Raw genomic sequence first — 115343 nt, 5'->3', positions numbered from 1 at the left:
AGGTGTGCACGTGCGAAAGCACCTGCTCGTAGCTGTGCGGGCCGGTGATTTCCAGCACCTTTGGATGCACTTCGCGGATCTGATCCACTTTGGCACCGAGGCAGCCGGTGACGATCACTTTGCCGTTTTCGTTCAGCGCTTCACCAATTGCTTCCAGAGATTCCTGTACGGCGCTATCAATAAATCCACAGGTGTTAACGATGACGATCTCCGCATCATCGTAGCGTGGCACCACGTCATAGCCTTCGGTACGCAGTTCCGTCAGGATGCGTTCAGAGTCGACGAGGTTTTTCGGACAGCCGAGGGAGACGAACCCCACGCGCGGTGGATTTTTGACTTGGCTCATAAGGTTAAAAATTCATCATAATTAGTGTGGATAGGGGGGCGATTGTACAGAGGTTGCAGAGGAAAATGTATAGGCTGTGTAAGAATCTCCTTATCGACAACCAATGTGCTGTAGATATGCTTAACTCAGTGAGCGACGCGCGCTCTCATTAAGCGCCGCGCCTGCGTTGCTCGTCTGCGAACGTGATCCGAGTTGTGTAAGCTGACGTGTTTTGCTTAAATGTTGGGTCGGTAAAGGTAAGTACTTATCTTCACTGAAAATTTCAAATCGCACTGATAGTGAATCCTCACTGCCAGGGCAGAAGTGGATAATGTGAGAGCAGACATATGCAAGAGATCGTCAAAGGTTTTCTGAATTTTCAACAGAATGTGTTCCCTGAAAGGAAGGATCTTTTCAAAAGTTTGGCATCCAACCAAAATCCCAAAGCCCTGTTTATCTCCTGCTCAGACAGCCGTCTGGTGCCAGAGCTGGTGACGCAGTCGGAGCCGGGTCAGCTGTTCGTGATCCGAAACGCCGGTAACATCGTACCGCCGTTTGGTCCAGAGCCTGGCGGCGTATCCGCCACCATTGAGTACGCGGTTGTGGCTTTGGGCGTGACCGAAATTATTATTTGTGGTCACTCCAACTGCGGTGCCATGAACGCGATTGCTTCCAATGCCGATCTGGAAACCATGCCCGCGGTTGACCACTGGTTGCACTACGCCAACGCGGCGAAAGCGGTGGTGGAAGAGCGCAACTACGATTCGGTTGAGAAACGTCTCAACGAAATGGTGAAAGAGAACGTGATTGCACAGCTGAACAATATCAAAACACACCCTTCTGTGGCGGTGGCGCTGCGTAAAGGCAAAGTGCGCCTGCACGGGTGGGTTTATGATATTGAGAGTGGTGGCATCATTGCGCTGACCAAAGGTGGTGAATCCTTTATTTCACTGTCGGAAAACCCGGAAACCTGCTTCGAGTAATTCCGCCTAACCACCTGCAATGCAGGTGGTTTTTCCTCGCATTTCGCTAATATTTCCTCCCGCGCTGAAAACCAACTTCTACACTTGAGAAGCAATTACCTCTGATAAGGGCTCTCTCATGCGATTTCCCCTTTGTGTTCCCGTGTTAACGCTGGCGCTGCTGGCTGCGGGCTGTACCTCTCATGTGGCCGACAAAAAACAATATTCCGGCTTCCTCGGCGATTATAGTCAGCTGCAATCGACCCAATCGCCAAGCGGTAAACCGACGCTGCGCTGGATCTCGCCCGATTATCACGATGCCGATTATCGTGGCGTGGTTTACACGCCGGTGGTCTATTATCCGGCGGCGCATCCGACCGCGCGTATCAGCCAGCAAACGCTGGATGAGGTGCGCAGTTATACCGATAGCCAGCTGAAAAAGGCGATTTCTGAACGCAAACCGTTGGTAACCACCAAAGGCCCGCGTACGTTGCTGGTGAAAGCGGCGATTACGGCGGTATCGGCAGAAAATGAAGGCGTGCAGTTCTACGAAGTGGTGCCGATTGCTGCCGTTGTTGCCAGCACCATGGCGGCCACCGGACATCGCACGCAAGAGAGTTCGCTGTTCCTCGAAATCGAAGCGATGGATGCACAAACTGGCAAGCCGATGATTAAAGTGGTACGCAAAGCCTTCGGCAAAACCCTACCGAATAACAACACGCCAATTACCCTCACCGATCTCCGTCCAGGCATTGACGAGATGGTGCGCGACACGTTGGCGTTCTCCGTGCCGTGAACCTGTGCCCGGCCGTGTGCCGGGCTTAATGTTTTGTAAATCCTGCACATCCTTTGTCACGCGCTGACTACCCTTAACGGCAGACCGTGATAAAGGAGAATGCCATGCGTTTACTGCCCGCCGCGCTGCTGTTTGGCGCTTTAAGCACGTCCTTACCGTTATTCGCTGCCGATGTGCAGGTTCAGGTGCTGCAGGATAAGCTCGATCATCCTTGGTCCGTGGCTTTTCTGCCCGACAATCAAACGCTGTTAATTACTGAACGATCCGGCCAGCTGCGCAGCTGGCAGCCGGGCAAAGGCCTGTCGCAACCGATCGGCGGCGTGCCGAAGGTGTGGGCGAATCGTCAGGGCGGCCTGCTGGATGTGGTGCTGGCGCCGGACTTTGCCCAAAGCCGCCGCGTGTGGCTCAGCTACACCACCGCCGATGCCAGCGGCCGCGCCGGCGGCGTGGTGGGTTATGGCCGATTAGGCGATGACAATCGCCAGCTGAGCGACTTTAAAGTGGTGCTGGAGCAAACGCCGAAGTTGTCGAGTGGCGCCAATATCGGCACGCGACTGGCGTTTGATCGTCAGGGTTTTCTCTATATCGCCTTCGGTGACAATTTCGCCAGCAGCAGCGCGCAGCAGCTGGATAAGCTCTCCGGCAAAATTGTGCGTCTGACCAAAGACGGTGAAATCCCGCCGGACAACCCGTTTGTTAATCGCCAGGGCGCGCGTGCTGAAATCTGGTCTTACGGCATGCGCAATTCGCAAGGGCTGGCGCTCAATCCGTGGACGCAGCAAATGTGGGAAAGCGAACACGGCCCGCGCGGCGGCGATGAGGTAAACATTCCGCAGAAGGGCAAAAATTACGGCTGGCCGCTGGCAACGTACGGCATTGATTACAGCGGAGAGAAAGTGCCGGAAGCGAAAGGCAGTGAAGTCGAAGGTACCGAGCAACCGCTGCACTACTGGAAAGTCTCGCCCGCCATCAGCGGCATGGCGTTCTACAATAGCGCGCGCTTCCCGCAATGGAAAAACTCACTGTTTATCGGCGCGTTGAAGGAGAAGAGTTTGATTCGCCTGCAGGTGAATGGCGCGAAAGTGGTGGAGGAACAGCGCTTACTGGAGGATCGTGGCGAGCGTATTCGTGATGTACGACAAGGCCCGGATGGCTATCTCTACGTGCTAACCGATGAATCCAACGGCAAGCTGCTGAAAGTGGGGCTGCTAGACGCCGCCAGCGCCCCACGCGGTTAACTTAGCGTGCCCAGTTACACACTTCCCATCCGCGCTGCTGTGCTTCCTGCAGCAGCAGCGAATTGGGATTCACCACCCATGCATGGTCGGCATGCGCCAGCAGCGGTAAATCATTCATTGAATCGCTGTAAGCCCAGGTGCGTTCAAAGCGTTGGTCCTGCTGTAACGCTTTCCAGTCGCTGAGGCGCGTCACTTTGCCTTCGCGATAGGTCATGGTGCCGTAAGTTTGCCCGCTGTAGCGTTCATCCACCACTTCAACGCCAATCGCCAGTGCGCCGTGAACACCAAGGCGCTCGGCGATGGGAACAGCAAGATGATCGCCGCTGGCGGTAATGATCATCACCGTGTCGCCGCGCTGCTGATGCCACTCAATACGCTCGCGGGCGGCGGGAAAAACGCGCGGCATGATGTCGCGATGGATAAAGCGGCGTACCCAGCCTTCAACGGTCATGGTGGCCATACCGGCGAGTGGCGCCAGCGTGGTGTTCATGTACTCTTCAATCGATAACGTACCGGTGTGATATTTCTCCATCAGGATTTTCTCCTGCTGGATGATCTCTTCGGGGGCGAATCCCTGTGAAACCAACCAGCGCAGCCACAGGCTGGTGCTGTCTTCACAAATCAGGGTTTCGTCCAAATCGAAAATGGCTAAGTCCATCGCGGCTCTCCTCAGGCTGACTGAATTCAGGTTAGCGGAAATTTGTGACTGGCTTAACCGTTCTGCGAAAAATCGGAATTACACGCAAAATTTTTCAATAGTCAGATGGGCAAAAGTGGCGGCGCTGCGCGGTTGGTGCCAGGGTTACTCTAATAAACTCTATAAAACTTTACGATTGGACGGTTTTTTTCGCTGGCCTGAACCGTTAGCGTGGGATGAGACATGTCTTATCTGCAAAAAACCAAGATTTAACAAGGACAATCTGGTCATCCTCATGAGAAAAAACACCTTCGCTACTGCATGGCGGCCTCTGGCTGCATCGTCACTATTATTACTTTTCATTCCTATTTCAACGCTGGCAGAACAAGCTCCAGCCGCTCCGCAGATAGACGCCAAAGCCTGGATCTTAATGGATTACAACAGCGGCAAAGTGCTGGCGGAATCCAATGCCGATCAGCGCCTTGACCCCGCCAGTTTGACCAAAATGATGACCAGCTATGTGGTCGGCCAGGCGCTGAAATCGGGCAAGATTACCAACGATGACATGGTCACTATCGGGCAGGATGCATGGGCAACCGGCAATCCCAAACTGCGCGGTTCATCGCTGATGTTCCTCAAACCCGGCGATCGCATTCCGGTCTCTGAACTGAATAAAGGCGTGGTGATTCAATCTGGCAACGACGCTTGTATCGCATTGGCTGATTATGTTGCGGGCAGTCAGGATTCGTTTATCGGGTTGATGAACAACTATGTCAAAGCCTTTGGCCTGCAAAACACCCACTTTATGACGGTACACGGCCTGGACGCTGAAGGGCAATACAGCACCGCGCGCGACATGGCGATTATCGGCCAGCGCCTGATCAGCGATGTGCCGGAAGAGTATGCGATCAACAGCGAAAAAGAGTTCACCTTCAATAAGATTAAGCAGATGAACCGTAACCGTCTGCTGTGGAGCACTAATCTGAAGGTGGATGGTATTAAAACCGGTCACACGTCTGGCGCGGGCAACAATCTGGTGGCCTCGGCAACCGAAGGTGATATGCGCCTGATTTCCGTGGTGCTCGGCGCGGCAACGGATGCTACGCGTTTCCGTGAAAGCGAGAAGCTGCTGACGTGGGGCTTCCGCTTCTATGAAACCGTGACGCCGATTAAGGCCGATAAACCGTTTGCGCAGCAGCGCGTTTGGTTTGGCGATCGCAGCCAGGTCAATCTTGGCGTCGCAAAAGACGCCGCGATCACCGTGCCAAAAGGGCAGATGAAAAACCTCAAGGCCAGCTTTACCCTGAATTCACCGCAGCTGGAAGCGCCGCTGGAGAAGAATCAGGTGGTGGGCACTATCGATTTCCAGCTGGATGGCAAAACCATTGAGCAACGTCCGCTGGTGACGATGGAGGCGGTGCCGGAAGGTGGCTTTGTTGGCCGCATTTGGGATTTCATCATGATGAAATTCCACGGCTGGTTCGGGAAGTGGTTTAGTTGAGACAAAAACGGTGCGCTTGATGCGCACCGTTTTTTACAGGCTCGCCATTAATGGCGACCCCATCGCTTACTCACGAATCCACCCTTTCTTAATCGGCATGGCGAACAGCGCGCGATACACCTGATGCGTGAACGCCAGCATGCGTTCGCCATACAGCTGCCACGCCATGTGCGACGCCAGACAACCCAGCAAGCCGACCAGGAATCCGCCCAGCATATCCAGCGGCCAGTGCACGCCAAGATAGACGCGTGACCAGGCGATGGCGCTGCCTATCACCAGCAACACCACACCTGACCAAAGGCGATGCCAGAAGATGAATGCCAGCGCAAAGGTGAAAATGGTGGTGCCGTGATCGCTCGGATAGGAATCATCGGGTCGGTGTGACAGTAACTGATGGCCAAAACCAATAGCGAACGGACGCGGATGCGGCAGCAACTGCCCGACGCACCACGAAATGCTCAGCGCATACAACAGCGCCATGCCGGTTTTTAGCACCAGCTCGCGTTGAGACTGCACCTGATCGCGCGGTCCCCACAGCCACAGCGCCACAATCAGCAGCGGCACGATGGCTATCACATCTTTGGCGATAAAGGTCGCCAGAGTGATCAGCCACTGCGGTGAATCCTCTGTGGCGTTGATCCATAAAAAGAGCGTGTGGTTCAATGCTTCCATCACGATTCCTTGTCCTCGTCTTGTTTACCCAAAAAACTGCAGCGCAAAATTGTCTGCAAAATAAGCGTGATAGCTTAAAAGCCGCGCGCCTATGCGTACATAGTCACGCTCTTAATCTTATCGCGGGTTGTTGGAGTGTTTAAGTTTGATGAAAGTTGCATAAAGATTTGCGGGTGCGCAGCGGGCGAAAAAATGACGCCCACCTCAAAAGGTTAAAAGTGTGAAGGCTAGGGTGAGTTAATCTCGGCATCAAATATCAGCGTAGCGCTTCCGCGCCAAGTGCTGCCGGGATAATTACCCATGCGCAAACTTTCGACCTCATTGACACTAAACTTTACTGTCGATAAATAGCCGTTAATGTATGATCTTGGTTCAAAAACATAACCGGGAGTATGTATTGAACGAACATATATCGGCCAATTAGTAATATCTTCACCACTATCACGTTCCATAACAAAGGGTATTGTTATTGTTGTATCAACTTGCACGAGGGTATCGTCACCGTCCCTTTGCATAGCACAACTGTTGAGCACTTTATGCTGGCATTCGAGATAGACGCTGAATGGCGCTGAAGCTGTGCTTCTAAAAGAACCCGTACCCTCAAGCCTAAATTGTGTTGCGCCGCCTGAAGTCCAATCCTGCCAGCCACCAGGTGGAATCATAGGTACTTTTTCGGAACCGACCATTTCAAATTTTAATTCATGTTCGATCTGAGCTTCAATTTTAATTTCCAGTATATTATCGGAGTAATCCCCCGCTCCTAAATCAATCTGCTGTCCGTTTCCTACGGAGTAACTAACGGATCCCTTAAATGTTCCATTAGGCATATTCATCGGGGAACTGCTTTTCATCTCATAACCGACAGAAATATCACTAATCTTGAAATCTGTATAATTCATATTAACTACGTTTCTATAGCAAGAGGCAGGCAAGGAGCTATGGTTCCATGCAAATCGAAAGTAACTGTTTGCAATTCCTGCTCCTATCGTGCCACCGCACCCACCTTGAGGGTTACCGCCAGCTGAATTAAAATCAGCAGTAACAAAACCGCCTCCGGAGCGTGAGAAGCGTTGACCGATCAGCATTAAGCGAAATTGGACGGTAATTGACTGGCCAGTTTCATCATCAGTTAATGATATAGTTTTCCAGTTCGCATCTAATTTCTGAAAAACACGTTCATTATTATTGTTACTTCCAGCGATAAGGGAACGATTATTGACATTCAGATTGGTGGCAATTGAAAAAACACCTTCACCACAAAATTTTTGATAATCCAGGCAAAAGCCCGCAACCGGTGTGGTATTTTCGAACTTATCGACTTGAGGATTGGCTGCTGAGGGGCGAAATTCAGCAGTTACATTTAATGTTTCTGCGCGAACTGATGTTGAAAAAAATAAAAAAGAACTCAAAAACAAAATAGCCCCATAAAAAACAGACCTTAATAAGGTGTGCGGGAAGTTTTTACTGGATTTGATTTTCACCGGTAGTTCCAAAGTAAGTGATAAATGAAGGGGTGATAAGTTTAAACAACCTCCATCATCATGATGAATGACGTTTTCTACAGGCAATCTTATCTTAATAAGACCTTGAGGGAAAACGAGAGCACTCTCAAAATGTAAGATATATATCAGAATTTAATGCACATTATATTCGAGATGTTCATCCATGGTTTGAAGGTTGAGAAGGTTTTGTCTTATCGTCTTGCTTTGAGAGTGCTCTCATAGAGTGAACTAAAAAGGTTTTGGCATATTACCCCCCATCAAATAAGTGCTGCCTAACAAGGACAACAGTTTACCGGTGGCGCTCATTCTAATGAGGTTACTATGTTTAAAATTATTCTTGTCTTAGCACTGGCGGGAGCAAGTTTGCACGCTGCTGCTATCCCTAAAATTACGGTGGGTTCGATGTATGATTTTATTGAAAGCGATAAGAGTACATTGCTAAAAAGAATTCGTAATAGTGGTGATGACACCGGTTATGTCCGAGTTGATGTGAGTGAAGTGACTTACCTGCCGAACGGCGGAAAGTCAGAGAAAAAAATCGATGCTACAGCGGCGGCAAGTGGAAAAGTTGATGGATTAATCTTTACGCCATCGCGCATGATAATCCCGGCAAATAGCATGCAAACCGGAAGGTTAGTGGTTGTAGGAAAAAGAGATAAAGAGCGTTATTACCGCGTTCGATATATTCCTGTCATGCCGAAGGACCAATATGAGTTCGGTCAGTCAAAAAAACAGTATGATGAATATAAGAAATCACTCAATGCAGGCGTAAGCATATTAACCGGTTACGGTGCAATGGTGATAGTACGACCTGAAAATGTCGTATTTAATACCGATATCGCGCAGCGTGATAATAAAATCATTATCACCAATAAAGGTAACAGCAGTATCAAACTTGAAGGCATTAAATTATGTCAGGGGGGTAAATGTGGTGATGCATCTTCAGTTATTCTCATGCCAGGTAAGCAACATAATTTGAAGCAAGAAAGTCAAAAAAACTGGCAATTTACTTTGCTGGAAGGTAGTAAAAAAACACCGAAGAAATTCGGATAATTCCCTCTTTAAAATGAGTTAACACCATGAAAGTTTATTATAAATCTTTAATTGCTAGTCTGGTCGCTGTAAGTTCACTGGCCGTTGCTGTAGACAAACAACAAGAGCTAACTTTTGAATTAGAAGCCACTATCCCATCAGAACGTTCATACGTTAAATTTTCTGACCCTGGTTTTGGTTCAACTAAGCAGGAAATGGTTTGGGATGAAGATGCTTATATTCTGAATAATGTCTCAACTAATCTACAGGCGCGCAATACTGAAGGGAAAATTAGCGCGCACCTTCTAAGTGCTGCAGTATTAGAACATGAAGATACTCCAGCGAATAATATTCCATTAACTATCCGGGTTGGTTCTACGGATCTTGGTGTTGGGCCAACAATGGCTGCCGAGATACTTACAGCAGCCAATGCTGCTGATGAAAAAACATTGCCATTAGTGGTGAGTCCTACTGGCACTCCAACTTATGAGGGCGGCAACTACACTGGCGAAGTTACCATGGTATTCGATCACGAAATTCCTTAATTGCTTTCTGATAAAAAGGACGCATTCTGCGTCCTTTTTTTAGCGGATAAACTCATGTTGTTACTTAATAAAAAAACTCTGGCTATCGCCGTGGCGCTATTTATGCTGCCACTGACGGTATCTGCGGTGCCCATGGAAGATCTGGTAACTCAGGCAGATAATCTGCCGGAAGATTTCAGTGCACACTTCTTTGATGCACCGCTGTTGACGAAAGTTGAGCTGGATGGTGAATATTTAGGTGACGCCATGATTTTATTATCTCGTGCCAAAACCGTTCAGTTAGTAAAATTCACCGAATTTTCTGAAAGTAAATTACCCGCTGCCGCACGTAGTCGCTGGAGTAATATATTTAAAAATGCATTTCCTCTCGGTAAATGTGAACAAGAGAGTGCAGAAGGGTTAATTAGCCTGCATTACAGCTTGGCCAATACCACGTTATATATCAGCTCCTCAGCGGCAAAAGAGGAAAAAGGCAAAGTGAAGCATATTGCCTTGCCTGAACAAGGCAGCAGTGGATTGATATTACGCAACCAACTTAACCTGATTGGCGGTGAACAGCAGCCTTGGTCGGGGTATCAAGGGTTGCAGTTGGAAGGCAGCATTGGCAAATGGACCGCGCAAGCCAGCAGCCAGCTCAGTCGCAGTGACATTGAAAACAGTAAAACCGATGCACGTGTAAGTTCACTCTTTTTACAGCGTGAACTGCCCGGCACAGCGGTACGTGCTGGGTTATTTATGCCGGATTCTCAAGGGATCCTGCGACAACCGGTGATGCCTGGCCGCAGCAGTGTGAATACCGTCGCAGGTGTGATGGTAGGGAGTTCCGACACCTTATTGGAAAGTCAGGCGCAGGCCAGTCTTTATCCCGTTTATGTCACCGCTAACCGCGATTCGATTGCCGAAATTTATCGTGATGGTGTGCTGATTAACAGCCAACCCGTGCAGACGGGGATGCAGCAACTGGATACCACTGTTTTGCCCGGCGGCATTTACGGCGTTGAAGTGCGGCTGGTCGAAGATGGCCGTGAAATCAGCCGTACGGAAGAGACCATCTATAAACCCACCAGCTGGCGCAATCCCGATCGTCGCTGGCAGTACAATCTTTATGGCGGTGTAGAGAAGCAACTCGGTAATAACCGCTATAACCAGGCGGATGGCGATGCGGCCTTCGGTATCAGCACCAATTATCTGTTGCATCCAAAGGTGATTGTGGGCGGCGCAGCGCAACGTAATGCGGGCAGCAATCAGTTGGGTGTTTCAACTGATATCCAATCCAGCCAGAGCACGCGTTTGTACGGTAGCGCGGGTGTCAGTGACCAATGGGGTTCACGTTTTGATAGCCAGTTCAGCTGGCAGGTCCAACCGCAGACCAGTTTGCTGCTGAACCACAGTCAGAGCTGGTATCAGGATGAGAGCAGTCGCTGCTCGGTGAGTACGTGTAAGACCAACAAACAGCACAACAGCGGAGCGACGGTTAATCATCGTCTGGGGAACGGTGATTCACTGTCACTGCGTGGAACACACAACAGCCGTGATAATGGCGTGGGCGTTGATGCCAACTGGCGCACGCGTCTTTCCGTGAAAGATACGCCGGTCTCGCTCACGTTGAACGTATTTGATCGTCCTTATAATCAGAATGGCGCATCACGCAACCGCGGAGCCCATCTCAATCTGTCGTTCTCACTCGGCGAGAATAAACGCAACGTGACGGCTTCCTTAGGCAGCCGTAATGACAATCGCGGCGGACGTGAAATGTTTGCTTCAGCAGGAGTGGTGCAATCTTTCGAAAATGGCCCAATCGAGCGCCTTTCCGCTGGGGTAACCGGCGATCAATATGGTCTCGGCGGCAATCTTTATAGCGACTTCAAGCACCGTTATGCCAGCGGTTCGGTGTATGCCCAGCAATCCAGCGCATCACAATCGTTGAGTGGCGGCATCAATATGAACAACACGCTGGCGATTGGCGGTGGAAAAGTGTCTGTCAGCCACAGCCCAGAGAGCTGGGCAAGTCACACCGGCATGATTATTGATGTCGAAAGTGACGATCCTAACGTCAGATTAAAAGCCTGGGATAGCAATGGCACCAGCAGCACGCTACGCGCGGGACGCAATTTTGTGCCGGTGAATGCGTGGAAGTCTGGGCAACTGCAAATTGATTTTGTCGGTAATGATGGTCCGGCGCTAAAAATCTGGCCTGCAGAGCTGCCTTATCACTTAAATAAAGGCGGCGTGGCGTCTGGCAAAGTACGCGTGATGAAAACCGTTACGGTGATTGGGCGTGTTATCGACCACAAAGGCGAGCCGATGTCTGGCGCAAAACTGGTCAATCATGCGGGACATGGCATTGCGGAGAGTGACGGATTCTTCGTCACCGATATGCATGAACATACGCCTGAATTGACGATTCATTCGCGTGAAGGCAAGCAATGCAAAGTCATGCTGGATACGGCGAACGCGAAACGTGAAAACAGCACGTTAATGGTGGGCGATCTTGCTTGCCGCCCAAATGACCAGAGTTAACAGGAAAAGAGAAATGACTTTCAGCCGCACACAACCACTGCGTATTTATCTGCTGGACGATCATGCCATTTTTTTGCGTGGACTTAATGCGGTGTTAACGCAGGAACCCACACTAAAAGTAATGGGCATTTTTAGTCACAGTCGGGATTTGTGGGCGTCGTTTGCCACGACAGAAGCAGATATGTTGATTATGGACCATGCTCTTGCGCCACAAGATACTAACGGCCTAAACCTCATCAGAGAAGTGCATCTGCGTAATCAAAGTATGCGCATACTGGTGGCGTCAAACTTTTACAACAGTGCGACGGTGGCGCAGGCTTTGCGTTACGGTGCCAGTGGATTTATCAGTAAAACGGCTTCAGAGGGTGAGTTGCTGAATGCGGTGCAGGTTGCCGGCAGCGGTAACATCTATCTTGAGCCGCTTATGGCAATGCAGCTGGCACAAATTCATGAACGCGTAGTGAAGGCGGATAGGGCACCAGGCCAAAAATTACAATCGTTGCCTTTATCGTCTCAGCTTTCAGTTTTGTCACCAAAAGTACAGGACGTGATGCACTGCTTGCTGGAAGGAATGACTGTGACAGAAATCGCGGATAAATTTTCCCGCAGCATTAAGACCATCAGCGGTCAGAAACAAGCGGGGATGCGCAAGCTGGGTCTGAAAACAGATAATGAACTCTCGCACCTACGAGATTCGTTGCAGCGACAGCGCCGATAAGTAATTAACCCGACAAATCGCAGCCATAAAAAAACCCGCAAGTCAGTGACCGGCGGGCTCCACAATTTGGGGATTTCAAAGAAAAGCAGTGGCACTTATTCAGACTGCGACCCCAGAAGAAAGTTCTGGACAGCGCAAAAATATTTTTATAAAGGCAAAAGCGGCCAGATTATCACGATCAGGGTACCGGCCAGCGTCAGCAAAACATTCGCGATCGCATACGTTCCTGCGTAGCCAAGGGCCGGAATGCTGCTGCGTGCGGTATCGCTGATGATCTCCATCGCTGGCGCACAGGTGCGCGCGCCCATGATGGCACCAAACAGTAGCGCGCGGTTCATGCGCAGCACATAAGCGCCGAACAGATAGCAAATCACCACTGGCAGCAAACTCACCAGTAGGCCACTTACCAGCATCAACGCACCGGCGCTGCCAAAACCGTGTTGCAAACCGCTGCCCGCGCTCAGGCCAACGCCCGCCATAAACACCATCAAACCAAACTCTTTCACCATCGTCAGCGCACCCTGCGGGATGTAGCCAAAGGTGGGATGGTTGGCGCGCATAAAGCCGAGCATGATGCCCGCGAACAACAAACCGGCGGCGTTACCGATGCCAAAGCTGAAGTTGCTGAACTGGAAGGTGATCATGCCGATCATCAAGCCGACGATAAAGAAGGCGCAGAAGGCGAGCAGATCGGTGATTTGGCTGTGAATGGCGATAAAGCCAATGCGATCGGCCAGGCTTTTCACGCGACGTGCTTCACCGCTTACCTGCAGCACATCACCTTTGTTGAGCATAATGCTGTCATCGATTGGCATCTCGATCTGGCTGCGAATCACGCGGTTAAGGAAGCAGCCGTGATCGGTCAGTTTGAGATGGCTCAGGCGCTTGTTCACCGCGTTATGGTTTTTCACCACGATCTCTTCGGTGACGATGCGCATATCCAGCAGATCGCGATCGAATACCTCTTTGCCGTTACGGAAGCTAGGATCCAGGCGCGCATGCGCATCGGGATAACCCACCAGCGAGATATCGTCGCCCAGTTGCAGCATCGCGTCACCGTCCGGGCTGGCGAGAATACCGTTGCGGCGCAGACGTTCAATGTAGCAGCCGGTCTGGCGATGAATGCCCAGCTCGCGAAGGTTTTTGCCGCCGCTCCACTCCACCAGTTCCGGGCCGACGCGATAGGCGCGGATAACCGGCAGAAACACTTTGCGCTGGCTGTCGGCGTCAAGGCCGCGCTCACGTGCGATTTGCTGCGCGCAGGTTGGCAGATCCTGATGTTGCAGGCGCGGCAGATAACGCGCGCCAAAAATCAGGCTGACTAAACCCACCAGATAGGTGAGTGCATAACCGAGGCTGAGATTATCCTGCATCAAGGTGAGCTGATGGCTATCGCTGATGCTTTGCCGCAGCGTATCGCCAGCGCCCACCAGCACCGGCGTCGAGGTCATCGAACCAGCTAACATGCCCGCGGTTAAACCAATATCCCAGCCGAATACCTTGCCAAGCGTCAGCGCGATTAACAGCGCACTGACCACCATGACAATCGCCAGGAAGAAGTAATTTTTACCGTCGCGGAAAAATATCGAGAAAAAGTTAGGTCCGGCTTCCACGCCGACACAAAAAATAAACAACATAAAGCCAAGACTTAATGCGTCAGTATTAATGGCGAAGTGCTGTTGACCTAAAATCAACGAAACAACCAGCACGCCAATGGAATTACCGAGTTGGACCGAACCGAGGCGTAATTTACCTAAGCAGAGTCCGAGTGCTAAAACGACAAATAATAACAGAACGTCATTTCCGCTTAACAATTCTGCGACGTTAATGTTCACGGTTTAACTTCTTCTTAACCTTTAACACGTTGATGAAAGTGACTTTTTTCGCTATCTTGTGCCGAACGTTAAGGTTCCTGCAACAAAAGCGTTCAAGCCGAAATTTAAAGCGGCGTCATTCTAATCATAATTAACACCCTCAGCTATCGGCAGTTTTCATTCCTTTCGCCTCCAGCTGTTTCTTTTTATTTCCAGTCGTGCGCATCAGGGCAGAAAAAGTTTCATAATTGTTAACGTCAAAGTTGAGGATAATTATGTTGCAGCGCAATAATCGCTGGCCAGCATCGATTCTGGGCGTGATGCTTTATACGCTGGTGTTTATTTATGCACATCATTTCTGGGCCGCCGCCAGTGAACAAGCCGTGCGCGGACAGCCAGAATTACTGCTTTTTTTACTGCCGGGATGTTTGATGGCGCTACTGCAGGCGGAAAGTCCGCTGATCAGCACCTTGTGGGTGGCGCTGGGCGGTACGCTGCTGGGCATGATGTGGTTAATGCTGGCGGTGCCAATCACGCATAGCGGCTTGTTGATTGTGGCCTGGAGTTTAAGTGCGCTGTTCTGGGCGGGATGTGGAGCGCTGCTGGTGCGCTTGCTGCGGATTATGCTGGCGATGCGTGCCGAATAGCACCAGCCAAAACGGGCCCGCAGGCCCGTTCTCTTATGCTTCGATACCCAGGTTTTCTTTGGTCCAGGCCGCGAATTCGGTGTAACCACCAATGTGCTGATCGTCGAGGAAAATCTGCGGCACGGTTGTCACCGGCTTGCCGGCACGGGCTTCCAGATCGGCTTTAGTAATGCCGGTGGCCTGAATATCAACGTATTGATAGTTGAAATCGTCGCGCTCGCTGGTGAGCCTGGCGGCCAACTCTTTCGCACGTACGCAGTAAGGGCAGCTAGAACGGCCAAAAATCACTGCAATCATTGCTTCTCTCCTTCCGCTGCTGTTTTGTGACTAGAATCACATCACAGCGTGAATAATGCGTCACATCATGCCCGCCCATCCTGCTTAATGAAAGAAGAAGTTACCTGTTATTCTGATACCTGCTGCCTATGCAGATGCTAAAACTGATTGAACGCCAAGGGAACCTTCGCATGCGTGATCTCGCTAGATTACCGAAACCCGTGTTGCTGCTCGAAGTGCTCGGCGTGCTTGCCGTGATTGGGGCATTATTGCTGACCAACGATTGGGTGAGCGCGCCTGATCTCATCGCGAAAAAGCCGCTGGCGACGCTGCTGTTTTTTCTCGGCATCGCGCTGATGCTGCCTGCCGCATGGATGATGATGTGGCGCACGGCGAAGGCGATGGCTCCACAATTGTTCAATCATTCCAACAAAAAGAAGTAACCACCGGAGAGGATTTATGACGCCGACTATCGATTTACTGTGCAGCCACCGTTCCATTCGCGCTTTTACCGAACAGGGCATTGATGAGGCGCAACGCAGCGCCATTATTGCAGCGGCACAAGCGGCTTCGACCTCCAGCTTTTTGCAGTGCTCCTCGATTATTCGTATTACCGATCCCGCAAAGCGCGAGCAGCTGGTACAGCTGACCGGCGGCCAGCCTTGGGTCAGTGCGGCAGCGGAGTTTTGGGTGTTCTGCGCGGATTTCAATCGTCACCAGCAGATCTGCCCGGATGCGCAACTCGGGCGCGCTGAACAGCTGCTGCTCGGCTGCGTTGATACCGCGCTGATGGCGCAAAATGCCATGGTGGCGGCGGAATCGCTGGGCCTTGGCGGCGTATTCATTGGCGGGATTCGTAATAGCATCGCTGAAGTAACCGAGTTGCTGGAACTGCCGAAGTTTGTGCTGCCGCTGTTCGGCTTCTGCGTCGGTCATCCGGCTGATGCGCCGGACGTTAAGCCACGCATGCCGCAAGCGATGCTGGTGCATGAAAATCGTTATCAGCCCGTCGATAAAAAGGTGCTGGCACAGTACGATGAGCAAATTACTGCCTATTATCAGCAACGTGATAGCAACCAGCGTTCCGAAACCTGGAGCCAGCTGATTCAACGCCTGATTATTAAAGAAACGCGTCCCTTCATTCTGGATTACCTGCATCAGCAGGGCTGGGCGACGCGCTAAGCACAAGGAACTTTGCAATGAAAATGGCCATTCTCACCCGCGATGGATCGATCTATTCGTGTAAGCGTCTGCGCGACGCTGCGGAGGAGCGTGGTCATCAGGTGCAGATCATTGATCCGCTCTCCTGCTACATGAACATCAATTCCGATTCACCGGCGGTGCACTATCGCGGCGAGACGCTGGGGCATTTTGATGCGGTGATCCCGCGCATCGGCACCGCCACCACCTTTTACGGCACCGCCGTGCTGCGCCAGTTTGAGGTGCGTGGCAGCTATCCCCTTAATGAATCGGTGGCCATTACCCGCGCGCGCGACAAGCTGCGCTCGCTGCAGCTGCTGGCGCGTGAGGGCATTGATATGCCGATCACCGGTTTTGCCTCGTCGCCGGATGATACCGATGACTTGATTGCGATGGTGGGCGGTGCGCCGCTGGTGGTGAAGCTGGTGGAAGGCACGCAGGGCATCGGTGTGGTGCTGGCGGAAACGCGCCAGGCGGCGGAGAGCGTGATCGACGCTTTTCGTGGCCTCAATGCGCATATTCTGGTGCAGGAGTTCATCAAGGAGGCGCAAGGGCGCGATATTCGCTGCCTGGTGATTGGCAATGAAGTGGTGGCAGCGATTGAGCGCGAGGCGAAAGAGGGCGATTTTCGCTCTAATCTGCATCGCGGCGGCAAAGCCCGCGCCGTGCACATCACCGATCAGGAGCGGGATGTCGCGGTAAAAGCCGCCAGCACGCTGGGGCTCGAGGTGGCGGGCGTGGATATCCTGCGCGCAAATCGTGGACCGCTGGTTATGGAGGTGAACGCCTCGCCCGGACTGGAAGGAATTGAGGGCATTACCGGATTAGATATCGCCACCATGATGATCAAGTGGATTGAGCAGCACGCTTGCCCCGGCTATCGTCCTAAAACCGGCGGCTAACCCGCGCTTTTCAGCGGTTTTCGTGGCATCCAGATCGGTTTTTCCGTAAGCTAAGGCGCTCATTTCTTCACCCCACAGGATATTACGATGGATTCACTGGTCGTTCCGGACATTGACGTGCTGCGTCGCTGGCTGGATCAACAAAATATCACCTGGTTTGAATGCGATGCCTGTCAGGCACTGCATCTGCCGCATATGCAGAATTTTGACGGGGTGTTTGATGCAAAAATTGACCTGGTGGATAACGTTATTCTCTTCTCCGCGCTGGCAGAAGTAAAACCGACGGCGCTGATTCCGCTGGTGGGCGATTTATCGCAGATCAACGCCAGCTCGCTCACCATTAAAGCCTTTGTTGATATTCAGGACGACAATCTGCCGAAGCTGATTGTCTGCCAGTCGATCAGTACCAGCGCCGGATTAACCTTCGGTCAGTTCTCCCACTTTATGAAGCAGAGTGAAGAGGGCGTTTCTATGGTGATCATGGAAGCCTTTGCTAACCACTTGCTGGTGGTCGAAGAAGAAGAGGAGCGACAACCCAGCTCCAGCAGCCACGCGATGCTGCACTGAGTTCCCCGCCTCGCTAACTGCCGCTTTTTGCGGCAGTTTTCATTTTTGCCCCACCACTTTTTATTCTGCACTTTGCCCTTTATTGCCAGATATTAGTCGTGCTTTATGCCACTAACGCCAAACCCCATAGCAGAAACATGCATAACGTATCGCGAAAAGGCGTTTTTTAAGCTGGGATCTGGTGCAGGTGGTGCGGGGGGGCTATTCTTGCGGGGCTGCTTGAGACGTGCAACCTCAGCGCAGGTATAGGTTTTTGCTATTAAACTCCCGCTGAATATTGATTCATTGTGTGCCTGTGATTTAACAGAAAACGCAACGTCCGGATCGCCGTGTATGCAGCGTTGTGATGACCCGCTCAGGAGGAAGTAAAACATGTTCAACCAACGTAAAAAATGGTTGTCAGGTGTGGTTGCTGGTGCATTGATGGCTGCGGCCGGCGGTGCGCAGGCCGAAGGTAGTACGGTTCATGTGTATAACTGGTCCGATTATATCGCGGCGGATACCGTGCCGAACTTCGAAAAGCAGACCGGCGATAAAGTGGTTTATGACGTCTTTGACTCCAACGAAGTGTTGGAAGGCAAACTGATGGCCGGTAGCACCGGTTATGACGTGGTGGTGCCGTCGTCGAGCTTCCTCGCGCGTCAGCTGCAATCGGGCGTGTTCCAGGAGCTGGATAAGAGCAAGCTGCCGAACTACAAAAATCTTGATCCCGATCTGATGGCGAAAGTGGCCCAGCACGATCCGGGTAACAAATACGCGATTCCTTATCTGTGGGGCACCACCGGCATCGGCTATAACGTCGATAAAGTGAAAGCCGCATTGGGCAAAGATGTGCCGCTGGATAGCTGGGATCTGGTGCTGAAACCAGAAAACCTGGAAAAACTGAAAGGTTGTGGCGTCTCCTTCCTTGATGCACCGGAAGAGATCTTCGCTACCGTGCTCAACTACCTGGGTAAAGATCCAAACACCTCTGACGCGAAAGATTACTCTGGCGCGGCGACCGATTTGCTGCTGAAACTGCGTCCAAACATCCGTTACTTCCACTCGTCGCAGTACATCAACGACCTGGCGAACGGCAACATCTGCGTGGCGATTGGCTGGTCGGGCGATATTCTGCAGGCGAAAGATCGTGCGGATAAAGCCAACAACGGCGTGCATCTGGGCTACATCGTGCCGAAGCAGGGCGCATTGGCGTTCTTCGACATGTTTGCGATTCCTAAAGACGCGAAAAATGTGGAAGGGGCGTATCAATTCCTCAACTACATGATGGATCCCAAAGTCATCGCTGATGTTTCCAACAACATGAACTATGCCAACGGTAACAAAGCCTCGCTGCCGCTGATCAATGCGGACGTGCGCAACAATCCGGGCATCTTCCCAACGCCGGATGCCATGGCCAAACTGTTTGTGCTCAAGGTCCAGGATCCGAAACTGGATCGTGTGCGTACCCGTGCATGGACTAAAGTAAAAAGTGGTAAGTAATTCGTTCTGAACGATTATTGCCTGAAGACGACAGCAGAGGCGCAGTGATGGCCTCTGTTGTGCCATTTTTAGCGGCTGGCTGTGCCGCGCGATTTTAGCGCCGGAGAAATGTTAGTGAACGACGCGATTCCCCGCCCCCCAAATAAAACGGCTAAGGCGATGACGCCGCTGCTGGAAATTCGCAATCTGACCAAATCTTTTGACGGGCAGCACGCCGTGGATGATGTCAGTCTGACCATTTATAAAGGTGAGATTTTTGCGCTGCTGGGCGCATCCGGCTGTGGCAAATCGACCTTGCTGCGCATGCTGGCGGGATTCGAACCGCCAACCAGCGGCCAGATTGTGCTTGATGGCCAGGATCTCTCCCATGTTCCGCCGTATCAGCGCCCCATCAACATGATGTTCCAGTCCTACGCGCTGTTCCCGCACATGACGGTGGAGCAGAACATTGCCTTTGGCTTGAAGCAGGACAAACTGCCGAAGGGCGAAATCTCTAGCCGCGTCGAAGAGATGCTGTCGCTGGTGCACATGCAGGAGTTCGCAAAGCGCAAGCCGCATCAGCTCTCTGGCGGTCAGCGTCAGCGTGTGGCGCTGGCGCGTAGCCTGGCGAAACGTCCTAAGCTGCTGCTGCTCGACGAACCGATGGGCGCGCTGGATAAAAAACTGCGTGACCGCATGCAGCATGAAGTGGTCGATATTCTCGAGCGTGTCGGCGCTACCTGCGTGATGGTAACGCACGATCAGGAAGAAGCGATGACCATGGCGGGCCGTATCGCCATCATGAACCGTGGCAAATTCGTGCAGATTGGTGAGCCGGAAGAGATCTACGAGCATCCAACCAGCCGCTACAGCGCTGAGTTCATCGGTTCGGTGAATGTGTTTGAAGGCTTGCTGCGCGAACGCGGTGAGGACGCGCTGATCATTGATGCGCCGGGCTTAGTGCATCCGCTGAAAGTGCAGACCGATGTTTCCGTGGTGGATAACGTGCCGGTGCACGTGGCGCTCCGTCCGGAAAAAGTGATGTTGTGCGAAGAAGTCCCAGCCGATGGCTGCAACTTTGCCGTAGGTGAAGTGGTTCACATCGCCTATCTCGGCGACCTGTCGATTTATCACGTGCGTCTGCGCAGCGGCCAGATGATCAGCGCACAGTTGCAAAACGCCCATCGCTACCGCAAAGGCGCGCCAACGTGGGGCGATGAAGTGCGTCTCTGCTGGGACGCCGACAGCTGTGTGGTTCTGACGGTTTAAGGGGGCGATATGAGCCAGATTTCTCAACGCAGCAAGCCCGAAGTGGTGGGCACGCCGCTGCAGCGCTGGGCAACGCGCATTAAGATGCAGCATGGCCGTAAGCTGGTGATTGCCTTGCCGTATCTGTGGCTGATCCTGCTGTTCCTGCTGCCGTTCCTGATCGTACTGAAAATCAGTTTCGCCGATATTGCGCGCGCCATTCCGCCGTACACCGATTTGGTCACCTGGGCCGATGGCGAGCTCAATCTGGTGCTCAACCTCGGAAACTACTTCACACTGACCGACGATCCGCTGTATGCCGACGCGTATCTGACGTCGCTGAAAGTGGCGGGCATCTCCACCATTATCTGCCTGATGATCGGATATCCGCTGGCGTGGGCGGTGGCGCACAGCAAGCCGTCAATGCGCACTATTCTGCTGCTGCTGGTGATCCTGCCGTCGTGGACCTCGTTTCTGGTGCGCGTATACGCGTGGATGGGCCTGCTCAACAACAACGGCATTCTTAACCGCTTCCTGATGTGGCTCGGCGTGATCGATCACCCGCTGGTGATCCTCTATACCAACACGGCGGTGTATATCGGTATCGTTTACTGCTATCTGCCGTTTATGGTGCTGCCAATTTATACCGCGCTGACGCGTATTGATTATTCGCTGGTGGAAGCCTCGCTGGATCTCGGCGCTCGTCCGTTGAAAACCTTCTTCAGCGTGATTGTGCCGCTGACCAAAGGCGGAATTATTGCCGGCTCGATGCTGGTGTTTATCCCGGCGGTCGGCGAGTACGTGATCCCGGAACTGCTCGGCGGTCCGGACAGCATCATGATTGGTCGTATTTTGTGGCAGGAGTTCTTTAACAACCGTGATTGGCCGGTAGCGTCCGCGCTGGCGGTGATCATCCTGTTGATTCTGATATTGCCGATTATCTGGTTCCACAAGCACCAGAACCGTGACGTGGGAGAGAAAGAATGAGCCAGTTACCGACCATTCGCTCTCCGTGGCGCACCGTGATTCTGGTGCTGTGCTTTATGTTCCTGTACGCGCCGATGCTGCTGCTGGTGGTTTACTCCTTCAACAGTTCGCCGCTGGTCACGGTGTGGGAGAACTTCTCGTTCCACTGGTACAAGGTGCTGTTCCAGGATCAGGCGATGCTGGATGCGGTGGGTCTCAGCCTGACCATCGCCGCGCTCTCCGCCACCATGGCGGTGGTGCTTGGCACCATGGCGGCGGTGGTGATTGTGCGCTTTGGTCGCTTCCGTGGGCATAACGGTTTCGCCTTTATGCTGACGGCGCCGCTAGTAATGCCCGATGTGATCACCGGTTTATCGTTGCTGCTGCTGTTCGTGGCGATGGGTAATACCTTTGGCTGGCCAAGCGATCGCGGCATGCTGACCATCTGGCTGGCGCACGTGACCTTCTGTACCGCTTACGTGGCGGTGGTGATTAACTCGCGTCTGCGTGAGTTGGATCGCTCGATTGAAGAGGCGGCGATGGATCTCGGCGCAACGCCGGTGAAAGTGTTTTTCGTGATCACCGTACCAATGATCGCGCCCGCTATCGTTACCGGCTGGCTGCTGGCGTTTACCTTGTCGCTGGATGATTTGGTGATAGCCAGCTTCGTGACCGGCCCTGGCGCGACCACCTTGCCGATGGCGATTTTCGCTACCGTGCGTCGTGGCGTGAATCCGGAGATCAACGCCTTAGCCTCGCTGATACTGTTTGTCGTCGGTTTAGTCGGTTTTATCGCCTGGCGCTTTATGGCGCACGAAGAAAAGCAGCGTTTACGCGATATTCAGAAAGCAAAACGTGGCTGAACGCCGTAACATTAAGGTCGCCATTAATGGCGACCCTACGTCGTAGGGGGCGCATTTATGCGCACCTCAGTTACGGAGCAATACCATGTCGGAAACCCTGAAAAACGGTTCAAAGATTAACGCTACGCCGGTGCCGGTGATGGTCGCAGGCTGCGCCATCATCATTACGCGCTGCCTCAGCGTGTTGCTGCTGGCCAACGAACTGGGTTACGACGAACTTGCCAATTTCGTGCATCGCAGCGCGCAAGCCTGGGATTCGACACTGATCTTTATCGCCAGCCAGCTGATTTTCCTGTTTGAACTGCGCTGCGCCTTTACCCTGATGCGCGGCAATAATCGTGGGCGCTGGGGCTATGTCGCGACGCAAATCATTGTGCTGATCTACATGTTGATGGCATCGGTGGGCTGGATCTACCCGGAAATTTTCAGTATCCCTGGCGAAAGCAATGCGCAGATCATTCATCACACGCTGCTGCAAAAGCTGCCGGATGTGCTGGTGTTAGCGCTGCTGTTTGTGCCCGCCAGCAGTCGCGCTTTTTTCCGCCACCGGTGATACAATCGCCCCCCATTTTTTCTCCCGATTTTGAATACAGGCATTTGCATGCATTGCGCGCTTTATGATGCCGGTCGCTGTCGTTCGTGCCAGTGGCTGGAAAAACCCTATCCGCAACAGCTCAACGACAAGCAGTCGCTGCTGGAACAACTGCTGGCTGAGAGGCCGGTAGGCGAATGGCTGCCGCCGGTGCAATCCGCGCAGCAAGGGTTTCGTAATAAAGCCAAAATGGTGGTGAGCGGTAGCGTGGAGCGGCCGATTTTCGGCATGGTGGCGCGCGACGGTGAACCGGTCGATCTCTGCGCTTGTCCGCTCTATCCCGAGAGCTTCAGCGCGGTGTTCACACTACTCAAGCCCTTTATCGCCCGCGCGGGTTTAACGCCGTATAACGTGGCGCGCAAACGCGGTGAGCTGAAGTTCCTGTTGCTGACGGAGAGTACGCAGGGCGGCATGATGCTGCGTTTTGTGCTGCGTTCCACTAGCAAGCTGCAGCAGCTGCGCGATGCCTTGCCGTGTCTGCAACAGCAGCTGCCGCAGCTGAAGGTGATCTCCGCCAATATTCAGCCGGTGCATATGGCGATTCTTGAAGGTGATGAAGAGATTGCGCTGACGCCGGATCAGGCGCTGGCGGAGCGCTTTAATCAGGTCCCGCTCTATATTCGTCCGCAAAGCTTCTTCCAGACCAATCCACAGGTTGCTGCCGATCTCTACGCCACCGCGCGCGATTGGGTCGCGCAGTTGCCGGTTAGCAGCATGTGGGATCTGTTTTGTGGCGTCGGGGGATTTGGCCTGCACTGCGCCACGCCCGAAATGCAGCTGACCGGCATCGAAATCAATGCTAAAGCCATTGCCTGTGCGCAGCAGTCGGCGCAGCAGCTTGGATTAGAAAAAGTGAGTTTTGCCGCGCTGGATTCCACGCAGTTCGCCACGTCGCGGGAAGCGGTGCCGCAGCTGGTGCTGGTGAATCCGCCGCGTCGCGGTATCGGCGCAGAGTTGTGTGCTTATCTCAGTGAGATGGCACCCGATTACATTCTCTATTCCAGCTGCAATCCCACCAGCATGGCGCAGGATATTGCGCGTCTGGCGGAGTATGACGTGAGCCGCGTGCAGCTGTTCGACATGTTCCCGCATACCGCGCATTTTGAAGTGCTGTGTTTGTTAAGCAAGAAGGGCGGAACAGCGTAGCGTTCACCGGAACGGAGGACGTGCAGAACCTGTCTGGCGCCCGCCACGCTATCCCATAATGCTTATTCCGGGAACCACTTATGATTGATTTGCTGCCAGGTGCCGTTGGCTTTCAACGCCACTAACGCGCTGTTCAGCTCGTTGAGCAGCGGCTCATTGCCTTTGCGTACCGCAATGCCTAAACCGGTGCCAAAGAAGTCGGTATCGGTGATGTGCTCGCCGACCGCACCAAGATCCTCATTGGCCTTCAGCCACTGATTCACCACCGCCGTATCACCAAACACGCCATTCAGCCGACCGTTTTTCAGATCGAGAATCGCGTTCTGATAGCTGTCATACGCCACCGCAATCACCTCCGGGTGTTTCTCCAGCAGGTATTTCTGATGCGTGGTGCCGTTCTCAACGCCAACACGTTTGCCTTTCAGCTGGCTGAAGTCGGTGAACTGGCCTTTATGCGCAATCACAATCGCCGAGTTAGCGTAGTAAGGCTGGGTGAAATCGACCTGCTTGCTGCGATCGGCGGTGATATCCATGCCGGAAATGACCGCGTCGTAGCGACGGAATTTCAGCGACGGAATCAGGCTATCGAAGGCGTTGTTGGTGAAAGTGCAATCCGCTTTCATCTGCTGACACAGTGCTTTTGCCAAATCGATATCGAAGCCAACGATTTGGTTGTCGTGATCAAGGGATTCGAACGGGGGATAAGTTGCGGAAGAGGCAAAGCGGATTTTTTCAGCCGCATAAGCATTCATTGCCAGAGTTGCCAGCGCAGCAGCAACGATCCATTTTTTCATTATGTAACTCCTGTAAACCATGCCAGATACGGAACGGGTTACACGATGCCAGTTAATGAATTTATATGCAATATTTTTGCTTATTAATTTAAGTGGAAACAGGCGCCGTTTCAGGCGCCTGTTGTGGTGACATTAGTTGCGGCGCTCAAATGCCAGCGCACGCTTCTCGACCAAACGCATCATCAGCGTTAGCAAGCCGTTAACCACCAGATAGATCAGGCCAGCGGCAGCGTACACCGAGATATCGTAAGTGCGACCATACAGCAGCTGTCCGTGGCCCATCACCTCCATCAGCGTGATGGTGTAAGCCAGCGAGGTGCTCTTGAAGACCAGCACCACTTCGTTGGAGTAGGACGACAGGGCGCGCTTGAAGGCGTACGGCAGCAGGATGCGCAGCGTATCTTTGCGGTTCATGCCGAGTGCCGCGCAGGATTGCCATTGACCAGATGGAATGGCACGCACCGCACCGTAAAACAGCTGGGTGGTGTAAGCCGCACTGTTGAGTGACAGCGCCAGCAGCGCGCACAACCACGGCTGCGACAGCAGATGCCACAACCACGGAATGTTCTGGATGCTGGGGAACTGGCCGGGACCGTAATAGATTAGGAAGATTTGCACCAGCAGCGGCGTGCCAGTGAACAAAGTGATATAGCCTTTCACCAGCCAATTCAGCACCGGCACTTTGAGCGCCAGCACGATGGTGCAGAGTACCGAGAGCACCAAAGCCGCAAACAGCGAAGCCACGGTCAGCGTCAAGCTGGTGTGTAACCCTTTCAGCAGCTCGGGTAAGTAATCCAGCATGCTTAAGCCCCTCGCTCAAAACGCGTGGTGCGCAATTCAATGCGGCGCAGCACGAACTGACTGAACAGCGTGATAATCAGATAGATCGCCGCCGCCACCAGATACCAGGTAAACGGCTCTTGCGTGCGCGTGGCAATGCTTTTGGTTTGCAGCATCAGATCGTTGACGCTGATCAGCGAGACCAGCGCGGTATCCTTCAGCAAAACCAGCCATTGATTGCCCAAACCTGGCAGAGCGTGACGCCACATCTGCGGCATGATCAGGCGCAGGAAAATCGCCGACTTCTTCATGCCCAGCGCCTGGCCCGATTCCCATTGGCCGACCGGAACCGCTTTCAGCGCGCCGCGCAGGGTTTGTGACGCATAGGCGGAATAGAGCATCGCCAGCGCAATCACACCACACAGGAAAGGACTGACGTCGAAGTTTTCAATCTGCACCTGCACCGGAATGTTGAACAGGCCGAGATTGATGTGGAAGCCATCGGAGAGCGTCAGCAGCAGCTGAGATGCGCCGAAATAGATAAACAGTACCACCAGAATTTCCGGCAGCCCTCGAATCAGCGTGACCAGCGCGGTACCGATCCACGCCAGCGGTTTCCAGCGTACCGATTCCCAGCCAGCAAAAATCATCGCCAGCACAAGGCCGGCGATCAGTGCACAAACGGCAAGGCCGACGGTCATACCGGCGGCGCTTGCGAGTGGAATCATTTCATTCATCAGAAATTACTGCTGGAACCATTTGCTATAGATGGTTTTGTAGGTGCCGTCCGCTTTGATCTTCTCCAGCGCCGCATTGAACTTGCCCTGCAGCTCGCTGTTACCCTGACGCACGGCAATCCCTAAACCGGTACCGAAGTAATCTTTGTCCGTCACTTTCTCACCCAGCGGCGCGAGGTTGGCATTCTGCTTCAGCCACTCGTTCACCACCGCGGTGTCACCGAACACGGCGTCGATACGGCCGTTTTTCAGATCCAGCACCGCATTCTGATAGCTGTCGTAAGGCACAACGGTGATGTCGCTGTGCTTGTCAGAGAGATATTTCTGATGCGTGGTGCCGTTCTGCACGCCAACACGTTTGCCTTTCAGCGCGGCCACGTCAGTCATTTTGCCTTTCTGCGCAATGAAAATGGCAGAGTTGTCGTAGTAGGGCTTGGAGAACAGCACTTGCTTCTCACGATCTGGCGTGATGTCCATACCTGCCATCACCGCGTCAAAACGGCGGAACTTCAGGCTGGGAATCAGGCTGTCGAACGCCTGATTAGTGAAGGTGCAGGTCGCATCCATCTCTTTACACAGCGCGTTAGCCAGATCGACATCAAAGCCCTGAATTTTGTTATCAGAGTCGACGAATTCAAACGGAGGATAAGAAGCCTCGGTAGCAAAACGCAGTGTCTGTGCCGCTGAAGCGCTGAGGCTCAGGCCAGCAAGGAGGGCAGCAATTACAACTTTTTTCATTAGAAGCATCCTGACTTAATGCGAAAGATAATTAGCAAACGCGTCGGTTTGCGGCTGTGTAAAGTGGCTGGCATCGCCTTGCTCAACAATGTGACCGTTTTCCATATACACCACGCGGCTGGCGGTTTTACGCGCCACTTCCACTTCGTGCGTGACGATCACTTGTGTGATGTTGGTCTGTGCCAGCTCACGAATAATGCTGACGATCTGGGCGGTGATTTCAGGGTCGAGCGCGGCGGTCGGTTCATCAAACAGCAGCACCTGCGGCTCCATCATCAGTGCACGGGCAATCGCGACGCGCTGCTGCTGTCCACCGGAAAGATGCAGCGGAAAGCGATCGGCGTACGGCGTCAGGCGCAGACGATCCAGCAGCTTTTCAGCACGCGCACGTGCGGCGTCTTTGCTGAGACCGAGCACGCGGCACGGCGCTTCAATCAGGTTTTGCACCACGCTCAGGTGCGGCCACAGATTGTATTGCTGGAATACCATGCCCACGTTCTGCCGCAGCTCGCGAATCGCGCTGTCGGAAGGGGCTTTGGTGAAATCAAACTGGTTGCCGGCAATCTGCAGGCTGCCGGAACGCGGTTGCTCCAGCAAGTTGAGGACGCGCAGGAGCGAACTTTTACCCGCGCCACTCGGGCCGAGCAACACCAGCGTTTCACCCTGCGGACAAGCCAGGTTGATATCGAACAGTGCCTGATGGGCACCGTAAAAACAGTTTATGGCGTTTAGTTGAATACTCATGCGCTAAAAATGAATAGTAATTAGTGTCGCGGATTTTAACGTCACCAGAATAGTTATGCAATTGTGGTGGGTTAATATTTATTTAAGAGCAGTGAAACCTTCAAAGCGTAGCACAATATCGCGCAACTCAAGGTGGATGAGGGCTGGCGCGCGCTATTTAGTTCACAAAATATCAACAAAAAGCGCCGCAAGGATGCGGCGCGCTAATCAATGGTGTTAACTGCGGGAAAAGTGAACGGTTACTTTTTTGCTTCCAGCAGTTGCGTCAGTGAACCGCCGCCAGCGTGGGGCACCTGGCCGACATAACGCACATCATCAACCACCCAGCAAGTGCCTTCATGGATCATCAGCACTTCATCTTTCCAGGTTTTGTTATCGCGGCTCAGCTCAACGCGCAGCGGGATATTGCGCGCATCGCGATTAGGAATGGTGGATGCGCTGGCAACCTCCGCCGAAGTTGGGCCTTGCGCCAGGCTGGAGAAGAGATCGCCTTGGCTCCAGGCCGCCGGTTTCGGGTTTTGGCCGTTGGCGGTAAGCAATTTTTGATAGAGACGATCGCTCAGGTAAGGGCGATATTTCGCCAGCGTGTTGCTGTCTGGCAAACCTTGTGTCGGCTGGCTGACGCGTAAATCGTAGAACTGTTGCGCCACGCTATCCGGACCGCCTTCAACACAGGCCGCGGTGCGCGGACCATTATCCTTAATGACCGGCTCAACGGTGGTACACGCACTCAGCAGCAACGCTGCAGGAATAAGCAGCGCAAAGGCATTGTTTCTCATCTCGATTTCCTTATTGTTCACTGGCAAAGCGCCATTTTTAGCATAGAGTATAGCCTTGCTTTTAAGCGCTACGAGCTGATTCAGAAAAGGAGAACACCATGAAATTTTCTACAACGCCCACGCTGGAAGGACACAGCATCAGTGAATATTGCGGCGTGGTCGCCGGCGAAGCGATTCTCGGCGCCAATATTTTCCGCGATTTCTTCGCCGGCATCCGCGATATCGTCGGTGGCCGTTCTGGCGCCTACGAAAAAGAGTTACGTAAAGCGCGTCAAATCGCCTTCAGCGAGCTGGAGGAGCAGGCCAAAGCGCTCGGCGCCAACGCGGTGGTGGGCATTGATATCGACTATGAAACCGTGGGTAAAGAGGGCAGCATGTTGATGGTGAGCGTCACCGGCACCGCCGTGATCATTCGCTAATGCGCGTGGTGGTTCTGTTGGCGATGGCGCTGTTACTGAGCGCTTGTCAGTCATCAATTGAAGCGCGTCACGGTTATTGGGTCGATACCGCGCATCCGGCGCAGGGCGCGCGACCGCGCATTAAAGTGGTGGTGATTCACTACACCGCCGAGGATTTCTCCCGTTCGCTGGCAACGCTGACCGATCGGGACGTTAGCGCGCATTACCTGATTCCGCAGCATCCGCCGCAGAAAAACGGCAAGGGCGTGGTGTGGCAGCTGGTGCCGGAAAGCCAGCTCGCGTGGCATGCGGGCCCGAGTTTTTGGCGCGGCGCAACGCGCATCAATGACACTTCGATTGGCATTGAAATCGTCAACAGCGGTTATCGCCGCACTTTGACGGGTTTGCAGTGGCAGCCTTTTACGCCGCAGCAAATCAGCGCGCTGATGGCGCTGGTGGAGGACATCACCCAGCGCTACGGCATCGCGCCGGAAAATGTGGTCGGACACAGCGATATCGCGCCGCAGCGTAAGCAGGATCCCGGTCCGCTGTTTCCGTGGCAGCAACTGGCTGAGCAGGGTTTAGGCGCGTGGCCTGAGCAGGCAACGGTGCAGCGTTATCTTAACGGGCGCGCCGCGGATGACGGCGTGGATCAGGCAGAATTGCTGGATGCGCTGCAGCGCTATGGCTACGACGTTGCGGCGGCAACCACGCCGCAGATGCAGCGCAAGCTGATTGCAGCGTTTCAGATGCATTTCCGCCCGCGTGATTATCGCGGCATCGCCGATGCGGAAACCCTGGCGATCGCGCGTGCGTTATTAGCGAAGTACGGTGCGGCGCAGTGATGCGCCGCATTGGTTGCCATACATGGCGCCGGTGTGTTTACTGCTGCAGGAACGCCTGCCAGTGCGCCACCAGCCGTTGCAGATCCTGACGGCTGACATCCAGATGCGTGACAATACGCGTCACGGGCCCGACGCTGATTAACACATCGCCCGACTGCATCCAGCTTTTCAGCGCTTCAACTTTCTCCGTTAGCACTTTCACAAACAGCATGTTGGTGTGCTGATTGATCACCTCAACGCCGATGGCACTGAGCTGCTCGCCTAACCACGCCGCGTTGTCATGATCGTCTTTGAGACGCGCGACATTGTGCTTTAATGCATACAGGCCCGCAGCGGCCAGAATGCCCGACTGACGCATTCCGCCGCCGGTCATTTTGCGCCAGCGCCGCGCTTGCTCAATGTACGCTTCATCGCCACACAGCAGCGAACCAATCGGCGTGCCGAGTCCTTTTGACAGGCAGATGGTTAAGGTGTCGCAGTATCGCGCAATCGCTTCCAACTCAACATTCTGTTCCACCACGGCGTTAAAAATACGCGCGCCATCAATGTGCAACGCCAGCTTCCGCTCGCGGGTGAATGTCCACGCTTGCTCCAGATAGCTCAGCGGCAGCACTTTACCGTGATGGGTGTTTTCCAGGCTCAAGAGACGCGTGCGGGCGAAGTGGAAATCGTCGGGTTTGATGGCGGCGGCGACATCCGCCAGCGGCAGAGAGCCATCTGCGGCATGCAGAATCGGCTGCGGCTGAATGCTGCCGAGCACTGCCGCACCACCGGCTTCATATTTGTAATTGTGCGCCTGCTGACCCACGATATATTCATCACCGCGCTGGCAGTGACACAGCAGCGCTACCAGATTAGCTTGCGTGCCTGTGGGGAAGAACAGGGCGGCGGCTTTGCCGCTCAAGCGTGCGGCTTCGACTTCCAGTGCGTATACGGTGGGGTCATCGCGGTAGACATCATCGCCGGTTTCGGCTGCCATCATGGCATCGAGCATGGCAGCACTCGGGCGGGTTACGGTATCACTGCGTAAATCGATCACGTCGCTCTCCTGAAATAAAAAAGCGGGCAGAGCGCCCGCGTTATCATCATGTTTGGCCTGAATTGTTTTACCTCAGCCAGTTGGTTTTCGCCAGCTCCACTATCTCATCACCACGTCCATTCAGAATGGCGCGCATCATATAGAGGCTAAAACCTTTGGCCTGCTCGGCTTTGATCTGCGGCGGCATCGACAACTCTTCCTTGGCGGTAATCACGTCAAGCAGCACTGGACCGTCATGCGCAAAGGCTTCCTGCAGCGCGCCGTTGAGATCGGAGGCTTTCTCGACGCGAATGCCTTTGATACCGCAGGCGGCGGCGATGGCGGCGAAATCCGGGTTTTCGAGATCGGTGCCGTCAGTCAGGTAGCCGCCGGCTTTCATCTCCATCGCCACAAAGCCCAGCACGCTGTTATTGAAGATCACCAGTTTCACCGGTAGCTTCAGTTGCGCCACCGAAATGAAATCGCCCATCAACATGCTAAAACCACCGTCGCCACACAGCGCCACCACCTGACGCTGCTTGTCCAGCGACTGTGCGCCCAACGCCTGCGGCATGGCGTTGGCCATCGACCCGTGATTGAACGAACCGATTAACCGACGTTTGCCGTTCATCTTCAGATAGCGCGCCGCCCACACGGTTGGTGTGCCGACGTCGCAGGTAAAGATGGCGTCGTCATCGGCATATTCACTGATTTGCTGGGCCAGATATTGCGGATGAATCGCCAGCTTGTCGTTGGCGGTGGCCAATTCGTCCAGCCCTTTACGTGCATCGACATAATGCGCCAGCGCTTTGTCCAGATGCTGGCGATCGGTTTTACTGCTGAGCTGCGGCTGCAGCGCATGCAAGGTGGTTTTAATGTCACCGACCAGCGCCATATCGACATGGCTGTGCGATCCGAGGCTGCCGGGATTGATATCGATCTGAATGATTTTGGCATCGGCCGGATAGAAGGCGCGATAGGGGAACTGCGTCCCCAGCAGCACTAAGGTATCGGCGTTCATCATGGCGTGGAAACCGGAGGAGAAGCCAATCAATCCGGTCATGCCGACATCATAAGGGTTGTCGTATTCGATGTGCTCTTTACCGCGCATCGCATGCACGATTGGTGCTTTCAGCGTTTCTGCCAGCTTCACCACTTCGTCGTGTGCGCCAGCACAACCGCTGCCGCACAGCAGAGTGATATTTTCCGCTGCGTTCAGCGTTTCGGCTAAGGCAGACACTTCGCGGGCGTTAGGCACCACGTGCGGCAACTGCGGCGGATACCATTCGCTGCGTGCGCTTTCCGGCGCCGGCTGCAACGCCACGTCGCCGGGGATCACAATTACCGACACGCCACGATTGAGAATCGCTTTACGCATCGCAATGCCCAGCACCTGCGGCAACTGCTCCGGATTGGAAACCAGCTCGCAATAGTGGCTACATTCGCGGAATAATTCTTGCGGGTGGGTTTCCTGAAAATAGCCGCTACCAATTTCGCTGGAAGGAATGTGGGCGGCGATGGCCAAAACCGGAACGTGATTGCGGTGGCAATCAAACAAGCCGTTGATGAGATGCAGGTTGCCCGGTCCACAGGAACCGGCGCATACCGCCAGTTCGCCGCTGATTTGGGCTTCGGCGCCAGCGGCGAAGGCCGCGACTTCTTCATGGCGCGTCGGCATCCATTCGATGGTGCCCATGCGATTCAGGCTGTCGCTCAGCCCGTTAAGTGAGTCACCGGTGACGCCCCAAATGCGTTTCACGCCGGCGTTTTCCAGGGTTTTTGCCAGCATTGCTGCCACAGTTTGCTTCATCGTTATGCTCCTTTCTGGTGTTGAGCCATCCATGCCGATGGCGAAAACGTGTCAGTCAGAAAGCGTAGACGATGAAGCTGGCGTGCAGCCGTGAAAAAATGCGTTATGCCGAGAACAGGGCAATCAGGATCGGTGCCAGCAAACTCATAATAAAACCGTGCACAATCGCAGCGGGCACGATCTCCATGCCGCCGGTGCGTTGCAGAATCGGCAGGGTGAAATCCATTGAAGTCGCGCCACTCAAGCCCAGCGTCATGCTGCGTTGACGCGTTATCAGCAGCGGAATCAGCATAATGGTGATCAGCTCTCGCAGCAGATCGTTGAAGAAGGCGGCGCTGCCTATCACCGGGCCGAACGATTCGCTCATCAAAATGCCGGAAAGCGAATACCAGCCGAAGCCGCTGGCTAACGCCAGGCCAGTTTTAAGCGGCAGATCTAACAGCAGCGCGGCAATCACGCCGCCCACCAGCGCACTGCACAGCGATACCAGCGCCACCAGCATGCCACGCCGGTTGATGGTGATTTGACGCAGCGTCATGCCGCTGCTGCGCAGCTGAATACCGACCAGCAATAGCATCAGCATCAACGCGTATTCACTGATGGTCGAAGCGTGACGCAGCGGCGCCCACTGACTCAAACCAAGCAGAAAGCCCGCCAGCACCGAACCGCACAGCTTAAGCGATTCCAGCGCCATATGTAGCCTTGACGGCAGCGCTTGAGGTTTGTGCTGATGACGCCACGGCCAGCGCCGCTCCAGCAGCCACAGCGCCAGCAGCGAGCAGGCAAGAATACTCAGCATACTTACCAGCGCGATGTGGAAAATGGCCAGCAGATTGCTGCTCAGGTTATCGAGAAACGCCAGGCTGGTGCCCATAAAGAACAGAATGATGTAGACCAGCGCGCTCAACGTGCGGCCAACCGCGTGTAAAAGTGTGGTGTGCCGTAGCGGCAGCAGATAGCCGAAAATCAGCGGCAAAAGGATGATAATCAATCCGTACATATGAGGTTTCTATCCATGATTGGCGGGCTGCCACGCTAGCGAAAAACGGTTGAAGTGTAAACCTTTTCCCCCGGCGCTGACTTGACCAACGCAGCGTGGCGGACCATGCTCAGGCAAAGCATCGGATGGAATGTATGATGATTCTGGAACATATCGATATTCACGGTTTTCGCGGTATTAACCGGCTGTCATTGCCGTTGACCAACACAAATTTGCTGATTGGGGAAAATGCCTGGGGTAAATCGAGCCTACTCGATGCCTTAACGCTGTTGCTGGCACCCGCCGCCGAACCCTATCAATTCACTGAACACGACTTCCACTTTCCTCCCGGCGATATTGATGCCCGCATGCGTCAGTTGCAGCTGGTATTTCGTTTTCGCGCTCAGAGCGATGATGAAAGCGCGTTGTTTCAGCCCTTCTGGCTGCACGATGAGCACGGCCGCTATATTCGCTTTAGCACTCGCGCTAAGCGTCAGGATCAGGGTGTAAAAACCACCTGGCGTTTCATCGATCAACATAACGATGTGTTGCCGCTGGCGGGCACCGACGCGGCGCTGGCACATCTGCGCGCTTTTTATCCGGTATTGCGTTTACGCGATGCGCGTTTTGGCCGTCGTAACCGCCATGCTGACAGCGATGTGGAACGCCGCGCGACGACGCTGACGGCACTGGCACAGGAAGTGGAAAATCTGACGCGTGATTTGGTGGTGCGGCCACAAATGCTAAGCGACGATCTGTTGCGTCAGGGGTTGCACACCATGCAGCAGCTGCTGGAACACTATTTTCTGGTGCAGCAGTCAGGCAGTAGCGCGCCGCGCGTGGCACCGGAAGTTCGTGATGGCAGCGAAGGTTGGCGATCGCTGGATAAACTAAACCACCTGATTGCCGGTACGGAATCGCGCAGTCGTCAGGTGATTTTGCTGCGTATGTTCTCGCTGTTGATTCAGGCGCACGGCAACGAACCGCTGCCGGCGGGCGCGCATCCGCTGCTGTTGGTGGAGGATCCAGAAACGCGGCTGCATCCCATCATGCTGTCGGTGGCGTGGAATTTACTGGAGCTGATGCCGCTGCAAAAAATCGCCACCACCAACTCGGGCGAACTGTTATCGCAGGTGCCGCTGGAGAATATCTGTCGGCTGGTGCGCGAACCTGCGCGCGTGGCGGCATGGCGTATTGGGCCCGAAGGTTTAAGTGCTGAAGAGAGCCGCCGTATCGGTTTCCACATCCGGGTGAATCGTCCTTCAGCACTGTTTGCCCGCTGCTGGCTGCTGGTGGAAGGCGAAACCGAAGTGTGGATTATCAATGAGCTGGCGCGGCAGCGTGGCTATCACTTCGCCGCAGAAGGGGTGAAAGTGATTGAGTTTGCGCAATCGGGTTTGAAACCGCTGCTGAAGTTTGCCCAACGCATGGGCATCGCCTGGCATGTGCTGACCGATGGCGACCAGGCGGGCAGCAAATATGCGGCTACCGCCCGCAGTCAGCTGCCATCAGCGGCGCGGGAAAGCGATCATCTCACGCAATTTCCGGCACCGGATATCGAACATTTTCTCTACAAGCAGGGTTTCAGCGATGTTTATCACCAGACGGCGCACCTGCCGTTAAACGCGCCGATGAATACGCGGCGTATTATTAGTAAAGCCATTCAGCACAGCTCGAAACCTGAGCTGGCGATTGCCGTCGCGATGGTTGCGGCTGAACGCGGGCCACAGGCGATTCCGCCGTTGCTGGATCAGCTGTTTGCGCACGTGATGTGGTTGGCGCGCGGTCGGGCGGATTGAGGAAAGGGTAAGATGCGCCAAATAAAAATGCCAGCGTCTGCGGCTGGCATTTTTTTTCGGGAGTGGTCAGAATATGTGAAACAGCATGCGCGTTAAGCGACCGCGGCTTGCGTGGCTTCACAGGGCACGATCAGGCTGGCATGATTGCCTTTTGGTCCTTCATGGACATCAAACTGAACCTGCTGGCCAGCTTTCAGCGTTCTGTATCCCTCCATCTGAATCGTGGAGTAGTGTGCGAAGATATCGTCGCCGCCGCTAATCGGACAGATAAACCCGAAGCCTTTGGCGTTGTTGAACCATTTTACTGTACCCGTCTCCATGCTTTTACTTCCCTCGCAAGACATTTTGATAAGTAGGTGAGGTCATTGAAGCTGTGAGTCGAGTTTGTTTAAAACTCAATCAGCTTGTGTTAGTAGAATGTAGAGAAACGGACCTTATCGTCAAGCAAACGGCCCTGGCGGACGCGGATAAATTCATCAAAATTTGAGGCAGTTAACGCTATTGCAAATTTTGTGATACAGGTCGCGCATGTGCTTTTAGGGCCAGTTTTTATCAACTGAAAACCGGCTTGACAGGCATGTTAAACTCTAGGATTGGGCGCAGAGATGTGCACAACCGTAACGCAGAATTTCGACGGAACATTATGGCAAACACAAACGACTGGCTTAATTTTGAACATCTAGCCGAAGATAAAGTACGCGAAGGGTTAAAGCCGCCTTCAATGTATAAAGTCATTCTCAATAATGACGATTATACACCTATGGAATTTGTTATTGACGTTCTGCAAAAGTTCTTTTCTTATGATATTGAACGTGCAACGCAGCTGATGTTGAAAGTTCACTACCATGGAAAAGCAATCTGTGGTGTATTCACTGCAGAAGTGGCGGAGACCAAAGTAGCCCAGGTGAACAATTACGCACGAGATAATGAACATCCGTTGCTGTGTACGCTAGAAAAAGCCTGAAGCCATCTCCATATAGGAGATAGGTTGTCAGAGCGATAATTGGGGGAGGTGCCAAATGCTCAATCAAGAACTGGAACTCAGTTTAAATATGGCTTTCGCCAGAGCGCGCGAGCACCGTCATGAGTTTATGACCGTCGAGCATCTGTTGCTGGCATTGCTCAGTAACCCGTCGGCCAGAGAGGCACTGGAAGCCTGCTCGGTGGATATCGTGGCTCTGCGTCAGGAACTCGAAGCCTTCATCGAACAAACCACGCCGGTGCTGCCTGCCAGTGAAGAGGAGCGCGATACCCAACCTACGCTCAGCTTCCAGCGCGTGTTGCAGCGTGCGGTATTCCATGTCCAGTCTTCCGGTCGCAGCGAAGTCGCAGGTGCGAACGTGCTGGTCGCGATTTTTAGCGAGCAGGAGTCGCAAGCGGCTTATCTGCTGCGCAAACACGAAGTGAGCCGCCTCGATGTGGTGAACTTCATCTCCCATGGTACGCGTAAAGACGAACCCGGCCAGCCGCAGAACAATGCGGAGAATCCGGTTAACGAAGAGCAAGCAGGCGGGGAGGATCGTATGGAAAACTTCACCACCAATCTTAATCAGCTTGCTCGTGTCGGCGGAATTGATCCGCTGATCGGCCGCGATAAAGAGCTGGAACGTACTGTTCAGGTATTATGCCGTCGTCGTAAGAACAACCCGCTGCTGGTAGGCGAATCGGGCGTGGGTAAAACCGCGATTGCTGAAGGACTTGCCTGGCGCATTGTGCAGGGCGACGTACCGGAAGTGATGAAAGAGTGCACCATCTATTCACTCGACATCGGTTCGCTGCTGGCGGGTACCAAATACCGTGGTGATTTTGAAAAACGTTTCAAAGCGCTGCTAAAACAGCTGGAACAGGACAGTAACAGCATCCTGTTTATTGATGAAATTCATACCATTATCGGTGCCGGTGCGGCATCGGGTGGCCAGGTCGATGCGGCAAACTTGATCAAACCGTTGCTCTCCAGCGGTAAAATCCGCGTGATGGGTTCAACCACGTATCAGGAGTTCAGCAATATCTTTGAGAAGGATCGTGCGCTGGCGCGTCGTTTCCAGAAGATCGATATTACCGAGCCTTCTGTGGAAGAGACCGTGCAGATTCTTAATGGGCTGAAGCCGAAGTACGAAGCGCACCATGATGTGCGTTATACCGCGAAAGCGGTACGTGCGGCGGTGGAGCTGGCGGTGAAATATATCAACGATCGCCATCTGCCGGATAAAGCCATTGACGTGATCGACGAAGCCGGTGCGCGTGCGCGTCTGGTGCCGGTCAGTAAGCGTAAGAAAACCGTCAACGTTTCGGATATCGAAACGGTGGTGGCGCGCATTGCGCGTATTCCTGAGCAGAGCGTGTCAGCAACCGATCGCGATACGCTGAAAAATCTCGGCGATCGTCTGAAGATGCTGGTGTTTGGTCAGGATAATGCGATTGAAGCACTGACTGAAGCGATCAAGATGAGTCGTGCAGGTTTGGGTCAGGATCGTAAACCGGTTGGTTCCTTCCTGTTTGCGGGCCCAACCGGTGTTGGTAAAACAGAAGTTACTGTCCAGTTAGCGAAAGCGCTGGGTATCGAGCTGCTGCGTTTCGATATGTCTGAGTATATGGAACGTCACACCGTCAGCCGTTTGATTGGTGCGCCTCCGGGTTACGTTGGTTTTGATCAGGGCGGTTTGCTGACCGATGCGGTAATCAAACATCCGCACGCTGTGGTGCTGTTGGATGAAATCGAGAAAGCGCACCCGGATGTCTTCAACCTGCTGCTGCAGGTGATGGACAACGGTATGTTGACCGATAACAACGGCCGCAAAGCAGACTTCCGTAACGTGGTGCTGGTGATGACCACCAACGCTGGTGTGCGTGAGACTGAACGTAAGTCGATTGGCCTGATTCATCAGGACAACAGTACCGACGCGATGGAAGAGATCAAAAAGATCTTTACGCCAGAGTTCCGTAACCGCCTCGACAACATTATCTGGTTCCGTCACCTGTCTCAGGAAGTGATTCATCAGGTCGTGGATAAGTTTATCGTCGAGTTGCAGGCTCAGCTGGATGCGAAGGGCGTATCACTGGAAGTTAGCGATGACGCGCGCGATTGGCTGGCTGATAAAGGTTATGACAAAGCGATGGGTGCACGTCCGATGGCACGTGCCGTACAGGAAAATTTGAAGAAACCGTTGGCGAATGAACTGCTGTTTGGTTCACTGGTTGATGGTGGATCGGTATCAGTAGCGCTGGATAAAGATAAAAACCAGCTTACTTACCACTTCCTGAGTGCGGAGAAACGTAAAACCGAAGGTACTGTGCACTAAGCGAAATGCAGATATGAAAAAGGCCGGATGCGAATCCGGCCTTTTTTTCGCGCTATGTAAATATAACCATCGCGAGATGTGAATATTTACTTAGCGACTACGGAAGACAATGCGGCCTTTGCTCAGGTCGTACGGGGTCAACTCGACAGTCACTTTGTCGCCCGTCAGGATGCGGATGTAGTTTTTGCGCATTTTACCGGAGATATGAGCGGTAACCACGTGCCCGTTTTCAAGCTCTACGCGGAACATGGTGTTCGGTAACGTATCCAGTACGGTACCTTGCATTTCAATATTGTCTTCTTTGGCCATCGAATCCTCTGGGTGTACTACCAAACTGTTGAACCGGCAAGATAATGCCGAATTCCATGATTTATGTAAAGAACCGTTGATGATTTTGCCAACGCTTCGCCGTGCGTCGCGCCGTTGCGCGTGCAGTACGGATAAATTAGGGTGTTTTTTGACGTCTGCGGGGGATTAGCGGGCTAAGAATCTGTAGCAATCGGCATCAGTTGCACAATCAAAACAGCTTCGGGAAATGTGTGAGATTCCCAACCTGGCAATTCCGGCTCGCCACAGCGAAGCGCGGACGACATACCAAACTCGCTTATTGTATCACTTTTGTCGGGAATTGTGTGCAAAACATCGGTGACCGATGTCAAAAAAGGGTTTGTGTTTGCCAGCAACTCTCGGAAACCGGTTGCCACGCCAGTGTTTGCACGTACTGTAGATAATCGACGCGAGGAATTTCAACCGCACCAAGGGAAGCGGTATGCGGGTTCAGCACCTGACAATCAATCAGCCGGCCCTGATGCGCGAGAAAATGTTGCGCAAAAACCCAGAGCGCGGTTTTCGAGGCATTTTCCTGACGGCTAAACATCGATTCACCGCAAAAAATTTGCCCCAGCGCCAGGCCATACATCCCACCGACCAGTTGCTGATCGCACCAGACTTCGATCGAATGGGCATGACCCAATTCATACAATCGCAACCACGCCCGTTTCACTTCAAACGTAATCCACGTGCCTTCCTGTCGACCACTGGCACAGCCTTCCAGCACCTGCGGAAACGCATGATTCATGGTGACGCGATACGGTGAGCGCTTATGGAAGCGCGCCATACTGCGGCTGAGATGGAAGGATTCGGGCAGCATTACCGCACGGGGATCCGGCGACCACCAAAGAATCGGATCGCCCGGAGAAAACCACGGGAAAATGCCACGCTGATAAGCATTCATCAGGCGAGCAGGGGAGAGATCGCCGCCCATCGCCAATAATCCATTGGGCTCGCGCAGCGCCATTTCCGGTGGTGGGAAATTTAATGAATCTCGTGAAAGCTGTATCAGTCTCATTGCGTCAATCACACTCAGGGCTGTTGGCTAAGACTATAGCGTAAAGCGCTGATGGAAACGCCAGTAGCGGCCTGCTTTTGAGATTAATTCGGCGTGCGAACCGGATTCAATAATCTGTCCCTGATCCATAACGCAAATACGGTCCATGGCATCCAAACCGCTTAAGCGATGCGTCACCATAATCAGCGTTTTACCGCGGGTGACGTGCTGCAATAGCGTCAGAATCTGCTGCTCGGTGCTGGCATCCAGACCTTCAGTGGGTTCATCCAGCAGCCACAAATCGCCATCGTGCAGCAGGGCGCGCGCTATTGCCAGACGACGCAGTTCACCGCCGGATAATGCTCGACCGCCATCGCCCATCCATGCGTTCAATCCTTCGTTGTGTTTGGCCAGATGAACCAGACCGACCTTGTATAATGCATCAACCAGTTGCTCATCGCTGGCATCAGGTTTTGCCAGCAACAAATTGTCGCGTAGCGTTTGGCTAAACAGATGTACGCGCTGTGTTACCACGCTAATGCGGCTGCGCAGCGAAGCTTCATCCCATAAAGCGATATCGATGTCGATGAGACTTATCGAACCTTGTTGCGCTTCCCAACCTCGGGTAATCAGCGCCAGCAGGCTGGATTTGCCGCAGCCGGTTGGACCGAGCAGCGCCAGATGTTCGCCTGCATTTAGCGATAGAGAGAAATGCTGCAACACCGGTTCAGGACGCTGCGGATAGCTGAAACTGATGTTTTCCATTTTCAGGTTAATACCTGAAGCACTACTGATTTTAGCGTGAGGAAAATGTATCGCAGCGGGCTGTTCAATGATTTCCTGTACCCGCTTAGCGGCGCTGGCCACCTGCGACAGTGGCAGAAACGCACCGGCAACCGGGGTCAGCGCTTCAAATGCCGCCAGTCCGCAAAACACAAACAGCGCGATAAATGCGCCTGGTGTACTGTTTCCCCCCACGCCATTGGCGGAAATCCATAACAACAGCGTCACCGTCGTGCCGCTGATGACCAGTAGCAGGCTTTGCGCCAGCGCCTGCAGGCGATGTTGCCTGCGTTGCGCCTGTTGCCAGTTAAGTTCTTCTTTATCAAGCTGGGCTCGCCACAGATGTGCAGCGCCATAAATTTTCAGCTCAGACAGGCCGGTAATCCAGTGCGTCAACTGCATGCGCCAGCTGGCCTGATGCTGGGCAATCTGGTGTCCGGCTGAAGTGCCAATCCGCCAGAACAGCGGCGGCATGAGCAACAGCGTCAGTAGCATAATGCCGCCGAGCAGCAAAGCTAAGGGTACATCCAGTAGCGCCAAACCGCAGGTGACCACCACAATCACTACGGCTGCGCCAATTAACGGCGAGAGCACACGCAGGTAGAGATGATCGAGTGTATCGACGTCGCTGACAAAGCGGTTGAGTAATTCACCCTGACGAAAACGAGCCAGCTGTTCTGGCGCGAGGGTGATAAGTTTGCCAAAGGTAAACACGCGCAAATGTTGCAGCACACGGAAGGTGGCATCGTGACTCACCAGGCGCTCAAAATAACGCGCAGCCGTGCGGGTTATCGCTGCGCCGCGCACGCCGGCAGCGGGCAGCATGTAGTTGAACGTGTAAAGTCCTGTTACGCCCGCCAGTGAAGAGGCGGCGAGGAACCAGCCGGATAAGGTCAGCAGTCCAATACTGGCAAGCAAGGTGACGATGGCAAGAACAACGCCAAGCCCTAAACGCCATGGATGACGGCTAAAAAGACGCAGGAAAGGCAATAAATTGTTCATTATGCGATCTCCTTTTGACGATGCTGCGCCATTTCGCGCAGTGGTCCATCTTGTTCAATCAGCTCCTGCCAATGACCTTGTTGCACCAGTTGCCCCGCCTGCATCACCCACACTTCATCCCAACTCGCGAGCTCGTTAAGTTGGTGCGTGATCATCAGCGTGGTTTGCTGAGTGGCTGCTTGTTGCAAGGCATTGATGACATGCTGCTCGCTCTGACTATCCAGTCCGGAACCGGGCTCATCAAGCAGCAGCAGTTGTGCGGGTTTAAGCAAGGCACGCGCTACGGCGATACGCTGCGCCTGCCCAACGGAAAGGCCCACGCCACCATCGCCTAAAACGGTTTCTAATCCTTGTGGCAGACGATCTAAAAACTCATCAACGCCCGCGCGTTGTAGAACCGACATGAGCGTAGCGTCATCAATGCGGCTATTGAGCAGCAGATTTTCACGCAGCGTTTGCGCGGGTAAATGGGGATTTTGGCCAACCCAGGCGATATGTTTTTGCCAGCTATCACGGCTAATATCGCGGAGCTCCTGTCCATTGACCTGCAGCGAACCATGATAAGGCAGGAAACCCAGTAAGACGTTCATTAGCGCGGTTTTCCCTGCGCCGCTTTGTCCTACCAACGCCACGCGTTTACCGGCGCTGAGAGTAAAATTCAGCGATTGAGACAGCGCTTCACCGCTGGCGGTCATTACCACCAGATCCTGCGCATGAAGGTGTAGCGGTGCCGTGAGGGAAAGCTCGCGAGAAGCGTGTTCTAAGGTTGGGTCGGGACTTTCACGGAGAAACTGGTCCAGCGCATCAGCTCCGCCAATCGCTTGCGCTTTGGCGTGATAAAAGGTGCCTAAGTCACGTAACGGCTGGAAAAATTCAGGCGCCAGAATTAAGGCCAGGAAACCGGCAAACAGGGTTACGCCGGTGCTGTAATGACCAAAATTCAGTTCGCCAAGGTAAGAGAAACCGAAGTAGACCGCGACGACAGCAATCGCCAGTGAGGCAAAAAACTCCAGCACGGCGGAAGAGAGAAATGCCAGGCGCAACACTTCCATGGTGCGCTGACGGAAATCGGTGGTGCTGGCGGCAATTGCCTCTTGCTCTGCCGCGCCGCGATAGAACAGGCGCAACGTTTCACGTCCACGCAGACGATCGTAAAAATCACCGCTCAGCCTTGCGAGAGCAACAAAGTTGCGGCGGTTGGCATCCGCCGCGCCCATACCAACCATCGCCATAAACAGAGGAATCAGTGGCGCGGTCACCAGCAGAATCAATCCTGCCGCCCAGTTAATCGGGAAAATGGCGATCAAAATAGCTAACGGAATGAAGACAGCTAGCGACATTTGTGGCAAATAGCGCGCGTAGTATTCCTGCATCTCTTCGATCTGTTCGAGCAGCAGCGTAGCCCAGCTGCCTGCGGGTTTACCCTGAATCCAGGCGGGACCGAGCACATTGAGGCGATCCAGAACCTGCTGACGCAGCGTACGGCGAATGGCGACGCCAGCGCGATGTCCTGCCATTTCGCGGGCGTAATGCAATCCAGCACGTAAGACAAAGCACAGCAGCATCAACAGAAAATCGGTGAGCAGTGAGGCGCGAGGTTGTTGCGCGACCAGCAGATTTTGCAGCAGTGAAGCCAGTAACCAGGCTTGGGCGATAATGACCAGTGCGCCAGCAAAACCCAACAGCGAGGCCACACGCAAGTTGCGTGCACCGTGATGACGTTGCTGACGGAGCCAGCGGAGAAGCTCTTGTTGCCGTGATTTGTTCATGCGATGCCGTTTGGTAACTCAAAAGAGATGTGAATCCCGGATGAAAACCCAGCAATGTCGGGCGCGTGAACTGTAGCACGCAGGTAACAAAAAAGGCGACCAAAACTGGCCGCCTTTAGGCGATTATGATCAGGTTATTAACAACTTACTTATCGTTTTTAACCAGTCCATCAAGGAAGCGTTCCGCATCCAGCGCAGCCATACAGCCGGTACCGGCAGAGGTAATGGCCTGGCGATAAATATGATCCATCACATCGCCGGCAGCGAACACGCCTGGGATGCTGGTTTGAGTGGCGTTACCATGCAAACCAGACTGCACTTTGATGTAGCCATTTTCTAAATCCAGCTGACCGTCAAAGATTGCGGTATTTGGACTGTGGCCGATAGCGACAAACAGACCCGCGACATCGAGTGATTCCGCCGCTTCACCTTTGGTAGAAAGCAGTTTCAAGCCTGTCACGCCCATTTGATCGCCGACCACTTCGTCCAGCGTGCGGTCGGTGTGCAGCACGATGTTGCCATTGCGCACTTTTTCCATCAGACGGTCGATGAGGATTTTCTCCGCGCGGAAGCTGTCGCGACGGTGAATCAGATGCACTTCAGCGGCAATGTTAGCCAGGTAAAGTGCTTCCTCAACGGCAGTGTTACCTCCACCAATCACGGCAACTTTCTGGTTGCGGTAGAAGAAACCATCACAGGTCGCGCAAGCAGATACGCCTTTGCCTTTGAACGCTTCTTCTGATGGCAGACCGAGATAACGCGCTGAGGCGCCAGTTGCGATGATCAAGGCATCTGCAGTGTATTCACCGCTGTCGCCGACCAGACGGAACGGACGGTTCTGCAAATCGACAGTATGAATGTGGTCAAAAATGATCTCGGTGTTGAATTTCTCAGCATGCTCTTGCATGCGTTCCATCAACGCGGGACCGGTCAGATCGTTTGCATCGCCTGGCCAGTTCTCCACTTCGGTGGTGGTGGTAAGCTGACCCCCTTTTTCCAGACCGGTGATTAATACCGGATTCAGGTTAGCGCGCGCTGCATATACCGCAGCAGTGTAACCGGCAGGGCCGGAGCCCAGAATGAGCAGCTTACTGTGTTTGGCCGTACTCATGCGTTCCTCAATTTTTCTGACAACATAGTTTTTGATTGTAGGGAAATTAACGTCGCAAAAAAAGGCTTCAGCAATTTTGTTAACAATCTCTGCGAGCGGCGTAGACGATGAGTGTAAATTTTGCACGCGCGTTGCGCCAAAAGGGGGCAATGCTCGGCAATTAGTGGTGCAGCAGCATAAAAATTCTCATTTAAAAACAGCAACCCAGAACTCTATCTGGCATCTTGTACTGAATTTGGATGTTTTACTTTGACAATCGCCTGCGCTTTTGCGAAAACATTGGGAGAAGCAGAGAATATTTAGCGATTCAAAACAGAATTTCATTTCTGTTTTGGCCTTTTTAGCCGAATAAACTCAGTCTGACATTGGTAGTGACGCATGATGTGGACAGACAGCATGCGTCATACGGATGGACGCGTTACTGCACAGGCTTATGGTCTTCACTTCAGTAAGGCCCTGAACAATGAGCGTTTTCAGGGTGTGGCAGGTAAAGGGAAGGAATTAAGAGAGACAATAATAATGGTAGACAATAAGAAACGCCCCGGAAAAGATTTAGATCGTATCGACAGAAATATTCTGAATGAACTGCAGAAAGACGGTCGAATTTCCAATGTCGAGCTTTCCAAACGTGTTGGATTATCGCCAACGCCTTGTCTTGAGCGCGTGCGCCGCCTCGAGCGTCAAGGCTTCATTCTGGGCTACACCGCACAGCTCAATCCCCATTACCTGGATGCTTCACTGCTGGTTTTCGTTGAGATTACTCTGAATCGTGGTGCACCAGATGTGTTTGAGCAATTTAACGCCGCTGTGCAAAAACTTGAGGAAACTCAAGAATGTCACCTCGTTTCCGGTGACTTTGACTACCTGCTGAAAACCCGCGTACCGGATATGTCCGCCTATCGTAAACTGCTGGGTGAAACCTTGCTGCGTCTACCGGGCGTAAACGACACCCGTACTTACGTGGTGATGGAAGAGGTCAAACAGAGCAATCGTCTGGTGATCAAAACCCGGTAGTGCAGGGCAGGTGCAAAGCTTGCAGGATTTCGGTACACTCCTGTGAATTCATACAGGACCAGCGTCGGGCATGCCCGACGTTGTTGCCTTCTTAATTTACAGGCACCTGGAGAGTTCTCTTGAGCCAGGAATATACAGAAGATAAAGATGTTTCGTTACAACCGTTGAGCAGTGGACGTCGTCTGCTGGAAGCGTTGCTCATTCTTGTGGCCTTGTTCGCCATCTATTTGATGGTGTCGCTGGTTAGTTTTAACCCTTCGGATCCAAGCTGGTCACAAACCGCATGGCACGAACCTATCCATAATTTGGGTGGTAGCGTCGGCGCATGGCTAGCCGATACGCTATTGTTCATTTTTGGCGTGATGGCTTACGCCATTCCTCCCGTCATTATTGGTCTGTGTTGGATCACTTTCCGCCAACGCGATCGCCAGGATTACATTGACTACTTTGCTGTTGGTCTTCGCCTGATTGGCGTGCTGGCTCTTGTCGTGACGACTTGTGGTCTTGCGGCGCTGAACGTTGATGACATCTGGTATTTTGCTTCCGGCGGCGTCATTGGCAGCCTGGTCAGCAATGCGATGGCACCTTGGTTCAGTTCGGCTGGCGGCACCTTAACGCTGCTGTGCGTCTGGGCTGCCGGGATCACCCTTTACACCGGTTGGTCATGGCTGACGATTGCCGAGAAGATCGGTGGCGTGGTGATGGGTGTTCTGACCTTTGCCAGCAACCGTTCACGCCATGATGAACCCTGGCAGGAAGAAGAATACGACGACGAAGAGCAGGCTGATGAGGCGTCGCCTTCAATGCCGGCTTTACAGCCTGCAAATGAAGAAGACGATGTCTTGTTAGCCAAACCGCGCAAGATCAGCGAACCCGTTGCTGCAGAGTTGGGCGACGATCCGCTGCTGGCGAAGGCCAGCGCGGCAACTGCTGCTGCGATTGCGGTTACCACGCAAGCCGCACAGCAAAGCCCAGCCGTCGCGCAGCCTGGGACAAGTGCACCTGCAGAACCCGTCGCGATGCCGCGCGTTGCAGAACCTGCTGCCCAGCCAACGTCGGTTCCACAGCCTGTCGCTGCGGCGCCCGAACCGATCGCGCAGCCTTCTACGCCGCTCTATCGTTTCGAGATGCCAAATGAACCGGCACCTTCGCCGTTTTCGCCGGCTGATGACGATGAAGGCCCAAGTATGGGCAACTGGCAGGATGCCGCTTCATCTTCAGCGCCTTTAAACAGTGTCGCCGCCGCTTCACTGGCTGCGGGAGCAGTAAAAGCAGCATCTTCAACAGCTGCTTATTCGCCTGCTTTCGATATCGTGCCTGAGCGTGATTACAACCCGCAGGTGAAGCAGGGCATTGGCCCAGAATTGCCGCGTCCGAATAAGGTTAAGTTGCCAACTCGACGCGAGTTAGCGTCGTACGGTATCAAGTTGCCTTCGCAGCGTATGGCGGAAGAGCAGGCTAAAGATGCTGAGCAGCAACAGCCGGAAGTCACCGCGTCTTACAGCGTTCCTCCTCAGGAGGATGATGTTGAGCTGCAAGAGGCGCAGTTGCGTGAAGCCTTCGCATCGCAGCAGCAGAATCGTTACGGTGAAAGCTGGCAGGGCGCGTCTGAGCCTGAAGATGAGGATGCATTGCAGCAGGCTCAACTGGCACGTCAGTTCGCCGATCAGCAGCAGCAACGCTATAACGAATCTGATGTGAAAGAAGCGCCGGTCTTTAATCTGGATACCTCGTCTGCGTTTGATTTTTCGCCAATGAAAGATCTGGTCGACGACAGCCCAAGCGAGCCGCTATTTACGATCTCTGCAACGCCAGAGCCGGAAGAACCCGCGCAGTGGCAGCAACCCGCTGCGCCGGAGCCTGCGTCATTACCTTCATTAAGTGCTGAATCTAGCCCGTGGTCGTCACCGGAACAGGAAGCCTATTCTGCGCCGCCTGCACCAGTGAAACCTGCAGCGCCAGCACAGGATAGCTTGTTCCATCCGTTCCTGGTTCGCCATGAACAGCCACTGGAAAAACCTTCTACGCCGCTGCCAACGCTGGATCTGCTCACGTCACCACCGGCAGAAGAAGAGCCGGTGGATATGTTTGCGCTGGAGCAAACGGCGCGACTGGTTGAGGCTCGACTGGCTGATTATCGTGTGAAGGCGGAAGTGGTAGGTATTTCGCCTGGGCCGGTCATCACCCGTTTTGAGCTCGACTTAGCGCCAGGCGTTAAAGCTTCACGTATCTCTAACTTATCGCGTGACCTGGCGCGTTCACTGTCAGCGGTTGCCGTGCGCGTGGTGGAAGTCATTCCAGGTAAGCCTTATGTCGGGCTTGAACTGCCAAATAAACATCGTCAAACCGTTTATCTGCGCGAAGTGCTGGATTGTCCTAAATTCCGTGAAAATCCGTCACCGCTTGCAGTGGTATTAGGGAAAGACATTGCTGGCCAGCCGGTTGTGGCTGATTTGGCGAAAATGCCTCACTTACTGGTTGCCGGTACCACTGGTTCCGGTAAATCGGTGGGCGTTAACACCATGATCATTAGCATGTTGTATAAAGCCACGCCGGAAGAAGTGCGCTTTATCATGATCGACCCGAAAATGCTTGAGCTGTCAGTCTACGAAGGCATTCCGCATCTGCTGACCGAAGTGGTTACTGATATGAAAGATGCGGCCAATGCGCTGCGCTGGAGTGTCGGTGAAATGGAGCGTCGCTATAAGCTGATGTCTGCGCTGGGCGTGCGTAATCTTGCCGGATATAACGAGAAGATTGAGCAGGCTGCGGCGATGGGCCGACCAATTCCCGATCCGTTCTGGAAGCCGGGCGATAGCATGGATACCACGCCGCCGGTGCTTGAAAAACTGCCTTATATCGTGGTACTGGTCGACGAATTTGCCGATCTGATGATGGCGGTCGGTAAGAAGGTTGAAGAGTTGATTGCTCGTCTGGCACAGAAAGCACGTGCGGCGGGTATTCACCTGGTGCTGGCGACACAGCGTCCGTCGGTCGATGTGATTACCGGTCTGATCAAAGCCAACATCCCGACGCGTATCGCCTTTACCGTTTCCAGTAAGATTGACTCACGCACCATCCTTGATCAAGGCGGTGCGGAATCGCTGCTGGGCATGGGTGACATGCTGTACATGCCGCCAAACTCCTCAATGCCAGTGCGCGTGCACGGTGCATTCGTGCGCGACCAGGAAGTCCATGCGGTCGTTCAGGACTGGAAAGCACGCGGTCGCCCGCAATACATCGAAAGCATCACCGCTGGTGAAGAGAGTGATAGCGCGGCTGGCGGTATGATGGGTGATGAAGAGCTGGATCCGCTGTTCGATCAGGCGGTCTCTTTCGTGGTGGAAAAACGCCGGGCGTCCATTTCTGGGGTTCAGCGCCAGTTCCGTATTGGTTATAACCGTGCTGCACGCATCATCGAGCAGATGGAAGCGCAGGGCATCGTTTCTGAACCGGGACACAATGGCAACCGTGAAGTGCTTTCACCGCCGCCACACGAAATGTAAATTATCGCGTGCGATTGTCTGCTTATGGGCCAGTTAACACTGGCCCATTGTTTATCTGTTGGTCGATCCCCATATCTTCGGGAGCTTTCGGCTTTTTCTCCTGTCGAAGAGACAGGACGACAACTACGTTTAATGCAGTAAGTGTCGGGAAACAATGAATAAGGAATCGAATCAGATGAAATTACGCGTTATTGCCTGTGGCCTGTTGGCCAGTTTTGTTTCCGCATCAGTATTGGCGGATGCGTCCAGCGATCTGCAACAGCGTCTCAATAAGGTGAACAGCTTCCATGCCAGCTTCAGTCAGAAAGTGACCGATGGCAGCGGCGCCAACGTGCAGGATGGTGAAGGTGAGCTGTGGGTTAAGCGCCCAAGTTTGTTTAACTGGCACATGACCGCGCCGGACGAAAGTGTAATTATCTCTGATGGCAAAAATCTATGGTTCTACAATCCCTTCGTTGAACAAGCGAGTGTTAGCCTGCTGCAAAATGCGGCCAGCAATACGCCGTTTATGCTGATTGCGCGTAACCAACCAAGTGACTGGAAACAGTACAATATTAAGCAGCAGGGCGATAATTTCGAGCTAACGCCGAAAAGCAGTGATGGCAACCTCAAGCAGTTCACCATCAATGTGACATCGTCTGGCACCATCAATAAGTTCAGCGCGATTGAGCAAGATGGTCAGCACAGCGATTATCAGCTGAAGAGCCAAAACAACGGTGCCATTAGCCCAGACAAATTCACCTTTACGCCGCCAAAAGGGGTAACGGTGGACGATCAACGTCAGTGAGGTCTCGGTGAGTAACCTGTCTCTGGATTTTGCACCTTCGAATGAGTTTCAGCCGCTGGCCGCGCGTATGCGGCCAGCTACGCTGCAACATTACATTGGGCAGCAGCATTTGCTGGCGCCTGGTAAACCGCTGCCGCGCGCTATTGAGGCTGGGCATCTGCATTCGATGATTTTGTGGGGACCGCCGGGGACAGGGAAAACAACATTAGCCGAGATCATCGCCCATTACGGTAAAGCTGATGTTGAGCGGATTTCTGCGGTGACTTCTGGCGTCAAAGAGATTCGTGAAGCGATAGAGCGCGCCCGGCAAAATCGTCAGGTGGGCCGACGCACCATTCTGTTTGTCGACGAAGTTCATCGCTTTAACAAAAGTCAGCAGGATGCATTCCTGCCACATATTGAAGATGGCACCATCACGTTTATCGGTGCCACCACCGAAAATCCCTCGTTTGAGCTCAACTCGGCGCTGCTATCGCGTGCTCGTGTCTATTTACTCAAATCTCTCACCACTGCTGATATCGAACAGGTTTTGCTGCAGGCGATGCAGGATGACGATCGCGGTTATGGCAAAAGCGATATTGTGCTGCCGGATAAAACGCGCCACATGATTGCAGAGCTGGTGAATGGGGATGCGCGTCGGGCACTGAATACGCTGGAAATGATGGCGGATATGGCTGAGAGCAACGCCAAAGGCCAGCGTGAATTAACGCCACAATTGCTTAACGAAGTTTCCGGTGAAAGAGCGGCGCGTTTCGATAACAAAGGCGATCGTTTCTACGATCTGATCTCCGCTCTGCATAAATCGGTACGTGGTTCAGCACCCGATGCGGCACTTTACTGGTATGCAAGAATCATCACCGCCGGCGGCGATCCGCTGTATGTCGCGCGCCGTTTGCTGGCTATCGCTTCGGAAGATGTCGGGAACGCCGATCCGCGCGGCATGCAGGTTGCGTTAGCGGCCTGGGATTGCTTCACTCGCGTCGGTCCAGCTGAAGGCGAAAGGGCAATTGCGCAGGCGATTGTCTACCTTGCCAGCGCACCCAAAAGTAATGCCGTTTACACCGCGTTCAAAGCCGCGATGCGCGATGCGCGCGAGTTTCCTGACTACGATGTGCCGGAACATTTACGCAATGCGCCGACCAAATTGATGAAGGAGATGGGGCTGGGTAAAGAGTATCGCTATGCGCACGACGAGACTAACGCCTATGCCGCTGGCGAAGTCTATTTCCCGCCAGAAATGGCGCAGACACGCTACTATCAACCGACGAATCGCGGGCTTGAAGGGAAAATTGGCGAAAAACTCGCCTGGCTGGCTGAGCAGGATCAAAATAGCCCGATAAAACGCTACCGCTGATAAACACCTTACGGTAAGGTGAGCAAGGATTTCATTGCATTCCATAGGGATGCAAGTCCCGCCATTCGTTCAATCAACCTTTTATTACACAGGATTAGCATGCTCGATCCCAACCTGCTGCGTAACGAGCCAGACGCAGTCGCAGAAAAACTGGCACGCCGAGGATTTAAACTGGATGTGGAAACCTTACGTTCGCTCGAAGAGCGTCGTAAAGTCTTGCAGGTAGAAACTGAAAATCTGCAAGCTGAGCGTAATTCCCGATCCAAATCCATCGGTCAGGCCAAAGCACGTGGGGAAGACATCGAGCCGCTGCGTCAGGAAGTGAACGCACTGGGCGAACGCCTGGATGCGGATAAAGCAGAACTGGATGCCCTGCAAAACGAAATTCGTGACTTTGCCCTCGCATTGCCAAATCTCCCGGTTGACGAAGTCCCGTTGGGTAAAGATGACAGCGAGAACCAGGAAGTCAGCCGCTGGGGCCAGCCGCGCCAGTTCGATTTCCCGGTAAAAGACCATGTTGAGTTGGGTGAAGCCGCAAAAGGTCTGGATTTTGCCGCAGCGGTGAAACTGACGGGTTCACGTTTCATTGTCATGCAGGGCCAGATTGCGCGTCTGCACCGTGCGCTTAGCCAGTTTATGCTTGACCTGCACACGCAGCAGCACGGTTATCTTGAAACCTATGTTCCGTATCTGGTTAATCAGGAAACACTGTATGGAACCGGTCAACTGCCAAAGTTTGGTGAAGATCTGTTCCATACCAAGCCGCTGGGCGAAGAAGCAGGTAGCAGCAACTATGCGTTGATCCCAACCGCTGAAGTGCCGCTGACCAATCTGGTGCGCGATGAAATCGTTGAAGAAGAATCTTTGCCGCTCAAACTCACCGCACACACACCATGCTTCCGTTCTGAAGCCGGTTCTTACGGACGGGATACGCGCGGTTTAATCCGTATGCACCAGTTCGACAAAGTGGAAATGGTGCAGATTGTAGCGCCTGAAACTTCTATGGACGCACTCGAAGAGTTGGTCGGCCATGCAGAGAAAGTGCTGCAGCTGCTCAATCTGCCATACCGTAAAGTGCTGCTTTGCACCGGCGATATGGGCTTCGGCTCTGCCAAAACTTACGACCTGGAAGTTTGGCTGCCAGCTCAGGACACTTATCGTGAGATCTCCTCTTGCTCCAACATGGGGGATTTCCAGGCTCGTCGTATGCAGGCACGCTGCCGCAGCAAAACCGACAAGAAACCACGTTTGGTGCATACGCTGAATGGTTCTGGTCTGGCGGTTGGTCGTACTTTGGTCGCTGTGCTGGAAAACTACCAGCATGCAGATGGCCGCATTGAAGTGCCAGAAGTGTTACGTCCTTATATGGGCGGACTGGAATTCGTTGGCTAATTAACGCGCAATGATATAAGCCCGGCAATGCCGGGTTTTTTGTTTCTTAAGCTTAAAGATAATTATTTTTTAGTCGGAATTAATCAGAAATAAACGTTATCGACAATAAATGGCCATTAACCATTAAAAATCATAAATTCAAATAGATAGATGTCTGCCTGTTATCTTTCATCTTGCCGCTAACCCGCTGAAGATAAATAAAATAAATTGTGCTGCAGCAAATCGTGCGGCGACGATTTTTTGCACATTGACTTTAAAATAGCAAATGGCAAACTGCGCGCAATTATCGTCATCTCTTTTGGTTTTATTCCCTATGTCAACCTGGTCGCGCCCCGTCGTTTTGCTGCTTTGCGGCTTAATGCTCATGACGGTGTCTATTGCTGTGCTTAATACGCTGGTACCGTTATGGCTTACCCATGATCAATTGCCAACCTGGCAAGTGGGTATGGCCAGCTCATCGTATTACACCGGTAATTTGCTGGGCACTTTGCTCGCGGGCTGGTTGATCACTCGTTACGGTTTTAATCGCTGTTTCTACCTGGCCAGTGTGCTTTTCGCCGTTGCGACCATGGGCATGGTGATGCTGGACGGTTTTTATAGCTGGACCATGCTGCGCTTCACCGCAGGTGTGGGTTGTGCACTGATTTGGGTGGTGGTTGAGAGCGCCTTATTATGCAGCGGTACCGTACGTAATCGTGGTCAGCTGCTCGCGGCATATATGATCATCTACTACCTCGGCACGGTTGCCGGCCAGTTGTTGGTGAGTCGTGTGTCGACAGAACTGCTCCACGTGATTCCGTGGGTGACTGCGCTGATTATCTGTGCGGTGTTGCCGGTCGTATTTGTGCATGTCAACGCCAGCGCTGCGACGGAGGAGGCTTCAACGAGTCACCTTTGGGTGATGTTGCGTCGTCGTAGCTCTCGTCTCGGCATCAATGGCTGCATCATTTCCGGTATCGTTCTCGGCTCGCTTTATGGCTTGATGCCTTTATATCTGTCGCATCAGGGCATGAGTGATGCAACCGTCGGTTACTGGATGGCGTTACTGGTCAGCTCGGGCATTGTCGGCCAGTGGCCAGTAGGACGTTTAGCCGATCGCTTTGGTCGCCTGTTGGTGCTACGTGTGCAAGTATTCGTGGTTATTCTCGGTGCGATTGCCATGTTGGGTGATGCTGCGATGGCACCAGCACTGTTTGTGCTGGGGCTGGCGGGTTTTACTCTCTACCCAGTGGCGATGTCCTGGGCGTGCGAAACCGTGGCGCATCATGAGTTAGTGGCGATGAATCAGGCATTACTGTTCAGCTATACCGTGGGGAGTTTGGTGGGGCCGGGAATGACGTCAATGCTGATGCAGAACTACTCTGACCGCCTGCTGTTTGTGATGATTGCTGCAGTTGCACTGGTTTATCTGGTGATGTTACTGCGCAAAGCCGATCATCAGGCAACGCCGGTTGCACATGCTTAACGCATTAATATGAAATAGTAAAAAGGGGAGCCAGCGGCTCCCCTTTTGTTTGCGGTTAATACATCACTTCATGACCGTAGCTGGCGAGGATATTCTTCACTCGCTCCATGGTTTCTTTGCTCGGCGGCTTGACACCATCCAGCTTGTACTCTTCACCCATGGCAATCCATTTGTGTTTGCCTAACTCGTGATAAGGCAGCAGTTCAATCTTCTCAATGTTATCCATATCCTTAGTGAACTCACCTAAGCGATGTACGGAATCATCATCATCAGAGTAACCTGGCACAACAACGTAACGAATCCAGGTACGTTTGCCTCTCTTCTGCAGATAGCGCGCAAAATCCAGCGTGCGGTGATTGGAAACGCCAACCAGAACTTCATGCACCTCATCATTAATTTGTTTCAGATCGAGCATGACCAAGTCAGTGGCATCTAGCAATTCATCGATCACCGGGTCGTAGCGACGAACAAAGCCGTTGGTGTCGAGACAGGTGTGAATGCCTTCGGCCTGGCAGGCGCGGAACCAGTCACGCACAAACTCGGCTTGTAAGATCGCTTCGCCACCCGACGCCGTAACGCCGCCACCAGATGCATTCATGAAGTGACGATATGAGAGCGCATCCTTCATCAACTCTTCGACGGTAACTTCTTTACCGCCATGCGTGTCCCATGTATCGCGGTTATGGCAATACAGGCAGCGCATTAGACAGCCCTGAAAAAAGGTGATGAAACGGATGCCTGGGCCGTCAACGGTGCCGCAGGATTCAAAGGAGTGGATACGACCGATGGTTGACATTGCGATGGATTCTCCAGGTGAGCCTGAACATCAGGCAGCACAATCTATGTCGTGCTCTAACAGTGAAAGTCGATTTTGCCAGGTAGCCAGAACCAGCAAGCTGGCAAAACGGACTTGTGGAGAAAAGGCTCCCGCAGGAGCCTTTTAATCTCAGCAAAGTGCTCTTACAACGACTGAGTGAAGGTACGGGTAATTACATCTTTCTGCTGCTCTTTGGTGAGCGAGTTGAAGCGAACAGCATAACCGGATACGCGAATGGTCAACTGTGGATACTTCTCAGGATGTTCCATCGCATCCAGCAGCATCTCACGGTTCATCACGTTAACGTTCAGATGCTGACCGCCCTCAATGTTAGCTTCATGGTGGAAATATCCATCCATCAAGCCAGCAAGGTTAGTTTTACGCACGTTATCATCTTTACCCAGCGCATTTGGCACGATGGAGAAGGTATAAGAGATACCGTCTTTAGCGTAAGCGAAGGGCAGTTTCGCGACAGAGGTCAGTGAAGCCACCGCACCTTTCTGGTCACGGCCGTGCATTGGGTTAGCACCCGGCCCGAATGGCGCACCCGCACGACGTCCGTCAGGCGTATTACCGGTTTTCTTACCATAAACCACGTTAGAGGTAATGGTCAGCACTGACTGTGTCGGCACCGCATTGCGGTAGGTTTGCAGTTTCTGAATTTTCTTCATGAAACGTTCAACCAGATCGCACGCCATGTCATCAACGCGAGAGTCATTGTTACCAAACTGCGGATATTCCCCTTCAATTTCGAAGTCCACCGCTAAACCATCTTCATCACGGATGGTTTTCACTTTGGCGTATTTGATAGCAGAAAGTGAGTCAGCCGCAACAGACAGACCCGCGATACCACATGCCATGGTGCGATAAACGTCACGGTCGTGCAGCGCCATCAGTGAAGCTTCGTAGCTGTACTTATCGTGCATGTAGTGAATGATGTTCAGGGAGGTGACGTACTGCTTCGCCAGCCAATCCATGAAGTGATCCAGACGCTCCATCACGATGTCAAAATTAAGAATCTCGTCAGTGATTGGCGCTTCTTTCGGGCCTACCTGCATTTTCAGTTTTTCATCAACGCCACCGTTGATTGCATACAGCAGGGTTTTTGCCAGGTTGGCACGCGCACCGAAGAACTGCATCTGCTTACCGACAATCATTGGGCTAACGCAGCAGGCGATAGCATAGTCATCGTTGTCGAAGTCAGGGCGCATCAGGTCGTCATTCTCATATTGCAATGAGGACGTATCGATAGAAACTTTTGCGGCGTATTTCTTGAAGTTAACCGGCAGTTTTTCTGACCACAGGATGGTCATATTTGGCTCCGGAGATGGTCCCATGGTGTAAAGTGTATTCAGGAAACGGAAGGTGCTTTTGGTCACCAGAGTACGGCCATCGACGCCCATACCCGCTAATGATTCTGTTGCCCAGATTGGATCACCGGAGAACAGTTCATCGTATTCAGGCGTACGCAGGAAGCGCACCATACGCAATTTCATTACCAGATGGTCAATCAGTTCCTGTGCGTCTTCTTCAGTCAGTTTCCCGGCCTGAATATCGCGTTCGATATACACATCAAGGAAGGTGGATACGCGACCGAAGGACATCGCCGCACCATTCTGTGATTTCACCGCCGCGAGATAGCCATAGTAAGTCCACTGAACGGCTTCTTGTGCATTGGTCGCGGGCAGTGAGATATCTGAACCATACTTCGCAGCCATCTCTTTGATCTGACCTAGCGCACGGTGCTGTTCAGAGATCTCTTCACGCAGGCGAATGGTGGCTTCGAGGTCAACGCCATTCTCCATATCGCTTTGCAGAGAATTGAACTGTGCAACCTTGTCTTTCATCAGGTAATCGATGCCATACAGCGCGACGCGGCGATAGTCACCGATGATACGACCACGGCCATAGGCATCAGGCAAACCTGTCAGTACGCCTGATTTACGGCAGCGCATGATGTCTGGGGTGTAAACATCGAATACGCCCTGATTATGAGTTTTACGGTAATCAGTGAAGACTTTTTTCAGTGCGGGATCGAGTTCGCGGCCATAAACCTTGCAAGAGCCCTCAACCATTTTGATGCCGCCAAACGGAATGATGGCACGTTTCAGAGGCGCTTCAGTTTGCAGACCAACGATTTTCTCCAGCGGTTTGCTGATGTAGCCAGCGTCGTGAGAGGTGATGGTTGAAGCCAAATCGGTGTCAAAATCCACCGGCGCGTGAGTGCGGTTCTCGATTTTAATACCTTCAAGCACGCTATCCCACAGCTTAGTAGTGGCCGGCGTCGCGCCCGCGAGGAAGGATTCGTCGCCTTCATACGGTGTATAGTTTTTCTGGATAAAGTCACGGACGTTGACGCTGTTCTGCCATTCGCCGGCGCTAAATCCTTCCCAGGCTAACGCCATTTTTTCATTCAGTTCGGACATGATATACCTGCCTTATTTAGGGAGACTTTGACGTATGGCGCGCTGCTTCAGCACGCCCGTACCAATTCATTAATGCACCGGCTCATCGCCACGCAGATAGATTACCCAGTAGGTCAAACCGACTAATAATCCGCCGCCAATAATGTTGCCGATGGTTACGGGAATAAGGTTGTTAAGAATAAAATCGCTAACGCTGAGTGATGGAAACTGTGCTGCGCTTGCCCCCGCCATTTGCCAGAATTCCGGGCTGGCAAAGTCACGGATAACAATGGCCATCGGAATCAGGAACATGTTTGCGATGCTATGTTCAAAGCCGCAGGCAACAAACATCGCTACCGGTAAAATCATCGCAAACATTTTATCCATCAGGCTGCGGCCGGAGTAACTCATCCATACCGCCAGGCAAACCATTAAATTGGCGAGCGTGCCGAGACTGACGGCTTCGATAAAGGTGTGATGCATCTTGTGGTCAGCGGTTTGCAGAAGGTTTAAGCCCCAGGCACCATTCGCCACCATGTGTTCACCGGCTAACCAGATAAGTGCTACAAAGAACAGCGCGCCAAACAGATTACCAATGTAGACGGTCAACCAATGTCGACCGAGTTGCAGCCAGGTGATACGGCCGCTGGCTTTTGCCACCACGATCAGAACAGTTGAGGTGAACAGGTCCGCTCCGCACACAACCACTAACATTAAACCGAGTGAGAAACAGATACCGCCGATCAGTTTTGCTATGCCGTAGGGCATGGCTCCACTTCCGGTGGTCGCAGTGATATAGAAGACAAATGCGATAGAAATAAATACGCCAGCAGTAATGGCAAGGAAGAATGTGGTTAAAGGACGTTTAGTAGCTTTATATATGCCGGCCTCTTCTGCAACTTTCGCCATTGCCGCCGGTAATAATGAATTAAAAGGGTTGTCAGCTTTCACACTAACGCTCTCCAAAAATTGCCTGTAAAGATACTAACAAAGGAGTATAGGTCAGAAATTGATGTGGATCATATTTGACCGGAAGGTACCTGATAAGCGAAGCGAGTTGGCATGCATTTTTCAATTAAATAATTGAATTTATTGAAATAAATAATTTTTAATTTATGCAAAATAAGTTGAAGGCGACTGCAGCTGAGGGTCGATTTTGTTAAATATCATTAACGAATGAAGCATAATTGTTATTCAATAATACGCTTTAATCTCTTTGCATGTTCAATATAAAAAAATGGCACTGATTTTTTTCAGTGCCATTTAGCAATACGCTAATGTCTATAAATAAGAATTAAAGCGTTAAGGCTATTTTTGTGCCCAGTAACGACGTTTAGCTGTCTGCAATTTTTCATAGGCAGCGAGTAATGATTGATGCGTAGGGAATGCTTTCAGGTCCAGATCGACCGCTTGCAATCCATAGAAAGGCGCTTCACCACTGATAGCCGCTGAAGCAGCCTCAACTGCCGCCTGGCCATACATACGGATAAAGGCACGATGATATTGAAGCGGATCGCGTTCCTCTTCCATTGCCAGCAGCAGCAATGTTTGCAGGCAGCGGTAGTAGTTAGCGCGTTCTTCGCTGAAGATGGACTGGTTGAATTCCATCGTCCATTCAGTCCAGATCAGAGCCTGATCCAGGTCGCCACCTGCCAGCGCTAGCATCGCTTTCAGCTCGCCGATACGCAGTGTGTACCAGCCATTGTCTTTACCCGATGCCAGACCCAGCAGTTCGCGCACGCGAGTAAAGTCATCATGACCTTCCTCGTCCAGTTGCACGATCAGCTCGAGATAAGCTTCAGGTTCCCATTGGCTTTTCGGCAGCGCCAGCACCGTTTCGCGCAGTGGTGCACCCATGCTGTTATTCGCCAGCAGTAGGTCTTCCGCTGGATAAATATCAGACATACCAGGCACGATAATGCGGCAAGCGTAAACGCTCAGATGTTCATAGTCAGCGATATAGACTTCTTTATCTTCCGCACGGAAGATCGCCATCAGCGTATCAAACTCTTCGTGCGTGGAACCCGCAAAGCTCCAGTCGACGAAAGGATAGTCAGCATCGTCTTTGAACATATCCCATGAAATCAGACCGCTTGAATCGATGAAATGCGTTTCCAGGTTAGCGTGTTCCGCCACTTCTTCATCATCAAACGTTGGCGGAGTGAACACGTCGAGATCTTTCAGACCGCGGCCCTGCAGCAGTTCAGTAACGGTACGCTCAAGTGCGACGCCAAAGTCCGGATGTGCACCAAACGAAGCGAAACAGGTACCATTTGCTGGATTGAACAGCACAACGCAGATAACCGGGTATTTGCCGCCGAGTGAAGCATCGTAGGAGAAGATTGGGAAACCTTCAGCTTCCAGACGTTCAATCGCTTCAATTACGCCAGGATAACGCTGCATCACCTCTGCTGGAATTTCTGGCAGGCTGATGGATTCGGCGATGATGCGATTCTTGATATGGCGCTCAAAAACCTCAGACAGGCCCTGTACGCGCGCTTCATTCGCGGTGTTACCGGCTGACATACCATTCGATACGTACAGATTTCCGATGATGTTCATCGGGATATAAACCGTTTGCTGGTCAGATTGGCGGGTAAATGGCAGGCCACAAATACCGCGCTCATCATTGCCGGATTGCAGATCAATCAGCTCTGAAGCACCCAGGCTCTCTTCAGGATCATAAAATTTGCGGAGGCGCGCATCCAGAATGCCTTCTGGCAGGCTGTCGTCCTCGGTGAGCGGGAACCACTTTTCATTCGGATAGTGAACAAAATCACCATTAGCGATGGATTTACCTAACCAGAAATCGGCGAAGAAGTAGTTAGTAGAGAGGCGCTCAAAATATTCGCCCAGTGCTGAAGCCAGAGCGGCTTTTTTGCTAGCACCTTTGCCATTTGTAAAGCACAGCGGGCAGTCGCGATCGCGAATGTGCACTGACCAGACGTGTGGTACCGGATTCAGCCAGGAAGCTTCTTCAATATTGAAACCAAGGTCTTGCAGTTTCTGTTGAAAGCGTGCAATGGAATCTTCCAGTGCGGCGTCTTTTCCGGGGATAAACGTTTGCGTCATGGTGGCGCTCTCTTAAGTCAATGGGGTGGGCGTAAAGCGCGCAATAATACGGGTTTTATGCATGCTTCGCTATTCAGTCAGCCAAATTTATCTCAGTCTGGTTAAGGTTTTTATGCCATTCGGCTGCCCGCTTTTCTTTCTGGAACTACATCACAAAATTCCATGGCTTAATGCATTTATGACATAAGCTGCGGTGGAGCTGGCTCTGGAAATGTGATCGCTGCCGGATTAATGATTGCAGCCATCTGGAGGCAATGATAAAACCGGTGAGGTATTCATAACCGTTCGATATGACAGTGGTGAGGGGAAATGACTCAGGTTTATAATTTTAGCTCTGGCCCGGCTATGCTGCCGGTAGAAGTGCTCCGTCGCGCAGAACAAGAACTGACAAACTGGCACGGGTTAGGCACCTCGGTGATGGAGATCAGTCATCGCAGTAAAGAGTTTATTGCTGTTGCTGAAGCAGCAGAACAAGATTTTCGCGATCTGCTGAAGATCCCAGCCAATTACAAAGTTTTATTCTGCCACGGCGGTGCGCGTGCACAATTCGCGGCCATCCCCGGCAACTTATTGGGTGACGCAAAAACCGCAGATTACATTGACGGCGGTTACTGGGCTCACAGCGCAATTAAAGAAGCCGAAAAATTCTGCTCGCCAAATACCATTGATATAAAAACCACGCGTGATGGTAAACGTGCTTTATTACCAATGCGTGAATGGCAGCTGAATGATGATGCGGCTTACGTCCATTTCTGCCCGAACGAAACGATTGATGGCATTGCTATCGATGAAGAGCCGGATTTTGGCGATAAAATCGTGGTTGCCGATCTCTCTTCTACTATTCTGTCTCGTCCAATCGATGTGAGTCGTTATGGCGTGATCTACGCTGGCGCGCAAAAAAATATTGGCCCGGCGGGCTTAACCTTAGTGGTTGTGCGCGAAGACCTGCTGGGTAAAGCACAGCGTTATGTGCCTTCTATCCTTGATTACAAGGTGCTGGCCGAAAACGAATCGATGTTCAACACCCCGCCAACTTTCGCATGGTATCTCTCTGGCCTGGTATTCAAATGGCTGAAAGAGAAGGGCGGCGTGGCCGAGATGGACAAGCTGAATCAGGCAAAAGCCGACTTACTGTATGGCGTGATTGATAACAGCGCGTTTTATCGCAACGATGTCGCAAGCGAAAACCGTTCACGTATGAACGTGCCATTCCAGTTAGCCGATTCATCTCTGGACAAAGTGTTCCTGGAAGAGTCTCTCAAGGCTGGTCTGCATGCATTGAAAGGCCATCGCGTGGTTGGCGGTATGCGTGCATCGATCTACAATGCGATGCCGCTGGAAGGCGTTAAAACACTGACTGAATTCATGGTCGACTTCGAACGTCGCCACGGTTAATTGCTTTTTTCATGCCAGCTTGTCTGGTATCAGACCCCGTCACACGATGGGGTCTCGTATTTTCTGGAGATTTGGTTTCACATGCAGGACTCCCTGACTCTACAACCGATTGCTCGCGTTGACGGTACGGTAAATTTACCGGGTTCAAAAAGCGTCTCAAACCGCGCGCTCTTGCTGGCTGCGCTGGCAAAAGGCACCACTCGCCTGACTAACTTGCTCGATAGCGATGACGTTAAGCACATGCTGAACGCCCTGAAAGCGCTGGGTGTCAGCTATACGCTCTCTGACGATCGTACCGTATGCGAAGTCGTGGGTAACGCGGGACCTTTAAGCGCTGAAAAGCCGCTCGAGCTGTTTCTGGGTAACGCAGGCACCGCGATGCGTCCATTGGCCGCCGCGCTGTGTTTGGGCCAGCAGTCAATTGTCCTGACTGGCGAGCCGCGCATGAAAGAGCGTCCGATTGGCCACCTGGTTGATGCACTGCGTCAGGGCGGAGCAAAGATCGACTATCTTGAGCAGACCGATTATCCACCAGTGCGTCTTAATGGCGGTTTTATTGGGGGCGAAGTCAGCGTTGATGGCAGCGTATCAAGCCAGTTCCTTACGGCGTTACTGATGACCGCGCCGCTGGCGCAGCAAGACACGATCATCACCATTAAGGGTGATCTGGTTTCTAAGCCTTATATTGACATTACCTTGCACCTGATGAGCTGCTTTGGTGTGGACGTTGATAACCAGGATTACCAGCGTTTTGTGGTCAAAGGGCAGCAACAGTATCAGTCTCCGGGCGATTACCTGGTGGAAGGTGATGCGTCTTCTGCTTCTTATTTTCTCGCTGCGGCTGCGATTAAAGGTGGTACCGTGCGTGTAACCGGTATTGGCCGTAACAGCGTGCAGGGCGATATTCGTTTTGCTGATGTGCTGGAAAAAATGGGCGCAGTGATTGAGTGGGGCGATGATTACATCTCCTGCTCACGTGGAACGTTGACGGCAATCGATATGGATATGAACCATATTCCCGATGCAGCAATGACCATTGCAACCACAGCCCTGTTCGCAGAAGGCACCACGCTGATGCGCAACATCTATAACTGGCGCGTAAAAGAGACCGATCGTCTGGCGGCGATGGCGACTGAGTTGCGCAAAGTCGGTGCTGAAGTGGAAGAAGGGCACGACTTTATTCGTGTGACACCGCCGGCTCATTTGCAACATGCGGATATCGGTACCTATAACGATCACCGCATGGCGATGTGCTTCGCGCTGGTGGCTCTGTCTGATACGCCGGTAACTATTCTCGATCCAGGCTGTACCGCGAAAACCTTCCCAAGCTATTTCCAGCAATTGGCGAAAATCAGTCATACTTCCTGATCGTCTAACCCGGCGCACTATGCCGGGTTACTTTGCTCTCCTTTGGCCTTATCAGGCGGAAATTGTTCTGAATCTGTCTATATTTCTAGCGCTGTCTACGCTAAAGGGTAACTAACCTGATGCAGGCAGCGTATAATGCCGCGCAATCCAGGCGGCCTGGAAGGGCTGACAATAAGCACGCAGCAACAGGAGAGAACAATGACGGCAATCGCCCCGGTTATTACCATCGATGGGCCAAGTGGCGCGGGTAAAGGGACTTTATGTAAAGCGATGGCGGAGTCGTTGCAGTGGCACTTACTGGATTCTGGCGCTATTTATCGCGTTTTAGCATTGGCTGCACTTCACCATCAGGTGGATATTGAGTCAGAAGAAGCATTAGTTCCGATTGCCGCGCATCTTGATGTGCGTTTTCTGTCGGTTAACGGTGAAATGCAGGTGGTGCTTGAAGGTGAAGATGTCACCGGTGAAATCCGCACGCAAGAAGTGAGCAACACCGCATCGCGCGTAGCCGCTTTTCCGCGGGTGCGTGAAGCGCTGCTTCGTCGCCAACGCGCCTTCCGCGAGGAGCCCGGTTTAATCGCTGATGGACGCGATATGGGAACCGTGGTTTTCCCAGATGCGCCGGTGAAAATTTTCCTCGACGCCAGCTCGGAAGAGCGTGCGCATCGCCGTATGCTACAGTTGCAGGAGAAGGGCTTTAATGTTAACTTTGATCGCCTTTTATCCGAGATAAAGGAACGCGACGACCGCGATCGTAATCGTGCCATCGCACCTTTAGTGCCTGCCACAGATGCTCTGGTACTGGATTCAACCAGTATGTCGATTGAGCAAGTGATTGAAAAGGCGCTTGATTATGCCAAGCAGAAGCTGGGCATTTAATCTTTCGGCAACCGAATTGCTGTAACCCTGTACCAAGGACCCGGTGCAGGGCATGTGAAACAACCCCATCCGACAATGAAGTCAGGTGGACGTTAAATTGAAGAATCCTAAGATTATCAATATGACTGAATCTTTTGCTCAACTCTTTGAAGAGTCCCTGAAAGAAATCGAAACCCGTCCGGGTTCCATCGTTCGTGGCGTTGTTGTCTCTATCGACAAAGACGTAGTTCTGGTTGATGCGGGTCTGAAATCTGAATCTGCAATTCCTGCAGAGCAGTTCAAGAACGCAGCCGGCGAACTGGAAATCCAGGTAGGCGACGAAGTTGACGTTGCGCTGGACGCAGTAGAAGACGGCTTCGGTGAAACCCTGCTGTCCCGTGAGAAAGCTAAACGTCACGAAGCTTGGATCACGCTGGAAAAAGCTTACGAAGACGCTGAAACTGTTACCGGTGTTATCAACGGCAAAGTTAAAGGTGGCTTCACAGTTGAGCTGAACGGTATTCGTGCGTTCCTGCCAGGTTCACTGGTAGACGTTCGTCCGGTTCGCGATACTCTGCACCTGGAAGGCAAAGAGCTTGAATTCAAAGTAATCAAGCTTGATCAGAAACGTAACAACGTCGTGGTTTCACGTCGTGCAGTTATCGAATCTGAGAACAGTGCTGAGCGCGATCAGCTGCTGGAAAACCTGCAGGAAGGCATGGAAGTTAAAGGTATCGTTAAGAACCTCACTGACTACGGTGCATTCGTGGATCTGGGCGGCGTTGACGGCCTGCTGCACATTACCGATATGGCTTGGAAACGCGTTAAGCATCCGAGCGAAATCGTCAACGTGGGCGACGAAATCACTGTTAAAGTGCTGAAGTTCGACCGCGAGCGTACCCGTGTATCTCTGGGCCTGAAACAGCTGGGCGAAGATCCTTGGGTGGCTATCGCTAAGCGCTATCCAGAAGGCACACGCCTGACTGGTCGTGTAACCAACCTGACTGATTACGGCTGCTTCGTAGAAATCGAAGAAGGCGTTGAAGGTCTGGTACACGTTTCTGAAATGGACTGGACCAACAAAAACATCCATCCGTCTAAAGTTGTAAACGTAGGCGATGTGGTTGAAGTAATGGTTCTGGACATCGATGAAGAGCGTCGTCGTATCTCCCTGGGTCTGAAGCAGTGCAAATCTAACCCATGGCAGCTGTTCGCTGAGACCCACAACAAAGGCGATCGCGTTGAAGGTAAAATCAAGTCGATCACTGACTTCGGTATCTTCATCGGCCTGGACGGTGGCATCGACGGTCTGGTTCACCTGTCTGACATCTCCTGGAACGCGACTGGCGAAGAAGCCGTTCGTGAGTACAAAAAAGGCGACGAAATCGCTGCCGTTGTACTGCAGGTTGATGCAGAGCGCGAGCGCATCTCTCTGGGCGTGAAGCAGTTGGCTGAAGATCCATTCAACAACTACATCACCCTGAACAAGAAAGGCGCTATCGTGACTGGTAAAGTCACTGCAGTTGACGCTAAAGGTGCTACAGTAGAATTAGCTGACGGCGTAGAGGGTTACCTGCGCGCTTCTGAAGCTTCTCTGGACCGCATCGAAGATGCAACTCTGGTTCTGAGTGTTGGCGACGACGTTGAAGCTAAATTCACCGGCGTTGACCGTAAGAACCGCGTTGTGAGCCTGTCTGTTCGTGCTAAAGACCAGGCTGATGAGAAAGAAGCTATCAACACTGTTAACACCAAACAGGATGAAGGCAGCAACTTCTCTAGCGCGATGGCTGAAGCGTTCAAAGCGGCTAAAGGCGAGTAGTCGACCTAAGGCACCGGACGATGAAAATCGTCCGGTTTCGGTAAAAGCTGTCATACCTTTCCCAATAAGGATTAACCGGAGGTTACATGACCAAGTCAGAACTTATTGAAAGACTTGCTGGCCAGCATACTCATATTCCGGCGAAAGTCGTTGAGGATGCGGTCAAAGAGATGCTTGAGCACATGGCCACTACGTTGGCCCAGGGCGAGCGCATTGAAATCCGGGGATTCGGCAGCTTTTCTTTGCATTACCGTGCACCGCGTACGGGTCGTAACCCGAAAACGGGTGACAAAGTGGATCTGGAAGGTAAATACGTTCCCCACTTTAAGCCGGGCAAAGAATTGCGTGACCGTGCGAATATCTACGGCTAAGCCGTTACCGAACGATAAAAACGACACTTTAGGGTGTCGTTTTTTTTTTGCTTAAAGCATGCTGAACTGGGAGCTAGTCTCCAAAATAAAGTCTCACCAAAGTAATCTCTGCAAAAGTCTCTGAACCCATCGCGACACACACTCTTTTCACTGAAGCAAATCCCCCGTCTTCACTGCACACTCTTCCACCAATGAGGGAGAGCACAAATGCATATGAACTGGATTCTTCTGGCAAGATTGATGATTGCTTCGGCGTTACCGTTAGGCCTGTTGCCGCACATACCCACAGCGAGCGTAATACTCACCATGGTTGGATTCGCGGTGTTACTCGGGTTGATGCCAATCACATTGCTGCGTATATCAGGGATTACTCTGTTAATGTTGGCCTGGACATTGAATGAAGCTCGGCTGATGATCAATGCAATTGAGGATCTGACTGCCACATCGATTGAAGCCACAGTACGAATTACCGAAGTGCGTGAACAAAAGCAGCAGCTAACCGTGCAAATCTTGCGAGTCGGCCAGCGTTATCAATTTCCACCTCTCTTTGTGACGCTCAATAGTGCTTCTACTGAGCAACCATTTTGTGCCGGTCAGCGCTGGAAGATGAAACTGCGACTGCGTGCCGTGCACGGCAGACTGAATGAAGGGGAGTTCGATCTGCAACGCTTTGCTTTGTCGAATCACACTCCGCTGCAAGGTCGCATAATCAGTCAGCAGGCGGAATCGCTAACCTGCAACTGGCGTACGCGTTTCATTGATTACCATTTAGCTAAATTTGAGAGTATCCAACAACCCGCAATTATGCAGGCTTTAGCGTTTGGCATACGTGCCAACATGACTGAAAAGCAGCGACAGTTGCTGCGGGAAACTGGCACCGCCCACTTAATGGCCATCTCAGGCATGCACATCGCATTAGCTGCCAGCGTTGGATGGCTATTGGCGCGTGCAATTCAGGTGATTTTCCCCGCTCATTTGATAGGCCATTTGTTTCCACTGCTGATTAGCATCATAACCGCAGCCATCTACACGTGGGTTTCTGGTAGCCATGCACCTGCTCAGCGCGCGATTATCGCGCTCATGCTTTGGACAGGTATTCGTAGCGTTGGTTGGCAACTCAGTGGCTGGCAAGTCTGGACGTTGTGTATTGGCGCATTGCTGGCCCTTGATCCTTTAACCGTTCTGTCAGAAAGCTTTTGGTTGTCAGCACTGGCGGTCGCGATGCTGATTGTCTGGTATCAATGGTTTCCATTGCCGCATCGCTTGCGTGCAAAACGTCGATGGCTGCTATTGCAATTGCTGCATCTGCAGCTCGGCATGATGATCCTCATGGCTCCGCTACAAATCTTCCTGTTTCAGGGAATAAGCCTGAGTGCTGTATTGGCAAATCTTATTGCGGTGCCGGTTGTGTCATTTGTCACGGTGCCGCTGATATTGCTGGCAATGCTCTTGCCTGTGCCGCCGATTTCAGCGGGATTGTGGTATCTGGCGGACCTTTCTATAGACAAAGTATTGCTGGTGCTGCAGTGGTTACCCGCTGGCTGGTGGGCATGGAGTGATACCTTACCCGCGATCGTGCTGCTTTGGGTGGGATTACTTCTTTGGCGCAGCAAGCTGATTTATTACAGCCTGATGCCGTGTTGTAGCCTGGTACTCGCGATTACCCTCTGGCGGAGTTCTACGCAGCGTGATGACTGGCAAATCGACATGATTGATGTGGGGCACGGACTGGCCGTTGCCATCACTCAGGGCAAAGAAGTGGTGCTCTATGACGTTGGACCCGGCTGGAAGCAGGATGATGCCGGTTCACGCGTCATCCTGCCATGGTTGCGGTATCACAGCAGGAGCCTTCATTCTCTGATCTTAAGCCACAAGCATCTTGATCACCGTGGTGGACTACACTCATTGCTCAAAATTAATCCAGCGGTAGTAATCCGTAGTGCCTTAGCGGAAAAGGGTCATCTGCCATGCTTCCGTGGCCAGCAGTGGCATTGGGGCAAATTGCAATTTACCGCCTTGTGGCCGCCGGAGAGTCAGACCCAGGGACAAAATAACGATTCGTGTGTGGTGCGAGTCGATGATGGGCAATTTAGCGTTTTGCTAACAGGTGATATTGAGTTAGAAGCCGAGAGAAAAATTGTCGCGCTGGAAAAAGATGCACTCAACGCGACGATTTTGCAGGTGCCGCACCACGGCAGCAGGACATCGTCAGGCGCGTTACTGTTACGTAATGTTGCTGGAAAAGCAGCATTTGCTTCGGTGGCGCGATATAACACCTGGCGTATGCCGGCACCAGCCGTAGTACAGCGCTATCGTCAGCAAAGCTATATGTGGTACGACACGGCTCAATCGGGGCAGATTCATGTGGGTATCAGACAAGGTCATTGGCAAATTAAGGGCTTAAGAGAGCAAATAAAGCCTCGCTGGTACCATCAGTGGTTTGGCGTCAAACGCGATTCCAGGTAGAATGAGCGGCTATTTCAAACAGCGTGAATAAATAATGCATCAAGATAAAGATCTCTCAACGTGGCAGACATTCCGTCGACTCTGGCCGATGATTGCGCCCCATAAGGCTGGTCTGTATGTGTCAGCGGTGGCGCTGATACTCAATGCGGCAGGCGATACCCTGATGCTCTCTCTGTTGAAACCTTTACTGGATGATGGCTTCGGTAAAGCTGACAGATCCGTAATGCTGTGGATGCCGCTGGTGGTAATCGGCCTGATGCTGGTGCGCGGCGTAACCAGCTATGTCTCCAGTTACTGCATCTCATGGGTTTCCGGCAACGTGGTCATGAACATGCGTCGCCGTCTGTTCGGCCATATGATGGGCATGCCGGTTACCTTCTTCGATCAACAGTCAACGGGAACGCTGCTATCACGCATCACCTACGATTCTGAGCAGGTTGCCTCTTCTTCTTCAAGCGCACTGGTTACCGTGGTGCGTGAAGGGGCCTCGATCATTGGCCTGTTCATCATGATGTTCTATTACAGCTGGCAGCTGTCTCTGATTCTCATTGTGCTGGCGCCGATCGTCTCTTTTGCCATTCGTACCGTTTCAAAGCGCTTCCGCAGCATCAGTAAGAACATGCAGAACACTATGGGACAGGTGACAACCAGCGCCGAACAGATGCTAAAAGGGCATAAAGAAGTGCTGATCTTTGGTGGCCAGGACGTCGAAGCGAAGCGCTTTTCTCAGGTTAGCAACAAGATGCGTCAACAGGGCATGAAACTGGTGTCAGCGTCCTCCATTTCTGATCCGGTGATTCAGTTAATTGCCTCACTGGCACTGGCATTCGTGCTTTATGCCGCGAGCTTCCCAAGCGTGATGGATACGCTCACAGCCGGTACCATCACTGTGGTCTTCTCTTCAATGATCGCCCTGATGCGTCCGCTGAAGTCACTGACCAACGTCAATGCGCAGTTCCAGCGCGGTATGGCGGCATGTCAGACGCTGTTCTCGATTCTCGACAGTGAGCAGGAAGTGGATAACGGCAAGCGTGAGATGGATCGCGCCAAAGGTGATGTTGAATTCCGTAACGTGACCTTTACCTATCCCGGCCGTGAAATCCCTGCGCTGCGCGATATTAACCTGTCGCTGCCAGCCGGTAAAACGGTTGCACTGGTCGGTCGTTCCGGCTCGGGTAAGTCCACCATGGCCAGTTTGTTGACGCGCTTCTACGACATCGACAGCGGTGAAATATTGCTGGATGGTCACGATTTACGTGAATACACTCTGCGCTCGCTACGTAACCAGGTCGCGCTGGTTTCCCAAAACGTGCACCTTTTCAACGACACCATCGCCAACAACATTGCGTATGCCCGCAATGGCCAGTACACGCGTGAACAAATCGAGCAGGCTGCGACCATGGCGCATGCGATGGACTTTATCCAGAAGATGGATAATGGCCTCGATACCGTGATTGGTGAGAATGGCGTGCTGCTTTCCGGTGGTCAGCGTCAGCGAATTGCGATTGCGCGCGCGTTACTGCGTGACTGCCCAATCTTGATTCTCGATGAAGCCACATCAGCGCTGGATACCGAATCTGAGCGTGCGATTCAGGCCGCACTTGATGAGCTGCAGAAAAACCGTACTTCACTGGTGATTGCGCACCGTCTGTCGACCATTGAAAAAGCTGATGAGATCGTCGTGGTTGAAGATGGTCGCATTGTCGAACGCGGTACTCACAGCGTGCTGCTGGAACAGAAGGGCGCTTATGCGCAGCTTCACAAGCTGCAGTTCGGTCAATGATTGAACGCATCTGGAGCGGGCGCTCGCCGTTATGGCTATTGCTATGGCCGCTGAGTTTGCTTTATGGGGCGATCACCTGGCTGATTCGCCTCAGCTTCCAGCGCGGGTGGCGAAAAAGCTGGCGCGCACCTTGCCCGGTGATTGTGGTGGGGAATCTCACCGCAGGCGGGAATGGTAAAACGCCCGTAGTGATCTGGTTGGTGCAGGCGCTGCAACAACGCGGCTTACGCGCTGGTGTGGTGTCGCGGGGTTATGGCGGTAAAGCTGAACGTTATCCACTACTGGTTACCGCTGAAACGCCCACGGCGCAGGCTGGCGATGAACCTGTTTTAATCGCTCAGCGCACGCAGGTGCCGGTCGCGGTTGCGCCGCAGCGGCGTCTGGCGGTAGAAGGCCTACTCGCTGCGCACGATCTGGATGTGATCATTACCGATGATGGCCTGCAGCACTACGCGCTGCAGCGCGATCGTGAAATCGTGGTGGTAGATGGGATGCGTCGTTTTGGCAATGGCTGGTGGTTACCGGCTGGGCCAATGCGTGAACGTGCCTCGCGACTTCAGACGGTGAATGCGGTGATCGTTAATGGCGGTGATGCGCAGGCGGACGAAATTGCGATGACATTGCAGCCCGGTCTGGCAGTAAACCTGATCAGCGGCGCAACCGTAGCGTTAGAACAGCTGCCGGAAATCGTCGCCATGGCCGGTATTGGTCATCCGCCGCGCTTCTTTAACACGCTCAAACAGCAAGGTATTCAGCCAGTGGCAGAAATTGCCTTCGCCGATCACCATGCTTACAGCGAAGACGAATTGCAACGTCTGACTCAGGCACAACAGTGCTTACTGATGACGGAAAAAGATGCGGTGAAATGCCGTGGCTTTGCTCGCCCAAACTGGTGGTATCTGCCGGTAGATGCGCATCTGCAAGGCACGGCGGTGGCAACCTTGTTAGACGATATCACTCATCTCTGCACCAACGCGCGCGACGCCCGTTCGCGCTAACCACCGAAAAGGGAATTGAGTCATGAACCTCGCCGCTTCCCTCTCGTTACAAACTGCTCGTCACCTTCATCTGGCTGCTCAAGGACTGTTACGTCCTTTGGGCCGTCGGGCGCGCTTTACCGATATTCACGCCACTGTGCGTCAAATGTCTTTGCTGCAAATCGATACCATCAATGTGGTGGCTCGCAGTCCTTATCTGGTGCTGTTTAGTCGCCTTGGCGCATACCAGTCCAATTGGCTGGAACAGGCGCTGGTATCTGGCGCGTTATTTGAGTATTGGGCGCATGAAGCCTGTTTTATTCCTGTCGAAGATTACCCACTGCTGCGTCATCGCATGCTGGAACCGCAGCGACTTGGCTGGAAGTACAACCAACAGTGGGTTGAGGAACACCAACAAGAAATCACTGATCTTCTGCAACATATCTCCGCCAATGGTCCGGTACGTGCTGCCGATTTCAGCAATGATAAACAGACCAAACCAGGTTGGTGGGCGTGGAAGCCGCATAAGCGTCATCTGGAGAATTTGTTCAGTGCCGGTCAGTTGATGGTGGTTGAGCGGCGTAACTTCCAGCGGGTTTACGATCTGCACAGCCGCGTAATGCCGGACTGGATTGATGAACAGCATGCACTGAGTGAAGATGAAGCAGTGATACAGATGTTGAGTCACAGCGCGCGCAGCCTCGGCATTTTTCGTGACAGTTGGCTAGCAGACTACTATCGCCTCAAACGTGCACCACTCAAGTCGTGGCTCGCGGATGCCGCCGCACGCGGAGAGATAGTTCGCGTTGAGGTCGAGCAACTGGGTGAAATGTGGCTGCACCACGCGTTATTGCCGCTGCTGGAAAAGCCACTCTCGGCCACGCATACCACGCTGTTGTCACCCTTTGATCCGGTGGTTTGGGATCGTCGTCGCGCGCTGGAGCTGTTTAGTTTTGATTACCGCATTGAGTGCTACACGCCAGCGGAGAAGCGCAAATATGGTTATTTTGTCTTGCCAGTGCTGCATCGCGGCGTATTGAAAGCGCGCATCGACGCCAAAATGGAGCGTCAGGCAAAACAATTGGTAATTCGTGCATTCTGGCTGGAAGAGGGCACACGCGTCAGTAACGCTTTCCTTAATGATGTACAAAAAGCCATTAATCGCTTTGCTGCGTGGCAAGCTGCCAACGAAGTGATTATCGAAAATGCGCCGGCAGAACTGTTGGCGGCCTGGTCAAATCGCTGGTCAATGGTTGAATAACACCGCCACTTGTCTGGCTTGAGTGCGCCATTCCTGCGCACGCTATTATGATATGCTAACCGTCTGAATCGGTCCTGAATGGAGAAGATTATGGATCACCGTTTACTCGAAATCGTTGCCTGCCCGGTATGCAACGGAAAACTCTATTTCAACAAAGAGCAGCAAGAGCTGATCTGTAAACCAGATGGCCTGGCTTATCCGGTACGTGACGGTATTCCAGTGTTGCTGGAAGTGGAAGCGCGTACGCTGTCTGTTGAAGAGATCCATCCATGAGTTTTGTTGCCATTATTCCTGCGCGTTACGCTTCAACGCGTCTGCCCGGCAAACCGCTGGTGGATATTCAGGGTAAACCGATGGTGCTGCACGTCATGGAACGCGCGCGTGAATCGGGTGCCGATCGTGTGATTGTCGCCACCGATCATCCGGATGTGGCGGCGGCGGTAACTGCAGCGGGCGGCGAAGTGTGCATGACGCGAGTCGATCATCAGTCCGGCACCGAGCGTTTGGCAGAAGTTGTCGAGAAGTATCAGTTTGCCGACGACACCATCATCGTTAACGTGCAGGGCGATGAGCCGATGATCCCGGCGGAGATTGTACGTCAGGTGGCAGGCAATCTGGCGCAGTCTGAAGCCGGAATGGCGACGCTGGCGGTGCCGATCACCGATGCAGAAGAAGCCTTTAACCCGAACGCGGTGAAAGTGGTGATGGACGCCAAAGGTTATGCGCTTTACTTCTCACGGGCCACCATTCCCTGGGATCGCGAGCGTTATGCTCAATCGCGCGAGCAGATTGGCGACACGCTGCTGCGCCACATTGGTATCTACGCTTATCGCGCCGGTTTTATCCGTCGCTATATCGCGTGGGAACCTTGCCCGCTGGAGCATATTGAGCTGCTCGAACAGCTGCGCGTGCTGTGGTACGGTGAAAAGATTCACGTCGCGGTGGCAAAAGCTATCCCAAGTGTTGGGGTGGATACGCCGGAAGACCTTGAGCGGGTTCGTCTCGCTATGCAGGGTTAATCTCCGACCGGCCAGCGGCTCTCGCTGGCCTTAAAGTTTGATCTGGCGCTAAGCTTTGCGCCGCCATCACCTCCAGCATATTCCAGCCCTTTGACTTCGGAGGATATTGTATGGAACAGCTCCGTTCAGAACTCGCGTTGGTGCTCGGTGAAAGCATCAGCCGTCTCGAAACCATTAGCGAGCAGACGCACACGCGGCTATATGCGCTTTACGATAACGCCGGTAAACCGATGCCGCTGGTGGCAAAGTATTTTCGTCATCAGGGACGCGCGGCGCTGGAAGCCAAAAAGCTGACCATGCTCGGGCATGATGGCTTGATCGCCGTGCCCGCTGTGTTTGGCCTGGTGCTCAGCCAGCAAAAGCCGGTACATGAAATGTTGCTGATGGCGCGCTTTAACGGCGTCTCGGCGGAAGCTCCGGCACGCAGCGCAGCACGCTGGGAACAGCTGTGCGAGCAGATCGTCGAAGGCGTATTGGCGTGGCATCGCATCGACAGTCATGGCTTAGTTGGCAGCGTGGATAGCGTGCAGGAAAATAGCTGGCCCGCATGGTATCGCCAGCGGGTGGATGTGCTGTGGTCAACGCTGGGTTATCTGTCGCCGCCCTTTTTCACGCTGGAAGATCGTCAGATTCTATTTCGCAGCCGTCAGCTATTAGCGCGTCTTTTCAACGGCTTTGACGATCCCTGCGTGCTGACGCACGGCAATTTGCGCTTAGCCAGTATGCTGAAAGATGCGCACAGCGATCAGTTGATTGCGATGATGCAGCCGGGCAACATTCTCTGGGCACCACGCGAATACGATCTGATGCGCCTGGCAGATAGCGGCGCAGAAGCATCACTCCTGCAACACTATCTGCAGCGTGCGCCTGTGGCGGAAGGTTTTCTTTGGCGACGCTGGTTGTATCAGTTGTGGGATTGCGTCGACACGCTGGTCAGCAGCGGACAGTTTGACCGTCCACGTTTCGATCACGCCCGCGCGCAATTACTCCCCTGGCTGGCTTGAGGTGAGATCGTCACCGCGCAGCTTCTGCCAGATCTGACCCAGCGTTTCATAAATCGCGCGCTCACTGTGACCGAGCCACAGCGGTGACGGCATCGCACGTTCCCACCAATTGAGCGGCGATGTCACCGCCAACTGGTTCGCCGGTGCGGCTAGCGGATTCATGCCGGCACTTTGGAAGAATTGCATCGCACGTGGCAGATGGTTAGCGGAGGTCACCAGTAAAAACGGATGTTCTCCAATCGTCTTTTTCACCGCGCGTGCTTCACCAATCGTATCCCGCGGTTGATCCAACTGAATAATCGCTTCTGAGGGCACACCCAGACTCTCCGCCACTTCAGCCGCCACGCTGGCGCTGCTGCGTGGGTTTTCGCCTGCCGCTGCGCCCGTAAAGATCATTTTCGCCTGCGGATAGCGCCGCCACTGACGCACGCCTTCGGCCACGCGCGGCAAACTGTTACTGATTAAATTCGAACTCGGCGCCCAATTCGGATTGAAGGTATAGCCGCCGCCGAGCACCACGATATAATCGACCGGCTCGTTACCGCTCCAGGTGGGATAATGATTTTCCAGCGGTGACAGTAGGCGATCGGCAACCGGCTGCAGGCTTAACACCAGCAGCAGCAGCCAACTGCAAGAGATAAGGATTTTGCCGCTTTTTTGCCAGCGGCTGCACCAGAGCAGCAAAAGTCCTGCAGCCATCAGCAATAACAGCAGCGGCAAGGGGAGCAACATCCCGCCAATGACTTTTTTGAATGCGAAAAACATCGAATATGGCCTCTTTTGTCCAAAAAAACAGCTGCCAGACGGTTACTGCGGCATGAAAGGTTCATTCTTGTTGAGCCTGTGACAAAATAGCACAAGTTGAATGCAGCAAAGCGGAGCCATCATCATGCAGGATCGTAACTTTGACGATCTGGCGGACAAATTCTCACAGAACATTTATGGCACGCGCAAAGGGCAAGTGCGCCAGGCGATTGTCTGGGACGAGCTGGAAGCCCTGTTACCGACACTGCCTGCCGGACCTTTACAGGTGCTGGATGCCGGCGGCGGCGTGGGACAAATCTCAAGCGGGCTGGCGGCACGCGGTCATCAGGTGGTGCTGTGCGATCTCTCTGCTGAGATGCTGAAGCTGGCGGAAGCCCATGCGCTCGCCGCAGGTGTGAGCCACAACATGCAATTCAAACAAATTAGCGCCCAGCAGGTGGGCGAACATTTGGATACGCAGGTTGATCTGGTATTGTTTCACGCGGTGTTGGAATGGGTCGCGCATCCGGAAGAGGTGCTCCAAGCGCTGTGGCACACACTCAAGCCCGGCGGCGTGCTGTCGTTGATGTTTTACAACGCGCACGGCTTAACCTTCCGCACCCTGACGCTCGGCAATTTCGGCTATATGCGCGCCAATATGAGCAAACGTAAAAAGCGCACGCTGTCGCCCGATTTCCCGCGCGATCCCGACGATGTGACGCGCTGGCTGACAAACTGTGGATTTGAAATTGAACGGCGTGCGGGCATTCGCGTCTTCTGTGATTACATGAAGCCGCAACCCGGCGCAGGGAAGAGCGTTGAGGAAATCATTGAGATGGAACGGCGTTTCTGTCGCCAGGAGCCCTTTTTGAGTTTAGGGCGCTATATCCACGTGACCGCGCGCAAACCCAGCCAGAAGGATCAACTATGAGCGAATTTTCCCAGACGGTCCCCGAATTGGTGGCATGGGCGCGCAAGAACGATTTTTCGCTTGCGCTGCCGGTAGAACGTCTGGCCTTTTTGCTGGCCATCGCCACCTTAAACGGTGAACGCATGGACGGCGAGATGAGTGAAGGCGAGCTGATTGACGCGTTTCGTCACGTTAGCAAAGCATTCGAACAAACCCACGAAACCGTGCAGGTCCGTGCCAATAACGCCATCAATGACATGGTGCGTCAGCGCTTGCTTAATCGCTTTACCAGCGAGCTGACGGAAGGCCACGCCATCTATCGTCTGACACCGCTCGCCATCGGCATTACCGACTATTACATCCGTCAGCGCGAGTTCTCCACGCTGCGCCTGTCGATGCAGTTGTCGATTGTGGCACAAGAGTTAAAACGTGCCGCAGACGCCGCTGAAGAAGACGGTGACGAATTCCACTGGCATCGCAACGTATTTGCACCGCTGAAATATTCGGTGGCGGAAATCTTCGATAGCATCGACATGACGCAGCGCCTGATGGATGAACAGCAGCAAGCGGTGAAAACCGATATTGCCGATCTGCTCAACAAAGACTGGCGCGCGGCGATCTCCAGCTGTGAAATGTTGCTGTCGGAAACCTCCGGTACGCTACGTGAACTGCAGGATACGCTGGAAGCGGCGGGCGATAAGCTGCAGGCCAATTTACTGCGCATTCAGGATGCGACGCTAAGCAGCCCGGATCTGGGCTTTGTCGATAAGCTGGTGTTTGACCTGCAAAACAAGCTCGATCGCATCATCAGCTGGGGCCAGCAGGCTATCGATCTGTGGATCGGCTACGACCGCCACGTACACAAGTTTATTCGTACCGCCATCGACATGGATAAGAACCGCGTGTTTGCGCAGCGTTTACGCCTGTCGGTGCAAAACTATTTCGATCAGCCGTGGGCGCTGACCTACGCCAATGCCGATCGTCTTTACGATATGCGTGATGAAGAGATGACGCTGCGTAATGACGAGGTAATGGGCGAGCTGCCGCCGGAAATGGAATACGAAGAGTTTAATGAGATTCGTGAGCAGCTGGCCGCGATGATCGAAGAGGCGCTGCAAATTTATAAGCAGGAGCAGAAGCCGCTCCATCTTGCCACGGTGATGCGCGACTATCTGTCGCAGTATCCGCGCGCGCGCCACTTTGATCTGGCGCGTATCGTCATCGATCAAGCGGTGCGACTCGGCGTGGCCGAAGCTGATTTAGCCGGTCTGCCTGCGCAATGGCAGGCCATTAATGATTACGGAGCCAAGGTGCAGGCACATGTCATCGACAAATATTGAACAAGTGATGCCAGTTAAACTGGCATTGGCTCTGGCAAACCCGATTTTCCCGGCGCTCGATAGCCAGTTACGCGCGGGTCGCCACATTGGCATTGAAGAGCTGGATAATCACGCCTTCCTGATGGATTACCAGGAGTATCTCGAAGAGTTTTACGCGCGTTACAACGTTGAGCTGATCCGCGCGCCGGAAGGCTTCTTCTATTTGCGTCCGCGTTCAACCACCTTGATCCCGCGCTCGGTGCTGTCCGAGCTGGATATGATGGTGGGCAAAATTCTTTGCTATCTCTATCTCAGCCCGGAACGTCTGGCGAATGAGGGGATTTTTACCCAACAAGAGCTGTATGACGAACTGCTGTCGCTGGCCGATGAGAGCAAACTGCTCAAGCTGGTAAACCAGCGCTCCACCGGTTCCGATCTTGACCGCGCCAAGCTGCAGGAAAAAATGCGTGCGTCGCTGAGCCGCCTGCGCCGTCTTGGCATGGTGTGGTTTATGGGCAACGACAGCAGCAAATTCCGCATCACCGAATCGGTGTTCCGCTTTGGCGCCGACGTGCGCAGCGGTGACGATGCGCGTGAAGCACAGCTGCGCCTGATTCGTGACGGTGAAGCGATGACGCTGGAAAGCGCGCCAGCTGCGGCAGAAAACGATGAAGCAGATAACGATATTGACGCTGAAAGCGACGCGAGTGATAACGCGGAGGATGAACAAGCATGATTGAACGCGGTAAATTTCGTTCGCTAACGCTGATCAACTGGAACGGCTTCTTTGCCCGTACTTTTGATCTTGATGAACTGGTCACCACCCTCTCGGGCGGTAACGGTGCGGGTAAATCCACCACCATGGCTGCTTTCGTTACGGCGATGATCCCTGACTTAACGCTGCTGCACTTCCGTAACACCACCGAAGCGGGTGCAACTTCCGGTTCGCGCGATAAAGGCCTGCACGGCAAGCTGCGCGCCGGTGTCTGCTATTCGGTGCTGGATGTGGTTAACTCACGCCATCAACGCGTGATTGTTGGCGTACGTCTGCAGCAGGTGGCGGGACGCGATAAAAAAGTCGATATCAAGCCATTCAGTATTCACGGCTTGCCGAGCGATTCGCAGGCTACCGATATGCTGACCGAAATCCTTAATAACCGTCAGGCGCGCGTGTTGCCGCTGACGGAAGTAAAGGAGCGCGTGGAAGCGCAGGAAGGCGTGCAGTTCAAACAGTACAACTCGGTCACCGATTATCACGCGGTACTGTTCGAGCTCGGCGTGGTGCCGCGTCGTCTGCGTAACGCCAGCGATCGCAGCAAGTTCTATCGTCTGATTGAGGCGTCTCTTTACGGCGGTATTTCAAGCGCCATTACCCGCTCGCTGCGCGATTACCTGCTGCCAGAAAACGGCGGCGTGCGTAAAGCCTTCCAGGATATGGAAGCCGCGCTGCGTGAAAACCGCATGACGTTGGAAGCGATTCGCGTCACCCAATCGGATCGCGACCTGTTTAAGCATCTGATCTCGGAAGCCACCAGCTATGTTTCCGCCGACTACATGCGCCACGCCAACGAGCGCCGCATTCATCTCGACGGCGCGCTGCAGCTGCGTAATGAGCTGTTTACCAGCCGCAATCAGCTGATTTCCGAGCAGTATCGCCATATTGAAATGGCGCGTGAATTGTCGGAGCACAACGGTGCCGAAAGCGATCTGGAAAGCGATTATCAGGGCGCCAGCGATCACCTGAATCTGGTGCAAACCGCCATGCGCCAGCAGGAAAAAATCGAGCGTTATGATGCCGATCTGGAAGAGCTGACCTATCGCCTTGAAGAGCAGAATGAAGTTGTAGCTGAAGCGCGTGAAGTACAGGAAGAGAATGAAGCGCGCGCCGAAGCGGCTGAAGTGGAAGTGGATGAGCTGAAAAGCCAGCTTGCTGACTTCCAGCAGGCGCTCGACGTGCAGCAAACGCGTGCCATTCAATATCAGCAAGCCTTGCAGGCGCTGGAGAAAGCACGCACGCAGTGTCAGCTGCCCGATTTATCTATCGATAACGCCGCTGAATGGCAGGAAACCTTCCAGGCGCGTGAAGAAGAAGCCACCGAACGCCTGCTGCGTCTCGAACAGAAGCTGAGCGTCGCCGAAGCGGCGCACAGCCAATTTGAGCAAGCGTTAGCGTTAGTGACCAGCATTGCCGGTGACGTGGGTCGTCAGGACGCGTGGCAAGTGGGGCGCGAATTACTGCGTGACGCCGGCAATCAACGCCATCATGCTGAACAACTCTCCTCGCTGCGTCTGCGCCTCAATGAATTAGAAACACGTCTGCGTGAGCAGCATGATGCCGAGCGTTTGCTGGCGGATTTCTGCAAACGTCAGGGCCAGCAATACGATGCGGATGCGCTGGATGGCTTGCAGCGTGAACTCGAAGCGCAGATTGAACAGCTGAATAGCAGCGTTGCCGATGCCGGTGAACGCCGCATGTTGATGCGTCAGGAGCTGGAGCAGCTGCGTGAACGCATCACTGCGCTGACTGCACGTGCACCACACTGGCTGGCGGCGCAGGAAATTCTGACGCAGCTGAGCGAGCAAACCGGTCAGGAGCTGACCAGCAGCCAGCAGATCACTGAATTTATGCAGCAACTGCTGGAGCGCGAGCGTGAAACCACGGTTGAACGCGACGAGCTGGCCGCGCGTAAGCGTGAAGTTGAACAGCAGATTGAACGTCTGAGCCAACCAGGCGGCGCGGAAGATGCGCGCCTGACGCAGCTGGCGGAACGTTTTGGCGGCGTGCTGCTGTCGGAAATTTATGATGACGTTACGCTGGATGACGCGCCGTACTTCTCGGCGTTATACGGCCCATCGCGCCATGCCATCGTGGTGCCCGATCTGTCGCTGGTGCGCGACCTGCTCGACGGTTTAGACGAGTGCCCGGAAGATCTCTATCTGATTGAAGGCGATCCGCAAGCCTTTGACGACAGCGTATTTAGCGTCGAAGAGCTGGAAAAAGCAGTGGTGGTGAAAGTGGCTGAACGTCAGTGGCGCTACTCTCGCTTCCCGAAAGTGCCGTTGTTTGGACGCGCGGCGCGTGAAAACCAGCTTGAGTTGCTGAATAACGAACGTGAACAGCTGGCTGAGCGTTATGCCACACTGTCGTTTGATGTGCAGAAAACCCAGCGTCTGCATCAATCCTTCAGCCGCTTCATCGGCAGCCATTTAGCGGTGGCGTTTGATGAAGATCCAGAAGCGCAGATTCGTCAGCTTAACAACCGCCGTGGTGAGCTGGAGCGGGCGCTGGCGCAGCATGAAAATGACAATCAGCAGCAGCGTGCGCAGTTTGAACAGGCAAAAGAGGGCGTCAGCCAGCTGAACCGCCTGTTGCCACGCGTGAATCTGCTGCTCGACGACACGCTTGGCGATCGCTGTGAAGAGATCCGCGAGCGCGTGGAAGAAGCGCAGGAAGCCGCGCGTTTCCTGCATCAGCACGGCAGCAAACTCAGCAAGCTGGAGCCGCTGATTTCTGTACTGCAAAGCGATCCGCAGCAGCACGATCAGCTGCAGCGTGACTATCAGCAGGCACAGCAGCAGCAGCGCGATGCGCGTCAGCAGGCCTTTGCCCTGACCGAAGTGGTACAGCGTCGTGCGCACTTCAGCTATGAAAGTTCGGCTGGCATGTTGAGCGGCAACAGCGATCTCAATGAACAGCTGCGTCAGCGTCTGGAACAGGCGGAAGGCGAGCGCAGTCGCGCACGCGAACGTCTGCGTGGACATCAGGCGCAGCTGACGCAGTATTCGCAGGTGCTGGCATCGCTGAAAAGTTCTTACGATGCCAAACGCGACATGCTGAAAGAGTTGCAGCAAGAGATGCAGGATATCGGCGTGCATGCCGATGCCAGCGCAGAAGAGCGCGCGCGCATTCGTCGTGACGAGCTGTACAGCGCGTTGAGCCACAACCGTGCGCGTCGCAACCAGCTGGAAAAACAGATCACCTTCTGTGAAGCCGAAATGGACAGCCTGCAGAAGAAACTGCGCAAGCTGGAACGCGATTATCATCAGATTCGTGAGCAGGTGGTCAGCGCGAAAGCCGGCTGGTGCACGGTGTTGCGTCTGGTTAAAGAGAATGGCGTTGAGCGTCGTCTGCATCGTCGTGAACTGGCCTATCTCAGCGGCGATGAGCTGCGTTCGATGTCGGATAAGGCGCTGGGTGCGCTGCGTCTGGCGGTAGCGGATAACGAGCATCTGCGCGATGTGCTGCGCATGTCGGAAGATCCGAAACGTCCGGAACGCAAGATTCAGTTCTTTATCGCGGTGTACCAGCATCTGCGCGAACGTATTCGTCAGGACATCATTCGTACCGACGATCCCGTTGAAGCCATTGAGCAGATGGAAATCGAGCTGAATCGTCTGACCGAAGAGCTGACGGCGCGTGAACAGACGCTGGCAATCAGCTCACGCAGCGCGGCGAACATCATTCGCAAAACCATTCAGCGCGAGCAGAACCGTATTCGTCAGCTGAACCAGGGCTTGCAGGCGGTGAGCTTTGGTCAGGTGCGCAGCGTGCGCCTCAACGTGAACGTGCGTGAAGCGCACTCAACGCTGCTGGATACACTGTCGGAAGAGCATGAACAGCATCAGGATCTGTTTACCAGCAACCGCTTAACCTTCTCGGAAGCGCTGGCGAAACTCTATCAACGCCTGAATCCGCAGATTGATATGGGCCAGCGCACGCCGCAAACCATCGGTGAAGAGCTGCTCGATTACCGCAACTATCTTGAGATGGAAGTGGAAGTGAACCGTGGCTCCGACGGCTGGCTGCGTGCAGAAAGTGGCGCGCTTTCGACCGGTGAAGCGATCGGTACCGGGATGTCGATTCTGGTGATGGTAGTGCAGAGCTGGGAAGAGGAATCCCGTCGTCTGCGCGGCAAAGACATCTCGCCGTGTCGTCTGCTATTCCTCGATGAAGCGGCACGTCTGGATGCGCGTTCAATCGCCACGCTGTTTGAGCTGTGCGAACGTCTGGAGATGCAGCTGATTATCGCGGCACCAGAGAACATCAGCCCGGAAAAAGGCACCACTTACAAACTGGTGCGCAAGATGTTCAATAACACCGAACACGTACATGTGGTCGGTCTGCGCGGCTTCTCGGCGGATCCCGCACCGAGCAAAGATCAAAGTCCTACGGTCGGTCTTGAATATGAGAATTCATAACGCTTAATCTGGTTAAAAAACAGCACTACGTTTAATCTGTATGCGGCATCTGCACTTAGAGGCAGATGCCGTTTTTTATTCGTATACTCAACATTAAGAGTATGGCTGTACATGGCGATCACAGGGCGCTATGTCATTGGTGAGAAGGGGGCAGGGATGTTGCTAAACAAAAAGCGCAAAATGAGTCGTGCTGCAGTAGCACTCGGTTTGTCAATGGTATTATCGCCGCTGGCTGTCAGCCATGCGGCCATCACCTCCACGCTACCCAACTCGACGCATCACAGCTCGATGTCGGTTTCTGCCAGTCAGCAACAGATTCAGCAGGCGTTTAGTGCCACTGAACAACCCTTCTATCTACCAGGCTTGGCCGGTATTTATGCGTCGCGCGACATGGCACCGCTATGGCAGGACCCGCAAGCGGTGCAGGCCTTCCAGCAGCAGCTTGCGGAAGTGGCTCTCTCAGGCGTGCAGCCGCAGTTCACCCGCTGGGTGGAGCGGCTGACCAATCCGAACATTAAAGGTCTGGCGCGCGATATCGTGCTCAGTGATGCGATGCTCGGCTATCTGCAATTTGTTGCCAATGTCCCGACACAAGGCGAAAACTGGCTTTACAGCAACGTGCCGTACAAGCTGACCATGCCATCGCTGGCGGCCATCAATCAGTGGCAGAATGCGGTGAATGGCGGTGGCAGCCGTACTTTCGTGGTGTCACTGCAGCCGCAGCATCCGCAATATGCACCGATGCACAATGCCTTGAAAACGCTGCTAAACGATCATCATCCGTGGCCACAGCTGCGTGATACCGCTACGCTGCGCCCAGGACAAATCAGCAATGATGTGCCGGCACTGCGTGAGATTCTGCAACGCACCGGCATGTTGACCACCAGCCACAGCACTACGCCAACGCCAGCGGAAGATGCGGTACCAACAGCGCCGGTTCCGGTGAGTCAGAGCAATCAGCCGGTGGCGGTGAGCCCATCTGCGGCAAACTTTGATGATATTGATGCGGCTCCGGCACTCGCTGCTACGCCTGAAGTGGCCAATAATGTGGCTACCAACCCAACGGCAACCGGTCCCAACGTCTATGACGCTGGGCTGGTGGAGGGCGTCAAACGCTTCCAGCACTGGCAAGGCTTGGCCGATGACGGCGCGATTGGTCCGCGCACCCGTGAATGGCTGAATGTGCCGCCGCAGATGCGCGCCTCGCTGCTGGCGCTTAATATTCAGCGTCTGCGTCTGCTGCCGGATGATATGCATAACGGCATCATGGTAAACATTCCCAACTATTCGCTGACCTACTACAACAATGGCGCCACCATATTGTCGTCACGCGTGATTGTGGGTCGTCCCGACCGCAAAACGCCGTTGATGCGCAGCGCGCTAAATAATGTGGTGCTGAATCCACCGTGGAATGTGCCAACCACGCTGGTGCGCCAGGATATTGTGCCGAAGGTGAAGCAGGATCCGAGCTATCTGTATAAGCACGGTTATACGCTGCTCTCGGGCTGGAGTGCGGATGCGGAAGTGATCGATCCTTCAATGATTGACTGGCATATGGTGTCGGCGGCGAGCTTCCCGTATCGCATTCGTCAGGCGCCAGGCGCGACTAACTCACTGGGTCGCTACAAATTCAATATGCCGAGTTCGGATGCGATCTATCTGCACGATACGCCAAACCATACTCTGTTCCAGCGCGATATTCGTGCGCTCAGTTCGGGTTGTGTGCGCGTCAATAAAGCCTCTGAATTGGCCGATCTGCTACTGCAGGATGTGGGCTGGAATGATGGACGTATTTCGGACACGTTGAAAGAGGGGAATACCCGTTATGTGCCGATTCGCCATCGTATCCCAGTGAACCTTTACTACCTCACCGCCTGGGTTGCAGATGATGGGCTCCCGCAATATCGTACAGATATTTACAATTATGATAACCCTGCGCGTTCCGGCAGTCAGGTGCTGTATAAAGCCGGTCAATTGTTACTCTAGTACTTGATTTAGCTGTTTTCTCTTCACATGAATTTAACCAAGACCAGTCTCGAAAATTTGATTTTGAGCTGGTTTTGGTCTTCTGCAACATATTCTGGGTTGACTGAGTCTTAGGCGGACGTTAATGTTCGGCCTTGTGTATTTTTCGCACATATTTTATCCGCTTTAGACTAGGTAACCTCGCTTCATGGCTAACATTGATTCTCAACGTCGTCGATTACTCTTGATTGGAGGCGCAGCTGCAGGATTATCACTGCTTCCTGGCTCCGCTCTGGCTTCGCTTTCCACCGCCCGCCCTCGAGTATTGACACTTAGTAACCTTCACACCGGTGAAACCCTTAAAACGGAGTTTTTTAACGGTAAGCGTTATGACAAGGATGAGTTAGCCCGCTTAAATCACTTTTTCCGTGATTACCGCGCCAATCAGGTGAAGAACATCGATCCCCATCTTTTTGATCAGCTTTACCGCCTGCAAACGTTGCTGGATACGCGTAAGCCGGTGCAGTTGATTTCGGGTTACCGCACGTTAGCGACTAATACCATGCTGCGTGAATCGGGTCCGGGCGTGGCGAAAAAAAGCTATCACACCAAAGGACAAGCGATGGATTTCCACATTGAGGGAATTTCATTGAGCAATGTTCGCAAAGCGGCGTTATCTATGCGCGCCGGTGGTGTAGGATATTACCCGCGCAGCAACTTCGTACACATAGATACCGGGCCTGCAAGGCACTGGTCCTGATACCGGCAGCGCTGCGTGTGTCGGTCATGGAGCGCTATGAATTACCAAATTATTCCGGTTACGGCTTTTTCCCAGAACTGTTCAGTTATTTGGGATGACGAAACCCAACAAGCCGCATTGATCGATCCCGGCGGCGATGCGGAAACCATCAAAGCCGTGCTGGCAGAACGTGGTTTAGTGCCGTCGCAAATCCTTCTCACACATGGACATCTCGATCACGTCGGTGCCGCTGCGGAACTTGCGGCACATTATCAGGTGCCCATTGTCGGTCCGCATCCGCTCGATGCTTTCTGGTTAGATAATCTGCCTACACAGAGCCGTATGTTTGGATTACCCGAATGCGCGCCGCTGACGCCCGAGCGCTGGCTGGAAGAGGGCGAAACGGTGCAGGTTGGTAATGTCGTGCTGGAAGTACTGCTTTGTCCGGGCCATACGCCGGGACACATCGTGTTCTTTGATCGTGCAGGACGTCTGCTGATCTCAGGGGATGTGATTTTCAACGGTGGCGTGGGACGAACCGATTTCCCACAAGGCAGCCATAGCGACCTAATCGATGCGATTAAAACCAAGCTGCTGCCGCTGGGCGATGATGTGACTTTTGTGCCGGGTCACGGGCCTATCTCAACGCTAGGCCGCGAACGCCTCAGCAATCCGTTCCTGCAAGAATAAAAAAATGGGCCATTTAGGCCCATTTGTCGTTATTCGCCGCCTGATTTATAACACCGCGACAATCGCTTCACACAGCGCCGACATGTTGTCAGGCGTCATGCCTGCCACGTTAACGCGACCAGAGTTCACAGCATACACACCAAACTCTTCACGCAGACGTACCACCTGATCTTTGGTCAGGCCGCTGAACGAGAACATACCGTTCTGCTTGATGATGAAGCTAAAGTCTTGATTAGCACCTTTCTCCGCCAACGTGTTCACAAATAGCTGACGCATGCGCTGGATGCGCTGACGCATATCGGTCAGCTCCTGAATCCAGATGGTACGCAGCGCGTCGTTGCTCAGAATAGTGGCTACCACCGCCGCACCGTGTGACGGCGGATTAGAGTAGTTGGCGCGAATGGTATATTTCACCTGGCTAAACGCGGTTTTGGCCACGTCGCTGCTCGCAGCGACCAGCGTTAATGCACCAACACGCTCGTTATATAAACCGAAGTTCTTCGAGTAAGAGCTGGCAACGATCAGTTCCTGATGTGAAGCGGCGAAAATACGCAGCCCTTCCGCATCTTCGTCCAGACCACGAGCAAAGCCCTGATAGGCGAAATCAAACAGCGGCAGCCAGCCTTTCTCTTGCGATAGCTGCGCTAACTGCTGCCATTGCTCTGCAGAAGGATCAACGCCGGTTGGGTTGTGGCAGCAGCCGTGGAACAGGACTACATCGCCCGCTTTGGCTTCCTGCAGTGATGCCACCATAGCGTCGAAATCCAGGCTGTGGCTCGCTGCATCGTAATAATCGTAATCACACACTTCGAGGCCAGCAGCGTTGAACACGTTGTTATGGTTCGGCCAGCTTGGGTTGCTTACCCAAACGCGCTTCACGCTGGTCTGGTTTGCCAGAAAATCCGCTGCAACACGCAGGGCGCCGGTGCCACCTGGCGTTTGTGCGGTGCAGGCGCGACCGGCTGAAATCAGTGCGCCCTCTTTGCCGAACAGCAACTCCTGTGTGCAACGTGCGAAATCCGCCAGACCATCAATGCTCAGGTAGTTCTTGGTGGTTTCATTTTCCAGCAAATACTGCTCAGCTTTTTTAACACTGGTGAGCACCGGCGTTTTACCGGTTTCATCTTTATAAACACCAATGCCAAGATTGATTTTATTCGTGCGGTCATCGGCACGAAAAAGGTCAGCCAGTCCCAGAATAGGATCGGCGGGTGCGGCAGAGATCGATTCAAACATGAGTCAGTTCCGTTTAGGTGAACTTTAGCGAAATGAGCTATCAGGTTAACGTCACTCGGCACGCTTGCCAACCGCTGATATAAAAAAGAAATATGTCGGTGAGATAAAGTAGAAAAGCTAATTGCGAAGCCGATCACTGAAATGCAAAACGGAGCCCGAAGGCTCCGTTTTTAGGTATTACACAACTCTAATCGGGTGATTAGAACTGGTATACCAGACCCAGCGCAACTACGTCGTCGGTAGCCAGACCCAGTGGGTTGTCATCGTTCAACTGGTTGATTTTGTAATCAACATAGGTAGCCATGTTTTTGTTGAAGTAGTAGGTTGCGCCCACATCGATGTATTTAACCAGGTCAGCATCGCCAACGCCTTCGATGTCTTTGCCTTTAGACTGAACGTAGGCGATGGACGGACGCAGACCGAAGTCGAACTGGTACTGCGCAACAATTTCGAAGTTCTGAGCTTTGTTAGCGAAGCCAGAAACGGTAGCCTGAGTACCGTCAGCCAGGGTAGCTTGTGCACCAGAGATTGGCGTTGAGTTACGGGTTTCACCGTACATTGCAGCCAGGTATACGTTGTTTGCGTCATATTTCAGAGCTGTTGCCCAGTTTTCAGCACGCTTACCTGCACCGATGTTAGTCGCTACTACATCACCATCGCTATCGACTACTGAACCAGCAGACTGCAGGTTAGTACGGTCGCTGCTGCTATACGCTGCAGCTACACCAACACCGATTGGTGAAGTGTAAGATGTTGACAGGCCATAACCGTCACCGTTTGCACGGCGGATATCAGAACGATCGTTTTTGCCCTGGTACTGTACTGCGAAGTTCCAGCCGTCAACCAGACCGAAGAAGTTGGTGTTACGGTAGGTCAGCAGACCGGTGCTACGACCGTTCATGAAGTTATCTGAGTAACCTGAGTCACCACCGAATTCTGGCAGAACGTCAGTCCAGCCGATTGCGTCATATACAACGCCGTAGTTACGACCGTAGTCGATTGAACCCGCATCGCCAAATTTCAGACCTGCGAAGCCCAGACGGGTTTTGTTGCCGTCTTGTGCATCAGAACCTTCAGAGTTGTTAGCCTGAACGTTGTATTCCCACTGGCCGTAACCGGTCAGTTGGTCATTAATCTGGGTTTCACCCTTGAAGCCGAAGCGAACATAAGTCTGGTCGCCGTCGCTGCCAGCGTCATCCGAGAAGTAGTGCAGACCAACAGCTTTACCGTACAGGTCCAGCTTGTTGCCGTCTTTATTATAGATTTCTGCTGCGTTTGCTGCGCCGGCAGCTAACAGAGCAGGGATAACCACTGCAAGAATGTTGCGCTTCATCATTTTTTATTACCCTCATTGGAGTTATTTGGACATCTGCCACTGCTGCCAAGAAATCTTTACAGAACCTTGAAAGAAGTTTGATGTCTCCTGTGTCTGCACGCATCTTTCCATCACAGGGTTGCTAATTCTAGCCCGAAAATGATTCAAATCTCTCGATTGGGTATCAAAAGGAAAATATGTATTACAAAATGTAAAATATCGGGAACTTTGTGAGAGAACTCTAAATTTACAAAAATAAAAAAAGGCCGGCTAGGCCGACCTCTTTATATATATGAATTACTTATAATTAATCGATAAATTTAGAAATTCGCGTTGCGTGGCGTACGTGGGAAGGGGATAACATCCCTTACATTTTGTACGCCGGTGACATAGGCGATTAATCGTTCGAAACCTAATCCGAAGCCAGCATGTGGCACGGTGCCGTAACGACGCAGGTCACGATACCACCAATAATCTTCTTTATTGAGGCCCATTTCTGCCAGACGCGCATCCAGCACATCCAGACGCTCTTCACGCTGTGAACCACCGATGATTTCACCGATGCCCGGTGCGAGAACATCCATCGCCGCCACGGTTTTGCCATCTTCGTTCATACGCATATAGAAGGCTTTAATGTCTTTCGGATAGTTTTTCACTACCACTGGCGCTTTGAAATGCTGCTCTGCGAGGTAACGCTCGTGTTCTGATGACAGATCCACGCCCCATGAAACCGGGTTTTCGAAGGTCTGACCGCTTTTCAGCAGAATATCAACCGCATCGGTGTAATCCACCTGAGCAAAGTCGGTAGTCACGAACCGTTCGAGACGCGCAATCGCATCTTTATCAACACGCTCGGCAAAGAAGGCCATGTCATCAGCACGTTCGTTGAGAACGGCCTGGAACACGTATTTCAGCATAGATTCAGCCAGAGCTGCGGCATCATCCAGCGTCGCAAAAGCAATTTCCGGCTCCAGCATCCAGAATTCCGCCAGATGGCGGCTGGTGTTGGAGTTTTCTGCGCGGAAAGTCGGGCCAAAGGTATACACCTTCGACAGCGCGCAGGCGTAGGTTTCGGCATTGAGCTGGCCGGATACGGTCAGGAACGCTTCTTTACCGAAGAAGTCTTTATCGAAATCGATTTTGCCCTGCGGATCGCGCGGCAGATTTTCCAGATCCAGCGTCGAAACGCGGAACATCTCGCCAGCACCTTCGGTATCCGAAGCGGTGATCAGCGGAGTCGAAACCCAGAAATAGCCGTTTTCGTGGAAGAAGCGATGCAGCGCCTGCGCCAGCGTATGACGCACGCGCGCCACGGCACCCACCAGGTTGGTGCGCGGACGCAGGTGCGCCACTTCACGCAGGTATTCGATGCTGTGACGTTTCGCCGCCATCGGATAAGTATCCGGATCGTCGACCCAACCGGTGACTTCAACCTTGGTTGCCTGCAGCTCGAAGGCCTGGCCTTCGCCTGGCGATTCGACCACTTTGCCGGTAATGATCACCGAGCAACCGGTGGTCAGACGCAGCACTTCATCCTGATAATTATTCAGAGAATTATTGACGACGGCCTGAACGGGATTAAAGCAGGAACCGTCGTAAACGGCGATAAAGGAAAGACCAGCTTTGGAATCTCTTCGGGTACGCACCCAACCACGTACGGTGACTTCACTGTCAACCGCGACACGGCCGTGCAGTACATCCGCTACAGGCACAACGCTCATAAAGTTCTCTCTATATATAAAAGAAGGTGGATAAAAGCCCTTTTCCAGGGTTTTGCTATGTTACTTGCGAGCCGACAGGAAACAAGCAAAATTGCCGTGTAAACAGGAGATTTGTTGCGTGAGAGCAGGGTGCAAGCACCCTGCAATAAGAATCAGCTGGCTCTTTTAACCAGCGGCAGATCGAAGGCTTTGCGCAAGGCGCGCACGAAGGCTTTATCCTGGCAAATGGTTTTGCCGGGACTGTCGGAGAGTTTTGCTACCGGTTTGCCATTGCAGCTCACCAGTTTGATCACGATATTCAGCGGCGTCACGCCAGGAATATCGCAGGACAAGCGCGTTCCGATACCGAACACCACGTTGGCCCGTTGGCCAAAGTGACGATAGAGCGCCAGCGCTTTGTCCAGATTGAGGTTATCCGAGAACACCAGCGTTTTGCTTTTTGGATCGATATCCAGACGCTGATAGTGCGCAATGGCTTTTTCACCCCATTCCACCGGATCGCCAGAGTCATGGCGTAGGCCTTGGTAACGATGAGCAAAGCCAGGACCAAAGTCGCGCAGGAAGGCATCCATGGTGATGCAGTCGGTTAAAGCGATGCCTAACTGATCGTCATACTCGTCCAGCCAGGATTGCAGTGCCGCACGTTGGCTGTTCGCCAATACCGGGCTGATTTGCTGGTGCGCCTGGAACCATTCGTGCGCTTGCGTACCTACCGGATTTAGCTGCAGGCGACGCGCCAAATCGTAGTTGCTGGTGCCAACCAGCCACGGAAACTCCGCTTTGAGCGTCGCGACAATCGCTTCCTGCACCGCTTTGGAGTAACGACGACGCGTACCGAAATCCATCAGCTGGAAGCGTGACATATCCAATTCGCCGACCTGCTGACGGAAATCCACCAGCTTATGCTGCAAGTGCGCAACCGCCTGATCCACACCCATCTGCGGCGTGCGATGGCGATGCACCACCTCACTGATCAGCGCCAGCAGCGGCACTTCCCACAGAATCACTTCACGCCACGGCCCGCTGATCTGAATCGTCAGATGGCCGTTGTTGTTACGCACGTTGACTTGTGAAGGATCGAGGCGGAACTGACGCAGCCAGTTAAGGTAATCGCTCTGGAAGAAAGGCAGCCCGCTGAGATAGTGATACTCATCGTCGCTCAGGGCGAGCGTTCGCAGGGTTTCAATTTGTGCGCGGATCTCATCCGCATAAATACCGAGCAGTTCGTCGCCACGGCAGCGAAATTCCGCCGTAACCGGGACATCATAATAGCGATGATAGACGGCCTGCTGCATGTGAAGCTTGTACGCATCGGTATCAAGCAGCGTGGTCAAAATCGGGGAAGCATGTCCAGTCATGGTGCGTTTCAGCATCCTCTTCCGCGGAGCAGAGCCCGGTGTTCAATAAGGTCATAAAGACGCAGGAGTATAAAACAGTAATGACCGCGATCACACCACAATTGCGGGTGGCAGGTCGAGGGGCATTTGTGCCATTGTTAATGAATTGTAGCCTTTTCAACGAACGCACGCATTGACCGTGGCAACCGAGGCACAACCCGCTTAGACTTTGACGGGTCAACATATTAACGAATAACGATGCGAGAAGGACTTATGACGCAACAGCCGCAAATTAAATATCGCCACGACTACCGTGCGCCGGATTACACCATTACCGATATCGACCTGACTTTTGATCTGGACGCGGCTTCGACGCGCGTCACGGCGGTCAGTCAGGTGAAGCGTATTGGCGCTGCCGATGCGGAACTGCGTCTGGATGGCGAAGATCTCACGCTGGTATCGCTGGCGGTGGATGGCAATCCGTGGTCGCATTACCGCGAAGAAGAGGGCGCGTTGTTCATCAGCCAGCTACCGGACAACTTTACTCTAACCATCATTAATGACATTCATCCGGATAAAAACACCGCGCTGGAAGGGTTATACCAATCTGGCGAGGCGCTCTGTACCCAATGCGAAGCCGAAGGTTTCCGCCACATTACGTGGTATCTCGATCGCCCGGACGTGCTGGCGCGCTTCACCACCACCATCATTGCCGATGCCGCGCGTTATCCTTATTTACTCTCCAACGGCAACAAGCTGGAGAGCGGTCGCCATGAAGATGGCCGCCATTGGGTGAAGTGGCAGGATCCGTTCCCGAAGCCGTGCTACCTGTTTGCGCTGGTGGCGGGTGATTTCGACGTGCTACGCGACAGTTTTACTACCCGCTCTGGCCGCGATGTGGCGCTGGAAATCTTTGTCGATCGCGGCAATCTCGATCGTGCTGACTGGGCGATGACTTCGCTGAAAGCCAGCATGAAGTGGGATGAAGAGCGCTTTAACCTTGAGTACGACCTCGACATTTTTATGATTGTCGCGGTGGATTTCTTCAATATGGGCGCGATGGAGAACAAAGGCCTCAACGTCTTCAACTCCAAATATGTACTGGCGAAAGCTGAAACCGCTACCGACAAAGATTACCTCGGTATTGAAGCGGTCATCGGTCACGAATATTTCCACAACTGGACCGGCAACCGCGTGACCTGCCGCGACTGGTTCCAGCTCAGCCTGAAAGAGGGTCTGACGGTGTTCCGCGATCAGGAGTTCAGCTCCGATCTCGGTTCGCGCGCAGTGAACCGTATCGATAACGTACGCGTAATGCGCGGTGCGCAGTTCGCGGAAGACGCCAGCCCAATGGCGCATCCGATCCGTCCGGATCAGGTGATCGAGATGAACAACTTCTACACCTTAACCGTGTATGAAAAAGGTTCAGAAGTGATCCGCATGATGCACACCTTGCTGGGCGAAGAGAACTTCCAGAAAGGCATGCAACTCTATTTCGAACGTCACGACGGCAGCGCCGCCACCTGCGATGATTTCGTGCAGGCGATGGAAGATGCGTCGAACGTTGACCTGTCACAATTCCGTCGCTGGTACAGCCAAGCTGGCACGCCAATTCTGACGGTGCGTGATGACTACAATCCAGAGCTGGAGCAATACACGCTGCACGTCACTCAGCGCACGCCGGCCACCGCCGAGCAGAAAGAGAAGCTGCCGCTGCACATTCCACTGGATATCGAACTGTACGATAACGAAGGCAAAGTGATTCCGCTGCAGCATAATGGTCATCCGGTGCATCACGTGCTGAACGTTACCGAAGAGTTCCAGACCTTTATTTTCGATAACGTTTATTTCCAGCCGGTGCCGTCGCTGCTGCGTGAATTCTCTGCGCCAGTGAAGCTCGACTACAAATGGAGCGATGCGCAACTCACCTTCCTGATGCGCCACGCACGCAACGACTTCGCGCGCTGGGACGCGGCACAAAGCCTGCTGGCAACCTATATTCGCCTCAACGTCGCGCGTCATCAGCAGGGCCAGCCGCTGTCGCTGCCGCTACATGTGGCTGATGCGTTCCGCGCGGTATTGCTGGATGAGCAGGGCGACCCAGCGTTGAAAGCGTTGATTCTGTCGCTGCCGTCTGAAAATGAAATCGCCGAGCTGTTTGATGTTATCGATCCGCTGGCGATTTCGGCGGTGCGCGATGCACTGGTGCGTACGCTGGCTAAAGAGTTGAGTGACGAATTCTTTGCGCTCTATCTGGCCAACCAAAGCAGCGAATACAAAATTGAGCATGCGGAGATTGGCAAGCGCACGCTGAAAAACGCCTGCCTCGGCTATCTGGCGTTTGCCGATGCGGCACAGGCCGACAAGCTGGTGCAAGCGCAATATCAGCAGGCGAATAATATGACCGACGCATTAGCGGCGCTGGCTGCAGCGGTAGCGGCGAACCTGCCGTGCCGCGATTCACTGCTGGCGGCCTATGATGAGCGCTGGCATCAGGATGGTTTAGTGATGGATAAATGGTTTGTGCTGCAAGCCACCAGCCCAGCGGCGGATGTGCTGAGCAACGTGCGTAAGCTGCTGAATCACCGTTCGTTCACCATGGGCAACCCGAACCGTATCCGTTCACTGATTGGTGCGTTTGCCTCAGGCAATCCAGCGGCGTTCCACGCCAAAGATGGCAGCGGTTATCAGTTCCTGGTGGAGATGTTGACCGATCTGAACACGCGCAACCCGCAAGTGGCTGCACGCATGATCGAGCCGCTGATTCGCCTGAAACGCTACGATGCCGATCGTCAGGCGCTGATGCGTAAGGCGCTGGAAACCTTGAAAGGGCTGGATAAGCTGTCTGGCGATCTGTACGAGAAGATCACCAAAGCTTTGAATGCGTAAAAGTAACCATGGGGTCGCCATTTATGGCGACCTCAATCATTAACTCTGCTGCGCAAACTTCAACAGCTGTTCCGACGAACCGCGCTTCATAACCCGATCCAGCACTTCCGCTTCCAGCTCTGCAAGTCGTGCCGATCCGCGGCGGCGTGGGCGTGGCAAATCGACGTTCAAATCCAGGCCAATCTGTCCTTCCTCGATGAGCAGCACACGATCGGCAATCGCCACCGCTTCGCTGACATCGTGCGTCACCAGCAGCACGGTGAAGTTATGCTGTTGCCACAGCGACTCAATCAATCCCTGCATTTCGATGCGCGTCAACGCATCCAGCGCACCGAGCGGCTCATCGAGCAGCAGCAAACCTGGGCGATGAATCAGCGCACGTGCCAGCGCCACACGCTGTTTCTGTCCGCCGGACAACGCGGCAGGCCACTCGTTGGCGCGATCCGCCAATCCCACGGCTTCCAGCGCGTCCAGCGCGGCGGTGCGCCATTCGCGGCCTTTCAGTCCCAGCCCAACGTTATCAATCACCTTTTTCCACGGCAGCAAGCGTGAATCCTGGAACATCAAACGCGTATCTTCGCGTGCCTCGGATAACGGCGCATTGCCCGCCAGTAACTCACCGCGCGTGGTCGATTCGAGTCCCGCCAGCAGACGCAGCAAGGTACTTTTCCCGCAGCCGCTGCGGCCGACGACGGCGACAAACTGTCCGGAGGGAATGTGCAGATCGATATTATTCAGGATGGTGCGGTCGCCATATTGCTTGCTGACGCCATTCACACCCACCGGCGTACCGCGATTCAAACGCGCCGGATTCAGGGTTACGTTGCTCATGCGTTCTCCTTCAATTGGTAGGCCGGATGCCAGCGCAGCCAGACGCGCTCCAGCAGTTGTGCCGCAACGTCAGCCAGTTTGCCGAGCAGGGCATAGAGAATGATGGCAACGACCACCACGTCGGTTTGCAGGAATTCACGCGCGTTCATCGCCAGATAACCAATGCCGGAGTTAGCGGAAATGGTTTCGGCCACAATCAGCGTCAGCCACATCAGGCCAAGGGCAAAACGTACGCCAACCATAATCGAAGGCAGCGCACCCGGCAGAATCACCTGAATGAACAGGCTCCAGCCAGACAAGCCGTAGCTGCGCGCCATCTCAACTAAACCCCGATCAATGTTACGAATGCCGTGATACGTGTTGAGGTAAATCGGGAACAAGGTGCCCAGCGCCACGAGGAAAATTTTGGCGGATTCGTCGATGCCAAACCACAAAATCACCAGCGGAATCAGCGCCAGATGCGGCACGTTACGCAGCATTTGCACCGAGGTATCCAGCAAGCGTTCACCGACGCGCGAGGTGCCGGTAATCAATCCCAGAATCAAACCAATCGAGCCGCCAATGGAGAAACCGATGACGGCACGCCAGCTGCTGATCGCCAGGTTTTGCCACAGTTCACCGCTAGCAGTCAGTTTCCAGAAGGTGATGAGGATATTTTCTGGCGACGGCAAAATGCGCGTCGACAGCCAACCCACTTGCGATGCCAGTTGCCACACCGCAATCAGCACCACTGGCAAAACCCAGGGCAGCACGGCATTACTCAGCTTGGTTTTAACGTTCGCCATGATCGGCTCCTTTAGCTCTGTGACACTTTTTGCGGCGTGAAATCGTTAGCCACCGCTTCACCGTGCGCTTGTACCACACGCGGCTTCGGTACTTCCGGAATCGCCAGATCGAGGTGCGGGAACAGCAACTCGCCCACGCGATAAGCCTCTTCCAGATGCGGATAGCCGGAGAGAATAAAGGTCTCGATGCCGAGATCCTGATACTCCTGCATGCGCGCCGCCACGGTTGGGCCATCGCCCACTAACGCGGTGCCTGCGCCGCCGCGTACCAGACCGACACCGGCCCACAGATTTGGGCTGATCTCCAGCTTGTCGCGACGTCCGCCGTGCAGTGCCGCCATGCGCTGTTGGCCCACCGAATCGGTGCGCGCAAACGCGGCCTGCGCTTTAGCAATGGTGGCATCATCAAGATGGGCAATCAGGCGATCCGCCGCTTGCCACGCTTCTTCATTGGTTTCACGCACAATCACGTGCAGACGAATCCCGAAGCGCACGGTGCGGCCTTGCGCTGCTGCTTTGGCGCGCACTTGCTCAATCTTCTCTTTAACTAACGCGGGCGGTTCGCCCCAGGTGAGATAAACATCAACCTGCTCGGCGGCCAGATCCTGCGCGGCATCCGACGATCCGCCAAACCACAGCGGCGGACGCGGTTCCTGCACCGCTTTAAACATCAGACGCGCACCGCGCACCTTCACATGCTTGCCTTCGTAATCGACGGTTTCGCCTTCGCTAACGCGACGCCAGACGCGGGTAAACTCGGCGGATTCTTCATAGCGTTCGCGGTGATCGAGGAACACGCCATCGCCGGCCAACTCTTCCGGATCGCCGCCGGTAACCAGATTAAACAGCGCGCGACCATTCGACAGACGATCCAGCGTGGCGGCCTGACGCGCCGCTTGCGTCGGCGAAATCACGCCCGGTCGCAGTGCAACGAGGAAACGCAGACGCTGCGTCACCGGAATCAGTGATGCTGCCACCAGCCAGGCATCTTCACAGGAGCGGCCGGTGGGGATCAGCACGCCGCCGAAGCCAAGGCGATCCGCTGCCTGCGCAATCTGTTGCAGGTAACCATGATCAACCGGGCGCGAACCCTCCGCTGTGCCAAGATAGTGACCATCGCCGTGCGTCGGGAGAAACCAAAATACGGATACGCTCATGATTAATTTCCTTTGGGCTGGGCGGATTGTGGATGCCAGATGCGGTCAGCGATATTCACTTTTACCGGCATCAGATGATTGGCATAAAACAGATCGGCCGTTTGCTGTTGGGCCTGCGCGGTATGGGCGCTGACCGGCGTAATGGTGGTGGGTGGACGATGGTCGAGATAGCTGGCAATCACCGGTTTCGGTAAGCCCATGGCGTTTGCCAGCAGATCGATACTCTGGTCGCGCTGACTGCGCGTTAATGCATCGGCGTCGCTGAAGGTATTCAGTACCTGCTGCACGAAGGCGCCGTTCGCCTCGGTGTATTTGCGCGTGGCTAAATAGAAGGAGCCGGTTTGATTGAGTTTGCTGCCATCGGCCAGCACGCGCACGTTGCCTTGCAGCAGCGCGGCAGAGTAGTAAGGATCCCAAATTGCCCAGGCATCGACGTCACCTTGCTGGAACGCGGCGCGCGCATCGGCGGGCGTCAGATAGGTTGGCTGAATATCTTTAAAGCTCAATCCGGCCTGTTCCAGCGCACGCAACAGCAAGTTGTGCGAGCTGGAGCCTTTCTGGAACGCCACTTTGTGGCCTTTCAGTTCGGCCACGCTGTGAATCGGGCTATCTTTCGGCACCAGAATCACTTCGGCCTGCGGCTTGGGTGGCTCCGAGCCGACGTACAGCAGATCGGCACCCGCAGCTTGGGCAAACAGCGGCGGGATATCGCCGGTGCTGCCCAAATCGATGCTATCGACGTTAAGCGCTTCCAGCATTTGCGGGCCAGCCGGGAATTCCACCCACTTGATGTTGGTATGCGGGAAGCGCTGCTCCAGCAGCTTGTGGGTTTTCGCCAAAACCATGCTCACTGAGCCTTTCTGATAACCGATGCGCAACTGTTCGGGTGCATCGGCGGCCTGGGCGCTCACGCTCAAGGTGAGCAGTGCCGCTACGGCTGGCATAAGTACACCCGTCAATATCCTTTTCATCTCTCTTCCTTTATACCGCTTGTGCGTAAGGTTGGTGGCGACGATGCAGCGCGTGCCAGAAGGTATCCAGCGCCTCGTCAATGCGTTGCGACAGCAGCGGATCGAGCAGCGGCTGGCGATCGTAATCAGTAATCTGGCTGTCAGTGGCGAACACGCCGTGCAACACTTCCTGCGCCTTCAGCGCATTCAGCACCGGCTTCAGCGCGTAATCCACCGCCAGCAGATGTGACGCGCTGCCGCCGCTTGCCAGTGGCAGCACCACTTTATGCTCCAGCGCGCGCTCTGGCAGCAGATCGAGCAGGGTTTTCAGTGCGCCGGAAAACGAAGCCTTATAAATAGGCGTGGCGACAATCACACCATCCGCCAGCGCCAAATCGGCTTTCAACGCGGCTAAGGCAGGTGAATCGAAGCGTGCATAGAGCAAATCTTCAGGCTGGAAGTTGTGAATATTCCACGGAATCACGTCAACGCCGCGTGCTTCCAGCGCGTGCTGGCAAAGGCTCAGCAGCGCAGTAGAGCGTGAAGGGTAGCGAGGGCTGCCCGCCAGCGTAATAATCCGCATGGTCACTCCTTATAACTGAAAGTTATTGATTATCTGATATTCAGAACTGATGTGTTCAATACTGTCAGAGCAGGCAGCGAGGCTTAAATGATTTATCTGGTAATCCTAAGTCGCAAAATGGGATAGTCCGGAACAGATAAAGGAAGAATAAAAAACAGCGGAATTGATGCTTAGGGTTAATCTGAAAAGCACTCGAGCAATCGAGCAGTTATATCAGTTACTGCATCGCGTTTTACTGCGCCATTAGTTAAAGCGCTTAATGCATGACCTTAATTGAGGTATCAATAAAGAAACACATCCCCATAGCTCGTAACATCCTGTGATGAAGGTTGTTGCGAACTTTGAAATAAAAGAAGAAAAATGATGATTCTGATTTATTCTAAATTTTGGGAATCAGATTTAACTTAGAGGGGTTGAAAGTTATTCTATTTATTTATGGTTTTTATTTGAGCTAACCGTTGAGATGGCGCGAGTAAATGTTAAATACAAGACGGGTCTCATGCTCGTCTCCAAAAAATATTGTTACTTTTTGCGCCCTGATTTACGTTTTACTAAAGCAATGCTGAACAATTAAAAGTTGTATTGATAAAACAACGGTGATCGTCGTTGGAATCAGAACGCTAAGCCTGTTTATAATTGGTTGAGCTAATTTCCGCTAGAACACGATAACGATATTTCACTTATTTATTTACGCCCGCGTTTTGTGGCGTGAACTGCCGTTGCGGCAAGCTACTTTATTCTTAGGGAGATAAATATGGGTAGTTCTTCATTTGCTCAGGATTTAACTGAGCAGCAGGTCGTGCCTGCCACCTTCAATCGCATCTCACCCTCACCTAAACCAGAAGAAGAGCTGGTGTGTTATTGGCTGCAACCCGATGCTGCGGGCGCGCATCTTATTTCTTCATTGCTGCCAACCTTCCCGCACAGCACGCCTGCTGAAGATGATTTCCTGCTGTTCAGCGCGGAGCGCAGCGCCTTGCCGGCCAGCCTGCTGCAGGACATGGCGAAGCTCAGTGACCAGCGTCCAGAGCTGAACTGCTTTATTGTCTCGCTGGCAAAGCGCGAGCTGCCAAACGGCTTACACTCGTCTCTGCAGCTGTTTCAACAGTTGCATGCGCAGCGCTGGTGGCAGGAGGGCGGCTTTGCGGTGATCTTGCGTGCTGGCCTGGCCCGCGTGGGTGCGCCGCTGACGCGTATTCAGGATGTGATGCTCGCCGGATTACTGCATACGCAAACGGCGTGGGTGCTCGATTACGCCAGCGAAGCCTCGCTGACCACCAAAGCCGATGCATCGCCGCGCTTAACTTATCAGCAATTTATTACTGATTATGAAAAACTCACGCGTTTGTCACACTATATTCCGGAGCGAAACCGCTATCGCGAAAGTTATTTACGCAGCGGCTTATTACAATTAGTCCAGCAGGAGTTGAGTGGCGCGGCGAAATTCTCAGATAATACCCGCCATGCATTAACCTACTTTGCGGAAAACTTCCCGGCCAAAGGCGCAATGGAAAAACTTATGTTGAAACAACCTGACATCTATTTCGCTATCATGAAAATGAGAAAAAGGCTGGGCGCTTAGCACCAAGGTTAATTTTAAGAATAACTCCGGTGTGCGCGTGAATACTTTTATGTCACGCTTAAGGCCACTGAGATAATCCCCAGATGCCAAAACACCTATGTCTATAAAACGTAACGCGATTGCCAACTATGTTGGTCAAATCTATCTGACGCTGTCAGGTATTTTGGTTGTACCACTTTATATTCAACACTTAGGAATGGAAGCCTACGGTTTAGTGGGCTTCTTTTCGATCTTATTAACCTGGCTGCAATTACTGGATGCCGGTGTTTCTACTACCTTAATGCGGGAAGCGGCGCGTTATCGTGCTAATCAGGCGGAATTCGTCTGGTTCCCGGCGCTGTTTGCCACGCTGACCAAATTCTTCCTGTTCTCCACCATTGTGCTGGTGGTGTCGGGTTGGCTGGCAACGCCATGGATTGCCACGCACTGGCTGGATGCACGTCATCTGCCTGCGGGTGATGTGGTGATTGCCGTGGCGATTATGGTGATCACCGCCGCGATTCGCTGGCGCACCAGTCCGTATCGCAGCGTGATTGTCGGCTTCGAACATCAAGTGTGGCTGAACGGCGTCAACCTGATCATCACCACCTTGCGCACTTTCGGCGCGGTGCTGGTAATCCAGTTCTTCTCCAATCCGGTATTGGCGTTCTTTGTCTGGCAACTGCTGGTATCGATTGCCGAAGCAGCCTGCTGTATCTATAAATCCTGCCAGCTGATTCCCAAAGTGGCGCGCAAAGAGAAGCGCGGCGATCTGAAAGAGGTGCTGAAACCCTTTATTCGCTTTGCCCTCAGCGCGGCCTTCTCCAGTGCGGTGTGGACCTTTATTTCGCAAATCGACCGATTGGTGCTCTCCAAAACGTTGCCGCTGAGCGAATACGGTTCGTTTACCGTGGTGGCGACGGCCGCGACCGGCATTTTGCTGCTCAGCAGCCCGATCATGCAGGCGATTGTGCCACGCATGACCGGCATGAAAACCCGTAAAGAGGGCGATGCGGAGTCGCTGAAACTCTATCGCTACACCACGCAGGCGGTGGCCATCTTTATGGCGCCGCTCAGCATTACTATTGCCTGTTACGCCGGCCCGCTGCTGTGGGCATGGACGCAGAAGAGTCAGATTGTTGATGAGATGGCGTTTGTTCTCAGCCTGTACGCATTGGGCAGCGGCATTCAGGCCATCTGTGGCTTGCTCTATCACCTGCAATACATCAACGGCAACCTCAAGCTGCACATGAAAGGTTTCACCTGCTTTGCCGTGCTGCTGGTGCCGCTCAACATCTGGTGTGCCGTTCACTACGGCGCATTGGGTACCGGTTGGTTGTGGCTGGGACAAAACATCTTCTATCTGGTGGGTTGGGCATGGTTGGTGCATCGCCGCTTCGCGCCGGGCATTCATTTCACCTGGTTAACCCGCGACGTGATGCTGATTTGGGCGGTTTCCGCCGCCATCGCCTGGTTGAGCACTTTCTTGCCTATCGAGTGGAATCAAAATCGCTGGATCAACCTGCTGTGGCTCGGCTTGATTGGCGCATTCAATCTTGGTGTCTGCTGCCTGCTGCACAGCGTGGTGTTGAAGCGTCTCAGAATTCCGTTGTTTAACGTTGAGGAAAGAGGATGAGCATGATGTCATCTCACCGTATCCCTACGGTTTCGGTCATCATACCGAACTGGAATTGCGCGCCCTGGCTGCCAGAAGCGATGAGTTCTTTGTTGCGTCAGTCATCGCCGCCCGAACAGATCATTGTCATCGACGATGGCTCCAGCGACAGCAGCGTGGCCTGGCTAACGGCGTTTGCGGCCCAGCACCCGCAGGTGATGCTGCTGAGCGGCGAGCGCGGCGGCGTCAGCGCGGCGCGTATGAAAGGGCTCGCTGTAGCAACCGGCGATTTTGTTTACTTCATGGATGCGGATGATTTTGTCTCCACCGACTTGTTTGCCGACTTCCGTCGCGTGCAGGCGCGCCATGAGGATATTGACCTGTTCTGCTTTGGCGCAAAGATGTTCTTCGATCTGCCCGCCGCGCAGCGCCACTATCAAACCATTCACCAGCGTCATGTCAGTGGATTATTGCCCGGCGGCAGCACCAGCTTGCGTACGCTGATGCAGCATCAGTCGGCGCACCGCGTAGTGTGGAGCAGCATCATTTCGCGTCGCTTGATTGATCAACTGGCGCTGCAGTTTCTGCCGATCCAGAACCATGAAGATGCACCGTACATGTTCGCGCTCTATCTGCAGGCGCGTAATATTTATTGCACTAGCCAAAGCTACTACTACAAACGCTTTATGGTGACCTCGTTGTCGCAGAGCACGCGCGATTTTTCCTATGTGAAAAACTACTTCATTGCGCGCCAAAGCAGCGAACAATTCCTGCGTGAACAGCAACTGCCGGTGGATGCGGCCTTGCTGGATAGCTATTACCAAACGGTGATGCACAGCTGTCTGGCGCAGATCCGCAAAAATCATATGGTGATCCCGACAGACTGGCAGCCGCAGGTGAATCAGCTGGTGCGCAATGTGTTGCAGCACAGCGCGCGTCTGAAGCTGATGTGGTATTGCCCGACGATTTACAGTGGCCTGCAGGCGTGTCGTGAACAGCTTGGCCGCTATTCTGCACGACGCTGATAACGATCAAATTGTGATGCAGTAGAACAATTTACTTTTGCGCCAGAGCACCTTACCATTCTGGCGCACATTTTCCCGTGCACCCCGACTTCCCTGGTTTCCGTCATTGAGGAGAGTGCATGTTATATCCTATCGTCCGGCCGGCGCTGTTTAAGCTTGATCCTGAGCGTGCGCACGAACTCACCTTTCAACAACTGCGTTTTATCAGCGGCACCCCGCTGGAAGGGCTGATTCGCCAGTCGCTGCCATCCCGTCCGGTCACCTGCATGGGATTAACCTTCCCGAACGCGCTCGGCTTAGCGGCCGGCCTCGACAAAAATGCCGAGTGCATTGATGCCTTCGGCGCGATGGGCTTTGGTTTTGTCGAAGTGGGAACGGTAACGCCGCTGGCGCAACCGGGAAATGATAAACCGCGTATGTTCCGCTTAGTGCCTGCGGAAGGGATTATTAACCGCATGGGGTTTAATAATCACGGCGTTGATCATCTGATCGCCAACGTCAAAAAGTCGCGCTTTAAAGGCATTCTCGGCATCAATATTGGCAAAAATAAAGATACGCCGGTTGAGAATGGTAAAGACGATTATCTGATTTGCATGGAAAAGGTATATGCCCACGCCGGTTATATTGCCATCAATATTTCCTCACCGAACACGCCAGGATTACGCACGCTGCAATATGGTGAAGCGCTGGACGATCTTCTCTCCGCCATCAAATTAAAACAGCGAGAGCTGCAAGAACGGCACCTTAAATATGTGCCGGTGGCGGTAAAGATCGCGCCGGATCTTACCGAAGAAGAATTGATCCAGGTTGCCGACAGTTTGGTGCGCCACAATATTGATGGTGTGATTGCCACCAATACCACGCTCGATCGTTCGCTGGTGACCGGCCTTAAATATGCCGAAGAAGCGGGCGGATTAAGTGGTCGTCCGGTGCAGTCACGCAGTACCGAAGTGATTCGCCGCCTGGCGCAAGAGCTGCAGGGCCGCTTACCTATTATTGGCGTCGGTGGTATTGATTCCCTGGTTTCTGCGCGCGAGAAAATTGCCGCAGGTGCAACATTAGTGCAGATATACTCCGGATTTATTTATAAAGGCCCAGGCTTAATTAAAGATATCGTGACCCACCTCTAAGACATTTCCCACTTTACTGCGCCGAGGGGTTTATTTATCCCTTCGGCTCGTTTATATTTTGTCCTGCTGGTGCATTTTTCAGCTTTTTCTCAGATTTATTTTTTAATTAAGCGCCATTTAGCGCAGCGATAAACCACAGGGCAGATCATGAAAATCAAACCTGATGACAACTGGCGTTGGTATTTCGACGCAGAGCATGACCGCATGATGCTGGATTTAGCCGACGGCATGTTATTTCGCTCGCGCTTCTCGCGCAAAATGCTGACGCCTGATGCATTTAATGTCAGCGGTTTTTGCGTTGATGACGCCGCGCTCTATTTTACTTTTGAAGAACGTTGCCGTCAGAGTGGATTAAAAGGCGATCAGCGTGCCGAATTAGTATTAAACGCGCTGGTGGCCAGCCGATTTCTCAAACCCCTGATGCCTAAAAGCTGGCACTTCACCAATCACGCACACAGCTGGCAGCCGGCTGCAGGCGATATGGTGGCGGTGACGCTGGCCGATAGCGGCGAAAAGGCACAACTGTTTGTGGTTGAAAGCGGTGAAAATGCGGCGCTGTGCTTGTTGGCTCAAAACGCGTTAAGCGTGGCGGGTAAAGGTATGCAGCTGGGTGATGCGATCAAGATCATGAACGATCGTCTGCGCCCACAGCAGCAGGAACAAACCGCCCACTTCGCGCGGGCGGTGTGATCGGCTTACGCCAGTTCGATATCGCCTGCCGGAATACAGCTGCAGCTTAAGATCGTGCCATCTGCGCGCACCGCGCTTTTCTTCAGTGCTTTCACTTCACCCGCGACCAACGTCACTTTGCAGCTGCCACAAAGTCCGGCGCGGCACGAGTAGGGAATGCGGAAACCCTGCATCTCCAGTTGTTCCAGCAACACTTGCTGATTGTCCCCGCTAAAGCGCGCTCCCTGATAATCGATAGTTACTGCGCTGTGGCTGCTAGCGTCTGGTGCCAGCGTTTCGACCACGGCGCCCGCACCGTACGCGCGCGGCGTTTGCTTCTCTAAAATGGTCACCGCATCGCCAACGCGAATAATGCCGCTATTGAGCGCAATCAAATTCAGGCCGAAATCAATATCGCCGCTGCCATCCTGCGCGCTGCGGAAACCCTGCAAGGTGGTGAGCGGTTCGCCATTAGGATGTTTTTGACCGGTTTCGGTGCCGACGGTGGTAAACACGCAGCGGCTGCACGGCTTCGGCATCTCAAAGGTAATCTCGCCAATTTGCAGACGTTTCCAGCTATCTTCTTCCCACGCGGCCGCGCCGCTTACGACCAGATTGGGGCGGAACTGCTCAACGCGCACGCTGGCCGGACAGCGCTGTTGCAGATCCTGCAACGAGGCCATGTTCACCAGCAAGTAGGGAAAACCGTCGGCAAAGCTCAGCGGCACATGATCAAAACGCTTCACGCGGCGCGTCGGTTCCGCGCCGGTCCAGCGCAGTTGCACCGGACGCGGGAAGAAGGTGCTCAACCAGCTATTAATCGTTTCCGGTGCAATACGCGCGGTGAAATGGTTGCCCCATACTTCGGTAGGTGACTGCTCAGCGGTAAAATCATTAAAGCGGATCAGCGCCTGCGATCCATCCGGTGCTTGTAAAAACAGGCCATCCGGCAGCAGCGCAGGTGTGTAACGCACCATTTCCGGAAACTGGCGCGCGGTGACAAACGTGCCGTCCAGTTCGGTCACCATAAAGATGCGATCAAAGCCCAGACCGCTTTCCAGCACCTGCGCATGCGACAGTTGCAGACCGCGCATAGATTTAACGGGATGGATGTAAAGGCGTGAAAGCGTAATCATCACCACTCCAGAAACAGGGTCATAAGTTTAAAAGAAGCTAACTTTATGACATAGCACGCTGATTCGCTATAATGCGCAGCAATTTAAGCAAGAGTAAAAAGTGACGATATGAATTCTCTGTTTGCCAGTACGGCGCGTGGGCTCGAAGAGCTGTTGAAAAGTGAGCTAGACGCGCTGGGTGCGCAGGATTTGCAGGTGGTGCAGGGCGGCGTCCACTTTCAGGCCGACGACCATGTAATGTACCAAAGCCTGCTGTGGAGCCGTTTGGCTTCGCGCATTTTGCTGCCGCTGGGAGAATTTGGCGTCTGGAGCGATCTCGATCTTTACGTGGGTGCGCAAAGTATTCCATGGACCGAGATGTTCGACAGCAACACCAGTTTTGCCATCCATTTTAGCGGCACCAATGAGGTGATCCGCAACAGCCAGTTCGGTGCGTTGCGTATTAAAGATGCCATCGTGGACAGCTTTACCCGCCAGAATCTGGAACGCCCGAACGTTGATCGTGAACAACCGGGCATCCGCATCAATGCGTGGCTGAACAAAGATCGCGTCAGCATCGCGCTGGATCTGAGCGGTGATTCACTGCATCAGCGCGGCTATCGCCAGCAAACCGGCGCGGCGCCGTTAAAAGAAACCTTAGCGGCGGCGATTGTGATGCGTTCGGGTTGGCAGAGCAGCACGCCGCTGGTCGATCCAATGTGTGGTTCCGGCACGCTGCTGTTGGAAGCGGCGCTGATCGCCTGCGATCGCGCGCCTGGCCTGTTGCGTACCCATTGGGGCTTCAATCGCTGGAAGAAACACAATCAGGCGGTCTGGCAGGAAGTTCATGCTGCCGCGAAAGAGCGCGCACGCGTCGGTACCGCTGCGGCGACCGCCCGTTTCTTTGGCTACGATAATGACAGCCGCGTGCTGGAATCGGCGCGCGCCAATGCTCGTCGTGCCGGCGTGTTCGAGCTGTTCACCTTCGCGCAGCAGGATGTGATCAAGCTGAAAAATCCGCTGGCGGGCAAAGAGATTACCGGCACGGTATTAAGCAACCCGCCGTATGGTGAACGTCTGGAAAGCGAACCGGCGCTGATTGCGCTGCACAGCCAGTTGGGCCGCATCATGAAGCAGAATTTCGGCGGCTGGAATCTGTCGCTGTTCAGCGCCTCGCCGGAGCTGCTGAGTTGCTTGCAACTGCGTGCCGATCGCCAGTTCAAAGCCAAAAACGGCCCGCTGGAGTGCGTGCAGAAAAACTATCAGCTGGCTGCGACCAGCGCAGAAGGCGGCGCGCAGATTGCGGAAGATTTTGCTAACCGCCTGCGTAAGAATCTGAAGAAACTGGATAAATGGGCGCGCCAGTCGAATATCGACTGTTATCGTCTGTATGACGCCGATCTGCCAGAGTACAACGTGGCGGTCGATCGTTACGCTGATTGGGTGGTGATCCAGGAGTATGCGCCACCGAAAACCGTGGACGCCAACAAAGCGCGTCAGCGTCTGTTCGATGTAATTAGTGCAACGCTGAGCGTGTTGGAGATCCCGGCGAATCGTCTGGTGATGAAAACCCGCGAGCGCCAGAAAGGCAAAAGCCAGTATCAAAAGCTGGGCGAGAAGGGCGATTTCTTCGAAGTGCAGGAATTTGATGCGCGACTGCTGGTGAATCTCACCGATTATCTGGATACTGGTTTGTTCCTCGATCACCGTATCGCACGCCAGATGCTGGGCAAAATGAGCGCAGGCAAAGATTTCCTGAATCTGTTTGCCTACACCGGCACCGCCAGCGTGCACGCCGGTTTGGGTGGCGCGAAAACCACCACCACCGTAGATATGTCGCGTACCTATCTGGAGTGGGCCGAGCGCAACCTGCGTCTTAACGGTTTAACCGGTCGTCAGCACCGCCTGATGCATGCAGATTGCCTGAGCTGGCTACGCGAGAGTGACGAACAGTTCGATTTGATCTTTATCGATCCGCCGACGTTCTCTAACTCTAAGCGCATGGAAGACGATTTCGACGTGCAGCGCGATCACATGATGCTGATGCAGAACCTGAAACGTCTGCTGCGTCGCGGTGGCACCATTATGTTCTCCAACAATAAGCGCGGCTTCAAAATGGATCTCGACGGCTTAGAACGTCTGGGTCTGCAGGCGCAGGAAATTACCCAAAAAACGCTGTCGCAGGATTTCGCGCGCAACCGTCAAATTCACAACTGCTGGCTGGTTAGCCACGCCGGTAAGGAATAAGTTTTATGTCACTGATCAGTATCCATGGCGCTTACCTCTCGTTCAGCGATGCGCCGCTGTTGGATAACACCGAACTGCATATCGAAGAGGGCGAACGCGTCTGTCTGGTTGGCCGTAACGGCGCCGGTAAATCGACGCTGATGAAAATCATCAACGGCGAACAGCCGCTGGATGATGGCCGCATCATTTATGAGCAGGATTTGGTGGTGGCGCGTCTGCAACAGGATCCGCCACGCAACATTACCGGCTCGGTTTACGACTTCGTTGCCGAAGGCGTGGCCGAGCAGGCTGAGCATCTCAAGGCTTATCACGCGATTTCCCATCTGGTGATGGAAGATCCGAGCGAGAAGAACCTCAACGAGATGGGCCGTCTGCAAACCATTCTTGACCATCAAAATCTGTGGCAGCTGGATAGCCGTATCAACGACGTGCTGCTGCAGATTGGTTTGGATGCGGATACCGAGTTGTCCTCGCTTTCCGGCGGCTGGCTGCGTAAAGCGGCATTGGGCCGCGCGCTGGTGAGCAACCCGCGCGTGCTGATGCTCGACGAACCGACGAACCACCTCGATATCGAAACCATCGACTGGCTGGAAACGTTCCTCAAGACCTTTAGCGGCAGCATCGTGTTCATCTCGCATGACCGTTCATTTATCCGCAACATGGCAACGCGTATTGTCGATCTCGATCGCGGCAAGCTGGTTTCCTGGCCGGGCAACTACGATCTGTTCCTGACCGGTAAAGAAGAAGCGCTGCGCGTCGAAGAGATGCAAAACGCCGAATTCGACCGCAAGCTGGCGCAGGAAGAAGTGTGGATCCGTCAGGGCATCAAAGCGCGCCGCACGCGTAACGAAGGCCGCGTACGTGCTTTGAAAGCGCTGCGTAACGAGCGCTCTGCACGCCGTGAAGTGATGGGCAAAGCCAATATGCAGGTCGGCGAAGCGGCACGTTCCGGTAAAATCGTGTTTGAGATGGAAGATGTCAATTACAGCGTGGGTGGTAAAACCCTGGTGAAAGACTTCTCTACTCAGGTGCAGCGCGGCGACAAAATCGCCCTGATTGGCCCGAACGGTTGCGGTAAAACCACCTTGCTGCGTTTGATGCTGGATCAGCTGAAAGCCGACAGCGGCCGCGTGCACTGTGGTACTAAACTGGAAATCGCTTACTTCGATCAGCACCGCGCTGAGCTGGATCCGGATCGTACCGTGATGGATAACCTCGCTGAAGGTAAGCAGGAAGTGATGGTTAACGGCAAACCGCGCCATGTGCTCGGTTACCTGCAGGACTTCCTGTTCCATCCGAAACGCGCCATGACGCCAGTGCGCGCCTTGTCTGGCGGTGAACGTAACCGCCTGCTGCTGGCACGTCTGTTCCTTAAGCCAAGCAACCTGCTGATTCTCGATGAACCAACCAACGACCTCGACGTCGAAACGCTGGAGCTGCTGGAAGAGCTGGTGGATGGTTATCAGGGCACCGTGATGCTGGTGAGCCACGATCGTCAATTCGTCGACAACACCGTGACTGAATGCTGGATCTTCGAAGGCAACGGCGAAATCGGTACCTTTGTGGGTGGCTATCACGATGCTCAGCAGCAGCGCGCCGCGTATAAGCAAGGCAAAGCCACTCAGGCCAAACCGGCTGCACCGACGAAAACAGCAGAGAAAAGTGACGTCGCCAAACGTCCAGCCAACAAGCTAAGCTATAACCTGGCACGTGAGCTGGAACAGCTGCCGCAAAAACTCGAACAGCTGGAAACCCGCATCGGTGAGTTGCAGGCTAAAATGAGTCATCCGGACTTCTTCAGCCAGCCACACGATAAAACCCAGCCCGTTCTGGATGCGTTAGCGCAAACCGAGCAGGAACTGGAAGTGGCGTTTGAACGTTGGGAAGAGCTGGAAGCGCTGAAAAACGGCGCGTAATCGGAAGGAGTCAGCATGTGTGCAGCGGATCAAGCGCATCAGTGGAGTCTTTGTCCACAGTGTGATTTAACAGTAAAGCTGCCCGCTGTACCGGTCGGCAGCCGTGCGCGTTGCCCGCGTTGTCACACCACGCTGCAAGCCAACTGGCAGGAGCCGCGTCGACGTCCGACCGGCTACGCCCTTTCGGCGCTGTTTATGCTGGTGCTGGCCAATCTGTTTCCTTTCATCAATATGCACGTCGCGGGATTGAGCAGCCAGATATCGCTGCTCGAAATTCCGCAGGTGATGGATCGTGAAGATTACCGCAGCCTGGCAACGCTGTTTCTGCTGTTTGTGCAGGGCATTCCCGCCTTTTGCATGATCACCATTATCCTGCTGGTCAATAACGTTCGCATGCCGCATAACCTGCGGCTTGGGTTGGCGCGCGTGCTGTTTCAGCTGCGTAGCTGGGGCATGGCGGAAATCTTTATGGCTGGCGTGCTGGTCAGTTTCGTTAAGCTGATGGCGTACGGTGAAATTGGCCTCGGCAGCAGCTTCTGGCCGTGGTGTCTGTTCTGCGTGCTGCATTTGCGGGCGTTTCAATGTGTTGATCGCCGCTGGGTGTGGCAACGTATCGATCCGTTACCGCCGCTGCCGAAAGTGCCGCAGGCCGGTGTTAGCGGCTTAAAGCAGGGTTTGCGTAGCTGCCCGTGTTGCACCGCTATTCTGCTCGCCGACCAACTGGCGTGTCCCCGTTGTGGTGTGAAGGCGCATGCGCGCCGTAAGCACAGTCTGCAATGGACGCTGGCGCTGCTGGTCACCTCGGTGATGCTCTACATTCCCTCCAATATCATGCCGATCATGGTGACCGAAACGCTCGGTTCGCAATATCCCTCGAACATTATGGCCGGGGTGATTTTGCTGTGGAGCGACGGTTCGTGGCCGGTAGCGCTGGTGATCTTCATCGCCAGTATCATGGTGCCTTCGCTGAAAATGCTGGCGATTGCCTGGCTGTGCTGGCACGGCAGCGGACGCGGCGGACGCGATGATGAAAAGATGCACGTGGTTTATGAGGTGGTTGAGTTCGTTGGCCGCTGGTCAATGATTGATGTGTTTGTCATCGCCGTTCTCTCCGCTCTGGTGCGCATGGGACGACTGATGAGTGTGTATCCTGCGCCGGGTGCGCTGCTGTTTGCCATGGTGGTGATTCTCACGATGTTTGCCGCCATGACCTTTGATCCGCGCCTACTGTGGGATCGACAACGAGAAACTGAACGTAAGGAGCCGCGTCTTGACGGATAACCATCACGGGACTGCTAAGGTCGACCAGATTAAACGCTGGTCGCCGGTCTGGATTGTACCCATCGTCACGCTGTTAATCGGCGGATGGATTCTTTTTTATCACTTCAGCCATCAGGGTCCGGAAGTGACGCTGATTACCGAGAACGCGGAAGGCATCGAAGCCGGTAAAACCGCCATTAAGAGCCGCAGCGTTAACGTTGGCGTGGTGGAGAGCGCGGTTCTGACCGATGATTTGCACCACGTTGAGATTAAAGCGCGTCTCAACTCTGGTATGGAAAAGCTGCTGCAAGGCGACAGCGCATTCTGGGTGGTAAAACCGCAAATTGGCCGCGAAGGTATTTCCGGTTTAGGCACCTTGTTGTCGGGTGCTTATATCGAACTGCAGCCGGGCGCGAAGGGTGATAAGCCAGAGAGATACCAACTGCTGGATGCACCGCCGTTAGCGCCGCCGGATGCCAAAGGGATTCGTGTCACGCTTGACAGTAAAAAAGCGGGACAGTTGAATCCGGGGGATCCGGTGCTGTTCCGGGGTTATCGTGTCGGCTCGGTGGAAACCAGCACCTTTGATACCGATAAACGCATGATGGCTTACCAGCTGTTTATCTCGGCGCCTTACGATCGCCTCATTACCACCAATGTGCGCTTCTGGAAAGACAGCGGCATTGCGGTAGATATGTCGGCATCCGGCATGCGCGTAGAGATGGGATCGCTCACCACACTGTTCAGCGGCGGCGTCAGTTTTGACGTGCCGGACGGCGCTGAGCTGGGCCGTGCTGCGGAGAACAAAGCGGAATACCATCTTTACGACGATCAGCGCAGCATTCAGGATTCGCTTTACAGTGCTCACACCGATTTCCTGCTGTTCTTCACCGATTCGATTCGTGGCTTGCAGGTTGGCGCACCGGTTGAGTTCCGTGGCATTCGTCTGGGTACGGTGTCACAAGTGCCTTACATGATCCCGGGTGTGAATCAGGCGCTGAATACTGACTATCGCGTGCCGGTGCTGATTCGCATTGAGCCGGATCGTTTTGTTAATCGTCTGGGCGGGGATTTCAATCTTGAGCAGCATCTGCAGGAAGGCAAAAAACGCGGTCTGCGTGCGACGCTGAAAACCGGCAACCTACTGTCTGGCGCGCTATTTATCGACCTCGATTTCTACGACAATGCACCGGCATATAAAGGCCCGAACGAAGTGGCGGGACTGGAAGTGATTCCAACCGTCAGCGGTGGCCTGGCGCAGATTCAGCAGAAATTGATGGCGGCGCTGGATAAGATTAACGGCTTGCCACTTAATCCTTTGCTGAACGAAGCCACCGGTACCTTGAAAGAGAGCCAGCGCACGCTGCAACAGCTGCAGAAGACGCTGGATAATCTCAATCAGATCACCGCTAACCCAGCGATGAAAACGCTGCCTTCAGACATGCAGCAAACCCTGCGTGAACTGAATCGCAGCATGAAAGGGCTGCAGCCAGGTTCACCGGCTTACAGCAAGCTGGTGGGCGATATGCAGCGGCTTGATCAGGTGCTGCGTGAGCTGCAGCCAGTGCTGAAAACGCTGAATAGCAAAAGTAACGCGCTGGTGTTTGAAGCCAAGCCGGGCCAGGATCCACAGCCAAAGAGGGCGAAACAGTGAAAAAAGGGCTAATGATCGGGGCGCTGTTGCTGCTAACAGGCTGCAGCAGCACCATTGAAAATACCTATTATCAGCTGCCTGCGGGCAGCAATGTGGCGCGCGTGGAAAGTGCCGCGGGCACTGGCCAACCCATGATTTGGGTCGAGCAGGTGACGGTACCGGATTATATGGCGGGCAACGGCCTGGTGTATCAGACCAGCGATGTGAAGTACGTGATAGCGACCAATAACCTGTGGGCGAGTCCGCTTGATCAACAGCTGCAGCAAACGCTGATCAGTAATCTCAGCAAAGCGCTGCCTGGTCGTTTGGTTGCTGGTGCTCCGCTGGGCGAAAGCCACGATACGCTCTCGGTAAACGTGACCGGTTTCCAGGGACGTTACGATGGGCAAGTGGTGGTGAGTGGCGAATGGTTACTGCAGCATCAAGGGCGCCTAATCAAACATGGCTTTAATCTGACGCTGCCGCAAACAGAGGATGGCTATGATGCGCTGGTGCGTACTCTGGCTCTCGGTTGGCAGCAAACGGCGCAACAAATCGCAAATAGTGTCGTTTCGCTAAATTAAGATTTGTTCGATGCTTATGCTAAGTCCTTGATTTGCTGTAGTGTGATCGCAGTCAAATCAGGGGCTTTTTTTATTGCCTAATCAGCCAGATAGACATTCCACTGACAATTCTACATGGCACTTTAACGTCAAAAACATGACATTGGCGTGAATTTTGCGCATTGACCTTTCTTCTGCATCGGGTTAGAACATTACTGTGGTTGAACATTATATCGCCACTCTTTCTTTCCACCCAGATTCCACCAGACCTGAAAAATGAGGGAAACGAGGCATGAAGAGACAGAAGAGAGACCGCCTGGAACGAGCACATTCACGAGGCTACCAAGCCGGGATTACAGGGCGTTCAAAAGAGATATGCCCTTATCAATTGATCGATGCACGGTCTCACTGGTTGGGAGGTTGGCGTCAAGCCATGGAGGACAGGTCAGCGGTGGCCTAGCACTGCTGGATGTCTATCATTATGGAAGAAACCTCCGCTGCGTGCGGAGGTTTTCGTTTGGAAGGATTAGAAAGCTGAAGTGTCTTTGAACAGACCCACTTTCAAATCAGTCGCAGAGTAAATCAGGTTCCCGTCAACGAAGACTTCGCCATCTGCCACGCCCATCACCAGTTTACGGTTGATCACACGCTTGAAGTGAATTTTGTAGGTCACTTTCTTCGCGGTAGGCAGGACTTGTCCAGTGAACTTCACTTCACCCACGCCCAATGCGCGGCCTTTACCTTCTGCGCCCAGCCAGCCGAGGTAGAAACCAACCAGCTGCCACATCGCATCAAGGCCAAGGCAACCCGGCATCACCGGATCGCCAATGAAGTGGCAGTCAAAGAACCACAGGTCAGGGCGGATATCCAGTTCGGCTTCTACGAAACCTTTATCGAATTTACCGCCGTCTTCGGTCATTTTGACCACGCGGTCCATCATCAACATGTTGTTGGATGGAAGCGGCGGTCCATTTTCGCCAAACAGTTCGCCGCGACCCGAGGCAACCAGGTCTTCTTTACTATAGGATTCGCGTTTATCTACCATGTTCTCAATATGCCTTCTTTTAGTGAAGCCCGAATATTAGCGAACAGTTGTACGCTGAGCAATCTTATCAGCTGTGGTTGAACCAGTTGAGCCAACGTAATGGCCATGGACGCAGGCGAGCTTCCTGCTGGTTCAACTGGGTAATGCGTTCCTGAATGGTGCTAAGCAATGATTCGCCGCTTTCACTCTGCCAGGCAATACCGGTCAGCAGCGGCAGCG

At 53.5% G+C, this 115343-nt stretch carries 100 protein-coding genes (2 of these 100 cut by a window edge); 61 read left to right on the top strand and 39 right to left on the bottom strand.

Translation table 11 applies throughout. The features are described from left to right. On the bottom strand, nucleotides 1-346 hold the 5' end (the start) of the coding sequence (gene rimO, locus PanJK_RS03875) for a 30S ribosomal protein S12 methylthiotransferase RimO (RefSeq protein WP_008102489.1). It extends 980 nt beyond the left edge of the window; 346 of the gene's 1326 nt are visible here — the first part of the coding sequence; it begins with the start codon at nucleotides 344-346; its stop codon lies beyond the left edge, outside the window. 326 nt (nucleotides 347-672) lie between these two features. On the opposite strand from rimO, the gene PanJK_RS03870 reads away from it, so the two are divergent. From PanJK_RS03870 to PanJK_RS03860, 3 genes are all read left to right on the top strand, one after another. Next, entirely contained in the window at nucleotides 673-1308 is a 636-nt protein-coding gene (locus tag PanJK_RS03870) for a carbonic anhydrase (protein WP_256696054.1), read from the top strand. Nucleotides 1309-1426: 118 nt separating this feature from the next. Beyond that, nucleotides 1427-2083 carry a DUF3313 domain-containing protein gene (locus tag PanJK_RS03865; RefSeq protein WP_265297195.1) on the top strand — a complete coding sequence of 219 codons (657 nt, stop codon included), beginning with the start codon at nucleotides 1427-1429 and terminating at the stop codon, nucleotides 2081-2083. A gap of 104 nt (nucleotides 2084-2187) precedes the next feature. Beyond that, nucleotides 2188-3321 (top strand): PQQ-dependent sugar dehydrogenase, encoded by a 1134-nt coding sequence (locus PanJK_RS03860; protein WP_265297194.1) that lies wholly within the window; start codon nucleotides 2188-2190, stop codon nucleotides 3319-3321. A 1-nt stretch (nucleotide 3322) separates the two neighbouring features. Here PanJK_RS03860 and PanJK_RS03855 read toward each other — a convergent pair whose 3' ends face one another. Next, nucleotides 3323-3979 (bottom strand): HAD family hydrolase, encoded by a 657-nt coding sequence (locus tag PanJK_RS03855; protein ID WP_256696056.1) that lies wholly within the window; start codon nucleotides 3977-3979, stop codon nucleotides 3323-3325. Between the two features lie 274 nt (nucleotides 3980-4253). Here PanJK_RS03855 and PanJK_RS03850 point away from each other — a divergent pair, with 274 nt between their 5' ends. Next, the gene (locus tag PanJK_RS03850; protein ID WP_265297193.1) at nucleotides 4254-5459 is read left to right on the top strand and encodes a serine hydrolase; all 1206 of its coding nucleotides are present in this window, start codon (nucleotides 4254-4256) and stop codon (nucleotides 5457-5459) included. 66 nt (nucleotides 5460-5525) lie between these two features. On the opposite strand, the gene ybjG is transcribed toward PanJK_RS03850, so the two are convergent. After that, nucleotides 5526-6131: an undecaprenyl-diphosphate phosphatase gene (ybjG, locus tag PanJK_RS03845; RefSeq protein ID WP_101760992.1), complete on the bottom strand. Its 606-nt coding sequence runs from the start codon at nucleotides 6129-6131 to the stop codon at nucleotides 5526-5528. Nucleotides 6132-6358: 227 nt separating this feature from the next. Beyond that, entirely contained in the window at nucleotides 6359-7612 is a 1254-nt protein-coding gene (locus PanJK_RS03840) for a hypothetical protein (protein WP_265297192.1), read from the bottom strand. 342 nt (nucleotides 7613-7954) lie between these two features. Between PanJK_RS03840 and PanJK_RS03835 the strand changes: the two genes are divergently transcribed. From PanJK_RS03835 to PanJK_RS03820, 4 genes are read left to right on the top strand one after another with little or no spacing between them, the layout of a single operon-like run. Beyond that, nucleotides 7955-8686, top strand: coding sequence for a molecular chaperone (locus tag PanJK_RS03835; protein WP_265297190.1), 732 nt, complete (start codon nucleotides 7955-7957; stop codon nucleotides 8684-8686). 26 nt (nucleotides 8687-8712) lie between these two features. Continuing rightward, nucleotides 8713-9210, top strand: coding sequence for a fimbrial protein (locus PanJK_RS03830; RefSeq protein ID WP_265297189.1), 498 nt, complete (start codon nucleotides 8713-8715; stop codon nucleotides 9208-9210). 54 nt (nucleotides 9211-9264) lie between these two features. Continuing rightward, nucleotides 9265-11730, top strand: a complete 2466-nt coding sequence (locus PanJK_RS03825) for a CS1-pili formation C-terminal domain-containing protein (RefSeq protein WP_265297188.1) — start codon at nucleotides 9265-9267, stop codon at nucleotides 11728-11730. A gap of 13 nt (nucleotides 11731-11743) precedes the next feature. Further along, nucleotides 11744-12448, top strand: coding sequence for a response regulator (locus PanJK_RS03820; RefSeq protein ID WP_265297187.1), 705 nt, complete (start codon nucleotides 11744-11746; stop codon nucleotides 12446-12448). 146 nt (nucleotides 12449-12594) lie between these two features. On the opposite strand, the gene PanJK_RS03815 is transcribed toward PanJK_RS03820, so the two are convergent. After that, nucleotides 12595-14283, bottom strand: a complete 1689-nt coding sequence (locus PanJK_RS03815; RefSeq protein ID WP_061717183.1) for an aspartate:alanine antiporter — start codon at nucleotides 14281-14283, stop codon at nucleotides 12595-12597. A 254-nt stretch (nucleotides 14284-14537) separates the two neighbouring features. Here PanJK_RS03815 and ybjM point away from each other — a divergent pair, with 254 nt between their 5' ends. Further along, a complete protein-coding gene (gene ybjM / locus PanJK_RS03810) occupies nucleotides 14538-14909 on the top strand; it encodes an inner membrane protein YbjM (RefSeq protein WP_256696059.1) in 372 nt (123 codons plus the stop codon). A gap of 33 nt (nucleotides 14910-14942) precedes the next feature. Here the strand turns inward: ybjM and PanJK_RS03805 are convergent, their stop codons facing one another. Next, a complete protein-coding gene (locus tag PanJK_RS03805; protein ID WP_256696060.1) occupies nucleotides 14943-15206 on the bottom strand; it encodes a GrxA family glutaredoxin in 264 nt (87 codons plus the stop codon). Nucleotides 15207-15376: 170 nt separating this feature from the next. On the opposite strand from PanJK_RS03805, the gene PanJK_RS03800 reads away from it, so the two are divergent. The 10 genes from PanJK_RS03800 (at nucleotide 15377) to rlmC (ending at nucleotide 24130) form a co-directional block, all read left to right on the top strand. Continuing rightward, on the top strand, nucleotides 15377-15628 hold the full coding sequence (locus PanJK_RS03800; protein WP_265297186.1) for a DUF1418 family protein: 252 nt from the start codon (nucleotides 15377-15379) through the stop codon (nucleotides 15626-15628). Between the two features lie 16 nt (nucleotides 15629-15644). Beyond that, a complete protein-coding gene (nfsA, locus tag PanJK_RS03795; protein WP_061717179.1) occupies nucleotides 15645-16367 on the top strand; it encodes an oxygen-insensitive NADPH nitroreductase in 723 nt (240 codons plus the stop codon). Nucleotides 16368-16384: 17 nt separating this feature from the next. Beyond that, entirely contained in the window at nucleotides 16385-17287 is a 903-nt protein-coding gene (gene rimK, locus PanJK_RS03790) for a 30S ribosomal protein S6--L-glutamate ligase (protein WP_256696063.1), read from the top strand. Nucleotides 17288-17374: 87 nt separating this feature from the next. Continuing rightward, nucleotides 17375-17854 carry a YbjN domain-containing protein gene (locus tag PanJK_RS03785; protein ID WP_008102469.1) on the top strand — a complete coding sequence of 160 codons (480 nt, stop codon included), beginning with the start codon at nucleotides 17375-17377 and terminating at the stop codon, nucleotides 17852-17854. A 372-nt stretch (nucleotides 17855-18226) separates the two neighbouring features. Next, the gene (gene potF / locus PanJK_RS03780; protein ID WP_265297185.1) at nucleotides 18227-19336 is read left to right on the top strand and encodes a spermidine/putrescine ABC transporter substrate-binding protein PotF; all 1110 of its coding nucleotides are present in this window, start codon (nucleotides 18227-18229) and stop codon (nucleotides 19334-19336) included. Between the two features lie 114 nt (nucleotides 19337-19450). Then, nucleotides 19451-20584: a putrescine ABC transporter ATP-binding subunit PotG gene (gene potG / locus PanJK_RS03775; protein WP_158238594.1), complete on the top strand. Its 1134-nt coding sequence runs from the start codon at nucleotides 19451-19453 to the stop codon at nucleotides 20582-20584. A gap of 9 nt (nucleotides 20585-20593) precedes the next feature. Next, nucleotides 20594-21550 (top strand): putrescine ABC transporter permease PotH, encoded by a 957-nt coding sequence (potH, locus tag PanJK_RS03770; RefSeq protein ID WP_256696066.1) that lies wholly within the window; start codon nucleotides 20594-20596, stop codon nucleotides 21548-21550. Next, complete coding sequence (gene potI / locus PanJK_RS03765) at nucleotides 21547-22392, top strand: putrescine ABC transporter permease PotI (protein WP_008102460.1); 846 nt, start codon at nucleotides 21547-21549, stop codon at nucleotides 22390-22392. Before potH ends, potI begins: the two co-directional genes overlap by 4 nt. 85 nt (nucleotides 22393-22477) lie before the next feature. Beyond that, complete coding sequence (locus PanJK_RS03760; protein WP_265297184.1) at nucleotides 22478-22945, top strand: YbjO family protein; 468 nt, start codon at nucleotides 22478-22480, stop codon at nucleotides 22943-22945. Between the two features lie 48 nt (nucleotides 22946-22993). Beyond that, nucleotides 22994-24130 carry a 23S rRNA (uracil(747)-C(5))-methyltransferase RlmC gene (gene rlmC / locus PanJK_RS03755; RefSeq protein ID WP_265297182.1) on the top strand — a complete coding sequence of 379 codons (1137 nt, stop codon included), beginning with the start codon at nucleotides 22994-22996 and terminating at the stop codon, nucleotides 24128-24130. A gap of 62 nt (nucleotides 24131-24192) precedes the next feature. Here the strand turns inward: rlmC and artJ (PanJK_RS03750) are convergent, their stop codons facing one another. From artJ (PanJK_RS03750) to PanJK_RS03725, 6 genes are all read right to left on the bottom strand, one after another. Continuing rightward, nucleotides 24193-24924, bottom strand: coding sequence for an arginine ABC transporter substrate-binding protein (gene artJ / locus PanJK_RS03750; protein WP_265297181.1), 732 nt, complete (start codon nucleotides 24922-24924; stop codon nucleotides 24193-24195). Nucleotides 24925-25056: 132 nt separating this feature from the next. Beyond that, nucleotides 25057-25725: an arginine ABC transporter permease ArtM gene (gene artM / locus PanJK_RS03745; RefSeq protein WP_256696070.1), complete on the bottom strand. Its 669-nt coding sequence runs from the start codon at nucleotides 25723-25725 to the stop codon at nucleotides 25057-25059. Nucleotides 25726-25727: 2 nt separating this feature from the next. Continuing rightward, nucleotides 25728-26441 carry an arginine ABC transporter permease ArtQ gene (gene artQ, locus PanJK_RS03740; RefSeq protein WP_061717169.1) on the bottom strand — a complete coding sequence of 238 codons (714 nt, stop codon included), beginning with the start codon at nucleotides 26439-26441 and terminating at the stop codon, nucleotides 25728-25730. Nucleotides 26442-26447: 6 nt separating this feature from the next. Next, complete coding sequence (gene artJ, locus PanJK_RS03735) at nucleotides 26448-27179, bottom strand: arginine ABC transporter substrate-binding protein (protein WP_265297180.1); 732 nt, start codon at nucleotides 27177-27179, stop codon at nucleotides 26448-26450. A gap of 15 nt (nucleotides 27180-27194) precedes the next feature. Further along, the gene (artP, locus tag PanJK_RS03730) at nucleotides 27195-27923 is read right to left on the bottom strand and encodes an arginine ABC transporter ATP-binding protein ArtP (protein ID WP_008102444.1); all 729 of its coding nucleotides are present in this window, start codon (nucleotides 27921-27923) and stop codon (nucleotides 27195-27197) included. A gap of 239 nt (nucleotides 27924-28162) precedes the next feature. After that, nucleotides 28163-28702 carry a lipoprotein gene (locus PanJK_RS03725; protein WP_256696072.1) on the bottom strand — a complete coding sequence of 180 codons (540 nt, stop codon included), beginning with the start codon at nucleotides 28700-28702 and terminating at the stop codon, nucleotides 28163-28165. A gap of 98 nt (nucleotides 28703-28800) precedes the next feature. Here PanJK_RS03725 and PanJK_RS03720 point away from each other — a divergent pair, with 98 nt between their 5' ends. Beyond that, nucleotides 28801-29121 carry a heavy metal-binding domain-containing protein gene (locus tag PanJK_RS03720; protein ID WP_256696073.1) on the top strand — a complete coding sequence of 107 codons (321 nt, stop codon included), beginning with the start codon at nucleotides 28801-28803 and terminating at the stop codon, nucleotides 29119-29121. Beyond that, entirely contained in the window at nucleotides 29121-29945 is an 825-nt protein-coding gene (locus PanJK_RS03715) for an N-acetylmuramoyl-L-alanine amidase (protein ID WP_265297179.1), read from the top strand. Before PanJK_RS03720 ends, PanJK_RS03715 begins: the two co-directional genes overlap by 1 nt. 37 nt (nucleotides 29946-29982) lie before the next feature. Here the strand turns inward: PanJK_RS03715 and ltaE are convergent, their stop codons facing one another. From ltaE to PanJK_RS03700, 3 genes are all read right to left on the bottom strand, one after another. Further along, on the bottom strand, nucleotides 29983-30984 hold the full coding sequence (gene ltaE, locus PanJK_RS03710; RefSeq protein WP_265297178.1) for a low-specificity L-threonine aldolase: 1002 nt from the start codon (nucleotides 30982-30984) through the stop codon (nucleotides 29983-29985). Between the two features lie 67 nt (nucleotides 30985-31051). After that, on the bottom strand, nucleotides 31052-32773 hold the full coding sequence (gene poxB / locus PanJK_RS03705) for a ubiquinone-dependent pyruvate dehydrogenase (protein WP_265297177.1): 1722 nt from the start codon (nucleotides 32771-32773) through the stop codon (nucleotides 31052-31054). A gap of 103 nt (nucleotides 32774-32876) precedes the next feature. Then, nucleotides 32877-33773 carry a lysine exporter LysO family protein gene (locus tag PanJK_RS03700; protein ID WP_256696077.1) on the bottom strand — a complete coding sequence of 299 codons (897 nt, stop codon included), beginning with the start codon at nucleotides 33771-33773 and terminating at the stop codon, nucleotides 32877-32879. A 137-nt stretch (nucleotides 33774-33910) separates the two neighbouring features. Between PanJK_RS03700 and PanJK_RS03695 the strand changes: the two genes are divergently transcribed. Beyond that, on the top strand, nucleotides 33911-35551 hold the full coding sequence (locus tag PanJK_RS03695; protein ID WP_265297443.1) for an ATP-dependent nuclease: 1641 nt from the start codon (nucleotides 33911-33913) through the stop codon (nucleotides 35549-35551). Between the two features lie 92 nt (nucleotides 35552-35643). Here the strand turns inward: PanJK_RS03695 and cspD are convergent, their stop codons facing one another. Next, nucleotides 35644-35871 carry a cold shock-like protein CspD gene (cspD, locus tag PanJK_RS03690; RefSeq protein WP_007887624.1) on the bottom strand — a complete coding sequence of 76 codons (228 nt, stop codon included), beginning with the start codon at nucleotides 35869-35871 and terminating at the stop codon, nucleotides 35644-35646. 323 nt (nucleotides 35872-36194) lie between these two features. Here cspD and clpS point away from each other — a divergent pair, with 323 nt between their 5' ends. Beyond that, nucleotides 36195-36515, top strand: a complete 321-nt coding sequence (gene clpS / locus PanJK_RS03685) for an ATP-dependent Clp protease adapter ClpS (RefSeq protein WP_007887621.1) — start codon at nucleotides 36195-36197, stop codon at nucleotides 36513-36515. Nucleotides 36516-36570: 55 nt separating this feature from the next. After that, entirely contained in the window at nucleotides 36571-38850 is a 2280-nt protein-coding gene (gene clpA / locus PanJK_RS03680) for an ATP-dependent Clp protease ATP-binding subunit ClpA (RefSeq protein WP_008102430.1), read from the top strand. Between the two features lie 90 nt (nucleotides 38851-38940). Here the strand turns inward: clpA and infA are convergent, their stop codons facing one another. The 5 genes from infA to trxB all read right to left on the bottom strand — a co-directional run bounded on the left by infA (nucleotide 38941) and on the right by trxB (nucleotide 44842). Then, nucleotides 38941-39159, bottom strand: coding sequence for a translation initiation factor IF-1 (gene infA, locus PanJK_RS03675; protein WP_002211347.1), 219 nt, complete (start codon nucleotides 39157-39159; stop codon nucleotides 38941-38943). 346 nt (nucleotides 39160-39505) lie between these two features. Beyond that, a complete protein-coding gene (gene aat / locus PanJK_RS03670; protein WP_036647907.1) occupies nucleotides 39506-40198 on the bottom strand; it encodes a leucyl/phenylalanyl-tRNA--protein transferase in 693 nt (230 codons plus the stop codon). Between the two features lie 33 nt (nucleotides 40199-40231). Further along, a complete protein-coding gene (gene cydC, locus PanJK_RS03665) occupies nucleotides 40232-41962 on the bottom strand; it encodes a heme ABC transporter ATP-binding protein/permease CydC (RefSeq protein WP_265297175.1) in 1731 nt (576 codons plus the stop codon). After that, a complete protein-coding gene (cydD, locus tag PanJK_RS03660; RefSeq protein ID WP_265297174.1) occupies nucleotides 41962-43731 on the bottom strand; it encodes a heme ABC transporter permease/ATP-binding protein CydD in 1770 nt (589 codons plus the stop codon). The genes cydC and cydD overlap by 1 nt, the downstream gene beginning before the upstream one ends. A 145-nt stretch (nucleotides 43732-43876) precedes the next feature. Further along, on the bottom strand, nucleotides 43877-44842 hold the full coding sequence (gene trxB / locus PanJK_RS03655) for a thioredoxin-disulfide reductase (RefSeq protein WP_061717155.1): 966 nt from the start codon (nucleotides 44840-44842) through the stop codon (nucleotides 43877-43879). A 519-nt stretch (nucleotides 44843-45361) separates the two neighbouring features. Here trxB and lrp point away from each other — a divergent pair. From lrp to serS, 5 genes are all read left to right on the top strand, one after another. Next, nucleotides 45362-45856 carry a leucine-responsive transcriptional regulator Lrp gene (lrp, locus tag PanJK_RS03650; protein WP_006118610.1) on the top strand — a complete coding sequence of 165 codons (495 nt, stop codon included), beginning with the start codon at nucleotides 45362-45364 and terminating at the stop codon, nucleotides 45854-45856. Nucleotides 45857-45975: 119 nt separating this feature from the next. Further along, nucleotides 45976-49362 carry a DNA translocase FtsK 4TM domain-containing protein gene (locus PanJK_RS03645; protein ID WP_265297172.1) on the top strand — a complete coding sequence of 1129 codons (3387 nt, stop codon included), beginning with the start codon at nucleotides 45976-45978 and terminating at the stop codon, nucleotides 49360-49362. Between the two features lie 175 nt (nucleotides 49363-49537). Further along, a complete protein-coding gene (gene lolA / locus PanJK_RS03640; protein ID WP_008102417.1) occupies nucleotides 49538-50149 on the top strand; it encodes an outer membrane lipoprotein chaperone LolA in 612 nt (203 codons plus the stop codon). 7 nt (nucleotides 50150-50156) lie between these two features. Beyond that, nucleotides 50157-51503, top strand: coding sequence for a replication-associated recombination protein A (locus PanJK_RS03635; RefSeq protein ID WP_265297171.1), 1347 nt, complete (start codon nucleotides 50157-50159; stop codon nucleotides 51501-51503). Nucleotides 51504-51602: 99 nt separating this feature from the next. Beyond that, nucleotides 51603-52895, top strand: coding sequence for a serine--tRNA ligase (serS, locus tag PanJK_RS03630; protein ID WP_265297170.1), 1293 nt, complete (start codon nucleotides 51603-51605; stop codon nucleotides 52893-52895). A 168-nt stretch (nucleotides 52896-53063) separates the two neighbouring features. Here the strand turns inward: serS and PanJK_RS03625 are convergent, their stop codons facing one another. Then, nucleotides 53064-53261, bottom strand: a complete 198-nt coding sequence (locus PanJK_RS03625; RefSeq protein WP_256698477.1) for a hypothetical protein — start codon at nucleotides 53259-53261, stop codon at nucleotides 53064-53066. Between PanJK_RS03625 and PanJK_RS03620 the strand changes: the two genes are divergently transcribed. After that, nucleotides 53209-54360 carry an MFS transporter gene (locus PanJK_RS03620; RefSeq protein WP_256696087.1) on the top strand — a complete coding sequence of 384 codons (1152 nt, stop codon included), beginning with the start codon at nucleotides 53209-53211 and terminating at the stop codon, nucleotides 54358-54360. The two genes, PanJK_RS03625 and PanJK_RS03620, sit on opposite strands and share 53 nt — an antisense overlap. A gap of 55 nt (nucleotides 54361-54415) precedes the next feature. Here the strand turns inward: PanJK_RS03620 and pflA are convergent, their stop codons facing one another. The 4 genes from pflA to ycaO all read right to left on the bottom strand — a co-directional run bounded on the left by pflA (nucleotide 54416) and on the right by ycaO (nucleotide 60654). After that, nucleotides 54416-55156 carry a pyruvate formate lyase 1-activating protein gene (gene pflA / locus PanJK_RS03615; protein ID WP_008102409.1) on the bottom strand — a complete coding sequence of 247 codons (741 nt, stop codon included), beginning with the start codon at nucleotides 55154-55156 and terminating at the stop codon, nucleotides 54416-54418. A 164-nt stretch (nucleotides 55157-55320) separates the two neighbouring features. After that, nucleotides 55321-57603 (bottom strand): formate C-acetyltransferase, encoded by a 2283-nt coding sequence (gene pflB / locus PanJK_RS03610; protein ID WP_265297169.1) that lies wholly within the window; start codon nucleotides 57601-57603, stop codon nucleotides 55321-55323. A gap of 69 nt (nucleotides 57604-57672) precedes the next feature. Next, entirely contained in the window at nucleotides 57673-58533 is an 861-nt protein-coding gene (gene focA / locus PanJK_RS03605; protein WP_008102405.1) for a formate transporter FocA, read from the bottom strand. Between the two features lie 357 nt (nucleotides 58534-58890). Next, nucleotides 58891-60654 (bottom strand): 30S ribosomal protein S12 methylthiotransferase accessory factor YcaO, encoded by a 1764-nt coding sequence (ycaO, locus tag PanJK_RS03600; protein WP_265297168.1) that lies wholly within the window; start codon nucleotides 60652-60654, stop codon nucleotides 58891-58893. A gap of 309 nt (nucleotides 60655-60963) precedes the next feature. On the opposite strand from ycaO, the gene serC reads away from it, so the two are divergent. From serC to PanJK_RS03540, 12 genes are all read left to right on the top strand, one after another. Beyond that, nucleotides 60964-62049 (top strand): 3-phosphoserine/phosphohydroxythreonine transaminase, encoded by a 1086-nt coding sequence (gene serC, locus PanJK_RS03595; protein ID WP_154192104.1) that lies wholly within the window; start codon nucleotides 60964-60966, stop codon nucleotides 62047-62049. A gap of 81 nt (nucleotides 62050-62130) precedes the next feature. Beyond that, nucleotides 62131-63417 carry a 3-phosphoshikimate 1-carboxyvinyltransferase gene (aroA, locus tag PanJK_RS03590; RefSeq protein WP_265297166.1) on the top strand — a complete coding sequence of 429 codons (1287 nt, stop codon included), beginning with the start codon at nucleotides 62131-62133 and terminating at the stop codon, nucleotides 63415-63417. 198 nt (nucleotides 63418-63615) lie between these two features. Then, nucleotides 63616-64296 carry a (d)CMP kinase gene (gene cmk, locus PanJK_RS03585; RefSeq protein ID WP_256696093.1) on the top strand — a complete coding sequence of 227 codons (681 nt, stop codon included), beginning with the start codon at nucleotides 63616-63618 and terminating at the stop codon, nucleotides 64294-64296. A 121-nt stretch (nucleotides 64297-64417) separates the two neighbouring features. After that, entirely contained in the window at nucleotides 64418-66094 is a 1677-nt protein-coding gene (rpsA, locus tag PanJK_RS03580; RefSeq protein WP_052025984.1) for a 30S ribosomal protein S1, read from the top strand. 86 nt (nucleotides 66095-66180) lie between these two features. Next, the gene (gene ihfB / locus PanJK_RS03575; RefSeq protein ID WP_003849360.1) at nucleotides 66181-66465 is read left to right on the top strand and encodes an integration host factor subunit beta; all 285 of its coding nucleotides are present in this window, start codon (nucleotides 66181-66183) and stop codon (nucleotides 66463-66465) included. Between the two features lie 207 nt (nucleotides 66466-66672). Then, nucleotides 66673-68931 (top strand): DNA internalization-related competence protein ComEC/Rec2, encoded by a 2259-nt coding sequence (locus PanJK_RS03570; RefSeq protein ID WP_265297163.1) that lies wholly within the window; start codon nucleotides 66673-66675, stop codon nucleotides 68929-68931. A 34-nt stretch (nucleotides 68932-68965) separates the two neighbouring features. Continuing rightward, nucleotides 68966-70714: a lipid A ABC transporter ATP-binding protein/permease MsbA gene (gene msbA / locus PanJK_RS03565; RefSeq protein WP_256696095.1), complete on the top strand. Its 1749-nt coding sequence runs from the start codon at nucleotides 68966-68968 to the stop codon at nucleotides 70712-70714. Then, on the top strand, nucleotides 70711-71712 hold the full coding sequence (gene lpxK / locus PanJK_RS03560; RefSeq protein ID WP_265297162.1) for a tetraacyldisaccharide 4'-kinase: 1002 nt from the start codon (nucleotides 70711-70713) through the stop codon (nucleotides 71710-71712). The genes msbA and lpxK overlap by 4 nt, the downstream gene beginning before the upstream one ends. Nucleotides 71713-71734: 22 nt before the next feature. Further along, nucleotides 71735-72952, top strand: coding sequence for a winged helix-turn-helix domain-containing protein (locus PanJK_RS03555; RefSeq protein ID WP_265297160.1), 1218 nt, complete (start codon nucleotides 71735-71737; stop codon nucleotides 72950-72952). 90 nt (nucleotides 72953-73042) lie between these two features. After that, a complete protein-coding gene (locus tag PanJK_RS03550) occupies nucleotides 73043-73225 on the top strand; it encodes a Trm112 family protein (protein ID WP_007887424.1) in 183 nt (60 codons plus the stop codon). Next, a complete protein-coding gene (gene kdsB, locus PanJK_RS03545) occupies nucleotides 73222-73971 on the top strand; it encodes a 3-deoxy-manno-octulosonate cytidylyltransferase (RefSeq protein ID WP_154153026.1) in 750 nt (249 codons plus the stop codon). The genes PanJK_RS03550 and kdsB overlap by 4 nt, the downstream gene beginning before the upstream one ends. 110 nt (nucleotides 73972-74081) lie before the next feature. After that, on the top strand, nucleotides 74082-74975 hold the full coding sequence (locus PanJK_RS03540; protein WP_265297158.1) for a YcbJ family phosphotransferase: 894 nt from the start codon (nucleotides 74082-74084) through the stop codon (nucleotides 74973-74975). Here PanJK_RS03540 and elyC read toward each other — a convergent pair. After that, complete coding sequence (elyC, locus tag PanJK_RS03535) at nucleotides 74955-75740, bottom strand: envelope biogenesis factor ElyC (protein WP_265297157.1); 786 nt, start codon at nucleotides 75738-75740, stop codon at nucleotides 74955-74957. The two genes, PanJK_RS03540 and elyC, sit on opposite strands and share 21 nt — an antisense overlap. Nucleotides 75741-75864: 124 nt before the next feature. On the opposite strand from elyC, the gene cmoM reads away from it, so the two are divergent. From cmoM to PanJK_RS03500, 7 genes are all read left to right on the top strand, one after another. Further along, a complete protein-coding gene (cmoM, locus tag PanJK_RS03530) occupies nucleotides 75865-76650 on the top strand; it encodes a tRNA uridine 5-oxyacetic acid(34) methyltransferase CmoM (protein ID WP_265297156.1) in 786 nt (261 codons plus the stop codon). Further along, complete coding sequence (gene mukF / locus PanJK_RS03525) at nucleotides 76647-77969, top strand: chromosome partition protein MukF (protein WP_007887410.1); 1323 nt, start codon at nucleotides 76647-76649, stop codon at nucleotides 77967-77969. The genes cmoM and mukF overlap by 4 nt, the downstream gene beginning before the upstream one ends. Further along, a complete protein-coding gene (gene mukE, locus PanJK_RS03520; RefSeq protein WP_097094359.1) occupies nucleotides 77950-78684 on the top strand; it encodes a chromosome partition protein MukE in 735 nt (244 codons plus the stop codon). The genes mukF and mukE overlap by 20 nt, the downstream gene beginning before the upstream one ends. Beyond that, complete coding sequence (gene mukB / locus PanJK_RS03515) at nucleotides 78681-83147, top strand: chromosome partition protein MukB (RefSeq protein ID WP_256696102.1); 4467 nt, start codon at nucleotides 78681-78683, stop codon at nucleotides 83145-83147. The genes mukE and mukB overlap by 4 nt, the downstream gene beginning before the upstream one ends. A 156-nt stretch (nucleotides 83148-83303) precedes the next feature. Further along, nucleotides 83304-85133 (top strand): L,D-transpeptidase, encoded by a 1830-nt coding sequence (ldtD, locus tag PanJK_RS03510; RefSeq protein ID WP_256696103.1) that lies wholly within the window; start codon nucleotides 83304-83306, stop codon nucleotides 85131-85133. A gap of 187 nt (nucleotides 85134-85320) precedes the next feature. Next, on the top strand, nucleotides 85321-85872 hold the full coding sequence (locus PanJK_RS03505; RefSeq protein ID WP_008102370.1) for a YcbK family protein: 552 nt from the start codon (nucleotides 85321-85323) through the stop codon (nucleotides 85870-85872). Between the two features lie 36 nt (nucleotides 85873-85908). Then, complete coding sequence (locus PanJK_RS03500; protein ID WP_265297154.1) at nucleotides 85909-86541, top strand: MBL fold metallo-hydrolase; 633 nt, start codon at nucleotides 85909-85911, stop codon at nucleotides 86539-86541. Between the two features lie 45 nt (nucleotides 86542-86586). Here the strand turns inward: PanJK_RS03500 and PanJK_RS03495 are convergent, their stop codons facing one another. The 4 genes from PanJK_RS03495 to pncB form a co-directional block, all read right to left on the bottom strand. Then, nucleotides 86587-87777: an amino acid aminotransferase gene (locus PanJK_RS03495; RefSeq protein WP_265297153.1), complete on the bottom strand. Its 1191-nt coding sequence runs from the start codon at nucleotides 87775-87777 to the stop codon at nucleotides 86587-86589. Between the two features lie 199 nt (nucleotides 87778-87976). Further along, nucleotides 87977-89113 carry a porin OmpF gene (gene ompF, locus PanJK_RS03490; RefSeq protein ID WP_321161830.1) on the bottom strand — a complete coding sequence of 379 codons (1137 nt, stop codon included), beginning with the start codon at nucleotides 89111-89113 and terminating at the stop codon, nucleotides 87977-87979. Between the two features lie 299 nt (nucleotides 89114-89412). Further along, the gene (gene asnS / locus PanJK_RS03485) at nucleotides 89413-90813 is read right to left on the bottom strand and encodes an asparagine--tRNA ligase (protein ID WP_256696105.1); all 1401 of its coding nucleotides are present in this window, start codon (nucleotides 90811-90813) and stop codon (nucleotides 89413-89415) included. 152 nt (nucleotides 90814-90965) lie between these two features. Next, nucleotides 90966-92171 (bottom strand): nicotinate phosphoribosyltransferase, encoded by a 1206-nt coding sequence (pncB, locus tag PanJK_RS03480; protein ID WP_265297439.1) that lies wholly within the window; start codon nucleotides 92169-92171, stop codon nucleotides 90966-90968. A 252-nt stretch (nucleotides 92172-92423) separates the two neighbouring features. Here pncB and pepN point away from each other — a divergent pair, with 252 nt between their 5' ends. Continuing rightward, nucleotides 92424-95039 carry an aminopeptidase N gene (pepN, locus tag PanJK_RS03475; RefSeq protein ID WP_265297152.1) on the top strand — a complete coding sequence of 872 codons (2616 nt, stop codon included), beginning with the start codon at nucleotides 92424-92426 and terminating at the stop codon, nucleotides 95037-95039. 39 nt (nucleotides 95040-95078) lie between these two features. Here pepN and ssuB read toward each other — a convergent pair whose 3' ends face one another. The 5 genes from ssuB to ssuE are packed head-to-tail and all read right to left on the bottom strand — an operon-like array spanning nucleotide 95079 to nucleotide 99345. Beyond that, nucleotides 95079-95870 (bottom strand): aliphatic sulfonates ABC transporter ATP-binding protein, encoded by a 792-nt coding sequence (ssuB, locus tag PanJK_RS03470; RefSeq protein WP_265297151.1) that lies wholly within the window; start codon nucleotides 95868-95870, stop codon nucleotides 95079-95081. Further along, a complete protein-coding gene (ssuC, locus tag PanJK_RS03465; protein WP_265297150.1) occupies nucleotides 95867-96655 on the bottom strand; it encodes an aliphatic sulfonate ABC transporter permease SsuC in 789 nt (262 codons plus the stop codon). Before ssuC ends, ssuB begins: the two co-directional genes overlap by 4 nt. 11 nt (nucleotides 96656-96666) lie before the next feature. Next, nucleotides 96667-97812, bottom strand: a complete 1146-nt coding sequence (gene ssuD / locus PanJK_RS03460; protein ID WP_008102354.1) for an FMNH2-dependent alkanesulfonate monooxygenase — start codon at nucleotides 97810-97812, stop codon at nucleotides 96667-96669. Between the two features lie 2 nt (nucleotides 97813-97814). Further along, nucleotides 97815-98783, bottom strand: coding sequence for a sulfonate ABC transporter substrate-binding protein (locus tag PanJK_RS03455; RefSeq protein ID WP_321161829.1), 969 nt, complete (start codon nucleotides 98781-98783; stop codon nucleotides 97815-97817). A 10-nt stretch (nucleotides 98784-98793) separates the two neighbouring features. After that, nucleotides 98794-99345 carry an NADPH-dependent FMN reductase gene (gene ssuE / locus PanJK_RS03450; protein ID WP_256696109.1) on the bottom strand — a complete coding sequence of 184 codons (552 nt, stop codon included), beginning with the start codon at nucleotides 99343-99345 and terminating at the stop codon, nucleotides 98794-98796. A gap of 754 nt (nucleotides 99346-100099) precedes the next feature. On the opposite strand from ssuE, the gene PanJK_RS03445 reads away from it, so the two are divergent. From PanJK_RS03445 to PanJK_RS03425, 5 genes are all read left to right on the top strand, one after another. After that, the gene (locus PanJK_RS03445) at nucleotides 100100-100927 is read left to right on the top strand and encodes a hypothetical protein (RefSeq protein WP_265297147.1); all 828 of its coding nucleotides are present in this window, start codon (nucleotides 100100-100102) and stop codon (nucleotides 100925-100927) included. 97 nt (nucleotides 100928-101024) lie between these two features. After that, on the top strand, nucleotides 101025-102542 hold the full coding sequence (locus PanJK_RS03440) for a lipopolysaccharide biosynthesis protein (protein WP_265297145.1): 1518 nt from the start codon (nucleotides 101025-101027) through the stop codon (nucleotides 102540-102542). A 2-nt stretch (nucleotides 102543-102544) separates the two neighbouring features. Continuing rightward, the gene (locus PanJK_RS03435) at nucleotides 102545-103546 is read left to right on the top strand and encodes a glycosyltransferase (RefSeq protein ID WP_256696112.1); all 1002 of its coding nucleotides are present in this window, start codon (nucleotides 102545-102547) and stop codon (nucleotides 103544-103546) included. A gap of 119 nt (nucleotides 103547-103665) precedes the next feature. After that, nucleotides 103666-104676 (top strand): quinone-dependent dihydroorotate dehydrogenase, encoded by a 1011-nt coding sequence (pyrD, locus tag PanJK_RS03430; protein ID WP_256696113.1) that lies wholly within the window; start codon nucleotides 103666-103668, stop codon nucleotides 104674-104676. 147 nt (nucleotides 104677-104823) lie between these two features. Continuing rightward, nucleotides 104824-105366 (top strand): cell division protein ZapC, encoded by a 543-nt coding sequence (locus PanJK_RS03425; protein ID WP_256696114.1) that lies wholly within the window; start codon nucleotides 104824-104826, stop codon nucleotides 105364-105366. Nucleotides 105367-105371: 5 nt separating this feature from the next. Here PanJK_RS03425 and PanJK_RS03420 read toward each other — a convergent pair whose 3' ends face one another. Then, nucleotides 105372-106481: a YcbX family protein gene (locus PanJK_RS03420; protein WP_265297144.1), complete on the bottom strand. Its 1110-nt coding sequence runs from the start codon at nucleotides 106479-106481 to the stop codon at nucleotides 105372-105374. 108 nt (nucleotides 106482-106589) lie between these two features. Here PanJK_RS03420 and rlmKL point away from each other — a divergent pair, with 108 nt between their 5' ends. From rlmKL to rmf, 6 genes are all read left to right on the top strand, one after another. After that, on the top strand, nucleotides 106590-108707 hold the full coding sequence (rlmKL, locus tag PanJK_RS03415; RefSeq protein WP_061717099.1) for a bifunctional 23S rRNA (guanine(2069)-N(7))-methyltransferase RlmK/23S rRNA (guanine(2445)-N(2))-methyltransferase RlmL: 2118 nt from the start codon (nucleotides 106590-106592) through the stop codon (nucleotides 108705-108707). Between the two features lie 5 nt (nucleotides 108708-108712). Then, nucleotides 108713-110623: an ABC transporter ATP-binding protein gene (locus PanJK_RS03410; RefSeq protein WP_256696116.1), complete on the top strand. Its 1911-nt coding sequence runs from the start codon at nucleotides 108713-108715 to the stop codon at nucleotides 110621-110623. Between the two features lie 15 nt (nucleotides 110624-110638). After that, complete coding sequence (gene pqiA / locus PanJK_RS03405) at nucleotides 110639-111904, top strand: membrane integrity-associated transporter subunit PqiA (protein ID WP_265297143.1); 1266 nt, start codon at nucleotides 110639-110641, stop codon at nucleotides 111902-111904. Continuing rightward, a complete protein-coding gene (gene pqiB / locus PanJK_RS03400; protein ID WP_256696118.1) occupies nucleotides 111894-113537 on the top strand; it encodes an intermembrane transport protein PqiB in 1644 nt (547 codons plus the stop codon). Before pqiA ends, pqiB begins: the two co-directional genes overlap by 11 nt. Continuing rightward, entirely contained in the window at nucleotides 113534-114100 is a 567-nt protein-coding gene (gene pqiC, locus PanJK_RS03395) for a membrane integrity-associated transporter subunit PqiC (RefSeq protein ID WP_265297141.1), read from the top strand. The genes pqiB and pqiC overlap by 4 nt, the downstream gene beginning before the upstream one ends. Before the next feature lie 271 nt (nucleotides 114101-114371). Further along, nucleotides 114372-114539: a ribosome modulation factor gene (rmf, locus tag PanJK_RS03390; RefSeq protein ID WP_071531634.1), complete on the top strand. Its 168-nt coding sequence runs from the start codon at nucleotides 114372-114374 to the stop codon at nucleotides 114537-114539. Nucleotides 114540-114605: 66 nt separating this feature from the next. On the opposite strand, the gene fabA is transcribed toward rmf, so the two are convergent. Then, entirely contained in the window at nucleotides 114606-115124 is a 519-nt protein-coding gene (gene fabA / locus PanJK_RS03385; protein ID WP_007887361.1) for a bifunctional 3-hydroxydecanoyl-ACP dehydratase/trans-2-decenoyl-ACP isomerase, read from the bottom strand. Nucleotides 115125-115191: 67 nt separating this feature from the next. Continuing rightward, nucleotides 115192-115343: the 3' portion of a Lon protease family protein gene (locus PanJK_RS03380; RefSeq protein WP_265297139.1), read on the bottom strand. It continues 1711 nt past the right edge of the window; 152 of the gene's 1863 nt are visible here — the last part of the coding sequence; its start codon lies off the right edge, out of view; the stop codon is at nucleotides 115192-115194.

Origin of the sequence: Pantoea sp. JK (genome assembly GCF_026130245.1) — a bacterium.
Classification (GTDB): domain Bacteria; phylum Pseudomonadota; class Gammaproteobacteria; order Enterobacterales; family Enterobacteriaceae; genus Pantoea; species Pantoea trifolii.
This window is presented reverse-complemented; position numbering and strand designations above follow the sequence as displayed.

Coding starts and splice junctions, on each gene's coding strand:
- serC (WP_154192104.1), top strand. CDS start 60,964: ATGACTCAGGTTTATAATTTTAGCTCTGGCCCGGCTATGCTGCCGGTA.
- kdsB (WP_154153026.1), top strand. CDS start 73,222: ATGAGTTTTGTTGCCATTATTCCTGCGCGTTACGCTTCAACGCGTCTG.
- artJ (WP_265297181.1), bottom strand. CDS start 24,924: ATGAAAAAATGGATCGTTGCTGCTGCGCTGGCAACTCTGGCAATGAAT.
- PanJK_RS03620 (WP_256696087.1), top strand. CDS start 53,209: ATGTCAACCTGGTCGCGCCCCGTCGTTTTGCTGCTTTGCGGCTTAATG.
- rlmC (WP_265297182.1), top strand. CDS start 22,994: ATGCATTGCGCGCTTTATGATGCCGGTCGCTGTCGTTCGTGCCAGTGG.
- PanJK_RS03860 (WP_265297194.1), top strand. CDS start 2,188: ATGCGTTTACTGCCCGCCGCGCTGCTGTTTGGCGCTTTAAGCACGTCC.
- pyrD (WP_256696113.1), top strand. CDS start 103,666: ATGTTATATCCTATCGTCCGGCCGGCGCTGTTTAAGCTTGATCCTGAG.
- PanJK_RS03445 (WP_265297147.1), top strand. CDS start 100,100: ATGGGTAGTTCTTCATTTGCTCAGGATTTAACTGAGCAGCAGGTCGTG.
- lrp (WP_006118610.1), top strand. CDS start 45,362: ATGGTAGACAATAAGAAACGCCCCGGAAAAGATTTAGATCGTATCGAC.
- PanJK_RS03505 (WP_008102370.1), top strand. CDS start 85,321: ATGGCTAACATTGATTCTCAACGTCGTCGATTACTCTTGATTGGAGGC.
- asnS (WP_256696105.1), bottom strand. CDS start 90,813: ATGAGCGTTGTGCCTGTAGCGGATGTACTGCACGGCCGTGTCGCGGTT.
- PanJK_RS03870 (WP_256696054.1), top strand. CDS start 673: ATGCAAGAGATCGTCAAAGGTTTTCTGAATTTTCAACAGAATGTGTTC.
- aroA (WP_265297166.1), top strand. CDS start 62,131: ATGCAGGACTCCCTGACTCTACAACCGATTGCTCGCGTTGACGGTACG.
- PanJK_RS03495 (WP_265297153.1), bottom strand. CDS start 87,777: ATGTTTGAATCGATCTCTGCCGCACCCGCCGATCCTATTCTGGGACTG.
- mukB (WP_256696102.1), top strand. CDS start 78,681: ATGATTGAACGCGGTAAATTTCGTTCGCTAACGCTGATCAACTGGAAC.
- pflA (WP_008102409.1), bottom strand. CDS start 55,156: ATGTCAACCATCGGTCGTATCCACTCCTTTGAATCCTGCGGCACCGTT.
- pncB (WP_265297439.1), bottom strand. CDS start 92,171: ATGACTGGACATGCTTCCCCGATTTTGACCACGCTGCTTGATACCGAT.
- fabA (WP_007887361.1), bottom strand. CDS start 115,124: ATGGTAGATAAACGCGAATCCTATAGTAAAGAAGACCTGGTTGCCTCG.
- mukF (WP_007887410.1), top strand. CDS start 76,647: ATGAGCGAATTTTCCCAGACGGTCCCCGAATTGGTGGCATGGGCGCGC.
- PanJK_RS03425 (WP_256696114.1), top strand. CDS start 104,824: ATGAAAATCAAACCTGATGACAACTGGCGTTGGTATTTCGACGCAGAG.
- PanJK_RS03420 (WP_265297144.1), bottom strand. CDS start 106,481: ATGATTACGCTTTCACGCCTTTACATCCATCCCGTTAAATCTATGCGC.
- clpS (WP_007887621.1), top strand. CDS start 36,195: ATGGCAAACACAAACGACTGGCTTAATTTTGAACATCTAGCCGAAGAT.
- trxB (WP_061717155.1), bottom strand. CDS start 44,842: ATGAGTACGGCCAAACACAGTAAGCTGCTCATTCTGGGCTCCGGCCCT.
- PanJK_RS03820 (WP_265297187.1), top strand. CDS start 11,744: ATGACTTTCAGCCGCACACAACCACTGCGTATTTATCTGCTGGACGAT.
- PanJK_RS03725 (WP_256696072.1), bottom strand. CDS start 28,702: ATGAGAAACAATGCCTTTGCGCTGCTTATTCCTGCAGCGTTGCTGCTG.
- ssuB (WP_265297151.1), bottom strand. CDS start 95,870: ATGAGCAACGTAACCCTGAATCCGGCGCGTTTGAATCGCGGTACGCCG.
- rmf (WP_071531634.1), top strand. CDS start 114,372: ATGAAGAGACAGAAGAGAGACCGCCTGGAACGAGCACATTCACGAGGC.
- PanJK_RS03555 (WP_265297160.1), top strand. CDS start 71,735: ATGAACCTCGCCGCTTCCCTCTCGTTACAAACTGCTCGTCACCTTCAT.
- mukE (WP_097094359.1), top strand. CDS start 77,950: ATGTCATCGACAAATATTGAACAAGTGATGCCAGTTAAACTGGCATTG.
- lpxK (WP_265297162.1), top strand. CDS start 70,711: ATGATTGAACGCATCTGGAGCGGGCGCTCGCCGTTATGGCTATTGCTA.
- cydD (WP_265297174.1), bottom strand. CDS start 43,731: ATGAACAAATCACGGCAACAAGAGCTTCTCCGCTGGCTCCGTCAGCAA.
- pepN (WP_265297152.1), top strand. CDS start 92,424: ATGACGCAACAGCCGCAAATTAAATATCGCCACGACTACCGTGCGCCG.
- PanJK_RS03835 (WP_265297190.1), top strand. CDS start 7,955: ATGTTTAAAATTATTCTTGTCTTAGCACTGGCGGGAGCAAGTTTGCAC.
- PanJK_RS03850 (WP_265297193.1), top strand. CDS start 4,254: ATGAGAAAAAACACCTTCGCTACTGCATGGCGGCCTCTGGCTGCATCG.
- cspD (WP_007887624.1), bottom strand. CDS start 35,871: ATGGAGACGGGTACAGTAAAATGGTTCAACAACGCCAAAGGCTTCGGG.
- cydC (WP_265297175.1), bottom strand. CDS start 41,962: ATGAACAATTTATTGCCTTTCCTGCGTCTTTTTAGCCGTCATCCATGG.
- PanJK_RS03825 (WP_265297188.1), top strand. CDS start 9,265: ATGTTGTTACTTAATAAAAAAACTCTGGCTATCGCCGTGGCGCTATTT.
- PanJK_RS03455 (WP_321161829.1), bottom strand. CDS start 98,783: ATGAAAAGGATATTGACGGGTGTACTTATGCCAGCCGTAGCGGCACTG.
- PanJK_RS03500 (WP_265297154.1), top strand. CDS start 85,909: ATGAATTACCAAATTATTCCGGTTACGGCTTTTTCCCAGAACTGTTCA.
- pflB (WP_265297169.1), bottom strand. CDS start 57,603: ATGTCCGAACTGAATGAAAAAATGGCGTTAGCCTGGGAAGGATTTAGC.
- artM (WP_256696070.1), bottom strand. CDS start 25,725: ATGCTGGATTACTTACCCGAGCTGCTGAAAGGGTTACACACCAGCTTG.
- potI (WP_008102460.1), top strand. CDS start 21,547: ATGAGCCAGTTACCGACCATTCGCTCTCCGTGGCGCACCGTGATTCTG.
- ybjM (WP_256696059.1), top strand. CDS start 14,538: ATGTTGCAGCGCAATAATCGCTGGCCAGCATCGATTCTGGGCGTGATG.
- artQ (WP_061717169.1), bottom strand. CDS start 26,441: ATGAATGAAATGATTCCACTCGCAAGCGCCGCCGGTATGACCGTCGGC.
- PanJK_RS03570 (WP_265297163.1), top strand. CDS start 66,673: ATGCATATGAACTGGATTCTTCTGGCAAGATTGATGATTGCTTCGGCG.
- ssuE (WP_256696109.1), bottom strand. CDS start 99,345: ATGCGGATTATTACGCTGGCGGGCAGCCCTCGCTACCCTTCACGCTCT.
- PanJK_RS03855 (WP_256696056.1), bottom strand. CDS start 3,979: ATGGACTTAGCCATTTTCGATTTGGACGAAACCCTGATTTGTGAAGAC.
- pqiA (WP_265297143.1), top strand. CDS start 110,639: ATGTGTGCAGCGGATCAAGCGCATCAGTGGAGTCTTTGTCCACAGTGT.
- ihfB (WP_003849360.1), top strand. CDS start 66,181: ATGACCAAGTCAGAACTTATTGAAAGACTTGCTGGCCAGCATACTCAT.
- PanJK_RS03625 (WP_256698477.1), bottom strand. CDS start 53,261: ATGAGCATTAAGCCGCAAAGCAGCAAAACGACGGGGCGCGACCAGGTT.
- PanJK_RS03800 (WP_265297186.1), top strand. CDS start 15,377: ATGCGTGATCTCGCTAGATTACCGAAACCCGTGTTGCTGCTCGAAGTG.
- PanJK_RS03695 (WP_265297443.1), top strand. CDS start 33,911: ATGATTCTGGAACATATCGATATTCACGGTTTTCGCGGTATTAACCGG.
- PanJK_RS03760 (WP_265297184.1), top strand. CDS start 22,478: ATGTCGGAAACCCTGAAAAACGGTTCAAAGATTAACGCTACGCCGGTG.
- lolA (WP_008102417.1), top strand. CDS start 49,538: ATGAAATTACGCGTTATTGCCTGTGGCCTGTTGGCCAGTTTTGTTTCC.
- poxB (WP_265297177.1), bottom strand. CDS start 32,773: ATGAAGCAAACTGTGGCAGCAATGCTGGCAAAAACCCTGGAAAACGCC.
- PanJK_RS03435 (WP_256696112.1), top strand. CDS start 102,545: ATGATGTCATCTCACCGTATCCCTACGGTTTCGGTCATCATACCGAAC.
- elyC (WP_265297157.1), bottom strand. CDS start 75,740: ATGTTTTTCGCATTCAAAAAAGTCATTGGCGGGATGTTGCTCCCCTTG.
- rimK (WP_256696063.1), top strand. CDS start 16,385: ATGAAAATGGCCATTCTCACCCGCGATGGATCGATCTATTCGTGTAAG.
- PanJK_RS03865 (WP_265297195.1), top strand. CDS start 1,427: ATGCGATTTCCCCTTTGTGTTCCCGTGTTAACGCTGGCGCTGCTGGCT.
- ssuD (WP_008102354.1), bottom strand. CDS start 97,812: ATGAGCGTATCCGTATTTTGGTTTCTCCCGACGCACGGCGATGGTCAC.
- PanJK_RS03540 (WP_265297158.1), top strand. CDS start 74,082: ATGGAACAGCTCCGTTCAGAACTCGCGTTGGTGCTCGGTGAAAGCATC.
- rlmKL (WP_061717099.1), top strand. CDS start 106,590: ATGAATTCTCTGTTTGCCAGTACGGCGCGTGGGCTCGAAGAGCTGTTG.
- PanJK_RS03830 (WP_265297189.1), top strand. CDS start 8,713: ATGAAAGTTTATTATAAATCTTTAATTGCTAGTCTGGTCGCTGTAAGT.
- potH (WP_256696066.1), top strand. CDS start 20,594: ATGAGCCAGATTTCTCAACGCAGCAAGCCCGAAGTGGTGGGCACGCCG.
- aat (WP_036647907.1), bottom strand. CDS start 40,198: ATGAGACTGATACAGCTTTCACGAGATTCATTAAATTTCCCACCACCG.
- artJ (WP_265297180.1), bottom strand. CDS start 27,179: ATGAAAAAAGTTGTAATTGCTGCCCTCCTTGCTGGCCTGAGCCTCAGC.
- PanJK_RS03720 (WP_256696073.1), top strand. CDS start 28,801: ATGAAATTTTCTACAACGCCCACGCTGGAAGGACACAGCATCAGTGAA.
- PanJK_RS03700 (WP_256696077.1), bottom strand. CDS start 33,773: ATGTACGGATTGATTATCATCCTTTTGCCGCTGATTTTCGGCTATCTG.
- infA (WP_002211347.1), bottom strand. CDS start 39,159: ATGGCCAAAGAAGACAATATTGAAATGCAAGGTACCGTACTGGATACG.
- nfsA (WP_061717179.1), top strand. CDS start 15,645: ATGACGCCGACTATCGATTTACTGTGCAGCCACCGTTCCATTCGCGCT.
- potF (WP_265297185.1), top strand. CDS start 18,227: ATGTTCAACCAACGTAAAAAATGGTTGTCAGGTGTGGTTGCTGGTGCA.
- cmk (WP_256696093.1), top strand. CDS start 63,616: ATGACGGCAATCGCCCCGGTTATTACCATCGATGGGCCAAGTGGCGCG.
- cmoM (WP_265297156.1), top strand. CDS start 75,865: ATGCAGGATCGTAACTTTGACGATCTGGCGGACAAATTCTCACAGAAC.
- PanJK_RS03715 (WP_265297179.1), top strand. CDS start 29,121: ATGCGCGTGGTGGTTCTGTTGGCGATGGCGCTGTTACTGAGCGCTTGT.
- PanJK_RS03410 (WP_256696116.1), top strand. CDS start 108,713: ATGTCACTGATCAGTATCCATGGCGCTTACCTCTCGTTCAGCGATGCG.
- ompF (WP_321161830.1), bottom strand. CDS start 89,113: ATGATGAAGCGCAACATTCTTGCAGTGGTTATCCCTGCTCTGTTAGCT.
- PanJK_RS03440 (WP_265297145.1), top strand. CDS start 101,025: ATGTCTATAAAACGTAACGCGATTGCCAACTATGTTGGTCAAATCTAT.
- clpA (WP_008102430.1), top strand. CDS start 36,571: ATGCTCAATCAAGAACTGGAACTCAGTTTAAATATGGCTTTCGCCAGA.
- rpsA (WP_052025984.1), top strand. CDS start 64,418: ATGACTGAATCTTTTGCTCAACTCTTTGAAGAGTCCCTGAAAGAAATC.
- ssuC (WP_265297150.1), bottom strand. CDS start 96,655: ATGGCGAACGTTAAAACCAAGCTGAGTAATGCCGTGCTGCCCTGGGTT.
- ycaO (WP_265297168.1), bottom strand. CDS start 60,654: ATGACGCAAACGTTTATCCCCGGAAAAGACGCCGCACTGGAAGATTCC.
- PanJK_RS03785 (WP_008102469.1), top strand. CDS start 17,375: ATGGATTCACTGGTCGTTCCGGACATTGACGTGCTGCGTCGCTGGCTG.
- ldtD (WP_256696103.1), top strand. CDS start 83,304: ATGTTGCTAAACAAAAAGCGCAAAATGAGTCGTGCTGCAGTAGCACTC.
- PanJK_RS03550 (WP_007887424.1), top strand. CDS start 73,043: ATGGATCACCGTTTACTCGAAATCGTTGCCTGCCCGGTATGCAACGGA.
- ybjG (WP_101760992.1), bottom strand. CDS start 6,131: ATGGAAGCATTGAACCACACGCTCTTTTTATGGATCAACGCCACAGAG.
- artP (WP_008102444.1), bottom strand. CDS start 27,923: ATGAGTATTCAACTAAACGCCATAAACTGTTTTTACGGTGCCCATCAG.
- PanJK_RS03805 (WP_256696060.1), bottom strand. CDS start 15,206: ATGATTGCAGTGATTTTTGGCCGTTCTAGCTGCCCTTACTGCGTACGT.
- msbA (WP_256696095.1), top strand. CDS start 68,966: ATGCATCAAGATAAAGATCTCTCAACGTGGCAGACATTCCGTCGACTC.
- serS (WP_265297170.1), top strand. CDS start 51,603: ATGCTCGATCCCAACCTGCTGCGTAACGAGCCAGACGCAGTCGCAGAA.